At 40.3% G+C, this 115,343-nt stretch carries 94 protein-coding genes, 1 tRNA gene and 1 other RNA gene (2 of these 96 only partly in view); 24 read left to right on the top strand and 72 right to left on the bottom strand.

The features are described from left to right. The 4 genes from ACDF53_RS04520 to ACDF53_RS04505 all read left to right on the top strand — a co-directional run. Positions 1-133, top strand: partial view of a bifunctional chorismate mutase/prephenate dehydratase gene (locus ACDF53_RS04520; RefSeq protein WP_005385244.1) — the 3' portion only. The gene continues 1,007 nt to the left of window position 1, outside the view; 133 of the gene's 1,140 nt are visible here — the last part of the coding sequence; its start codon lies beyond the left edge, outside the window; it ends in the stop codon at positions 131-133. Positions 134-256: 123 nt separating this feature from the next. Further along, the gene (locus tag ACDF53_RS04515) at positions 257-1,492 is read left to right on the top strand and encodes a shikimate kinase (protein ID WP_370815626.1); all 1,236 of its coding nucleotides are present in this window, start codon (positions 257-259) and stop codon (positions 1,490-1,492) included. A gap of 283 nt (positions 1,493-1,775) precedes the next feature. After that, complete coding sequence (locus ACDF53_RS04510) at positions 1,776-2,393, top strand: type II toxin-antitoxin system RelB/DinJ family antitoxin (protein WP_105089807.1); 618 nt, start codon at positions 1,776-1,778, stop codon at positions 2,391-2,393. After that, positions 2,390-2,680 carry a type II toxin-antitoxin system RelE/ParE family toxin gene (locus tag ACDF53_RS04505; RefSeq protein WP_105089808.1) on the top strand — a complete coding sequence of 97 codons (291 nt, stop codon included), beginning with the start codon at positions 2,390-2,392 and terminating at the stop codon, positions 2,678-2,680. The genes ACDF53_RS04510 and ACDF53_RS04505 overlap by 4 nt, the downstream gene beginning before the upstream one ends. Before the next feature lie 24 nt (positions 2,681-2,704). Here ACDF53_RS04505 and aroD read toward each other — a convergent pair whose 3' ends face one another. From aroD to ACDF53_RS04490, 3 genes are all read right to left on the bottom strand, one after another. After that, the gene (gene aroD, locus ACDF53_RS04500) at positions 2,705-3,499 is read right to left on the bottom strand and encodes a type I 3-dehydroquinate dehydratase (protein ID WP_295793932.1); all 795 of its coding nucleotides are present in this window, start codon (positions 3,497-3,499) and stop codon (positions 2,705-2,707) included. A 314-nt stretch (positions 3,500-3,813) separates the two neighbouring features. Beyond that, complete coding sequence (locus tag ACDF53_RS04495) at positions 3,814-5,046, bottom strand: MFS transporter (RefSeq protein ID WP_370815625.1); 1,233 nt, start codon at positions 5,044-5,046, stop codon at positions 3,814-3,816. 93 nt (positions 5,047-5,139) lie between these two features. After that, a complete protein-coding gene (locus tag ACDF53_RS04490) occupies positions 5,140-5,559 on the bottom strand; it encodes an Rrf2 family transcriptional regulator (RefSeq protein ID WP_005385239.1) in 420 nt (139 codons plus the stop codon). A gap of 147 nt (positions 5,560-5,706) precedes the next feature. Between ACDF53_RS04490 and ACDF53_RS04485 the strand changes: the two genes are divergently transcribed. Continuing rightward, a complete protein-coding gene (locus tag ACDF53_RS04485) occupies positions 5,707-7,074 on the top strand; it encodes an NCS2 family permease (protein WP_295221938.1) in 1,368 nt (455 codons plus the stop codon). A gap of 80 nt (positions 7,075-7,154) precedes the next feature. On the opposite strand, the gene ACDF53_RS04480 is transcribed toward ACDF53_RS04485, so the two are convergent. From ACDF53_RS04480 to ACDF53_RS04465, 4 genes are all read right to left on the bottom strand, one after another. Next, entirely contained in the window at positions 7,155-8,486 is a 1,332-nt protein-coding gene (locus ACDF53_RS04480; RefSeq protein ID WP_370815624.1) for a hypothetical protein, read from the bottom strand. Positions 8,487-8,614: 128 nt separating this feature from the next. Beyond that, positions 8,615-9,217, bottom strand: a complete 603-nt coding sequence (locus ACDF53_RS04475; RefSeq protein ID WP_370815623.1) for a hypothetical protein — start codon at positions 9,215-9,217, stop codon at positions 8,615-8,617. A 90-nt stretch (positions 9,218-9,307) separates the two neighbouring features. Then, entirely contained in the window at positions 9,308-10,069 is a 762-nt protein-coding gene (locus tag ACDF53_RS04470) for a hypothetical protein (protein WP_370815622.1), read from the bottom strand. Positions 10,070-10,303: 234 nt separating this feature from the next. Continuing rightward, positions 10,304-10,816: a pyridoxamine 5'-phosphate oxidase family protein gene (locus ACDF53_RS04465; protein WP_370815621.1), complete on the bottom strand. Its 513-nt coding sequence runs from the start codon at positions 10,814-10,816 to the stop codon at positions 10,304-10,306. 287 nt (positions 10,817-11,103) lie between these two features. On the opposite strand from ACDF53_RS04465, the gene ACDF53_RS04460 reads away from it, so the two are divergent. After that, positions 11,104-12,546: an amino acid permease gene (locus tag ACDF53_RS04460; protein ID WP_370815620.1), complete on the top strand. Its 1,443-nt coding sequence runs from the start codon at positions 11,104-11,106 to the stop codon at positions 12,544-12,546. 33 nt (positions 12,547-12,579) lie between these two features. Here the strand turns inward: ACDF53_RS04460 and ACDF53_RS04455 are convergent, their stop codons facing one another. The 16 genes from ACDF53_RS04455 to ACDF53_RS04380 form a co-directional block, all read right to left on the bottom strand. Further along, a complete protein-coding gene (locus ACDF53_RS04455; RefSeq protein ID WP_370815619.1) occupies positions 12,580-13,152 on the bottom strand; it encodes an immunity protein YezG family protein in 573 nt (190 codons plus the stop codon). A gap of 245 nt (positions 13,153-13,397) precedes the next feature. Continuing rightward, the gene (locus ACDF53_RS04450) at positions 13,398-14,522 is read right to left on the bottom strand and encodes a cation diffusion facilitator family transporter (protein WP_005385228.1); all 1,125 of its coding nucleotides are present in this window, start codon (positions 14,520-14,522) and stop codon (positions 13,398-13,400) included. 238 nt (positions 14,523-14,760) lie between these two features. Further along, on the bottom strand, positions 14,761-15,765 hold the full coding sequence (locus ACDF53_RS04445) for an RluA family pseudouridine synthase (RefSeq protein ID WP_370815618.1): 1,005 nt from the start codon (positions 15,763-15,765) through the stop codon (positions 14,761-14,763). Next, entirely contained in the window at positions 15,765-18,353 is a 2,589-nt protein-coding gene (locus ACDF53_RS04440) for a 3'-5' exonuclease (protein WP_370815617.1), read from the bottom strand. The genes ACDF53_RS04445 and ACDF53_RS04440 overlap by 1 nt, the downstream gene beginning before the upstream one ends. A 9-nt stretch (positions 18,354-18,362) precedes the next feature. Beyond that, on the bottom strand, positions 18,363-18,617 hold the full coding sequence (locus tag ACDF53_RS04435; protein WP_005385224.1) for a hypothetical protein: 255 nt from the start codon (positions 18,615-18,617) through the stop codon (positions 18,363-18,365). A 1-nt stretch (position 18,618) separates the two neighbouring features. Then, a complete protein-coding gene (gene recR / locus ACDF53_RS04430) occupies positions 18,619-19,215 on the bottom strand; it encodes a recombination mediator RecR (protein ID WP_004694915.1) in 597 nt (198 codons plus the stop codon). After that, positions 19,216-19,545, bottom strand: coding sequence for a YbaB/EbfC family nucleoid-associated protein (locus ACDF53_RS04425; RefSeq protein WP_008602262.1), 330 nt, complete (start codon positions 19,543-19,545; stop codon positions 19,216-19,218). 123 nt (positions 19,546-19,668) lie between these two features. Then, on the bottom strand, positions 19,669-22,464 hold the full coding sequence (gene dnaX, locus ACDF53_RS04420; protein WP_370815616.1) for a DNA polymerase III subunit gamma/tau: 2,796 nt from the start codon (positions 22,462-22,464) through the stop codon (positions 19,669-19,671). A gap of 138 nt (positions 22,465-22,602) precedes the next feature. Beyond that, positions 22,603-22,830, bottom strand: an RNA gene (ffs, locus tag ACDF53_RS04415) — signal recognition particle sRNA large type. A gap of 133 nt (positions 22,831-22,963) precedes the next feature. Beyond that, positions 22,964-23,536: a hypothetical protein gene (locus tag ACDF53_RS04410; RefSeq protein WP_370815615.1), complete on the bottom strand. Its 573-nt coding sequence runs from the start codon at positions 23,534-23,536 to the stop codon at positions 22,964-22,966. Positions 23,537-23,538: 2 nt separating this feature from the next. Then, positions 23,539-24,828, bottom strand: a complete 1,290-nt coding sequence (locus tag ACDF53_RS04405) for an AAA family ATPase (protein ID WP_370815614.1) — start codon at positions 24,826-24,828, stop codon at positions 23,539-23,541. A gap of 156 nt (positions 24,829-24,984) precedes the next feature. Continuing rightward, complete coding sequence (gltB, locus tag ACDF53_RS04400) at positions 24,985-29,571, bottom strand: glutamate synthase large subunit (protein ID WP_370815613.1); 4,587 nt, start codon at positions 29,569-29,571, stop codon at positions 24,985-24,987. 454 nt (positions 29,572-30,025) lie between these two features. Further along, positions 30,026-30,898 carry an RluA family pseudouridine synthase gene (locus tag ACDF53_RS04395; RefSeq protein ID WP_370815612.1) on the bottom strand — a complete coding sequence of 291 codons (873 nt, stop codon included), beginning with the start codon at positions 30,896-30,898 and terminating at the stop codon, positions 30,026-30,028. A 1-nt stretch (position 30,899) separates the two neighbouring features. Beyond that, a complete protein-coding gene (eis, locus tag ACDF53_RS04390; RefSeq protein WP_370815611.1) occupies positions 30,900-32,093 on the bottom strand; it encodes an enhanced intracellular survival protein Eis in 1,194 nt (397 codons plus the stop codon). A 199-nt stretch (positions 32,094-32,292) separates the two neighbouring features. Beyond that, the gene (locus ACDF53_RS04385; protein WP_199176271.1) at positions 32,293-33,228 is read right to left on the bottom strand and encodes a DUF2156 domain-containing protein; all 936 of its coding nucleotides are present in this window, start codon (positions 33,226-33,228) and stop codon (positions 32,293-32,295) included. Positions 33,229-33,276: 48 nt separating this feature from the next. Further along, entirely contained in the window at positions 33,277-34,413 is a 1,137-nt protein-coding gene (locus tag ACDF53_RS04380) for an efflux RND transporter periplasmic adaptor subunit (protein ID WP_370815610.1), read from the bottom strand. Positions 34,414-34,506: 93 nt separating this feature from the next. Here ACDF53_RS04380 and ACDF53_RS04375 point away from each other — a divergent pair, with 93 nt between their 5' ends. Continuing rightward, positions 34,507-35,358 (top strand): aldo/keto reductase, encoded by an 852-nt coding sequence (locus ACDF53_RS04375; RefSeq protein WP_227721445.1) that lies wholly within the window; start codon positions 34,507-34,509, stop codon positions 35,356-35,358. Between the two features lie 129 nt (positions 35,359-35,487). Here the strand turns inward: ACDF53_RS04375 and ACDF53_RS04370 are convergent, their stop codons facing one another. The 3 genes from ACDF53_RS04370 to ACDF53_RS04360 all read right to left on the bottom strand — a co-directional run bounded on the left by ACDF53_RS04370 (position 35,488) and on the right by ACDF53_RS04360 (position 37,751). Then, positions 35,488-35,826 (bottom strand): branched-chain amino acid transporter permease, encoded by a 339-nt coding sequence (locus ACDF53_RS04370; protein WP_303930072.1) that lies wholly within the window; start codon positions 35,824-35,826, stop codon positions 35,488-35,490. Beyond that, the gene (locus tag ACDF53_RS04365) at positions 35,819-36,484 is read right to left on the bottom strand and encodes an AzlC family ABC transporter permease (protein WP_370816194.1); all 666 of its coding nucleotides are present in this window, start codon (positions 36,482-36,484) and stop codon (positions 35,819-35,821) included. Before ACDF53_RS04365 ends, ACDF53_RS04370 begins: the two co-directional genes overlap by 8 nt. Before the next feature lie 100 nt (positions 36,485-36,584). Next, positions 36,585-37,751 (bottom strand): iron-containing alcohol dehydrogenase, encoded by a 1,167-nt coding sequence (locus ACDF53_RS04360; protein WP_370815609.1) that lies wholly within the window; start codon positions 37,749-37,751, stop codon positions 36,585-36,587. 232 nt (positions 37,752-37,983) lie between these two features. Between ACDF53_RS04360 and ACDF53_RS04355 the strand changes: the two genes are divergently transcribed. Then, a complete protein-coding gene (locus tag ACDF53_RS04355; RefSeq protein WP_105089831.1) occupies positions 37,984-38,802 on the top strand; it encodes a MetQ/NlpA family ABC transporter substrate-binding protein in 819 nt (272 codons plus the stop codon). Positions 38,803-38,921: 119 nt separating this feature from the next. Here ACDF53_RS04355 and ACDF53_RS04350 read toward each other — a convergent pair whose 3' ends face one another. From ACDF53_RS04350 to ACDF53_RS04325, 6 genes are all read right to left on the bottom strand, one after another. Beyond that, positions 38,922-39,737, bottom strand: coding sequence for a nitroreductase family protein (locus tag ACDF53_RS04350; protein WP_060924465.1), 816 nt, complete (start codon positions 39,735-39,737; stop codon positions 38,922-38,924). 709 nt (positions 39,738-40,446) lie between these two features. After that, positions 40,447-42,000 (bottom strand): nitrite/sulfite reductase, encoded by a 1,554-nt coding sequence (locus ACDF53_RS04345; RefSeq protein ID WP_370815607.1) that lies wholly within the window; start codon positions 41,998-42,000, stop codon positions 40,447-40,449. A gap of 280 nt (positions 42,001-42,280) precedes the next feature. Continuing rightward, entirely contained in the window at positions 42,281-43,672 is a 1,392-nt protein-coding gene (locus ACDF53_RS04340) for a cation:dicarboxylate symporter family transporter (protein ID WP_370815606.1), read from the bottom strand. A 275-nt stretch (positions 43,673-43,947) separates the two neighbouring features. Further along, positions 43,948-44,676, bottom strand: coding sequence for a lactate utilization protein C (locus ACDF53_RS04335; RefSeq protein ID WP_119207370.1), 729 nt, complete (start codon positions 44,674-44,676; stop codon positions 43,948-43,950). Next, positions 44,676-46,121, bottom strand: a complete 1,446-nt coding sequence (locus ACDF53_RS04330; RefSeq protein ID WP_105089836.1) for a LutB/LldF family L-lactate oxidation iron-sulfur protein — start codon at positions 46,119-46,121, stop codon at positions 44,676-44,678. The genes ACDF53_RS04335 and ACDF53_RS04330 overlap by 1 nt, the downstream gene beginning before the upstream one ends. Positions 46,122-46,133: 12 nt before the next feature. Beyond that, positions 46,134-46,871: a (Fe-S)-binding protein gene (locus tag ACDF53_RS04325; protein WP_105089837.1), complete on the bottom strand. Its 738-nt coding sequence runs from the start codon at positions 46,869-46,871 to the stop codon at positions 46,134-46,136. Between the two features lie 524 nt (positions 46,872-47,395). On the opposite strand from ACDF53_RS04325, the gene ACDF53_RS04320 reads away from it, so the two are divergent. Then, positions 47,396-49,210 (top strand): S-layer homology domain-containing protein, encoded by a 1,815-nt coding sequence (locus ACDF53_RS04320; RefSeq protein ID WP_370815605.1) that lies wholly within the window; start codon positions 47,396-47,398, stop codon positions 49,208-49,210. 176 nt (positions 49,211-49,386) lie between these two features. Beyond that, the gene (locus tag ACDF53_RS04315; protein ID WP_370815604.1) at positions 49,387-50,769 is read left to right on the top strand and encodes an S-layer homology domain-containing protein; all 1,383 of its coding nucleotides are present in this window, start codon (positions 49,387-49,389) and stop codon (positions 50,767-50,769) included. Positions 50,770-50,962: 193 nt separating this feature from the next. Here the strand turns inward: ACDF53_RS04315 and ACDF53_RS04310 are convergent, their stop codons facing one another. Together ACDF53_RS04310 and ACDF53_RS04305 are read right to left on the bottom strand one after the other, a co-directional pair. Continuing rightward, positions 50,963-51,796 (bottom strand): DUF4163 domain-containing protein, encoded by an 834-nt coding sequence (locus tag ACDF53_RS04310; RefSeq protein WP_227721437.1) that lies wholly within the window; start codon positions 51,794-51,796, stop codon positions 50,963-50,965. A gap of 10 nt (positions 51,797-51,806) precedes the next feature. Next, on the bottom strand, positions 51,807-53,888 hold the full coding sequence (locus ACDF53_RS04305) for an OPT family oligopeptide transporter (RefSeq protein WP_213467308.1): 2,082 nt from the start codon (positions 53,886-53,888) through the stop codon (positions 51,807-51,809). Between the two features lie 448 nt (positions 53,889-54,336). Between ACDF53_RS04305 and ACDF53_RS04300 the strand changes: the two genes are divergently transcribed. Beyond that, positions 54,337-55,692 carry a class II fumarate hydratase gene (locus ACDF53_RS04300; RefSeq protein ID WP_370815603.1) on the top strand — a complete coding sequence of 452 codons (1,356 nt, stop codon included), beginning with the start codon at positions 54,337-54,339 and terminating at the stop codon, positions 55,690-55,692. A 102-nt stretch (positions 55,693-55,794) separates the two neighbouring features. On the opposite strand, the gene ACDF53_RS04295 is transcribed toward ACDF53_RS04300, so the two are convergent. From ACDF53_RS04295 to ACDF53_RS04280, 4 genes are all read right to left on the bottom strand, one after another. Next, positions 55,795-56,196 (bottom strand): hypothetical protein, encoded by a 402-nt coding sequence (locus ACDF53_RS04295; RefSeq protein WP_314982914.1) that lies wholly within the window; start codon positions 56,194-56,196, stop codon positions 55,795-55,797. Between the two features lie 716 nt (positions 56,197-56,912). After that, positions 56,913-58,094, bottom strand: a complete 1,182-nt coding sequence (locus ACDF53_RS04290) for a metallophosphoesterase (protein WP_370815602.1) — start codon at positions 58,092-58,094, stop codon at positions 56,913-56,915. 16 nt (positions 58,095-58,110) lie between these two features. Then, complete coding sequence (mutY, locus tag ACDF53_RS04285; RefSeq protein ID WP_370815601.1) at positions 58,111-59,208, bottom strand: A/G-specific adenine glycosylase; 1,098 nt, start codon at positions 59,206-59,208, stop codon at positions 58,111-58,113. Between the two features lie 8 nt (positions 59,209-59,216). Beyond that, entirely contained in the window at positions 59,217-59,738 is a 522-nt protein-coding gene (locus tag ACDF53_RS04280) for an 8-oxo-dGTP diphosphatase (RefSeq protein WP_370815600.1), read from the bottom strand. A gap of 117 nt (positions 59,739-59,855) precedes the next feature. On the opposite strand from ACDF53_RS04280, the gene ACDF53_RS04275 reads away from it, so the two are divergent. From ACDF53_RS04275 to ACDF53_RS04265, 3 genes are all read left to right on the top strand, one after another. Next, positions 59,856-60,629 carry a DUF4931 domain-containing protein gene (locus tag ACDF53_RS04275; RefSeq protein WP_295792282.1) on the top strand — a complete coding sequence of 258 codons (774 nt, stop codon included), beginning with the start codon at positions 59,856-59,858 and terminating at the stop codon, positions 60,627-60,629. 85 nt (positions 60,630-60,714) lie between these two features. Continuing rightward, entirely contained in the window at positions 60,715-61,527 is an 813-nt protein-coding gene (locus tag ACDF53_RS04270) for a metallophosphoesterase (RefSeq protein ID WP_370815599.1), read from the top strand. A 9-nt stretch (positions 61,528-61,536) separates the two neighbouring features. Next, positions 61,537-61,767 (top strand): hypothetical protein, encoded by a 231-nt coding sequence (locus ACDF53_RS04265; RefSeq protein WP_005385164.1) that lies wholly within the window; start codon positions 61,537-61,539, stop codon positions 61,765-61,767. A gap of 88 nt (positions 61,768-61,855) precedes the next feature. On the opposite strand, the gene ACDF53_RS04260 is transcribed toward ACDF53_RS04265, so the two are convergent. Then, positions 61,856-62,836: a molybdopterin-binding protein gene (locus ACDF53_RS04260; protein WP_370815598.1), complete on the bottom strand. Its 981-nt coding sequence runs from the start codon at positions 62,834-62,836 to the stop codon at positions 61,856-61,858. 288 nt (positions 62,837-63,124) lie between these two features. Then, on the bottom strand, positions 63,125-63,505 hold the full coding sequence (crcB, locus tag ACDF53_RS04255) for a fluoride efflux transporter CrcB (RefSeq protein WP_370815597.1): 381 nt from the start codon (positions 63,503-63,505) through the stop codon (positions 63,125-63,127). A 152-nt stretch (positions 63,506-63,657) separates the two neighbouring features. Between crcB and ACDF53_RS04250 the strand changes: the two genes are divergently transcribed. Further along, the gene (locus ACDF53_RS04250; RefSeq protein WP_370815596.1) at positions 63,658-64,047 is read left to right on the top strand and encodes a helix-turn-helix domain-containing protein; all 390 of its coding nucleotides are present in this window, start codon (positions 63,658-63,660) and stop codon (positions 64,045-64,047) included. A gap of 98 nt (positions 64,048-64,145) precedes the next feature. Here the strand turns inward: ACDF53_RS04250 and ACDF53_RS04245 are convergent, their stop codons facing one another. Further along, the gene (locus ACDF53_RS04245; RefSeq protein ID WP_325192527.1) at positions 64,146-64,853 is read right to left on the bottom strand and encodes a GntR family transcriptional regulator; all 708 of its coding nucleotides are present in this window, start codon (positions 64,851-64,853) and stop codon (positions 64,146-64,148) included. A 216-nt stretch (positions 64,854-65,069) separates the two neighbouring features. On the opposite strand from ACDF53_RS04245, the gene ACDF53_RS04240 reads away from it, so the two are divergent. After that, a complete protein-coding gene (locus ACDF53_RS04240; RefSeq protein WP_295782256.1) occupies positions 65,070-66,011 on the top strand; it encodes a diacylglycerol kinase family protein in 942 nt (313 codons plus the stop codon). 116 nt (positions 66,012-66,127) lie between these two features. On the opposite strand, the gene addA is transcribed toward ACDF53_RS04240, so the two are convergent. Both addA and ACDF53_RS04230 read right to left on the bottom strand, forming a co-directional pair. Then, complete coding sequence (gene addA / locus ACDF53_RS04235) at positions 66,128-69,928, bottom strand: helicase-exonuclease AddAB subunit AddA (protein ID WP_370815595.1); 3,801 nt, start codon at positions 69,926-69,928, stop codon at positions 66,128-66,130. Then, entirely contained in the window at positions 69,918-73,445 is a 3,528-nt protein-coding gene (locus ACDF53_RS04230; protein ID WP_370815594.1) for a PD-(D/E)XK nuclease family protein, read from the bottom strand. The genes addA and ACDF53_RS04230 overlap by 11 nt, the downstream gene beginning before the upstream one ends. A 334-nt stretch (positions 73,446-73,779) precedes the next feature. On the opposite strand from ACDF53_RS04230, the gene ACDF53_RS04225 reads away from it, so the two are divergent. Further along, on the top strand, positions 73,780-74,757 hold the full coding sequence (locus ACDF53_RS04225) for a hypothetical protein (protein ID WP_005385149.1): 978 nt from the start codon (positions 73,780-73,782) through the stop codon (positions 74,755-74,757). A gap of 250 nt (positions 74,758-75,007) precedes the next feature. Here ACDF53_RS04225 and ACDF53_RS04220 read toward each other — a convergent pair whose 3' ends face one another. Then, a complete protein-coding gene (locus tag ACDF53_RS04220) occupies positions 75,008-75,556 on the bottom strand; it encodes an SGNH/GDSL hydrolase family protein (RefSeq protein WP_370815593.1) in 549 nt (182 codons plus the stop codon). Positions 75,557-75,699: 143 nt separating this feature from the next. On the opposite strand from ACDF53_RS04220, the gene ACDF53_RS04215 reads away from it, so the two are divergent. Next, positions 75,700-76,497, top strand: a complete 798-nt coding sequence (locus ACDF53_RS04215) for a hypothetical protein (RefSeq protein ID WP_370815592.1) — start codon at positions 75,700-75,702, stop codon at positions 76,495-76,497. Positions 76,498-76,624: 127 nt separating this feature from the next. Here ACDF53_RS04215 and ACDF53_RS04210 read toward each other — a convergent pair whose 3' ends face one another. After that, positions 76,625-77,848: an MFS transporter gene (locus ACDF53_RS04210; RefSeq protein ID WP_370815591.1), complete on the bottom strand. Its 1,224-nt coding sequence runs from the start codon at positions 77,846-77,848 to the stop codon at positions 76,625-76,627. A gap of 180 nt (positions 77,849-78,028) precedes the next feature. Here ACDF53_RS04210 and ACDF53_RS04205 point away from each other — a divergent pair, with 180 nt between their 5' ends. The 4 genes from ACDF53_RS04205 to ACDF53_RS04190 all read left to right on the top strand — a co-directional run bounded on the left by ACDF53_RS04205 (position 78,029) and on the right by ACDF53_RS04190 (position 80,748). Continuing rightward, positions 78,029-78,574 carry a hypothetical protein gene (locus tag ACDF53_RS04205; RefSeq protein ID WP_370815590.1) on the top strand — a complete coding sequence of 182 codons (546 nt, stop codon included), beginning with the start codon at positions 78,029-78,031 and terminating at the stop codon, positions 78,572-78,574. Between the two features lie 229 nt (positions 78,575-78,803). Beyond that, positions 78,804-79,178: a hypothetical protein gene (locus ACDF53_RS04200; protein WP_370815589.1), complete on the top strand. Its 375-nt coding sequence runs from the start codon at positions 78,804-78,806 to the stop codon at positions 79,176-79,178. A 182-nt stretch (positions 79,179-79,360) separates the two neighbouring features. After that, positions 79,361-79,930, top strand: a complete 570-nt coding sequence (locus tag ACDF53_RS04195) for a transposase (protein ID WP_370815588.1) — start codon at positions 79,361-79,363, stop codon at positions 79,928-79,930. Then, positions 79,894-80,748 carry an IS3 family transposase gene (locus ACDF53_RS04190; protein ID WP_370816193.1) on the top strand — a complete coding sequence of 285 codons (855 nt, stop codon included), beginning with the start codon at positions 79,894-79,896 and terminating at the stop codon, positions 80,746-80,748. The genes ACDF53_RS04195 and ACDF53_RS04190 overlap by 37 nt, the downstream gene beginning before the upstream one ends. 228 nt (positions 80,749-80,976) lie before the next feature. Here the strand turns inward: ACDF53_RS04190 and ACDF53_RS04185 are convergent. From ACDF53_RS04185 to ACDF53_RS04070, 24 genes are all read right to left on the bottom strand, one after another. Then, positions 80,977-81,065, bottom strand: a tRNA-Ser gene (locus ACDF53_RS04185). Positions 81,066-81,225: 160 nt separating this feature from the next. After that, a complete protein-coding gene (locus ACDF53_RS04180) occupies positions 81,226-82,179 on the bottom strand; it encodes a magnesium transporter CorA family protein (RefSeq protein WP_295782273.1) in 954 nt (317 codons plus the stop codon). A 297-nt stretch (positions 82,180-82,476) separates the two neighbouring features. Beyond that, a complete protein-coding gene (locus ACDF53_RS04175) occupies positions 82,477-84,609 on the bottom strand; it encodes a heavy metal translocating P-type ATPase (protein WP_370815587.1) in 2,133 nt (710 codons plus the stop codon). A 289-nt stretch (positions 84,610-84,898) separates the two neighbouring features. After that, a complete protein-coding gene (locus ACDF53_RS04170; protein ID WP_370815586.1) occupies positions 84,899-86,431 on the bottom strand; it encodes a glycine betaine ABC transporter substrate-binding protein in 1,533 nt (510 codons plus the stop codon). 171 nt (positions 86,432-86,602) lie between these two features. Then, complete coding sequence (locus ACDF53_RS04165; RefSeq protein WP_295782284.1) at positions 86,603-86,935, bottom strand: YolD-like family protein; 333 nt, start codon at positions 86,933-86,935, stop codon at positions 86,603-86,605. Positions 86,936-87,044: 109 nt separating this feature from the next. Continuing rightward, positions 87,045-88,328, bottom strand: a complete 1,284-nt coding sequence (locus ACDF53_RS04160; protein ID WP_370815585.1) for a DNA repair protein — start codon at positions 88,326-88,328, stop codon at positions 87,045-87,047. Positions 88,329-88,548: 220 nt separating this feature from the next. Then, on the bottom strand, positions 88,549-88,974 hold the full coding sequence (locus tag ACDF53_RS04155; protein ID WP_370815584.1) for a hypothetical protein: 426 nt from the start codon (positions 88,972-88,974) through the stop codon (positions 88,549-88,551). Positions 88,975-89,187: 213 nt separating this feature from the next. Next, the gene (dnaB, locus tag ACDF53_RS04150) at positions 89,188-90,546 is read right to left on the bottom strand and encodes a replicative DNA helicase (protein ID WP_370815583.1); all 1,359 of its coding nucleotides are present in this window, start codon (positions 90,544-90,546) and stop codon (positions 89,188-89,190) included. Between the two features lie 69 nt (positions 90,547-90,615). Then, positions 90,616-91,062 carry a 50S ribosomal protein L9 gene (gene rplI / locus ACDF53_RS04145; RefSeq protein ID WP_105089868.1) on the bottom strand — a complete coding sequence of 149 codons (447 nt, stop codon included), beginning with the start codon at positions 91,060-91,062 and terminating at the stop codon, positions 90,616-90,618. After that, positions 91,059-93,086, bottom strand: a complete 2,028-nt coding sequence (locus tag ACDF53_RS04140) for a DHH family phosphoesterase (RefSeq protein ID WP_370815582.1) — start codon at positions 93,084-93,086, stop codon at positions 91,059-91,061. The genes rplI and ACDF53_RS04140 overlap by 4 nt, the downstream gene beginning before the upstream one ends. A 19-nt stretch (positions 93,087-93,105) precedes the next feature. Then, complete coding sequence (locus ACDF53_RS04135; RefSeq protein ID WP_370815581.1) at positions 93,106-94,062, bottom strand: DUF2232 domain-containing protein; 957 nt, start codon at positions 94,060-94,062, stop codon at positions 93,106-93,108. A gap of 196 nt (positions 94,063-94,258) precedes the next feature. Further along, on the bottom strand, positions 94,259-96,394 hold the full coding sequence (locus ACDF53_RS04130; RefSeq protein WP_370815580.1) for a ribonuclease J: 2,136 nt from the start codon (positions 96,392-96,394) through the stop codon (positions 94,259-94,261). A gap of 558 nt (positions 96,395-96,952) precedes the next feature. Next, complete coding sequence (locus ACDF53_RS04125) at positions 96,953-97,744, bottom strand: uracil-DNA glycosylase (protein ID WP_195186230.1); 792 nt, start codon at positions 97,742-97,744, stop codon at positions 96,953-96,955. A gap of 508 nt (positions 97,745-98,252) precedes the next feature. After that, positions 98,253-99,026 (bottom strand): ABC transporter ATP-binding protein, encoded by a 774-nt coding sequence (locus ACDF53_RS04120; RefSeq protein WP_009352435.1) that lies wholly within the window; start codon positions 99,024-99,026, stop codon positions 98,253-98,255. Positions 99,027-99,037: 11 nt separating this feature from the next. After that, positions 99,038-99,790, bottom strand: a complete 753-nt coding sequence (locus ACDF53_RS04115; RefSeq protein WP_370815579.1) for an ABC transporter permease — start codon at positions 99,788-99,790, stop codon at positions 99,038-99,040. Positions 99,791-99,800: 10 nt separating this feature from the next. Continuing rightward, positions 99,801-100,754: an ABC transporter substrate-binding protein gene (locus ACDF53_RS04110; protein WP_370815578.1), complete on the bottom strand. Its 954-nt coding sequence runs from the start codon at positions 100,752-100,754 to the stop codon at positions 99,801-99,803. Between the two features lie 411 nt (positions 100,755-101,165). Beyond that, the gene (locus ACDF53_RS04105) at positions 101,166-102,797 is read right to left on the bottom strand and encodes an ArnT family glycosyltransferase (protein ID WP_370815577.1); all 1,632 of its coding nucleotides are present in this window, start codon (positions 102,795-102,797) and stop codon (positions 101,166-101,168) included. A gap of 10 nt (positions 102,798-102,807) precedes the next feature. Then, the gene (locus ACDF53_RS04100; RefSeq protein WP_119208921.1) at positions 102,808-103,395 is read right to left on the bottom strand and encodes a DedA family protein; all 588 of its coding nucleotides are present in this window, start codon (positions 103,393-103,395) and stop codon (positions 102,808-102,810) included. A 160-nt stretch (positions 103,396-103,555) separates the two neighbouring features. Further along, the gene (locus ACDF53_RS04095) at positions 103,556-103,777 is read right to left on the bottom strand and encodes a DUF2922 domain-containing protein (protein ID WP_060923771.1); all 222 of its coding nucleotides are present in this window, start codon (positions 103,775-103,777) and stop codon (positions 103,556-103,558) included. Between the two features lie 252 nt (positions 103,778-104,029). After that, complete coding sequence (locus ACDF53_RS04090; protein ID WP_009352393.1) at positions 104,030-104,236, bottom strand: DUF1659 domain-containing protein; 207 nt, start codon at positions 104,234-104,236, stop codon at positions 104,030-104,032. A gap of 342 nt (positions 104,237-104,578) precedes the next feature. Beyond that, a complete protein-coding gene (locus ACDF53_RS04085; protein WP_370815576.1) occupies positions 104,579-105,325 on the bottom strand; it encodes a hypothetical protein in 747 nt (248 codons plus the stop codon). A gap of 368 nt (positions 105,326-105,693) precedes the next feature. Continuing rightward, positions 105,694-106,569 carry a CoB--CoM heterodisulfide reductase iron-sulfur subunit B family protein gene (locus ACDF53_RS04080; RefSeq protein ID WP_005385098.1) on the bottom strand — a complete coding sequence of 292 codons (876 nt, stop codon included), beginning with the start codon at positions 106,567-106,569 and terminating at the stop codon, positions 105,694-105,696. Then, entirely contained in the window at positions 106,569-107,531 is a 963-nt protein-coding gene (locus ACDF53_RS04075; protein WP_370815575.1) for a succinate dehydrogenase/fumarate reductase iron-sulfur subunit, read from the bottom strand. Before ACDF53_RS04075 ends, ACDF53_RS04080 begins: the two co-directional genes overlap by 1 nt. Position 107,532: 1 nt before the next feature. Next, positions 107,533-109,251, bottom strand: coding sequence for an FAD-binding protein (locus ACDF53_RS04070; RefSeq protein ID WP_370815574.1), 1,719 nt, complete (start codon positions 109,249-109,251; stop codon positions 107,533-107,535). An 885-nt stretch (positions 109,252-110,136) separates the two neighbouring features. Here ACDF53_RS04070 and ACDF53_RS04065 point away from each other — a divergent pair. Together ACDF53_RS04065 and ACDF53_RS04060 are read left to right on the top strand one after the other, a co-directional pair. Continuing rightward, positions 110,137-110,811 carry a response regulator transcription factor gene (locus ACDF53_RS04065; protein WP_005385087.1) on the top strand — a complete coding sequence of 225 codons (675 nt, stop codon included), beginning with the start codon at positions 110,137-110,139 and terminating at the stop codon, positions 110,809-110,811. After that, positions 110,789-112,204: an ATP-binding protein gene (locus ACDF53_RS04060; protein ID WP_370815573.1), complete on the top strand. Its 1,416-nt coding sequence runs from the start codon at positions 110,789-110,791 to the stop codon at positions 112,202-112,204. The genes ACDF53_RS04065 and ACDF53_RS04060 overlap by 23 nt, the downstream gene beginning before the upstream one ends. A 141-nt stretch (positions 112,205-112,345) precedes the next feature. Here ACDF53_RS04060 and ACDF53_RS04055 read toward each other — a convergent pair whose 3' ends face one another. From ACDF53_RS04055 to ACDF53_RS04045, 3 genes are all read right to left on the bottom strand, one after another. Continuing rightward, the gene (locus ACDF53_RS04055) at positions 112,346-113,659 is read right to left on the bottom strand and encodes a DUF445 domain-containing protein (RefSeq protein ID WP_370815572.1); all 1,314 of its coding nucleotides are present in this window, start codon (positions 113,657-113,659) and stop codon (positions 112,346-112,348) included. Beyond that, on the bottom strand, positions 113,656-114,891 hold the full coding sequence (locus ACDF53_RS04050) for a DUF445 family protein (protein WP_039968864.1): 1,236 nt from the start codon (positions 114,889-114,891) through the stop codon (positions 113,656-113,658). The genes ACDF53_RS04055 and ACDF53_RS04050 overlap by 4 nt, the downstream gene beginning before the upstream one ends. Positions 114,892-115,046: 155 nt before the next feature. Beyond that, a protein-coding gene (locus ACDF53_RS04045; protein WP_370815571.1) for an MBL fold metallo-hydrolase crosses the window boundary here: on the bottom strand, positions 115,047-115,343 show its end. The gene runs 405 nt beyond the window's last position; only the last 297 of its 702 coding nucleotides appear in the window; its start codon lies off the right edge, out of view; the stop codon is at positions 115,047-115,049.

The raw sequence follows: 115,343 nt of genomic DNA, 5'->3' as shown, positions 1-115,343 counted from the left end.
CCATAACTTTGAGTTCTTGTTCTACCTCGATTTAGAAGCCTCCTTAGCAGATCCAAAGGTATTGTCCGTTTTAGCAGAGCTTCACACATCCCAAGATAAATTCCGCTTGCTCGGTAATTATCCAGAAAACTAATATATTCATCCGTACTAGTGCCAATAAGGGCATATATAGTACAATGAATATAGTTATAAAATTTCAATGGCTAATAGGTACCAGCCTATTAGCCATTCTATGTATATTGACCTAGGAGGTCCTATGAAATTTGGTTTACTTGGCCGTACGTTGGGCCATAGCTTCTCCCCTCGCATTCATAGTGCGTTAGGGAATACAAATTATGAATTATTTGAACGCGAACCAAGCCAATTGCAAGAGTTCTTCGCTGATCCAGAATTACAAGGCATCAACATTACAATTCCTTACAAGGTAAATGCCCTTGAAGCTTGTGATGTGGTGGATCCTCGTGCTGAACGTATCGGTTGTGTAAATACAATGGTTCGCAAGGATGGCAAATGGCACGGCTATAATACAGACTATGATGGTTTTGTGTTTACCCTACAACATGCAGGCATCGATGTAGCTGGCAAGGAATGTATCATTCTTGGTGATGGTGCGTCCTCTGCTACCGTTCACGTAGCCCTCGAAGATTTAGGCGCTAAAAATATCGTCCATTTATCTCGCAAAACGGCTCCATTCTATGGTGATGCGCCAAACTATTATGAAACAGCGCAGATTATTATTAACTGCACCCCTATCGGCATGTACCCTCATAATCCAGCCAATCTCATCGATATTACGCAGTTTTCTAAATTGGAAGGTGTTGTAGACCTCATCTACAATCCACGCCGCACGATTTTACTATTACAAGCAGAAATGATGGAAATTCCTCATTGTGATGGCTTGCCATTCCTTGTAGCTCAAGGCGTTGAGGCGGCTAACCATTTCCAAGGCCAAAGCTTTGGCACGAAAGAAATCGAGCAAATCTTGCGCGATATGCGACGTGAAAAGGAGAATATCATCCTCATTGGCATGCCTGGTGTAGGTAAAACAACAGTTGGTAAAGCCCTTGGCGAAGAAATGGGGCGCACTTGTGTTGATGTAGATCAAGAACTAGAAAAAGAAATCGGTGACATTTCCACCTATATTACAGAACAAGGGGAACCTGCGTTCCGTGAAAAAGAAGCAGAAATGATTGCCAAACTCGGCACTCAAACTGGCCTTGTGATCTCCACTGGTGGTGGCTGTGTAACAGTGCCTAAAAACTTCGCGCACCTACGACAAAATGGTCGTATCTACCAATTAACGCAACCAGTAGAAAACCTATCTACCACCGGCCGCGTACTCTCTAGTGGAGGTCTAGACCGTTTACGCGAGCTCGAAGAAATTCGTACACCAATGTATGAAAGCTTTGCTCAATGCATCGTAGAACATAACCGCAATGCACCAGAAACAGTAGCGGCTATCCTAGAAGACTTCGAAGCAAACTTATTGTAAGAGCTTGTATAGCGTATTTTTAGAATGCTTTACATCGGTCTTTCTAGATAAAACTAAAACTCATATCATGACATCAATGATATAAACTGAAAAGCAGTAGTTATCCCTAAGATAACTACTGCTTTTTTCTATGTTCTATGTATTATATGTATTTGTAGAAAATTACATTTGCAATTACAATGTAATTACAAAATAGGGTTGATTACTTAAATACCTTTGAATATACAATTAACAATATAAGCAAAACATTTCAGTCACAATCAAAAAATACTAGGAGAATACCATGAAAACCGTAAACCTACAAGTCCGCATCAACGAAGATCTAAAGCAAGAAGTATCTAGCATATTAAAGGCACAGGGCCTATCCTATACATCTATGCTAGATGCACTATTTCGTCAAATCATCAAAGAACGCCGTATCCCATTTGCCATTGCTTTACCAACAACAACTCCAGAAGATACGCCTACACCAAGCACACTCAATAAAAATGGCACATATGAACAACCAAAAACTACATTAAAGGCCTCAGATACTATAAATACATACGCAGAATCAACAGCAAATGAAATAGAAATATCCTTTGACAAAATTGATAAAACAGGCATTCTCAATATCCGGATAAACCCTAAAGTTAAGACACTAACAACAGCTATCTTAAAAGAAATGGGATTAACTATATCACAAACTATTACACTTGTATCTAAACAAATACAATTTTCAAAAGCAATTCCTAAGTCAGTAAACAAGCCTTTTGCTTGTGACTCTATGAATGCAGACTTTCTTACTGACGAAGAAATCGACCAACTACTGGACTTGTCATATATAGATATAGAACAAGGTAATCTAACGCCTTTAGAAGATGTTATTTCTGAATTAAAGAAAGAGGGTCTTCTCTTATGATACATAAGATTGTACTATCTAAAATCGCTAAGAAAGACCTACGAAATATACTATTATCTTTAAAGGAAAAAACAGAAGATTTAAACCTTATTCTTCAACATCAGTCAGAAATCATTGATAATGCATTCTCCCTTGATATTTTTCCTGAAAGGTATCCTTTATATCACGGAAAATATAATAAGAAAAATTTACGAAAAATGGTCACAAAACATTATATTATCTTATACTCTATAAAAAATAAAACTGTAATAATTAATAAAATACTAGCACAAGGTATGAACATATAAAAAAGTCGGCTCTCGCCGACTTTTTCAATGTACTTTTACGCGTTTATGTTGTTGTTCGTCGAATACGCCATCTACGTCGATGGTATCAAGAATTCGTTTGAGTTCATATACATCGATTTGACCTGGTGCAGATGCTTTGCCAGCAGAGGCAAAGGTCATAGCATTGCCGAATAGAGCGCCTGCAGCGCGTGTAACAGCACCTAGTGGCCCCATGGCCATCGTAATGATTGGATCGGATGGATATAAGGCTTTTACTTCAGCTGTCGCCTCAAGTAGTGTAAGAACATCGCCCGTTGTATGCGGCATAACCGCTATCTTTGGCACGTCTGCCAAGAACTCTTTCATTTGAATAAGTCGATTTACAATGACCTCATGACTTGGTGTACCATTAAAATCATGGTTACTCATGATAATCGTAATACCATGTACCTTGGCAAACTCAATGGTTTTGAGCATTCTATCTTGATCAAAGAAGAGTTCAATATCGATAGCATCTACTAAACCTGTAGGAATAATGCGCTCTAACATTGTGAAGTAGTCTTGTGTGGAAATAGATTTCTCCCCGCCTTCACCCTTTGTGCGCCATGTAAATAACAAGGCACGACCTTTTAATTGAGGCTTGATGAGCATTAACAGTTCAATAATAGCGTCAATGGAGTGGGCCCGCTCGTAATAGTCAATGCGTAGCTCCACTACATGACACGGTGTATTACATGCAACCGCAGTGGCATCTAAAATTTCTTTCATTGTTGTGCCCACGATAGGCACACATATCTTTGTACCCTTTTCACCGAGTACAGTATGACCGATACGGACCATAATAACTCCTTTCCGTCCCACAGGGTGAGACAAATGACTTACCTTAAACTAACTATATACCAATATTTTGGTAAAAGCAATCAATCCGGCTATATTGGATTGCTATTCACAAAAACCGTATGAAAGCCAGTTATTATGCACTAAAACCGTATTCTTAGATTAACGATTAACATAATTTTTTGTTATATCCTATTTTCACGGTCTTATTAAAATTGGTCATATTATTCAATCCTAATGAGTATATCTAATCTATCTAAATAATCTGTCTAAATAAAAACTCCACACATACTCGTGTGGAGCTTTCTTTTATAGTATTATTCGTGCTTGGCAGATAGTTTTCTAGATTGGAATGCCATATATAACAATAACAAGCCTGTAATACTAAATACATAGGATATACCTATATAGGTGGATACAATACTGGCAAATACTGGTCCTACCATAGACCCAAATTGTTGGGCTGTTGTTGTCATACCAAACATGCGACCTCTAAAGCTTGGATCCGTATTGAGTGTTACAGCAGCACTCAAGGATGGGTTGATGCCTACGATACAAGAACCTATTAAGACTTGTAAAATACCAAACCACCAAATGCCCACTGGCAAGCTTTGAAGTAAGAGGACGATGCCACTCCCCATCATACAGTAGGATATGGTCTTAAAGTAGCCACGGCGTTCACCAAGGCGAACCCATAGGTTAGTCGTCAAGGATCCTGCTAAGCCGCCGATACTAAGGATTGTACCAGAGATCATAGCCGCCCCTTCCATGGTACCTTGCATATCCCCGACATAGAGGGCCAAGATAGGTTGCAACATCATGATAGCACATTGCATAAAGAAGAAAATCCAAAGCAATCGTACTAATACTGGCTGTTGTTGAACAGCTTTAAAGTCTTCACGTAGCGATGTAGATTTAGTAGGTTGAGCCGGCTGTTCCTTTCCATCAGCACCTTTAGCATGTAATTTTGGTTCTTTCACAAAGAACAATACCGCCAATGTGGCAATAAATACAGCGATACCAGATACATAAAACACAGGGCGCATGCCTACTACACTTTCAACGGCGCCACCTAAAAATGGACCGATGACATTACCCAAGATAAGCCCCGTTTGGAAGATGCCTAAAGTCCTACCGACCTGTTTCTCATCAACACTGAGGGACACCATAGTCATTGCCGCTGGATAGAACCCATTGGCAAAACCAACGAGCGCACGGCCCATGAGTAGTTGATATTGGTCTGTAACTAAACCAATTAATACATAACAAATGGCAATGGCAAAGCCGGCGCGCAAAGCCATCCGTTTTTTACCTTTATTATCCGCAATCTTCCCCCATATAGGAGCCATAATGCCGGCGATGAGGAAGGTAATACCGAAAACGAGGCCTGACCAAAGTGCTACATCAGCCTTTGGCACTCCTAACTCTAAAAGGTAGATAGGCAAAAACGGAATGATCATGGTGTAACATATAGCCAGTACCGTCATGGCAGCTGTAATAATCCATACATTGCGCATACCACCACGAGCATCATATGCAGTTGTGCTCATCCTTTGCCTCCTTTCATATATAAAAGTATATATAGCAATATACTTTTATATTCTATATAAATAAGAGCCGCATATAAAACGCGACTCTCTCATTTATTCCGTTGGAAATTTGTGATCCATTACATCTTGTAAGGATACGCGTTCCATAACGTGACGGAATTCATCTTGCAAGTACTGCCACAAAGGAGCAGTCAAGCAATCATTAAACATAGGACATGGCTCAACATCATCTTCTAAACAAGATACGAGAGCAATGGAGTCCTCTGCAGCATATAAAATTTCATATACATTGTATTCAGCAGGCGATTTCACCAAGCGATATCCACCGTATTTACCACGGCCACTTTTAACGAGGCCAGCGGAGGATAAGCGAGATACAATCCCCTCTAAGTATTTATCGGAAAATCCTTGGCGTTCAGCAATTTCACGAATTGGTACATTTTTTTCTACCCCGTGCTCTGCAATATCAGCCAATATCCGTAGAGCATAACGCCCTTTAGTAGATATTTTCATAAGTTAACCTCTAAATCATTCATAATATATTTATAGTATATCATAAATTCATACAAAAAATGGTGGGAAATATGGTACACTATACATATATCGAAATATTTTCATTCAGATATAATTTTTAATTTCATATCGGGAGGGTGTTATCTAATGTTAGATAAACTATTTCAACTCAGTGAGCGCGGTACCACTGTTAAAACCGAAATTTTAGCAGGTATTACTACGTTTATCACGATGGCGTACATCCTATTCTTAGCGCCTAACATTCTTAGTCTCGGAGGGATGGATAAAGACGCAGTCCTCATCGCTACAGCCTTAGGTGGTGGCCTTGTAACGATTGCTATGGGTTTATTCGTAAACTATCCTATCGCCCTCGCTCCAGGGGTTGGCCTCTTAGCCTTTTACTCCTTTACCGTAGTTCTCGGTATGGGCGTGTCCTGGCAAACAGCATTGGGTGCTGTATTTATCTCCGGTCTCGTATTCCTCGTATTAACACTTACGTCGATACGCCAAATGATCGTTGAAGGCATCCCAGCCTCTATGAAGGTTGCCATTACTGTTGGTATCGGCCTCTTCATCGCTATCATCGGCTTAAAATTATCCGGCTTGATGGCAATTTCTATTAGTTTGTCTCCAAACTCCTTAGGCCAAGTTGTGCAAACACATGGTAATTTAGTACCTCCAGCATCCGAGGCACTCTTGACGCTCGGTAATTTGCACAATGGTGAAACATTGTTGGCTCTATTCTCCCTCATCTTTACAGCTCTATTGATGGCTCGTAAAATTCAAGGTTCCCTCTTGATTGGTGTGGTAGTAACAACAATTGTATCCTATGCTACTGGCCTTTCCACAATGCCTGAGAACTTCACTGTATTAGCAGTGCCTGATTTCTCTAAAGCAGCATTCCTTCAATTAGATATTCCTGGTGCGCTCCACATGGGCTTAATCACGATTATCTTCTCCTTCACCTTCGTAGAATTGTTCGACTCTATGGGTACGTTGATCGGTACTGCTACAGAGGCGAAAATTGCAGATCCTAAATCTGGTAAATTCCCAGGTCTTGGTAAAGCCATGACTGTCGATGCTATCGGCGTTAGTGCTGGTGCATTGCTCGGTACTTCTACGATTACTGCCTTTGTTGAAAGTGCGGCAGGTGTAGGTGCTGGTGGCCGTACAGGCTTAACGGCTGTTACAACAGGCGTATTATTCTTAATCTGCTTGTTCTTGGCTCCAATCGTATCCTTGGTACCAAATGCAGCCACATCTCCTGTTCTTATCATTGTCGGTGCCCTCATGTTAGGTGCTATCAGAAATATTGACTTCGATGATTGGACAGAAGGCTTCCCTGCATTCCTCGTTATCGTTTTGATGCCGTTCACATACAGCATCGCTAATGGTATCTCTGCAGGTCTTATTGCATACCCTCTACTCAAAATTATTGCAGGTCGTGCAAAAGAGGTTAACTGGATTATGTACGTATTAGCGGTACTCGTTATCATCCGTTACGTATTCTTCTAATTAATAACTAAAAGAACCTATCTCTAAAGATATTAGTAAAATATCTAGGAGATAGGTTCTTTTTTTATTACTATTTAGTATTAACGAATCGTTTTTACACCAATTAAGTCTGTACGACTTGGATCGATATCTTTTAATGGCACTACATGATTTCTATAAAAGTCTGCTTCAGATGCTTTCACAGGCACTTGGAAGAACAAGAAATACGCCATATTATCCTTGTACCACGTAACACTGCGTACTAAGCCCTTATCTACATCCCCTGTATATTGAACCTCCCCTATTGGCGTAGAGTCGCTCCACTGTACGTCATGGTACTCCCATGGGATATATTCTTCAGGCCATACAGTATCCATAGAGTAGCTCATGCGGAAGACCATAGTATGATTTACCCAACGGCCACTGCGCTCTTGATACTCTTCACCTTGCTTCCAATATACAGTTTCTAATACATCATTGTCATAAAAATGTGTAGCATAGTATGTATAGCCAAACGGTAAATAACTTGGTACAGATACGTCATAGGACATCTTATGAGATGCATTAATTACACCGCTAGGTAAACCGATGGTTTTGCTCGTAAGTATAGGCCACACAGAATTCGTATGTGTACGCAATGGTAACCCAATCGTTTCATAAGGAGGCCAATCCGGGTCATCATTTTGTTTAACCTTTTTCGCATCGTTTTCTTCAACATTTTGCTTATCATTGCGGTCACCACGTAGTCGAGTATCATCAGCAGCTACGTTACTCACAGGACCTACAGAGTCTACAATTTTGCTTACAAAGCTTTGGTTTCTTGAAGAAGCAAAGTAGAGCATATACACTTTGTGATCTTTTTCCCAATAAGCGATTTGAATAGCGTCTTTACTATAACCTAACGTATGTACAGAAATCCCATTAGGGGTAGTAAAGCTGACTGCATCCTTAGCATTGTATTTTGTCTTTTCCAATATAGGATTTACTACTGTATCGATAGCCCAACCCATGCGATATACAATATCTGTATTAGAGAAGGTTAGCTTCGGACCAAATCCTCCATCACGGTCCGTTTCTGTATAAACGATTTCTAATACGTCATGGTCCTTGGCCTTTACATCACGTACTGCATAATCTTTAGGCATATAAGATGGAACTTGTATAGGATAGCCAAATTCCTGCGCGGTACTCTCAATATTAGTTTCAACTAAATCATAATCATCAACTTGATCATACCAACGATAACGATCAGAGAGTTTTTTATTATCATCGATGAGCTTTTTATTATCTATATCTACATCTCGTTCAACAGGAACCGTATTGCCATTTTTATCTATTAACGGGTATGTAGCACTAACTGGCTGCACCCCAAAGGTACTTACTGCCGTAGCCATCGCGGCACATAAAACAGCAGATGTTATTATTTTCTTCATATTCTCTCCTCTTCGAACGGTTACACACATTTCGCTTTATTCCAAATAAATTGCTACGTGAACTATCTATTTTTTACAGGCCCCACATGTTCCTTATAGAATTCAGCATCAACTGATTTTACAGATTCTCAGAACAATAAGGAGTACGCCATGCCATCCTTTGTCCAAGTAATGCTACGGATTAGTTGTGCTGCTGGATCACCGGTGTAAAAGACTTCGCCAGATTCACCTTGTTCAGACCATTCAAAGTCCTTATACTCAGCAGGAACATACGGTACATCTTTTACATCTTCCACTGAATAGCCCATTCTATAAACGAAAATACTACCAGAGTTTCTCTTCCCAACTCGATATGTTTGAGAATTTTTTATAAAATATACAACCTCTAATACATCATTTTTGTCTTGCCGCACTGTATAGATTTCATAGCCATAAGGGATATAACTAGGTGCCTCAGCCTCATATGGAAGCTTCTTTGCTGCCTCTAATAGCTTTCCGTTAAAAGTATGCGCCTTTTTTGTATTCTCTATAGGCCAATCATGAAAGTGCCACTGTAAACTATCAGTTCTAGGCTCAACATTTTTAAAGTTATGTCCGAGCTTAAGTGTTTTAGTGGATCCAGTCTGATCTGTAGTATCAGGAGTATCTAGCGTTTCTGCTGTGGCCATTCCTACAGATAATAACCCAGCAGCAATAACAGCTAAAACGGACTTATACATTGTTTTTCTCATATTTTTTCCTCTTTATAAGGGATTACAAATTCTACCGCTATTACACAATATATTCTTCAAAATACAATTTGTATAACATCAGTTTATCTGCTAAGGAATCATTCGTTCTTTATTATATTCATCAATTGTTTTGTTTGAAATCTTCGTAACCGGATAGTTTCCTAATAATTCATAACGTGAGCTATCTATATTTTTTACAGGCACTACATGTTCCTTATAGAATTCAGCATCAACTGCTTTCACAGGTTCTAAGAAGAATAAGGAGTACGCCATGCCACCTTCCGTCCACGTAATGCTACGGATCAATTGTACTCCTGGCTTACCTGTATAATACACCTTGCCCGATTCACCTTCTTCAGACCATTCATAGTCCTTATACTCTGCAGGAATATACGCTGTATCTCTTACGGTATCCAAGGAGTATCCCATTCGATAGGCCATAACATTAGTAATAAATTTTTTCCCAGCCTGATAGATAGGTGCATTTCTTTTGTAATATACAACCTCTAGCACATCATTTCGATCAAGACGTGCTGTATAAAGCTGATATCCAAAAGGTATATAACTAGGTGCCTCAGCCTCATACGGCAATTTGTGAGTAACCTCTGCTATCCCCTTAAAGTTACGAGCACTGTCTTGAGTCATTATAGGCCAGCCTACTAATTGCATTCTTGGTATTTGTTTAATTGGAGAAGCATTATTCATGTTTGGCGTAACATTTTTAGACTTAGATGCGGCCTCAGAATGATTAATCGATACAGACTGAGCAACAGTATCTGCGGATACATAGCTTATAGATACTAAAACCACAGCTATAGCAGCTAAAATGGATTTACCTATAGTTTTCTTCATATTCTCTCCTATTACAAAAATTTATAATATACTCCACACATATAATGATATATTTTCTTATTTATATCAAAATCAAGCTACCGTTTCTGTAGCTCTAGCTACTTCATAAAACTTTTATCTTTCCTTTTGTGAAAGCATCGTCACAACCAAATAATGTATCTAATGCTTAGGTTCGATATAAAAAATCCTACTGAACGCTATATCATAATAGAGTTCAATAGGATTGTTGTGTCATTATTTAGTTAATGGAGGCATAATAGTATCTTGTTCAAGTTGTCTTCGCCTTTTGGCCGTATAGTCGACAATTTTAATTTGAACTACGCCCACAGAGTTTACCATGGCTTCCGTAAAAGTAAATTCACGTCCTGTCTGATGTTTCATCAATACTTGTAAGCCATGAGATTTTTCATCAATAGACTCTAAATAGGTAGCCTCTCCACGACCCATCACACTAGAGTATACCGAACTATATTTACATGGTATATCTCCACCTGAAACGAGGGCTTCATCGCTACCATCAATTTCAATAAATACATGTGGATTCGCTTGAATCAAACTAAACTTTTTTCCCTCATAATGGCCATGTACATAGATATAAAGTACCTCATCTATAAATTCATATCCAAAATGTAAGGGCACCACGTAAGGGTAATCACTATCCATCATGCCTAGGTGAATGATACGAGTACTATTTAAAATGCCCTTAATTTCATCTATATCTGTAACCTTGCGGTCTTGTCGTCTCATAATAGCCTCCACGGTTTTACGTAAAAGATAATCTATGTATTATTATAGCAAATTTTTTAAACCTTTTAAGGCATAGTATCCTTTTAAAAATTATGAATAATTTCTCTTTTATTCGTATATTAATAATACTTTTCTTTCTATATGTCTACTGTATAAATACATTTGACTTTTTACAATAGATACTGTATTATAAGAAAATAGTTTTATATATTCTATAGATTATAAAGGCTATGGGTATCCATGGCTTTTTATATTTGTAGATAGTTTGTAGAAAAGAGGTCTTTACTATGTCTGATACGCATCAGTTAAAACGGGGACTTAAGAACCGGCACGTACAGTTGCTCGCCATTGGCGGTGCCATTGGTACAGGCTTATTCTTAGGCTCCGGCCGTGCCATTCACTTGGCAGGTCCATCCATTATTTTCGCCTACCTTATTACAGGTATTATCTGCTTCTTCATCATGAGAGCATTAGGCGAATTATTATTATCCAACTTGAATCACCACTCTTTTATCGATTTCGTAGAAGATTATTTAGGTGATCGAGCAGCATTTATCACAGGATGGACATACTGGTTCTGTTGGCTTTCACTAGCCATGGCCGATTTAACAGCCGTAGGCCTCTATATGCAGTTCTGGATACCATGGCTGCCTCAATGGATACCGGCCCTTGTCGTCTTGGTGGCCTTGCTATTAATGAACTTAACAGCTGTAAAATATTTCGGTGAAATGGAGTTCTGGTTTGCCTTGATTAAGGTAATCGCCATTATCTCCCTCATCATCATCGGTATCATCATGATTGTCACAGGCTTTACTACAGATGCGGGTGTTGCCGCCTTTAGTAATATGTGGAATTATGGGGGCTGGTTCCCGAACGGAACGATGGGCTTTATCTTATCATTCCAAATGGTTGTTTTCGCTTTCACAGGTATCGAGCTCGTAGGTTTGACAGCTGGTGAAACAGAGGATCCTGAAAAGGTTATCCCTATGGCGATTAACAACATTCCATTACGCATTATTTTGTTCTATGTGGGCTCTTTGGCTATCATCATGAGTATTTATCCTTGGACAGCCGTCAACCCATCTGCTAGCCCATTTGTAGCCGTATTTACAGCAGTTGGTATTGCAGCCGCTGCAGGCATCGTAAACTTTGTAGTTCTTACATCTGCTGCATCTGCAACAAACTCGGGTATCTTTAGTACAGGCCGTATGATTTACGCCCTTGCTAAACGCGGTCATGCGCCAAGCTCTATGCGCCGCTTAACACACAGCAGTGTACCATACCAAGCTACCATTTTCTCTGCTGCAGTACTATTAATTACAGTTGTACTCAACTATGTAATGCCAGAAGCAGTATTCGTCATGATTACATCTATCTCTACATTCTGCTTCATCTTTATTTGGGCAATGATGGTTATTTGTCACCTTAAATATCGCAAAAAAAATCCTGAATTAGCGGCACAATCTAAATTCAAAATGCCTCTATTCCCAGTGATGAATTACATCATCCTTGCGTTCTTTGTTTTCATTCTAGGTATTCTCGCCTTAAACGAAGACACTCGAATTGCCCTCTTGTTTACACCAATTTGGTTCGTAATTCTCTGGGCCTTCTACTCCATGCTTAACACAGATGATGAAGACGCTCTCAGTGAGGAACTTATCGAGATGGCTGGTGTAAAAGAACTTTACAAAAAGCCTAAAAAAGAAGATTCTGACGATTACATAATCTAACAAAAAGGCCCGTGCTATGCACGGGCCTTTCTCTTACTTCATAGTAGGGAAGTTTTGTTGTTCAAACTGTTGTTGATAAGCAGGTAAATTACTTGTATCTTCGCCATAATTAAAGATTGTCTTAGTACGATATCCACCTTGGGTAATGATAAGATCAATGGAGGATGGTACCTCTTGACCATTTTGTTGTAAATGATTTACTAATTCTTGTAGCGCTTCAACTTGTCGCAACGAACCAGTCATATATTTGCCTTTAGATAGGCCTGTATTTCTAATGACTTGGCCATTATATACTTGACCATTTTTATCTGTGTAATAGAAACGTACAGCCGCTTTATCTCCTGTAGGTACAGCTTTAATATAGATGGTCTTCCAATTCTTCTTAATCATCACTCTTGTAGCATCTGCTAACTTATTAGATAAACGTTGTGTTTCTTTATTTGCAGATTTAGATACACCATTGACTTGCTGAATTTCATCATTCATAGGCATATCAATAAGTGCCATACTAGGATCTTGTTGTACCTTTTTCGCATCTGCAGGCTGAACCGCCAACACACCAACGGCCGCCATTACAGCTAATGTTGTAAGAGCAAATTTCTTCATTATATCTCTCCTCAGATAGGATTCCCTAAACAAATTATATTTTATACAATACATTATACGCATTAGGCTATTTATTATCAAGCCTATCTTATTTTTCAGGACCATTATTCTTAATTATTTGATTCCATCGCAACATAGTACCACCTCGTTCTTAGCTATATCTCAAACCTAATAAAAGAAAAGGCTTTAACCATTTCTTGGCGAAATTTATTTCGTCGATTATCGGTTAAAGCCTTTTTATTCTATTAGTTACTAAAGTCTGTATCTACAATAGCAAATTGTACATAGTCAGGGCAGCGTTTTTGCATTTCTGCTTTAATTTTTTCTAATGTACCATGTGGATCTTCTTCGTCAAAGTCAAAGATAATATCGTAGTAGATAACTTTCTTCTCTTCGTGTACGTAAAAGGCATGTACTTGTACAACATGTGTATATAAGCTTACAACTTGGTCAAGAGCTTGTCTAATTTCAAGCACTTCCACACTTGGTTGGTTTTCAGCATAGACGCCAACGGTCATATTAATACCAAATTTTTTATAAAGATGAACAGCAATACCTTTTGTCAAAGGATGAATATCAGCCATAGTCATCGTATCTGGTACGGTAATATGTACAGAGCCAATTGTTTCACCAGGTCCGTAGCTATTCAAAACCAAGTCATATACACCACCTACATTTGGATGTTGAGCGATGGTTTCTTTAATATCACGGATTAAGTTATCATCTGCACGAACACCAAGCAAGTGATTATACATTTCTTTTAAAATGTCATAAGCAGCTTTCAAAATCAAAACAGAGATCACTGCACCAACATAACCTTGAATATCAAAGTTAAAGAAGAATACTAAGCCTGCAGATACTAATGTGGCAAAGGTAATTACTGCATCAAAGAGCGCATCTATACCAGACGCTACAAGCGCATCAGATTTGTATTTCTCGCCTTGTGCCTTGATATAGCGGCCCATCACAACTTTCACCACAATAGCAACGGCGATGATAACGAGGCTTGGAATATCAAAGGTAGATACCTCAGGGTGAAGAATTTTATCAATAGATTCTTTAAGAGATCCGATACCTGCACCAAGGATGATGAAGGCAATTGCCATGGTAGTCATATATTCTATGCGACCATGTCCAAAAGGATGCTCCTTATCGGCCCCTTTAGCGGCTAATTTTGTACCAACGATGGTCAATACAGAGGACAATACATCCGTTAAGTTGTTCACCGCATCAAGGATGATAGCGATGGAGTTAGACGCAAGGCCTACAATCATTTTAAAGATAACGAGAACGACGTTACCTATAATACCTTTTATACTGGCAAGCGTAATTCCCCGATTACGTGCTGCACTATTTTCTTGCAAAATCATACTACACCTCTTACATTCATTTCACTAAGCTACAAATCGAAGCCTATCGATTTATCTATGTTCTTATTATAGCTTATCGATTATCATTTGTCATTATATTTTTTGAAAAATTTTTATAAAATTATTGTAATTACTGAATTATCAATAATTCTCAATTCTCAATTAGAATATTTAATGTATTATGACTTCACAATATATAGGACAGATTTATTGTTAACAATAATGTAATCAGATCAAATTACGCGGTAACCGTAATGCGTTTCCCTGTGCGCATATGTGTAAATACTACCTTCTGAGCCCGCAATTGGAAAGGCTGTCCTGTCGGTTGTGCACCGTATAATGTATCCCCTACAAGAGGGTGACCTATATGGCTGAAAGCTACACGAATTTGATGTGTTTTCCCTGTGTACAAACGAACTAAAACCTCAGTATATCCACATTTTGATGAGTTATGCACAGATTTGTCCACATTTACACCATGTTTATCCACATTTTGTAATTCTATATCCACATTTTCTTGAGCTATATCCACAGATTTTACCAACTTATGCACAGAGTTATCCACAGGCTGTGAAGAATGTCTACATAGGACGGAAAAATCGGTACGCGTTTCCTTCCCCTTTGGATTGACTTCATAATGAATACCATCAGTACTACGATCCATAGGTAATACTAAAGAGTCTTCATCAGCTTCTACAATACCTTCAACAGTGGCCATATACCACTTTTCAAAGGTATTATCGTCCATTTGCTGTTGATAAAGACTTTGGGCTAAACCGCTTTTAGCAATCACGATACAGCCCGTCGTATCTCTATCTAAGCGATTCAAGAAACGAACCTTCCGCTTAATACCATTCTCTTTAAAATAGTATGCTACACCATTAGCAAGAGATACTTGGTCTTTAGAGTTTACTGTCACACCAGCAGGCTTATCTACAATGAGGAGATCATCATCTTCATATAGGATATGTAGATCCATTTCAATTGGTTCGTAATCGATTTTTTCCTTCGCCATAGCAATCCAAATCTCGTCACATTCGGAGATAACATCCTTTGGCGTCGCCTTATGGCCGTTGATATGGATTAGTTTTTCCTCAAATAGCTTGACTAAGGACTTACGAGGATATCGAGTATCTAGTACTGCACCAAGTGTAATATCTTGTTTCTCACTATGTGCAGCCTCTACATCTGCGGCATTGACAGTCCACAAAATATCATCTGGACGATGTGTTTTTCGCGCCATTAGTATCTCCTTTCTACGAGCTCAGGGTCTCGTGGCATATAGTTAAGTAGCGAGCTCGGTTGAACAGCTCGTCCACGTATATTCGTTTGTTCAAAGGTAATGATTAGCTCTTGTTTAGGCCGTGTTATGGCCACATAGAACAAGCGCTTTTCTTCGTCTTCACGACCTTCTGCAATAGCAAAAGGACTTGGGAAGGTTCCTTCATTGAGGCCTGCCAAGAACACGTGGTCAAACTCGCTACCTTTTGCTTGGTGTATGGTAATGATTGGAATGCGATCTTCGTTACGTACCTGTTGGGCAGGCTCCCCTGCCGTAAGGGCTGCCATCTGCAAGATTTGATTTAATCGAGCCAAACCAGCTGGACCTTCATAGGCAGCATCAAGTTTTTCCATGATGCGATATAGATCCCGTATATGCTCTACCTTCGCCGATTCCCCATGGGATTTGTAGTATTCTAGAACCCCCATTTGGTTCATAATGTACGCCAATAACTTCGTTGGTAGCTCTGTATAGGCCTTTCTACGCAAGGTCGCCATTTGGGACGCAATATTGGTGAAAGCCGCTTTATATTTGTTAATCGCTACCATACGACCTGTTGTGGTAGGCACGATATTTTCTTTTACCGCATAGTTCAAAAGCTGTGCTGTGGCCAAGATATCGTCCATCGCATTATGCGTAGGCTCATGATGGATAGGAAACTCAGAAGCTAGGAAGCCCAATTTATGATTTGGCAAATTAGGATAGAAGCGACGGTAAATATCGAGTGTATCGTAGATAGCCTTAAATTCAGGATTTCCTAAATTATGCCGTGCCAATTCGTTGGTAAAGATAGTCACATCATAGTTTACATTGTGACCAACGATGATGGCATCCTTGGAGAACTCCTTAAAGGCTTGCAGCACCGTAGCTGGGTCTTCGCCGTGTTCTTGTAAGTACGCATCGGAGAAGCCATGCACCTCTTCGGATTGACCCACAGGTACACCTGGATTGATAAAGCATTCAAAGGTCTCTAACACTTGTCCATTTTCGTCGATGCGAATAGCTGCAATTTGAATAATGCGGTCTTGAGATGTATCAGTGCCCGTACTTTCCACATCGTATACTACAACCTCATGATTCTCTAAGCCACTAACGAGCTTGGCATAAGGCTCTGCTTCAAAAATAGGCATATCCATAAAGTCCGTCAAATTTAAGCCTACTTGACGCGTCTCAGGGCTTTCAATAGCGGCGATACGAGCGTCACCAATACCCGCAACATAGCGTTTAATAATGCGCTTAGCACTGACAGAGTCGTTCGGGTTCATGAGCAATTTGAAATAGGCCATAACGTCTTTGATTTCTTGGCGTCTAAAGAATTTAAACTCGTCAATGATCATAAAATGACGGCGTTCGTCTTCAGGTTTTTCATTGTTGAGGCGTTCAAAGGAGTCGCTCAGCCGTTGTGCCTTTTTATTATCCCGCACTAAAACGCCAATATTGGCATCCTTTGGCAAGGCGCAGATAGCTTCATAGATATACCGTCCCTCAAGATAGCTATTTTTACAGCCTTTTATGAGAACAGGCTTACCCTTTCTTTCACTATTGGCGCGAGGCAATTCAGTATAAATAGATCCTACCAGATCAGGGAACATATTCTGCAATGTTTTGAAAGCCATCGTAAAGAGTGTCCAGTTAGAGCGGTAATTTTCATAGAAAATGATTTTTAAAGGCTTAAAGTCCGCATCAAATTGCTTGAGTAAACGGAATGGATCGGACCCACGCCATTCGTATATTGTTTGGAAATAGTCCCCACATAATAGGACGTGATTACCTTCCCAAAGCATTTCAAGTACCTTGTACTCTAGAATGCCCGTATCTTGCATTTCATCTACAGAGATATAACTATAACGGCTACGCCAACGCTCCCGAACTACAGGATCTTGGAACAGGCGATGAACACCGCAAATGAGATCTGTGAAATCTAGACCATGTACAGAGGCTAAGCTTTCATCATAGGCAGCAATCCATTCGTGACCATGGTTCAAGAAATCATGAAGTTCACTATAAAGAACATTACCAAAACTAGAAAACTGTTGCTCAATAGCAGGACGCTGTTCCTTTTGCAAACGATCAATAGTTCGTTTATAATCGCCTACGAGATTATCAGAATAGAACCCATATAGAGAGCGATATTCTTTTACCATGCCGATGATGTTGGCAAAGGACATTTCTCGCAACTTACCTGGACGATACGGTTCAGACAATTCCTTACAATCCTCTTCATCAAAGATAGTTACATCCGTATATAAGGTTTCATTGCGCTTCCCCTCTTGTTGGAGCACGAAAAAGCAAAAGCTGTGGAATGTACTAACCTCCACAGCCTTTGCAGGACTGCCTACGAGCGATTGAATGCGGTCTTTCATCTCATTTGCCGCCTTATTCGTAAAGGTCATGCACAAGATATTCTCCGCTTTCGCATAGCCGCCCTCGATGAGGTGAGCCACTCGATAAGCAAGTGTATTCGTTTTTCCCGTCCCAGCGGACGCTAACAAGAGGATATTCTGTTCAACTTCATCAATAACGCGTTGTTGTTCACGATTGATAAGCATGAGGTCCTCCTATTTTAAAAAGCCGTACCATCCGGCTGCAATGAGCATTGGAATAGGGCCTAGAATTGCTGTTAAAGCCCATACGCCCAAACCAATATCCATAGGAATATTGAGGATATGAACGCATACTAAATACGTCAAAATACCAGTTACTGCATTCATAGCCACTCGTTTAATGGTGAAAAATGCTACTTTGAAAGCAATGTAGGCTACAGCAACGGATACAACCGCCGAAATAATCGGTGATGCTAATAAAGCTCCCATATTATCCTTTCATTTCTTGGCGGTTCACTACAGCACCGCCTAATGTTAATTCATCGGCATATTCGATATCGCCACCTACAGGAACACCGCGGGCAATGCGCGTTACCTTAATGCCACTTGGACTTAATAAACGCGCCAAATAGAGAGCTGTCGCCTCCCCTTCTACATCTGGGTCAGTAGCGAGAATAACCTCTTGTACGACACCATCACGAAGGCGGGCAATCAATTCTTTTACGCGAATATCGTCAGCACCGATGCCCTCCATAGGGGACAAAGCGCCTTCCAACACGTGATATAAGCCCTTATAATCACCACTGCGCTCGATAGCAATAACATCGCGAGATGTTTCAACGACCATAATCGTCGTTTGATCCCGGTTTGGATTGCTACAGAATTCACAAGGGTCTTGAGCTGATAAGTTAAAGCAAATAGAACAGTGACGCGTAGCCCCCTTCGCTTCTACGATGGTTTCCACGAGACGGTCTACCTCTTCCTTCGGCATTTCTACCAAATGATAGGCCAAGCGTCTAGCCGACTTGGAGCCGATACCTGGCAAGCGGCGCAACTGCTCTACGAGCCGTTCTAAAGCATTTGTCATTTAGAATAAACCTGTTGGCAAGTTAAGACCACCAGTTACTTTGCCCATTTCTTGAGCCAAGAGGTCGTCTACTTTTTTGCTAGCTTCGTTTACAGCAGCCATCACTAAATCTTCTAACATTTCTACGTCTTCAGGATCAACTGCAGTTGGGTTCAATTTCAAAGACTCGATGATTTTTTCACCGTTCATCACAACTGTTACAGCACCGCCACCAACGGAAGCCTCTACTGTACGAGTTTTCAATTCTTCTTGCATTTTCTTCATATCTGCTTGCATTTTTTGAACTTTTTTCATCATGCCAGCCATATTGCCCATACCTTTACCAAACATTGTAATTCCTCCTTTTAGGACCTTGTCCTTACTAACTGTCTATGCCCATAACTCTAACATGCGACATAGATTTTAACATATGTGTCACCTACGGCCTTAGGACCAACAGGTATACTCAAAAATTTATTCTTCAATGACCTCGACGATAATGTCGTGGTCTTCAGATAATTTCTCTAATGTTTCTGCCAAGAGAGGATTGTTTCGCTCCTCTTCTGTCATATGCTCTGGATCCCATGCGTATTCACGAGCTACCGTCACGCTATCGATGGGCGCTACTTCAATAGGTGCTTGTGAAAGCATAGCATGATCATCACTTTGATAAGGGGTTCCCTGTTGTTCGCCCCCATTAAACTTTGGGACAGCTTCTACCTCAATATGCGCCCCGCTATCCATAGGGCGTTCTAAGACCTCCCCATCATCACTAATAACAGTGACACTATCTAATGGATGTGGTGGCATATCATCCAAGGATGATACGTAAGATTCCTCCATATCGTCTACAGGTACATCGTCAAAGGAATGAACTGGAATATCATCGCCTTCAATAGAACCTGCTAGAGACTCGATAGGGATTTCTCCATCTGGAACGGGTACAGACGGACTGCCATCAAAGGATGTAATCGGTACATCTCCACCAGATGTTTGCCCTTCTGTTGTAGCTATATTCGCACTATCACTAACGGCAGCACTTGCAACAGCACCGCCAGTCTTTTTCGCTAAGAAGGCCAAAGCCGCCGCTTTTGCCGCGTCTACCGCTCCGGAATCAGGCTTACTAGATTGTTCACCAGTGGTTGAACCGCCAACCTGTGCGGTAGGTTGTTGAGCTTGTGACACGCTACTATCTTGAGCGCTATTAGCTCCTACTGAACTATTTCCCATTGGTACATTATTAGTGCCTTGTGGTGCCGATGGATTTGTTAAATCCATTTGTGTCGGTTGACCTCCAGAGGTCTTCTGTACATCTACCATCGGTTCTGGTGGACGTTGCGGCGCTTTTACTTGGTGCTGCGTCGTACTACCAGAGGCCTTTTTATAGTCTTTGTAAACTTGTGTGAGGGCATCAACAATTTCTACATGTACTGGATAGCCTAGCGTATAGGTGAAAGCATCTGCTGCTTCTGCTAAGTTTACTTCATTGGTCATTACATTGAGATGCAATGTATTTTTGAAGGCCATAACCGCCTTGCTTTGGTCTACGTATACAAGTTGACCTTGTCCAATTACGGTGGAGGTCATATTGCGATTGCTGTCCTTCAAGTATTTAATGACATTGGACTGTACATTGCGATACTCTTGAGCCGACAAGATTTGATCACTAATGATAGCCTGTGTACTAATACCTTTTTTCCCACGTCCTGTAGCTTGTTTTCTCGTAGGTCGTTGTGGTCCGCCTCCCGTATTTGGTGGTGGCGCCATACCAACACCGCCCATCGGCGGAGGAGCCATGCCCACTCCATTCATAGGAGGAGGTGTGCTACCAGGAGCTCCCAGCGGTGGAGGTGTCAAGCCTACATTCGTAGGCAGCGGTGTCATACCTACATTAGTAGGCGGTGGCATCATTCCTACGCCACTTGGAGGTGGTACTGTACCAACAGTAGCATTTTGCTCACTACTCATGGGAGCACTCTGTACAGTAGCCGTATGATCTACAGGAACAAAGCTATTGGCATAACCACCAGGCGGGCCAAAGGAATTAGCACCATAAGCAGGTGCAGTTGCGACAGCTGGACCTCGTTGCTCCAATTGAGCCATGCGGTTCAATAAATCGTTCCGTTCGGACCGCTCTGCCGTTTCCAATGCATATACACGGTCTTCTAAGCTTTCATCAACAGAGCCTAATTTAGCACATAAAACGAGTAAGCCCATTTCGATGATGGTTCGTGGATTATCCACCTGTTTTGCATCATTCATGATGGATTGAGCACTGCGCACATACTGATTAAGCTCATTAAAATCGATGCTTTCAGCTTGAGCTAGGAATTCATCCTTAAAGGCATCGTATACCTTGAGCTCGTCCGCATCAGGTGCTACCTTGCCTACAAGCAAGGCCCGCACGTGCTGAATGAGGGCTTCCATAATCTGTGTCGCATCACGACCTTCTGCTAAGGCATCATGAATATAGGACAACAATTTAGGACCGTCACCGTTGCGTAACGCATCGAGGAAGTGAATAATCCATTCCTTACTGACAAGACCGATCAGTTCTTCTACTACTTGCGGCGTAATAGAGCCTGTCGCCATACCGGCACATTGGTCTAAGATACTCAAGGCATCACGCAAACCGCCGTCTGCATGAACCGCAATGAGTTGAGCCGCTGCAGAATCAAGGCCAAAGCCTTCCTTTTCTGCTACATAGGATAAACGCTGTGCGATATCGTCAGACGTAATGCGTCTAAAGGTGTAGCGCTGACAACGAGATACGATAGTAACAGGCAATTTTTCAATTTCTGTAGTAGCGAAAATAAACATAACGTGAGCTGGTGGATCTTCTATGGTTTTTAAGAGAGCATTCCACGCCTCCGTCGTAAGCATGTGGGCTTCGTCGATGATGAATACCTTCTTACGGCCTTCAACAGGCATGAATTTGACGCTTTCACGAAGGGCACGCACCTCATCGATACCACGATTGGATGCGGCGTCGATTTCAAGAACATCCATGGACTGGCCACTCAAAATCGATTTACAAGCACTACACTCATTACAAGGATGATCCGTTGGCCCATGCTCGCAGTTGATAGCGCGCGCGAAAATCTTAGCCATACTCGTCTTACCAGTCCCCCGCGGGCCGGCAAACAAATATGCATGAGCTACCTTATCTTCACGGATAGCGCGCATCAACGTATCAGACACCTGATGCTGACCAACCACATCGGTAAACGTCTGCGGACGGTACTTACGATATAACGCAATATATGCCATTGGAACACCCCCTTTTTCCGAAAATTACAATACTTTATTATACCATATTCACGGAAATCTTACTCATTTTATAGAGTTCTATCATTAATTTATACAACCCATTTCCCTCTATCGATTAGACATAAAAAAAGCGGCCCCATGGGCCGCCTTGCAATATTCGATCACGACAGCCCCCGGGTTCCCCGTGGCACATGAAGGTTACCGCTTAGTGCTGCTACCTCTCAGTCCTGACACGATTCACAGGCCCCCATTGCACGGGCCCGAGAACTGCCATGATCCAATATTGCAATACAAATATTATACATGATGTATATATAGAAGTCTAGCTAAGAAAGGGCATATTAAATATAACCTTTCTTAGCCCACTCTATTATGTTCCCCCAAAAAATCTATAAATGCTATCAGCCTTATTTATATAACAGTATTATAGCCTTATATACACTTAATCCTAATATTTACATAACAATCAACAAAAACTAAATCCCTATTTGATCATTATCTATTCAGTCTGAATATATTTATTAATATCTTCTAAAAATTCATTCGAATATAAAATTTTAAATTCATTACACAACTGTAGCAAACCACAATACTGCCTTAGCGTATTCAATTTATATTTATCTGCAGGTAATCGCTTAGCATATTTATTTAGTCCGTTTTTTATATCATTATACCCGTCAGGATTATCAGGATTAAAAACTAATATAATGCGAGTTTGTATATCTGTTTGATCCAGAAAACATTTATTTAGCACTATTCGCTCAAAATAACGAATGGTGTCATTAAATTTACGTTTAAGTCCAAATTGGGTCTTTCTTCCTGAACAAGAACTGTTTTTAAATTCAATTAAATTTAACCATCCATCATAAAAAGATATAGCATCAACACTAGCAATTACCTCTACATCTAATTTATCACAGAATTCCTTAATAATATCATCAAAACTATAAGTTAAAATATCACTCTCACAACAACTCACATTATTGTTTGAATCATCTACTGAAATATCTGAAACTGTTTTTAGATGATGCTGATAAGACTCTAAATAACTATCTAATACTGATATACACATAATCACATATCCTCACAATTATTGCATTCCTCAATATCATCATTAATTTTATCTAATATAGAAAATGCATCTGCCATCTTAGCATATATATCAGATGTATCATTTATCTTTTCAAATATACTATATTCATTCTTAGTCTTAGCCATATAATATGTACATTTCTCTTCAGTTTCATACTTTTTAGAAAAAACTTCTATTGCTCTCAAGAAAAATGGACTATGAGTTGTTAAAAGAATAGTTAAGTCAAAGTACTTTTGGATCAGAACTAGTAACTCAGCATATAGAATTTGCCATTCTGGATGCAAATGTATTTCTGGCTCGTCAAAAATTAGCACGTCCTTTTCACTTATAATATTATCTGTAATCAATTTCTTTATAACTAAAAACGACTTTACACCCGTGGAAATATTATTTACACTAAGCCCCTTGGGAAAGTCCTCATTTTGTAAGGTAAATATTCCTCTTTTATTTTCGATAAGATTCCCCTTTATAACCCTATCAATTATACATTCTATCTCCTTATACTTATCAGTTGCTATAATTTTATCCACCAAATCATCAGAGTTATTAGTATGTAGTAATCCAGCCAAAATATTATTAATATAATCGCGACCCACACTTTGATTATAAAGCCTGTATCTGAAATCTAAATCAATAGCATATGGGTCATCTATATATATAGCTTTGTTAGTTAGTGTAACATTATCTTCTACCAATACGCATTGACTATCTTCAAAGACAACACGTAATGGCTTATTTTTAATTTCCAACTCCAACTCAGCTTTAGCCACTTTCGCTTGTACATTATTAATTTGAGATGCAAATATGTTGTTAAAAAATAGTGTTACTAGTTCCTCTTTCAAGCGATTATCACTAATAGATCTAACTTCAGATAAACCAGATAAAAGCTCTTCATAAAACTCTTCTTTATCAGGGCCATCATACATAATTATGGAATTAACAGTACTACGAATATCTTTTATATCCGATTCGTTTTCGAGAAACTGCCTAATATCTTTCAAGTTATATTTATTAACTAACTCATCACGAGGCTGCCACCAATTATCTCCGTCGCCATATTTTAAATCTAAATTTTTAACTCTTTTTATAAATGCATTATAACGATGGTTTTTTACGGCATTATTAATATTTAAAAATTGATGAAATAATGAAAATAAGCTTTTCCCTACAGTACTCTTACCTGTATTATTATTGCCAGCAATAACAGTAATACCATTAAATTCAAATGTTGCAGAGCCAATCTTCCCTACATTGGTAATGTTTAGTTTCATAATTTTCTCCACAAAATCAATATAAATAAATCGTTAAATCACGATACTTTATCTACTAAATTACACTTATTATATCAATTTTATTCAATGAAAATCTAGTGTTGTCAATTGCAAAGAAAAACACTAGTCTTTGACTAGTGTTTTTCATGAAGTTAATTATTTTGTATATTTTTCTTTGAATGCAGCTAATTGAGCTTCTTCCAAGGACAAGCCTTCTGCTTTAAAACGTTCAATAGCAGCATGCATTTCTTCGTATGCTACAGGTACAACTTTTGTAAATCTATTTACAAAGTTATTCCAGTTTTCTAGGATGTGACGACCTTTAGCAGAGTTAGTATGCAATACGTGTTGTTCTACTAATTCTTTAATGCGTTTAAGGTCAGCTTCTGTGTTAGCAGGACGTAGTTCTACGAGACCTGTGTTTACATAGCGCTCATCACAGTCAAGGATGTACGCATAGCCACCGGACATACCTGCTGCGAAGTTACGTCCGATTTTACCGAGAACAAGCACTTCGCCACCAGTCATGTATTCACAACCATGGTCGCCTACACCTTCAACAACAGCAGTGATACCACTGTTACGAACGGCGAAACGTTCACCAGCTACACCGTTGATGTAGGATGTACCAGAAGTAGCACCATAGAAAGCAACGTTACCAATAAGGATATTTTCGTCAGCTTCAAAGATAGAGTCTTTAGGAGGATATACAGTGATAGTACCACCAGATAAGCCTTTACCGAGGTAATCATTCGCATCCCCTTCAAGTTCTAATGTCATACCTTTAGGGATGAAAGCACCGAAGGATTGACCAGCAGAGCCTTCAAAGTTCAACTTGATTGTATTGTCTGGCAAGCCGCTTTCACCGTAACGACGAGTTACCTCAGAACCAACCAAGGTACCTACAACACGGTTAATATTTGTGATAGCCAATTTAGCGCGAATAGGTTTTTGGTCCTCAATAGCAGGACGGCACATACGCAAGAGCTTCGACATATCCAAAGTGCGTTCCAATTCGTGATCTTGGTCAACAGTGTGCATATGACCTACAGAGGAATCGATGTATGGACGGAACAAAATGCGTTTAAGGTCAACACGAGACAATTTGAAGTTATCGTCTTGAGATTTTTGACGAACCAGGTCAATACGACCAACGAGTTCAGCTACAGAGCGAATACCTAAGCGAGCCATGATTTCGCGCAACTCACGAGCGATGAAGATCATCAAGTTTTCTACATACTCAGGTTTACCAGTGAAACGAGCACGTAATTTTTCATCTTGCGTAGCTACGCCATAAGGACATGTGTTGAGGTTACATACACGAGCCATTTTACAGCCTACTGCAACGAGTGGCAGTGTACCGAAGCCGAATAGCTCAGCACCTAGCATAGCCGCTACGGCTACGTCGAAACCTGTCATCAACTTGGAATCTACTTCTAATTGAACGCGGTCGCGCAATCTATTGAGCATCAATGTTTGATGAGTTTCGGACAAACCTAATTCCCAAGGCACACCAGCGTGTTTTACAGACGTACGGCCTGCCGCACCTGTACCACCGTCGTAACCAGAGATTAAAATGTTGTCTGCTTTTGCTTTCGCCACACCGGCAGCGATAGTACCAACGCCTGCTTCAGATGTTAATTTAACGGAAATGCGTGCATCTTTGTTGATGCATTTCAAATCGTAAATCAACTCAGCCAAATCTTCGATGGAGTAAATATCGTGATGAGGTGGTGGAGATACGAGCTCAACGCCTGGTGTGGAGTGACGAGCTTTTGCAATTTCAGGGTATACCTTTTTACCTGGCAATTGACCACCTTCACCTGGTTTAGCACCTTGAGCACATTTAATTTGCAACTCTTTTGCATGAACGAGGTAATTCGCAGTTACACCGAAACGACCAGATGCAATTTGTTTTACTTCGGAATTCATGCTGTCGCCATTTGGCAATGGTTTGAAACGAGCTACGTCTTCGCCGCCTTCACCAGAGTTAGATGTAGAACCAAGACGGTTCATAGCGATAGCAATCGCTTCATGAGCCTCTTTACTGATGGCACCATAACTCATAGCACCCGCTTTAAAGCGTTTTACGATGGATTCTTCAGGCTCAACCTCTTCGATAGGAATGCCGCCACCTACAGGGTAATTTAATTCCATCAAGGAACGCAATGTTACGTGGTAATCGTTGCGGATAGCTTTAGAGTATTCTTTATATTTAGCATAGTCGCCATTGATGAGGGATTCTTGTAAAAGCTCAATTGTTTTAGGGTTGAATAAATGTTCTTCCCCATCTTTTACAGGACCATACCAACCACCCGGTTCAAGTACAGATTCATCAGATTTGAAAGCACGGTCAAAACGAGCCAATGCTTCATTAGCAACACCTACAAGACCAATACCGCCAATACGTGTTGGTGTATTTACAAAGAACTTGTTAATGAAGTTAGTATTCAATCCCAAGGCTTCAAAGATTTGTGCACCCTGATAAGAACGTACTGTGGAGATACCCATTTTGGACATAACTTTCATGATACCGCCCACAGCCGCTTTGATGTAGTTCTTTTCTGCTTGTTCAGGAGTAATATCACCAAGGCGTTTATGGGCTTGTAAATCACGTACAGTTTCAAGAGCTACATATGGATTGATTGCGGTTACACCATAACCGATCAGTGTACAGAAATGATGTACTTCGCGAGGCTCACCAGATTCGAGGATAAGACCAATTTCTGTGCGCAATACTTTTCTAATCAAGTGATTATGAACAGCTGCTACAGCTAACAATGCAGGAATTGGTGCATGATTTTCATCAACGCCACGGTCAGATAAAATCAATACATTTTGGTCTGTACGTGCTGCTTCTTCTGCTTTTTCGCACAATTCATTCAATGCATCGCGCAAACCATCAGCACCCTTAGTTGGGTCGAAAAGGATTGGCAATGTAACAGACTTCATACGGCGGCAGTCAAGAGCCTTAATGGACGCCAATTCTTGATTAGTAAGGATTGGTGTACGCATGGACAACGCATAAGTACCAGCTTTATTAGGGTCTGTTAAGTTACCAGAGTTACCAAGCATAACGCGTGTAGATGTAACCATTTCCTCACGAATGGAGTCGATTGGAGGATTTGTTACTTGCGCGAACATTTGCTTGAAGTAGCTGTATAACAATTGTGGTTTATCGGACAAGATAGCAAGTGGAGCATCGGCACCCATTGCACCTACAGGATCTTTACCATCCTTTGCCATAGGTACAATCATACGTACAAGGTCTTCTTGGGTATAACCAAAGGCTTGTTGCTTTTTGAACAAATCTTCAACTTTTGGAATATCACTTTCATCAGCTTGTGTAATTTCAGACAAGTGGATAACGTGCTCTTTTACCAATTCATCATATGGCAATTCAGTGGCAACGCGTTGTTTGATTTCTTCATCGGAAATGATACGTTGTTCTTCCGTATCAATGAGAAGCATTTTACCTGGTTCCAAACGACCTTTAGCACGAATATTTTCAGCGTTTTCGTTTACTACACCCACTTCGGAGGCCATGATAACGCGATCATCAGTTGTTACATAGTAACGAGCAGGACGCAAACCATTGCGGTCAAGTACGCCACCGATAACAGTACCATCAGTGAAGCCCATAGCAGCAGGACCATCCCATGGTTCCATCATGAAGCTATTGAACTCATAGAAGTCATGTTTTTCTTGGCTCATGAGATTGTTGCGTTCCCAAGGTTCAGGAATCATCATCATAATAGCATGAGGCAAAGAACGACCTGTCATGTGTAAGAATTCCAATGTGTTATCGAACATAGCGGAGTCAGAACCGCTGTCATCAACTACAGGGAATACTTTTTTGATGTCCGGGAACAATGGAGATTCCGCTTTGCCTTCACGAGCATTGATCCAGTTTACATTACCGCGAATAGTGTTGATTTCACCATTGTGAACTAAAAAACGGTTAGGATGTGCCCGGGCCCAGCTTGGGAATGTATTCGTACTGAAGCGAGAGTGAACCATCGCCAATGCAGATGTAAAGTCAAGGTCACTCAAATCAAGGTAGAAGTCACGCAATTGACCAGGTGTCAACATCCCTTTATATACGATTGTTTTAGAGGACAAGGATGCAATATAGAAATCACTAGATAATTCTTTGCTCAATGGAATGATGCGTTTTTCCGCTAATTTACGAATGATGTATAATTTGCGTTCGAACTCTTTATTATTTGTAATATCTGGGCCTTTACCGATGAGGATTTGAATCATCCATGGACGAATGGCAGCAGCTTCATGACCAACTTTAGTACCATCAACTGGTACTTCACGCCAGCCGAGAACTACTTGACCTTCTTCGCGTACCACCTCTTCAAAAATACGTTTTTGCTCGTTGCGGAGGCTTTCATATTTGTGAGCGAATACCATGCCTACGCCGTAATCACCAGCGGAGGGCAAGTTAATGCCAAGCACTTCGCACTCGCGTTTGAAGAACTCATGAGGAATTTGCACCAAAATACCGGCACCATCCCCTGTGTCCTTATCTGCACCAGCACCACCACGATGCTCAAGACGCTCTAAAATGCGCAAGCCATCATCGATAATATCGTGAGATTTTTTACCCTTAATATTAACGACAAAGCCCATGCCGCACGCATCCTTTTCAAATTGGCTGCTGTACATACCATTAGCTTCTAGTCTAGCTTGATCTAGACGTTGTTGCTCGATTGTGCTCTGATTCATATCCATAACGTGCACTCCTTCATATCACTTGATCAATCCAAGCTCTGCGGCATCGTTCCGTTCGGTCTTGGTGAAAGTATAAACTATAAACTACCTCTAAAGAATCCATTCTGTAGTGATATTATCGGCTGTGACTGTCCATAACCTCATCTAAGTTTTAAATTCTATAGAATTTTTGTCTATACATAGTATACTCCTGTCCACTGTGAATTGAAAATATAAAAAAAACATAGTCTATGACTTTAAGTCATAGACTATGCATTTTTATCACTATTGTTTTTTGTATACATGTATACACAAGCATCAAGGGATATGTTTTTTTATCATCGATTGAGCTTTTTTTTTTTTACGTGGCACGCTCTATGTCCACATCTAGCAATTGAGCTTTCTTTATTTTACGTGGCACGCTCTGTGACCACATCATCATATAAATTATAATTGATAGAGTTTATAAATGCAATCAGGACTTTTCACAGCCAAAATTATCCCCTACTTCACAGGTCACTGTGATAGGCTCATCCTTACCATAGGGTGCAAAGGTGATTTCTGAGGCATGTAAGCATTGGCGCGTGTATGGTTTATTACGCGTACCATACATAGCATCACCAACAATAGGATGACCTATATATTCCATATGTACTCGAATTTGATGTGTTCTGCCAGTTAACAGCTTGAATCTTAACAGCGTTTTACCATCTTTATGACCTAGAACTGTATATTCCGTTTGAGCTGGTTGTCCAAATTCATCAACTACACGGCGGTTATCAAAGACAGGATCCACACCAATCGGTTCATCAACTACGCCATCTTCGCTAATACAGCCTTCTACTAAGCCTGTGTAGATACGGTCGATACGACCAGCTTGCAATTCATCAGTGTAATATTGCTGAGCTTCCTTTGTTTTACCAAAGAGAATACAACCAGATGTGTCTCGGTCAAGACGATGTACAGGGCGCACCTTGTGAACTACACCTTTTTTCGCATAATACCCAGCTACATAGTTACTCAATGTACCAGATTTAGTTTGTCCCGCTGGATGAACAAGCATGAACGGAGCTTTATCAACCACCAAGGTATGAGCATCTTCGTAAAGAACTGTAATAGGACCTTTTTCTACATCGACGCCATAGTCTTTATCCTGTGGCAGTTCCAAGGTTAATACATCACCTTTTTTGAGGGAACGCTGAGAATGGGCTACACGGCTATTTACTTTTACCCGTTTCTTGCGGAACATCATTTGAATATCCCGAGAGGATAGAGAAAATCGTTCCTTTACATATTTAGAGACTGTTAATTCTGTCGGTTCTTTTACCGTATACGTTTTCCAGCTCATATTACCACCATTCGTTAATATATGTTTTTTGTTCAGGATAGAGGATATCGAAATAATCTAACCATTCTTGACCTACTGAAAGTTTACCTTCAAAGGCAAGGTCACGTGCTGTTAATGTGCCCATCAAAAGTTGGCTTAAAGCGCCCACTTCAACAGTAAGGTCTACTTCACCTTCAAGCGTATCAGATACTTTCTTAACAGTTGGCATTAATGCACCGCCGTATTTTACTTCGTAGCGACCTTCATTCCATGCACAAAGGCTATCTTTAACACCAAAGGTCAAAGTAATAGGCATCATCAATGCCTCTGGATTGACTGGAATCGCTTCCAGAGCCGCTTTCACATCAACAATACGACTCATCATATACGGCATAGTGGCATGACCGCTTTTACCATCTGGATAGAAACGATAGTATGTATCGTGAAGACCTTCATTCCAACGGATAGAACTGCCTTGGGAACGATGATTGTAGAAATAATTGAGCAATGCTCGTTGTGCACGGCGTGTAGTATAAACCAATTCAGAAACAGGGATTTCAGGTTGCCCTAAACGATATACGGCATACCCTTCAATGATATTTTCATCATTGCGCACAACAGCGATGTTTACGCCTTCTGCAAAGAAGCTACCGAGCAAGCGTTTCCATTCCTTTTCACCGCGCTCTGCATAACCGGATAAACACGCAGTATACGCTTTATATACTGGGTCTAGTAAAGTCCATTGGTCTACGCTATTAAGTAAGCCAAAGCTCAAAGATTTATCCGTCATAGGGCGCAAATCTTCAAGAGACATGGTGTTCACCCATTGATGAGCATAGAGTTCCCAACCATATTGTTGGTAGAATGCAGCCTTGGAAGGCATCAAAATCGTCAATGCTTGACCTCGGTTGCGAAGTTCTTCAAGCGAAGCCTTTAACAACGCACCACCTACGCCACCACGACGAGCTGCTGGATGTGTGGCCACGCCAACCATATAGCTTGTAGGCAATACAGCACCACGAACATTGATATTATATTGACGCAAATGAACGGTACTCAACAATTGACCTTGTTCAAGACCAACCATGGTATTTTCTGGTTCATAGCAATTTGTAAAGTAATATTGGAAGAATGAGTCTTCCTTTGGTTCAAAGCAGTACGCCCATAGATTTTCCACATGTGGCGTATCTTGAGCCGTTGCAATTCTAAATTCCATAAGTATATCCTCGTTATAGTAATAAACCGCTTTCTATCTGTTATATCGCATCGCATCGCATCGCATCGCATCGCATCGCATCGCATCGCATCGCATCGCATCGCCATGATAATACAAAATATACGCTCAAATAGATAGGCTAACACTTCTATTATAACAAAAGGAGCTATGAAGCACATCGGCTTCATAGCTCAAATTTTTATTTACCGCCTGTCGCATTGTCTGCTTCGTTAGCATATACTGCGTCATATTTTTCAGCAAAGTGATCTGGATTGTAAGATTCTTTTGCTTGACGAAGACCAGGCAAGCCCATATCTTCTTCACGGTTGATAAACTCTACATCGCTAAATTCATGACGAATGAATTCATTATTGATAGCTTGGTACAAACCACGGATATCTGGATTTGCTTTTTCAATATGAATCAACGCCATTTTATCATTCAACAATTCACCGATACTGAAGGCTTCAACACGGCCAAACAATTTGATGGCGCCGCCTTTAAGACCTAACGCATCCCAGTTATCGAATAACAAGTTGATAGCTACCAATTCATCTTCGATACCTTCTTCATGATGAGTTTCTACCCAGGACGCTGCCGTTTCGCGGCACAATGGAATGATATCTTCAGTGATTGGCATATATTCATAGTTAGAATATTGCATACGGAATTGATTCAAATGGTTTTTCTTTTGACGGAATTTCTTGCCAGACAAGTTGATAAGATCTTCAGACTTATAAATGTATTCGTAGTTGTCGCGGTCAGGTGTAAATTCATAACGACCAGGACATAACTCTTCCATGCGTTCTTTTACAACTTTGCTAACACCTTTAAAGCGGAATGGCAAGTTATTTTCTACGAACCATTCTTTAGCTCGCAATAAACCATCGAGGAACTTTGCATCTTTACCGGCAAATGGAGGCAATAGGAATGGTTCACGTTTACCGCCACCTTGGATGTACAATACACCATTTTCCTCAGCCCAACGGATGCCATACGCATCTTGCCACATAAACAATGTAGTAAAACAGTTATCAGATGCTTCATAATGATGTTGTTCAAAATATTTATCGATTAATGGTTTATCTCTTAGTTCAAAACGTTTAAATTCTAAAATAATAATCCCTCCTATCAGATTCCTCAATTGAGGTATTCACCATTGGTGAAAGTTTAATGTTATTCATTATAATTTAACGGATTCCCCTAATTCAAAGGTTCCATCACTTGTGATTACCTTGTCACCTTCATTTAGGCCTGAAATAATGGCTACATCATCATCTTCTGTCATACCTACTTCAACGACACGTACGTCAACTGTATTATTTTCAGTCAATACATACACGTATTTGCCATCTTGGTTTTCACGAACTGCTTTACTTGGTACAGTGAGCATTTTCGCTTTTACATTAGACTCGATAATCAATGTATAGAATTCACCAGCCTTAATGAGGCCTTTGTCATTGTTGAAAGTAGCTTTCACAAGAACACTTGGCACATTTTCTGGCTGTGTTACATCTACATAGGTCAATTCGCCAGGTAATTCTTGGTCGCCTACCTTAAGGAGTACCTTGATACCTTTTTTAGCGTCAGGTGTGCCTAACTTCATCGCCGCATCACGAGGAATGCTAAGGGATGCTACCATCGGTGTAGATTGTTGAATCATCATGAATGGACGATCTGCAATGGCCATTTGACGGTCCTCATTGTAAATAGCTGTTACCGTACCAGCTATGGGCGCTACAATTGTAGAAGCAGCCATTTGAGCAGATACTTGAGCGATTTGAGCCTCGATAGCCGCTGTATTAGCGCCACCGCCGCCACCGCCAGTTGTTACTGTCGTAGTTTGTGGCTGAGACCGCTCTACAATGCGATCATATTCTTTTTGAGTAATCATGCCCGCTTCGCGCATCTTCTGAGCTTGCGCCAATTGAGCACTATCTACAGACGCTGCTGTCGTAGTTGTCACAGACGTCGCATAGGACTGAGCTGAGGCTTGCGCTAACTGACCTTGTAATGATGCTAGCTGTTGCTGTAAAGCCGATGTATCTACAGTGGCCAAGACTTGACCTTGTTGTACTTGGTCGCCTACTTTCACAGCATATGCGACCTGCCCCGTCAACGTCGGCGTTACCGTCGCCTTATTAAGAGCTGTTACATTGGCATCATTATGAATCTGCAGCGGCATATCCTTGTATGTTACATCAGCAACGGATACCGTTTTCGTACCGCAACCAGCGATGGACAAGGCCATCATCACAACACCAAGCATAGCAACTACAGAATAAATTCGTTTTAATTTCATTCTGTCACTTCCTGTCATATTGATTTTTATCAATACCTTAGTATATCATAAAATCAATTAGAATTGTATGAAAGCTAATTCCTTTAATTAATGGATATAACGGAGGTTCTCATGGAAGAACGGATGGACTTTAGAATTTTAAATAACGGCAGCTTCATTCCCTCTATCGGTTATGGCACCTACAAAACAGGTAGCGAAGGGGAAACAGAACAAGCCGTAACCAACGCACTAAACGTAGGCTATCGTTTACTCGATACGGCTGCCTACTACGGCAACGAAGAGGCCGTTGGCAGAGGCATCAAAGCATCTGGCGTTAAACGTACTGACATCGTTATTACCACAAAAATTTGGCATACCGACGCGGGCTACGATAATACAATGCGTGCTGTTGAAAGCTCCTTGAAAAAATTAGACACTAATTACATCGACATTATGCTCGTACATCAACCCCTTGGCGACTATTATGGTTCTTGGCGCGCCATGGAAGAGTTATACGATCAAAACGTATTGCGTGGGTTAGGCCTGTCTAACTTTTACGAAGACCGATTAATCGACTTGCTATATCACTGCAATGTGAAACCTGTGGTAAACCAAATTGAATGTCATCCATTCAACCAACGCCAATCTCTTATTCAATTGATGAGAAAGCATCAAGTAGTGGGCATGGCTTGGTCTCCATTCACCCGTGACCGCCAACCTATTTTTGACCATCCTATCATCAAAAGCTTGGCTGAAAAATACGGCGTGTCTAAACATCAAATTATCTTGCGTTGGCACATCCAACGTGGCATCATTCCATTGCCAAAAGCAAATAATGTAAGTCACATGGAAGCCAACTTCGATGTATTCGATTTCAAACTAACAAACATCGACATGGATGTTATGGAACTATTAGACCAACAAGACTTCTTGGAAGATCACCATACAGCACCAGGTCTTGAAAGACTATTACAACTTAAATAGTACATACTAACTCCTATTTGTGGTTAGCATCAATTATAATACACACTACAACTATGCTGACAAAGTAAATAAAACAATATATGTAAAAAACCACTTATATCTAAGTTAGATAGATATAAGTGGTTTATTTTATTTTGGTACATTAAATACGGTTTGTACGAGTATCATATAAATCACTGTACCGGCAGCAATCGATATGAGCATGTTACGTTTCCATAGATGTAATCCTACCGTAACGACTAATGCTATGAGCTCAGGGATACCATAAGGATATGCTAGAACGACAGTCTCTTTAAAGGTATATACAACGAGCATGCCCATAACGGCAGCCGGCAAAGCCTTACCTAAAAAAAGTACAAAATCTGGCGCCTTTTTTCCTGGTGGAAATACGAGGAAGGCACCAAAACGAGTAAGTAATGTACCGGCCACAACAATAGCAACGGTGATGACCATTTCTGTACTAGTCAAGATGTACACCTCCCCACTTATACGCAATATAGCAGGCTACTAGCATACAGCTCATGGATAAAAGCATAAAGAGCGATTTGCCTACCAATAAGAGCATAACTATCGCCATAGCGGCACCAGCTACGCCAAAGGCTCTTATCTTGTTATTTTTTGCGTTGAGCAGCATTTCAAGGAATACCACAATGAATAGACCTGGTAATACAAAATCGATGCCCCGTAAATCTACGGTGGCCAAGAGATTGCCAAACAGACCGCCTACAAAGGTACTAAATACCCAGAACACATAGTTGAGCCAAGACACGTGGAAGTAAAACCACTTTTCATCCACATCATCTGGTAACTTAGTCGCCATATTGATGGCAAAACTTTCATCACACATCCAGGCAACCGTAGGAAACCATTTCCAGCCCATATGTACATATCGTTGTAGTGCAGATAGTCCATAAAAGAAATGGCGTCCATTAACGAACATGGTCAGTATAAACGCATTAATCGGATCAAATCCGGCCATCAACATGCCAATCGTCACAAACTCCATGGAGCCTGCAAAAATAGTAGCTGCTAAAACTGGCGCCGTCCACCAAGGGAACCCTTGGCTCGTTGCATATAAACCAAATCCTAAACCTATGAAAAAGAAGCTAACGCCCATAGGAACCATAATAGGAAATGCAAAGGAAAATGCACTTCGATGTTTTATTTCATTCATAGGGCTCGCCTCCTTTCCACATCACATACATTTAAAGTGTTAATGTTATTTATTATAAAGCACGCGTTAAAATTTCGCGAGCTACTTCTGGCGTTACATCACCTTTTTCACCAAGTCGTGTCATACCATGGTCTTCTAATTGTTTCACAATTTTATCAACTGCTTCAGCGCCAAGACCATAATCTTTCAAATGAGTAGATACGCCAAGGGACTCGAAGAATTCACGAGTTTTGGCGATAGCCTTATCCGCTTTTTCCTCTTTTGTACCTTCCGTAATATGCCATACACGTGTAGCATATTGTGCCAATTTATCAAGCTTGTCGGCTTTTTTCACCTCTAACAACGCAGGCAATACGATAGCCAATGTAATGCCGTGGTCAAGATGGTAAGCCGCCGTTAACTCATGACCGATAAGATGTGTCGCCCAGTCTTGTGGTACGCCGGCACCGATTAAGCCGTTTAATGCCAAGGTAGAAGCCCACACGTGATTAGCACGAACATCGTAGTTTTCTGGGTTCTCTATTGTTTCTTTGCCGATTTCAATCATAGTTTTCAAAATGCCTTCACTGAAACGATCTTGAATACGGCCGTCTACAGGATATGTTAAATATTGCTCTGTGGTATGCACGAATGTATCGATAACGCCATTCTTAACTTGTTTTTCTGGCAATGTGAAAGTCAATGTTGGATCGAGCATAGAGAACTTAGGAAATACTAAGCTACTGAACACAGGGAACTTACCATCACCATAGGTAATAACAGCGCCATTGTTCATTTCAGAACCTGTGGCAGGTAGTGTCATAACGGTACCAAATGGTAATGGATTTGGTACCATTTCTACCGGAACCTCTGGAACACCAGCTTTCATAACCTCAATAACAGGGCCATCATAAGTAGCACCCATAACGATGAGCTTTGTAGCGTCCACTACGGAACCACCACCTACGGCAAGGACGAAATCTACGCCATGTTCTTTAATGAAAGCAACGGCACGTTCACAAGTTTCAAGAGATGGATTTGGCTCAATACCGCCAAACTGTTCTACCTTGCGACTGCCAAGAGCTGCAACAATGCGGTCAATAAGACCACTGCGCACTGCAGAGCCACCACCATACGTAATGAGCACCTTTGCATCCTTTGGCACTAATGCATTTAATTCGCTCAAGCGATTTTTACCGAATACAATATGTGTAGGGTTATAAAAATCAAAGTTAAACATAGTGACCTCCTATGTATATCATATAAAACCTATAAGTCTAATTGTACGAAATTTATATCTATTATATCATTTTTTCGATATTCTTAGATATGCTACACCCCTTATCATTAGCGAGCTCATAAAAGCCATAGCTTTAATCTATAGCTAACCGATATCTTTTGCTCTATATACAAAATCCCATTCACATGATAGGATATATACATTATATGTATAAGTAGAAAGGGATGTTCACATGAAATTAAAAAAATTTATTGCCCCTCTTCTCGTTGGCGTTCTAGCATTCGCCATCGCAGGTTGCGGCACAGATACAAATCAATCTAGCCAAGCACCAAAAGAAATTAAAATCGGTGCTACTGCAGGTCCTCACGCTCAAGTAGCTGAAGCAGTTGCAAAAGAGGCTAAAAAACAAGGTATCGACCTTAAAGTTGTAGAGTTCTCCGATTATGTAACACCAGATAAAGCTCTTGCTGATGGTGACATTCAACTAAATGCGTACCAACACGTGCCATTCATGGAAAACTTTAACAAACAAAATGGTTCCAACTTAGTAGCAATCGGTAAAACCCTTTTAGTGCGTATGGGATTATATAGTAATAGTGTACATAGCGTACAAGATGTACCTGAAGGCGCTACGGTTTCTATTCCAAATGACCCTACTAATGGTGGTCGTGCATTAGTATTATTAGCTAAAGCTGGATTAATTACGTTAAAAGATGGTGTCGGCTTCAAAGCAACTGTTGCAGATATCACATCTAATCCGAAAAATATAAAGATTCAAGAATTAGAAGCAGCTCAATTACCTCGTAGTCTAGATGATGTAACAATTGCAGTTATTCCAATGAATTATGTACAAAGTGCTGGCCTTAGTGTAGAAAAACAAGGCTTCTTCTTCGAATCAAAAGATGAACCACTAACAGTTATCGTACTTGCGGTACGTAGTGAAGACAAAGACAATGAAACTTACAAAAAAATTGCAGACATTTACAAATCTGATGCAATTAAACAATTCATCAACGATACTTTCAAAGGTAGCATTACCTCTGCAAACTAAATAAACAAGAACCGACCTCTATCAAATTAGAGGCCGGTTCTTTTATTTATAATGCCAAAAAGCGATACCCTAACTTTTTAGAGTATCGCTTTTATTTTATTCTTTAGTATCAATCACGTTTATTCTTCAGTGTCGAATGTAACGTCCAATGGTTGGCGTTCCACAATATTGCGGTAACGAACCTTTGGATAGCCCATCAAGATACCACCAGCAATGATTTTATCCTCAGGTACACCTAATAGATCCAATAATGGTTTATATTCTGCTTCCCCAGCATGTTCAAAGAAGCCTGCCCAACAAGTGCCTAATCCTAATGTTGGCGCATACAACTCTGCATAAGACAAGCAAGAATGACCACTATCGTGAGTACGATGAATATCCTTTTTAGAACCGATAGCCACTACTAACGCAGGCGCATCGCGCAAGATGTATTCCTTACCTTTATCAACTTCAGCTTGTGCTGCACGAGCATAAAGACGCATAATGGGCACAGTTTTTGCAGCTAAATGCATCCACTCAAGAACGAGATCTGCAATGCGGCGCAACTTTTGTTTATCCCGAACAACAATATAGGAAATACCTTGTGTATTTGTCGCTGTTGGAGCCATTCTCGCAACGTTTAATACCTTGCGAATAAGCTCAGCAGGAACTGGTTTATTTTGATAATTACGAATAGAGCGACGGCTACGCAAGAATAACTCAGCTTGCTCTGGCGTTAATTTTTGTTCTTTTGTGATATCAATTTGCTCTTTACGTGGTGTCATATCACTATCAAGAGCAAGTGTAGGGCATACAGAAATACAATGCCCACAGGAGATACAACCTCCTTTGCCAGTTACAGGCCCATTTTCGGACATCACTAGCAAGCCTGTTGGACAGTCAGCTACGCAAAGGCCGCATCGTGTACAGACTTCTGTATTGACGGTAAATAACATCTGATAAATCCTCCAAACACTACTATAAAGCCTATTATAACACACAAAATCAAGTGATATCTAGTTTTAACCAATCGATTTAATTGTAATGGTGCTAGCTTATCGCTATATATTGCCCTTTCGGATGGGGCCCCGTTTCGTTAGTACAACTTGGTAAAAAAAGTAAGGATACCCTTGCTTGCTCCGTTCTTCGCAAAGTCGCTGCACAAGCGCATCCTTACTTTTTTATCACTCTATTTGTAAAGATGTCCCATCCAAAAGGCAACTATAATCAAGTTATAAGCACGCCCAAGCACCATTACAATTAATCTATAAAATAAATCTAGAAAACACTAAAATTGTACACCCTATAATAGGCTTTAGAGTAGTGGCGCCACGCCCTCCATCTGGAAGAAGCTAGCCTGCGGCTAGGCTTTATAGTAGTGGTGCCTTCCCTCATCACATAAAAGCATATTGAGTAAAGATCAAATGTAGCTTGTGACGGGGAGCCAGCAACATATAGAGAGAATAGTCGCTTGCTATGGGACTAATTCATAGCAGGTGTTATAAAAATAAAACTAGGTATTTCTGCAGCGACTTTACGAAGGACGGAGCAAGGAGATACCTAGTTTTATTTTTAATTAAGTTGTCGTAGTGAAACGGGGCCCCATAGCAAACGACATAATATCTGCTCAATTGCTGGGCCCCCATCACAAGCGGAAAAGGAAATTTACTCAAATGCTTTTATAAGTTCCATGTATTCCGCTTTGTGTGTCATTCTCCATGTACCAAAGTCTGGTTCTGGGGATTGGTTCAGGATGTTTGCCAAGGCTTCTAGGAATTCTGGGATTTTTGTGGCTACGATATTACCTGCCATTTTACCGAAGTTTTCGGAGCCCATGTGTTCGGAACCACCGTCTACGAGGATGAAGGCTACTGTAGGTTTCTTGTCTACTAGTTTAACCGCACCATGGAAGCCAATTTCACCAATTTGGTGTGTACCACAGGAGTGTGGACAGCCAGAGATGTGTAGACGAGGTAGTTTACTTGTATCTACACCTTTTTCTTCAAGGTGTGCAAAGATATCTTTCAATAGGCCATTAGAGTCTTGCATACCGATTTGACATACTGTAGAGCCTACGCAGGATACGGAACGACGGAAATCATTTTCCGCACTATCGTCTGTTAATTCTGCGATTTTACGAGCCTCATCAGCAGTAAGGTTGATAAAGAACAATGCTTGGTCTGGCGCAATGCGTGCTTCTACTTGATCAAGTGTTACAGCATAATCAAGCGCAGCCAATAGATGTTCTACATTAGCATCGCCACCTACCGGATGGTATTCTACGTAGTATAAACCTTCTTGTTTTTGACGGTGAATACGATCGTTTTCCACAGACTTATCACGCTTACCAGTTTTTGTAATTTCATAAGCATAGTCAGCTGGATTAATGGTTAATTGTTCCACTTCTTTCACCATCGCCAATGTTTCTTCATAGGTCTTGATGAAAGCTTCAGCTCCACCCATTTCCGCAGGCATATAGCGAGTACGAGCCTTGCCACGGTTTTTGAAATTTCCATGGTTAGCAAAGACCATAAGCATAGCTTTCACATGGTATAAAACATCCTCAGGCGCCACATCGTGCGCTACAGGAATACCAATACGAGGATTTGGGCCAATACCACCACAAGCGTATACATCAAAGGTATTGTGTTTCGTTAAATTGAAACCAAGGTCCTTGAACGTAGCATGCGGCGTACTATCAAAGCCATTATCGATACCCATTTTAAATTTGCGAGGGATTTTGATGTAGAACATTTGCTCTAGAAGAAACTCGCTAATAGCCGTTGCATATGGCGTAATATCTAAGGTTTCACGAGGATCAATACCGCGCAAAATACTAGCTACCACATTTGGATTGTCACCACCAGCACCGCGGTTATAGATACCGTGATCATAACATTCTTTATATAGATTTAGAATTGTATCACCATCGAGGCCATGCATTTGCAAACATTGGCCAGTAGTGAAATGTACGTGCTGCAAATTATATTTGCGAATAGAGTCCGCTAAAAACTGCATGTGCTCGCGTGTCATGCGCCCACCGTTGAAGCGCCAACGGCTCATACCAGAGTTAGCACCACGCTCAGCATAACTACCATAGGCACCGGATTGCCCTTTATAGTCTGCAATAGACATTTCTTTCTTATAGAACTTATGCGTCATATCTTCAAACTTTGGATAATCTGCAATTAATCGATCTTTCAACTCTTGTGTAATCATATTAGTACCCTCTTGGCTTATATTTATTAAGCATAATACAGAACTTTTCATAGGCTAGTATACCATACACGCATACGTATGTTAGTAGCCAAGCTCACAATTTTAATATCAATTACAAATAATATGCTTTACAATCTGTAATAATAATTACTTTTAATAAGAGCCAAATCAACATAGAGTAGATTTTAAAATAAAAAAAGAACAGCCCGAAGACTGTTCTTTTTGTTTAGTTTTAATGTGAAACTAACCATCCTTTCAAGTCAGTTTCTAAGGCCTAAGATTAGACACGACCTTCATTAGGGTTATTATATGCGTCTTTATCGATAGTGCCCATAATCTTATCTACTACGAGAGCATTTGTTAAGGAACCAGATACGTTCAAGCATGTACGACCCATGTCGATCAATGGATCGATAGCAAGAATTGGGCTGATGGATGTGAAGTACGCACCAAGACCTGTACCACTAAGGGATACAGATGCAGCCATTGTAGCTGTACCAGGAACGCCTGCGATACCAACGGAACCGATAGCGATAACGATAACACTCATAATATACATAGTCAAATCAAATGGGATACCCGCCACGTTAGAGATGTACACAACAACAAGTGCTGGGAATACGCCGGCACAACCTTGCATGCCTGCAGTAGTACCGAAGGATGCTACTGTATTTGCTGTTGTAGCATTTACGCCAAGACGTTTTGTCAATGTTTCAACAGTTAAAGGCAATACGCCCATAGAGGAACGGGATGTGAAAGCTAACAAGAGTGGAGCTTTTGCTTTTTTGAAGTATGTAATCGGGTTGTAACCGAAGCTAGAAATCAAGATAGCTTGAACAACGAACATAATCAAAAGACCAACGTAAAGCAATACTACAAATAGGCCCATATCTAAGATAGCTTGCAAACCACGTGTTGCCAATGTAGATGCCAATAATGCAACTACGCCGTATGGCATAAGACCGATAATGAAGTCTGCAACCCAAGAAATTAATTGGTGAAGCTCATCAAATAGCTTAGTAAAGATTTCCATGCTATTTATGCCTGTTTTCTTCAACAAACGAGCAACACTACCCAAGATGATAGCAAATACTACGATGCCGATAACATTTGTTTCGGCTGCAGCTTGAATTGGGTTACTTGGAATCAACGCACGGAATGTATCAACCATCGGTTTGATTTCACGAATCTTTTTACCAGATTCAACGATATCAAATCCTTGACCTAAACCGAAAGCATTACCCAAGATAAGACCAACGATAGCAGCAACGGCTACCATGCCAAGATTTGTAGAAACCATGGCAACCACTAGTTTTTTAAGATTTGCACCTGCTTCCATGTGCAAGATAACATGTACAATGGAAATAAATACGATAGGAATAACAAGCATGCGGATCAAATCAATAAAGCCGCCACCCACAAGGGAGAACCATTTTGTACTTTCCTTGATATAAACCACTTTAGAAGGATCATCTGGGAAACCTGCAATAATTTGAATAGCAATACCGAGTACTGCACCAACAATAGTGCCAATAATAACGAGATTACCAAAGGATGTACCCTTGCGTTGCAAAGCATAAATACCGATTAACGCGAGCACAAACACTGCGATAATACCAATACTTAATGGATTGCTTAGCATGAGGTAATCTGTAAAGAATGGAATATTCATAATACACCTCTTTTAATTCATATCACAATAATAGGTTATGAACTCAGTATATCATATATCGAAAAATTTACAAGTAAAATAATTCAAATTATATAAGTTTTTCTATGCGGATTCTGCAAGTTTTCTAAATATCTTAATCTCCATGGATGTACCGATACCTTTGCCTTTTCAAGATGCTCTATATCACAATAGAAAGGTACGCATATAAAAAGGTGACCTTCCATAGGAAGATCACCTTTAAATGTATTTAGTTATAACACTACCTAGTTATAGGATTATCTGTTAACTAGAACGTAAGTTACTTGGATAGGACCATGAGCACCATCTACAGTAACCAACTCAATATCAGCTGTACGGGATGGACCAGAAATCAAGCAGATATTTGTAGGGAAGTTGGACGGATCGTTGTGATAACGTTCAGCCAAATGTTCCATAGTTTGAGTCATACGTGGATTGATTGTATCAGTGTACAATACAGCGATATGTGTAGTAGGCAACAAGCTAATAGCACGGCCAGATTCTTCACCAGACGCTTGTACTACAGTAGCAGTTTCAGCAATACCGCAATATGGGAATGTAATACCGATATCTGCATTAGCAGTGTTGGAGATACATTCTTCACGGCCTTTGGCTGGATCCCATTGGAAGTATGTACGAATGCCGCCATTATTAGCTGCATCTTGTTCGAATAATTCTTTTAATTTATATTCGTCTACTTCTGGAGTGCTTGGGAATACAACTTTACCGTTACCCCAGTCTTCAATAGCTGCCAAAATTGTTTCACCTAATTTATCAGGTGTAGTTTCAACGAATTTTGTACCAACACGTTGACATTGTTCCTTAAACATTGTCAAAATTTGATCTTTATTCAAATCTTTGAACATAGTTTCTTGAGGACCATGGCTGTAATCAAAACCCTCTACGAATGCAGGGCACATTTCTTGATCACGGCCTAATGCACGAGATAAACGTGCAATAAATTGTTTACGTTTAGCTTCATCCATTATTTTTTCTCCTTCTTCTTGTTCTTTTCATGTTCAGCATATAAGTCACGGAATTTTTTGAACTTCAATGTACCCATTTCTTTGGATTTAGTCCAGCCGTTCATAACTGGAACAGCTTGAGTCCATGTAGGCATATTGCCTTCTTTATTACTAATCAAGTTCATACCGATAGCGCCAGCTTTTGTGCCAAGGTCGAATAATGTGGAGTTACCGAACATCTTAGCTGCTGCAGTAAAGATTGCTTCTTCTGCTTTTGGACGAGTTTTTTCGATGTCAGCCATAATATGACGGTGTTCCATCAATAATTCATGCAATGGAATAGCTACTGGACAGTTTTCTGTACATGCACCGCACAATGTAGACGCATATGGAAGATCGCCTGCTACTTCGTAACCTTTGAACAATGGTGTCAATACAGCACCCATTGGACCTGGATATACGGAGCCATAACCGTGACCAGAGATGTGACGGTATACAGGACAAATATTCATACATGCACCACAACGGATACAACGTAACATTTCTTGGAATGTACCACCTAAGATACCGGAACGACCGTTATCAATAATGATGATATGAGTTTCTTCAGGACCGTCTGCTTCACCAGCACGACCAGGGCCAGTCATCATGGAGAAGTAGTTGGAAATTTTAGCACCTACTGCAGAGCGGTTCAACATTTCCATCATAACGTCAAGAGCTTTGAAGTCAGGAACGATACGTTCTGTACCTAAGAAGATCAATTGAGTCTTAGGAATGGAGCTAGACATACGACCGTTACCTTCGTTGGAAACGATAGTACAAGTACCGGATGCCGCTACCGCAAAGTTACAACCATTAACACCTACGTCAGCTTTCAAGAAGCGCTCACGTACATAACCACGTACGAAGTGAGTCATTTCTGTAGGGTTTTCAGTACCAGTGTAACCTAATTTTTCAGCGAAAATTTCGCGGATTTTGTTACGTTCGAAGTGAAGGCCTGGTACAACGATATGAGATGGTGGGCTCACTGCTGTTTGCAAAATGAATTCAGCCAAGTCAGTTTCGTTTACTTCGATACCAGCTTCTTCAAGAACTTCGTTCAAACCAATTTCTTCAGTTAAGATAGTTTTGGATTTAACGATCATTTTAGCTTCGCGTTCACGAAGGATATCTAAAGCGATTTGAGTCGCTTCTTTATCGTCGAATGCAAAGTGAACTTTAGAACCAGCTTTTTCTGCGTTTTCAGCGAATTGGTTTACATAGTAATCCAAATTGTTAAGAACGTGATCACGAAGTTTAGCTGCTTCTGCGCGGAAATCTAACCATTCAGGAACGTCCGCAACTACTGTATTACGTTTATCATAAAACACGTCTTGTGCTTTTTTGATAGCTGCAACTTTGAAATCGTCAGCCAAACATTCTTTTATACGTGTTTTATAGGGGCGATTGTCATATATAAGTGCCATGTCGTCTCCTCCTTAACGGCAGTTTAAGATTTCAGCAATATGCATTACTTTGATACGGCGATCGATTTCGCCTTCTTTATGAAGACGGTCAAGCATACCAGCGATGTTCATCAAGCACGCTTGGTCAGAACCAGAAATAACGTTAGCACCTGTGCCAGCGATTTCCAAGGCTTTTTCGCGTGTCATAACTTCACTAATTTCAGGGTTCTTAACGGAGAATGTACCGCCGAAACCACAGCAACGGTCTGCACGTGGTAATTCAATCAAGTTGATATCTTTAACATTTCTAAGGAGTTTGAATGGAGGTTCTTTAATGCCCATCAAACGAGTTACGTGGCAAGATGTATGATATGTAACGGATTCGTTGAAACGAGCGCCCACATCTTCAACACCTAATACGTCAGTAATGAATTGAGTGAACTCATAAATTTTGCCGCTCAATTTTTCTGCACGTGCCAACCACTCAGGTTGATCTTTCAAAAAATGATGATATTCATCGCGGATTGCAAATGCGCAAGAGCCGGACATGCTGACTACATATTCAGCGTTCTCGAAGCATTCGATTGTATTCTTAATGGCATCCATAGCTGCATCATTGTAACCAGAGTTAGTGAACATTTGGCCACAACATACTTGTTTCTTAGGCACTACGAGCTCGCAACCTAATCTTTCAAGTACTTCTACACCAGCCATGCCTACATGTGGGTAGAACATGTCAATCAAACACTGTTGGAAAAGATGAATTTTCATATTATCGTCCTCGTCTTTTCTAGTACTTAACCTAATAAAAAATTTTGATATGTATGTGTTATGGCAAGAATTCTAGTGAAAGTTTTCAATAATTTTCCGCCCGAAACATTACTTATGCTCTCAAATAAATATTCAAAAGCTTTATCGATATAATTATAAATTAATCATATAGAAAATGTCCAAAGGATTGCTATATTCGTATGTACCCTTTTATTTCCTGTATCGTTATGACTTTTTGTAATAACAAATATTGCATTTTATCACAAATGCCATTCTATTTATAATTTTTTCTTGTGAAAGCCACATAAAATCTAGATTTTGGGAATGTTTATCATTTCATGTATTTTAGAGTAATGTATGTCGTAATTTACCTATAATTCATTGAATATTTATATAAATGACAGAGAAACACCAAATTCATGTAATTTTTATCCTCATATATTACATTTTCTTATAGTAGTGTATAAATTTAAAAAGTGTTATAATTTATTTTATATAAGTATAGTTTGAAAGGAGCCTTTTCAATGAAACTAAATAAATTATCCTTATCCTTAGCTATTACATTAGCCCTCGGTTCCACATTCGGCATGGCTCACGCTGAAACAACTGCGGCTCATGTAAAATCTGAAGTATCTGCTACAGCTAATAAAGCTGAAGTAGCAGCTAAAGCTGATGAACACCGTGTAGACACATCTGTAAAAAACGACGCTAAACGCGTTGATACATCTGTAAAAAATGATGCTAAACGTGTTGATACTTCTGTAAAAAATGATGCTAAACGTGTTGATACTTCTGTAAAAAACGACGCTAAGCGCGTTGATACATCTGTAAAAAATGATGCTAAACATGGCACTACAGTTGTAAAACATGATGCAAAACATGCTAATACATCCGCTAAAGCCGATGCTAAGCGTGTAGATACATCTGTGAAAAACGATGCAAAACGTGTTGACACTTCTGTAAAAAATGACGCTAAACGCGTTGATACATCTGTTAAAAATGATGTAAAAGAAGATGCTGCTAAGGTAGAAGGTAAAAAAGCTGTAAAAGCTAAAGAAAACTTACCTGCTGGCGTTTACCCTGACACAAAAGATAACTGGGCTCGCGATGCTATCCAAGCAATGACACAAGTTGGTTACCTTTCTGGTTATGCTGATAATACATTCAAACCTAGTGCACAAATCACTCGTGAACAAGCTGCTGCTATTTACGGTAAAGTATTACAACACAACTTAAATGAACAAGAATTAGCTGATATTGTAACTAAAGAAGCTTCTACTTCTTACTCTGACGTAGAAGCAGATCGTTGGTCTAGCTCTGCTATCAAATTAGTAAGTGCTGCAGGCGTAATGGAAGGCACATCTAAAACAGCTTTCACACCTAGCAAAACTATGGACCGCGAACAATTCGTTGCTTCCGCAGCTAACCTAGCTAAAAAATTGAATCTTTCTACACCTGTAAAAACAGAAAAAGTAACATTCAAAGACGAAGCTAGCATCTCCTCTGCTTACTTGGCAGATATCCAATACATGGCACAACGTGGCATCGTAGCATCTGGGGCAACTGAAAACTTTAACCCTAAACAACCTGTAACAAGAGCACAAGCGGCAACAATCTTGAACCGTATGCTTAATGGTGCTGGTCTTGCAACACCAAAACACACTACAACTGAAGCTAAAGCTGAAACAGCTGTAAAAGAAGATGTAAAAAAGGCTGATACAGCAGTAGAAAAAGATGCATCTAAAGTAAGCAAAGATGCTAAAAAAGATGTAGCTAAAGCTGACAAAGCCATAAAAGCTGATGCAAAAAAAGTTGAAAAAGACGTAAAGGGCAATAAAAATGCTGCAGTAGCTCAAAAAACTGAACCTACTCGCACAGTTCGTCCTGTTCGTCGCAGCACGTTAAAAGCACTTGATCAAAAACAACAAGCTGCTTTGGAAGATAAAGTATTCGCTGAATTGAATAAAACATACAAAACAGAAGATGCGTTCCAAGATTACGGTGTAATGTACTGGCGTGACAATCAATTGCACGTAGCTTTGAAAACAGATAGCGATATTTCCACAGTTAAAGCAAACCTTGCAGCACGTGGTGATTCCACTGTAAATAACTACGTTGTAGTTGAACCATCCCAATACAGCCAAACTGAATACGATGCAATCGATGCGAACTTCCGCAACTATTACAACAAAAACGAAAAAGCTGGTACAATTCTAGCTACATTCCCAGATGTAGAAAACAACCAACTTTACGCTGTTGTAACAACTGCATCTAAAGCAACTCAACAAGGAATCTCAAAATTATTCGGTTCCAAAGTAAAAATGACAGTAAAACGCTAATCGGCGTTCACTCAACTAGCCAAGGCAGCGTATACGCTTAGTATTACGCTGCTTTGTTTATATCACTATGCATGCCTTATTATTCGCTATATAATGAATATAGATTTTATTGTTGATGAAAGTTTATATTCTAGGCTATCGAGCCTTAGCCTTTACCATAATTAGGAAGGATTTTTATGTACAAGAATACCCCTTACCCATTACGTGCCCTTGTTCTTGGCACATTATTAGCCGCAACAAGTTTCGGTTTTGCTTCTGCAAATACTACAACTCATGCTCCTGCCACTGCAGTAGCATCTACAAAGGTTGAAGCGCCTACAGTGGCCTCTACGCAAGCAGTTACTATAAACACAGCTGCTACTAATGTAGCAACAACTAAAGCAGAGGCTCATAAATTTGATGCCGCTAAAGCTGCTACACCTGTAGTTGTGAATACATCTATTGGTACGCCTCAAGACATTCAAAAAATCCGTGCCCACATCTTCTCCGATGTGCCTAGCGATTTTTGGGCTGCCAATTCTATCAGTACGGTAACAAAAGCAAATCTAATGAAAGGTTATTCTGACGGTACATTCCGACCTAATCAACCTATGACTCGTGAAGAAGTAGCTGCTCTCTTCAACAACATCACTGATGATGGTACAGCAGCATTCTTATCTAGCAAATTTAAAGATATTACATCCGATCGTTGGTCTGCCCTCGCTATCGAATCTGTAGCGCGTAAAAATATCATCAGCGGCTATGGCGATAACACATACAAACCAGAAAAATATATGTCTCGCCAAGAGTTTGCTGTAGTAGCAGACAACTACATTCACTACTTAGGATACACAACAGAAGATCCAACAGCCCTTGATAATATTGCTTATGGAGACCAAAAATTCGTCGCTCCATGGGCTCAAGATGCAGTTCGTGAACTTGCATACCTGGGCTTCACAAACTACGCTCCTGGCACATTATTTAACCCTGAAAAATATGTAACACGTGCTGAAGCTGCTGAGATTGCGTATCGCATGACGCAAACAGAACAAGCTCTTGCATTCCACAACACATTGTTCAAACAACAAGTAGAAAATAAAACAGCTACTATTATCGACAAAACATTAGGCTATGGCAACGACTTCACAAAATTCCGTCAAGACGGTGCCCTCTTCTGGGATGGTGGCAAGTTACATGCGACTTTAACAGATAAGAAAAAAGCAGAGGCTGTTGCTCATGCAATCTCTGAAGCGCAAGATCCTCAACTTGAAAGCGCCCTTGTTGTATCTCAAGGCAAGTTAAATCAAGCACAACTTGAAGATTACCAATCTGACGCTATTGATTTATACAAAGCAAAAGAGCCAAAAGGTAACATCATCTCCATCCGTCCTAACGATGACACAAGCGCTCTTATCATTACAGCTGACTCCGTTCAAAAGGACACTGTGAAAGCTTTCAAAAAGAAATTCAAAAACAATGTAGTCGTAGAATTACCACAACCTGAGACAGTAAAACCGGATGCAGCAATTCAATTCCCATTACCTCCACGCGTAAACTACTACGACACAACAAATAAATAATTAAATAATCTCAACGATAAAAAGCCGTGTAACTACACGGCTTTTTGTTTTACCCTCATTCAAAGCTAAATAGTAATCTCCCTTTATATTTTAATTGCTATAATACAAAAGAAGAACCGCCCCCGAAGGAGCGGTTCTTCTCACAATTAAACAGCTGTTACTATACACACATAATCGAATTCACACAGTTCGATTATTTTTTTGTTACATCATTTTGGCGGTCACGTAAGTTACCAACTGGTACATATACGGTACCTGCACTGTGGATTGTATCCACGTCTTGTTGTAAAACCATTACAACGGAATAATCATCAGTTGTGTAGAATTCAGTAGGCATTTTATCGATATTTACTTCGCCGCCTAATTGATTTTTCACATCTTGATTATTGTCGATAGCATTCACTAATTCTTTTTTATTAAGACCACCAAGGTCATACAAGGATAATTGACGACCTGTTGTAGTGTTGAATGTGAAGCCTTTTACATAGTTGACGCCATTCGCATCACGGTCACGCATTGTATACGTATGAATCAATACACTGAAAATACCGTTTTTATCTGTTTTAACATCGTAGTACATTACTACATTTGTTTTATCAGCTTCTTTGGCATTCAATTTTTCTACGTCGTTTTGTACTTTAGCAACGTATTTTTTGATAGTGTTATTGATTGCTTTTTCTACAGTTGGGCTAACAGATTTAACTGTTGGGAACACTAGATCAAGGTGATCTGTAGTGGATTCCACTGGAGATACAGCCACCTCTTTACGATCCATATAGCGGTCCGCATTTGGTGCTACTACTTCTACTGCATTGCGATCAACCTTAGTTGCTACAGAGCGTAACGCACGGTTTTGCTCTGGTGTAGCAGTGCTAGAGATACGGTATGTTAAATCATTGCGATTTACTTTATTCGTATCAGCTTGCACTGTTGCAGTGTCTTTAGTTACAGGAATTTCGCTTGCTGCGAAGGATACCACTGGCAACGCAGCAGCCATCATGATGAGTACAGACTGTTTTAATTTCATTGTTTACCTCTTATTGTTGTTCTTGCTCAGCTTTCATTGCTAAAGCTTCTTCTTTATTGAATTTGTGAGTTACAACACGACGAACAAGGTATAAACCAGAGAAGATGAATGCAAGCAATCCTAACCATTGTGCTGTGCTTTCAAAATCAGGGCCTACTAATTCAAGTGGAGATTCACCACCACCAGTTGTAACGGACAATACAATAATAACAGCTATGATTACACCAATCAAGCTTTCACCAACAATCAAACCAGAAGCGAAGAGAACGCCACGGCGGTTAGATTGTTCAACATCGTACTCAGCGAGTTCGCCAGCACGCATTTTAGCACGAGCTACTAGGTAACGGCCTACGAAATAGCTAATGAAAGAACCTAAGATGAGTGGCACTTCCAATGTTGGAGGTAAGTAGATACCCATGCCAACTGCCAATGGAGGCAATGTTAAAGAAGCTGTTGTGCTCTTAAGAATCAAGTTAACGATGATTGCTACTACGCCAACACAAACGCCAATCAAGATGTAATCCCAATCCATGCTGGAACTGAAGATACCTTGAGCAATTGTAGTCATCAAAGTTGCTTGTGGAGCGGATAATGCAGCATTAGGGTCCATTTCAGCACGTGGTAACGCACCTGTGAAGCCATATGCTTGGTAAAGCAAGTTAAGAACAGGAGCAATTGCAACTGCACCAGCTACAGAGCCAAGTAACAACGCAATTTGTTGACGCCAAGGTGTAGCACCAACGAGTTGACCTGTTTTCAAGTCTTGCAAGTTATCGTTAGAAATAGATGCAATGGCGATAACTACGGATGTCATGAAGATAGCCATAGCTGTAGCGAATTGTACGCCTGCTTCTGTAGCGAACAAGTTATTTTCAGAAGCGATGAAGTACACCACTAAGGAAGAAATAATAGTCGCCAAGATACCAATACCGGAGATTGGAGATGCAGATGTACCGATAAGGCCTGCCATGTAACCACATGCAGCAGCTACGAAGAAGCCGATTAGCAATGCTACGAGAACACCTACGATAACAAGTGTCCACATTAAGCCTGCGCTAATAGGTACTGCAGATACGAAGTCCCAGAATGTAAGAACTAAACCTAAAAGGATGATACCGAACACGATGATAACAGATTTTGTGCTCATATCTGTATCCATACGATGCAACGCACGTTCACTAGAACTGCTGTTCATGGATTTAACAGAAATTTTCATACCTTCGATAATAGGTTTGATCAATGTAATCAAAGTCCAAATCGCTGCGATACCAATAGCACCAGCACCAATAAAACGAACTTTAGATTTCCAAACAGCCATTGCAAATTTAGCTGTAGCACCGCCGTCTGGAGCAAGCATATTAGTTAAGTAAGGTACAAAGCCAGCCCAAGCTATGAGTACACCAACGAGGATAGCGATACCAGAAGCGATACCGATAAGGTAACCAGCACCTAACAACGCTGTAGAGAAGCCCAACGGAATTTGAGTAATACCCTTGCTACCTACAGGAAGCCAGAAGCTCATGCTATCACCAAGCACTTTGAAGCCGTTCGCACAAAGACTGATAAGACCAGCTACCAAACCACCGGATACGATGTCACCCATACCGGAGCTAGATTGAGATCCCTCGCCAGCATTGTGAGAGCCAACTTTCAAAATTTCTGCTGCTGCACGTCCTTCTGGATATGGTAGATCACTATTTACTACCATGGCACGACGCAATGGGATAGTGAATAACACACCAAGGGAACCACCGCATGCGCAGAGCAAGAATGTTTGCCAGAATGGGAAGCCATTCCAATAACCAAGCATTAATAGACCTGGCAAGATAAAGATAATTGCGGACAAAGTACCGGCTGCAGAAGCCTGTGTTTGTACCATGTTGTTTTCAAGAACGTTAGAATCCTTGAAGAAACGTAAAATTGCCATTGAAATAATGGCTGCCGGAATGGATGACGAGAATGTCAAACCAACCTTCAAACCGAGATATACGTTAGATGCTGTAAAAATTACAGTAATCAATGCACCAAGTAGCATCCCACGTAGTGTCAGTTCCGGCAGATGAAGGTCATGGCTCATAAAGTCATGTTTCATAAGTACTTACCTCCTCTGTGAAACTAGAGCTTACAACATATAATAAGCTACTTCCATTTTATCGTGTTAAAGCGCTGATTTCAATATATATGCGATATTTATAATGTATACATGTTTCATTAGACCATTAACTATGTAGAAAAAGGCAACAGTCCAAAAGCCTCCAAAGCCACCTACCCCGCTACGCGGGGCCGCTAAGTCGTTTTTGGACTGTCGCCTTTTCCCTCTCAAATTAGCCCTCTATGAAACATGTATACAAATTAAATATAAATCATCGCATATATATTGGGAGAGGAGAAAAGGTGTATATGCACAAATCGCATATACACCTTTCCTCTATATGAAAATAGAAATCATTATCTTTTATTCTGTACAAATATACAGGATTTTATATAATTAAATTACCGACGATAAAGTCGGCATGTCTTTTAAGGAGGTTGTAAACATTATGGAAACAAGAATTGAATATGATTCAATGGGACCAGTCGAAGTCGACGCTAGACGAATTTACGGACCTCAAACGCAACGCTCGTTCAATAACTTTAAGATCGGTAACCACCGCATCCCTATTGAACAAATCAAAGCGCTTGCGCTTGTAAAAAAAGCATGTGCTTTAACCAATGCAAAATGTGGCGCAGTAACTGAGGAAAAAGCGAAACTCATCGCTCAAGTAGTAGATGAGATCGTAGATGGCAAATGGGATGATGAATTCCCATTAACAGTATTCCAAACAGGTTCTGGCACACAAACTAACATGAATGTGAACGAGGTAATCGCTCACCGGGCTAAACAGTTAGATGAAAGCAACCCGCTCCATCCTAACGACGATGTAAACCGCGGCCAAAGTACAAACGATACATTCCCTACGGCAATGCATATCTGTGCGTACTTTGAAATTACAAAACGCGTAATACCTGCATTGGACGGCCTTATCCAATCCTTCGAGAAATTGCAAGAAAAAGGCAAAGGCTTGCAAAAAGTTGGTCGTACACACCTACAAGATGCTACTTTCATCATGGTGGACCAAGAAATCAGTGCCTTTGTGGACGGCTTAAAAACTGCAAAAACTATGCTCCTTCAAAACGCTGACTACCTACTCGACGTAGCCCTTGGCGGCACTGCGGTCGGCACAGGTGTAAACACGCCTAAAGGCTATCTAGACGTTATGGAAACTGTATTGCCAGAGGTAACAGGTGCTCCATTCCGCGTGAAAAACAACAAATTCCAAGGACTCGCTCTTAAAGATGCGTTCATGATGGCTCACGGTGCACTTAACACATTGGCTACAACACTGTTCAAAATCGCTAACGACGTTCGCTTCTTAGGCTCTGGCCCTCGTTGCGGTTACGGCGAATGGCATCTACCTGAAAACGAACCGGGCTCCTCCATCATGCCAGGCAAGGTAAATCCTACACAATGTGAAGCCTTAACCATGGTATGCGCCCAAGTATTTGGTCATAATACAACTATGACACTCTGTGCAGGCAGCGGTGCGTTCCAATTGAACGTGTACATGCCTATCATGATCTATGATTTTGTTGAAAGCTGTCGCCTCCTCGCAGACGCTATGAACTCTTTCACAACACACTGCATCGACGGCGTAGAATTTGTGCCTGAAAAACTCAACTTCTTCGTAGAACAATCCCTCATGATTGCTACATCCTTAACACCATACATCGGCTACGACAAGAGTGCTAAGGTTGTAAAAGAAGCGTACAAACGCGGTTGCTCTATCAAAGAAATCATCTTGGAAGAAAAACTTATGACTGAAGACGAATTTGCTGAAGCAGTTCGCATGAAATAAAATCTCTCTCATCTCTATGACATATATGTAACATCCTCTCATACCTCAAATGAACGGAAAAAGCCCCGATACATAACGTATCGGGGCTTTCTATCTTAAATCTTAGATCAGCTTATTAACTTTCAACAAAATTAACGCAGACATTATGTAAGCAAAAATAAAAAGAACTACATACATCTGTTTTTTTCTAGCCCATTCATAATAGCGACTACGAGGTGGCTGTTTTAATAATACAGCTAACACAAAAACAGGCTGCAAGAACCACACTAATACAATTGGTACAGCGATATAATCTAAGAAATAAAACATGCTAAATAGCATAAACGGATATGTAATAATTGCCGACCAGGAAAGAACCTTCATGAAACCATAATCAGAATTAGCAATTAAAGATACTAATAATGGTGAAAGCTTTTTCCTTAATAAGATTTTATAAATAAGCCAATATAAAGCAATCCACGAAAAAATGATAGCTTCTAAAACTAATGGTAAATGAATATGCACAAATGCTAACCTCTTTTACGTCTTAAATAGTTATAAATATAGTTCCATACCACATAGGTCAAAAAGATTACAATATATACAGTAACAAAAAAATAAAAATCAACTTCATCCGCAATCATTTCAGGATTCATAACAATAGTAAAAGGGATAATTATAAGAAAGAAAAGTACAACTCCCCTCACCAAATAATTATAAATTTTTAAAAACATAAACTTACTCCTACAATAAAAATGATAGTCTCACAACACAACTAAAAATTTTAACTCTAATATATCATAACTTTTATATAAGTTCATATAATAAAAAGAGGTATTGTATTTTCATATACAATACCTCTTTTAGTTTGTCCCCTATGGTTTCTAATATTTCACAAGGTTTATAGTCATTAATATAATCAAAGTTATGATAAAAATCATCTGTTTCGTACTTAACAGTTCATAGGTCTCGTTAAATGTATTATTATCAAATGCTTGTATTATCAGTTCTTCTTGTTTACTGAATTCTAGGTATATATCTAAATGGCATCCAACGGCCACTAGTATTGCTATTTTAAGATATCCCTTATATATATCCGCTGTCATATCGTAGATTAGAGAGATATCAAATAGCATAAGCAGAATGGTACATATAAGGATTTTATGGATAAAGGATTTACTATACATAATTGTATCCCTTTAATGAGCTTACCTTTTATTCTAAGGAGCTCACCTTTACTTCTAAGCTACTCCGTCAAAGAATGTAATGACTGTAATTTCTCGTGGGCAGTTGATACGGATTGGGAACCAATGTCCTGAGCCATTATTAACATAGCACACGCTTTGTTCTTCTACGTAGCGACCTTTTGTATATGGTGTACCTGTTGGTACCAACGGCATGCCCATAAAGACGATTTGACCACCGTGAGTGTGACCAGAGAGGGTCAACGGAATTTTACGTTCAATGGCTTCTTCAAAGAATTCAGGGTGATGTGCCAATAAGATAACAAAGGCATAGTCCGGAATACCAGATAAAGCCTTATCGATCATAGCTTCACGTTTTTCTTTTTCTCGATCATTATCATAGGCAACACCAGCAATGTATACAGGTTGCTTTCCGCCCATAATTTGAATATTGCTATTCACAAGAATATTCATCGGTGTATTGTGTTTCAATTCGTCTAGTACCTTATTTACGTCGTGATGGTACTCATGATTGCCCAAGATAAAATCGACGCCGTCTGGAATTTGTTTTGCAAAGGTTGTTAATCTTTCACAGACTTGTGGTAACCAAGCGATTTTATCGATTAAGTCACCAGTGATGACAACGCGATTAGGCTTCTCTACAAGGGCGAGCTTTAAAATTTCATCAAGACCATCTAAATCGATGCTTGGACCGACGTGGATATCACTGAGTTGAACGATTTTATAGTCCTTTAAGCCAGGTGGTAAGTTCGTATACCCAAAGCTTTCATGAGTGACCTCAATCTCATGTTGACCTACATAGGCAGCATAGCTAGAACCACCGATTGTTGCTAACGGCACCACTGTGGCTGCCGTTCTAAAGAAAGCGCGACGGCCTGTTCTATTCTCCTCTGGCGTTTTGCTCCAAATCTTATTAACCGCCCAGTATAACAAGCTGAGAACGATGAATACAGGAATAGCCAAGAATAAACCAAAGAGAAAACCATAGCTTTCAGTACGGAACATATTCATCAACGGATAATACATCGTTCCATATAGATCTACTTGATTTAGTATATAGTATCGAATGGCAGCGAACCACGCACCGATAATGATGATATAGCCTACCCAGGCAGGCCATTTCTTTTTAGGCTTCCACAAGTTGAGGAATAGAGCCCAAAATCCTACCAATCCTATTACGAGGATAGCAGAAAAAATGATATTAAATAGAATTCTCATTCATTGCTCCTACAAATTATTTTGCAATCTCCGTCAATTTACCATGAGGACCTGCCCAAGCATACTCGGCGAACTCATCGCGCTTGATGAGCATCCAATCCTTTGGCAACTGCTTTTGGATAGCTCCGATCGTTATATTCTTAGCATCTCCTACGTACATTAAATCGCCACAAAATGCTTTCATGAACCATTTTCGATGAGAGAAAATATGTGTTATCTCTTTTACTAATACTGGTTGCAAGGATAATTCAAAACCTAGATCCCTAACTAACGCCTCAAGGCTTTGTTCTCCGACCTCAAAGGCAGATACCATTTCCACAGATGGGAATTCCCACATGGACCGTAACAATCCACGGTTAGGACGTTTGTGCAATAGATAATAGTCTTCATATTGCAAGATACCTACAAATAGAGGCACCTCTACGACCTTTGTTTTCTTGATGCGTACAGGTAATTTGTCCGTATCCTTATGTTGGTATGCTTCGCACATATTTACAATAGGACATTCTCCGCAGCGTGGAGTTTTTGGAATGCACACAGCAGAACCAAAGTCCATCAAGGCTTGGTTAAAGTCGCCAGGTCGGTCATGAGGCAATGTTTCCTCTACGATAGCGGTTATGGCCTTCTTGCCTTTCGTGCTCAAAATATCGTCAAAGATGCGATACAAACGAGCATAAATGCGCAGTACATTGCCGTCTACAGCCACTTCTGGTTCGTTGTACGCCATAGATAGTACAGCCCCAGCCGTATAAGAACCTACACCCTTCAAGGACTCCATAGTCTTGCGGTCATGAGGTACAACACCACCGTAGTTTTCTACGACATCCTTTACACCAAGACGCAAGTTACGAGCTCGGCTATAATAGCCAAGCCCTTGCCAAGCGTGAACGACCTCATCTTCACTGGACTTTGCCAAATCTTCTAAGGTTGGAAATAGACGCATCCAGTTATCATAATAGGGCTTCATCGCCTCAATGCGGGTCTGTTGGCTCATCACCTCAGAAACCCAAACCTTATAAGGATCCCCACAATCACGCCACGGTAAATCCCGCTTATTCACATCATACCACGCTAATAGCTGTGGCACCCACTTGGGACTCTTTTTATCAGTCATATTACCTCTTAACCATTAACATATAGATCAATGCGCGCCAAGTGTTCGCTTTCAAGAACGGTATCGACGGTGGTTAAATCCATTTTATCTACCGTGCTATTGTCTCGACCAAATACGATAGGCCCTTTTAATTTCTTACCTTCTAGTAGCATCGGCAACCATTGGCGGTCACCATCCCACATGTGCTCGTAGGGAATTTCATCTACTGTCAGCCAATGGGGCTCCATTTCGTCGGTTTCCTCTACATTGCCTGTGAAAGTACGCAAAAAATACACATAACCGACATGCGTTAAGCTTTCATCAAAGGGAAATTGAAAGTCAAAAGCTGCTACACATTCTAGATCTTCTGGGCGACCATGAAGGCCAGATTCCTCAAACAACTCACGGATGGCACAGTCTCGGAAGCTTTCACCAGCCTCGAGTTTACCACCAAATCCATTATATTTATCAGCCCCGAAACCACGTTTTTTACGACCTAGCAATATACGATTTTGTTCATCAATAGGAAATACAAGCGTCGTCGGTTTCATAGAGCCTCCTTAATCATTTATATAATACTCTATTATTATACCATTATTTCATGTACGAATGGGCTAATTATGGTATGATTAAGAGTATAGATTTTCTTACGAGGAAGGAGGCACATGATGAATAAACCACTACGATTTAACATCGCACTAGGGCGCACTAAGCCTGTTAATATTCGCAACGAAGAAGTGCGCTGCCCCTTCTGTGATCGTGCAAAATTAACGGATATCCTAGATACATCGGGTCATATCATATGGCTCATGAACAAATATCCTGTACTAGATAAAACATGGCCCACGGTTATTATCGAAACCGAAACGGACGAAGGCGAATTTTCCACCTTGCCGGCTGACGAAGCAGCTCGTATTCTCCAATTTGGCCTTGATAAATGGCGCGAAACACGACAACGAAAAGAATTCAAATCCGTATTATTCTTTAAAAACCATGGTTATATGTCCGGTGGTTCCATTCGTCATCCTCACAGCCAAATCATAGGCCTTGAAGATTACGATTATCACGAAGATATTACAGCTCAAAATATGGAAGGCTGGCTCTTACACGAGGATCAAGATGTGCGCATCACCTTGTCTACACAGCCCATCATTGGCTTCTTTGAGTACAACATACGCTTTAAACCAGATGCACCGGTGCGCTCCGTAGCATTGCGTTTACAACAGGTATTACGCTATGTATTGCGCAGCATCGCCAACTATAGCCATTCCTATAACTATTTTGTATATAATCTTGAGGACGGCTACGACTATATCAAGGTTGTGGCCCGTTATGTAACAACACCACTCTATGTGGGCTACAAAATTCCTCAAACTTGCGACGAAGAGCGGGCTGCAAAAATCATCCAAGACATTGCACCGTACTTCCACGCCTCTAAATAGTTTAATGATACACATTTAATCTAAAGAGTTTTGATAATACATTTTTGTTCTAAATAGCTTTGAGTATATATTTGAAAGGATGTTTATGAAAGTATTTGCCATCGGCGACCTCCATCTATCTGGCAGCCCTCCGACGAAGCCGATGGATATTTTTGGTCCCCATTGGGATAATCACTGGAGCCGCATCAAAGAAGATTGGAACGCCCGTGTAACAGACGAAGATATAGTCTTTCTCGTAGGTGACATGAGTTGGGCCCTTCGCCTCGATGAGGCAGCTTGTGACTTACAAGAAATTGCATCCATGCCGGGAAAGAAATATATGATCCGCGGTAACCACGATTACTGGTGGGCCTCGGCCAACAAGATGCGAAACCTCATGGGCGATGCTATCACCTTCTTACAAGGTCATGGTACAGCACAGCTTATTCAAACAGAAGAAGGTCCACACATTATTGCCTTTGGTGGCACACGCGCTTACCTCTGCCCTGGAGACTCCCATTTCACTCCTGAAACAGACCAATCCATTTACGATAGAGAACTGATTCGCACCGAAGCAGCACTACAAGAAATGGATAAAGCTGTAGAAACACTAATAGAATCATTCAAATCAGAAATAAACGTAGATACTACAGACTCTGATAAAAGCAATCCACTAACTATAGATATAGACAAGATACCAGTAACAAAAATCTTATTGTTACACTATCCTCCATTCAATGAGTCCAACACCACTTCAGGCTTTACGGATCTCATGGAGACATACAATGTAGATACATGTATCTTTGGACATTTACACGATCAAATATCCTTTAAACGTATTCCAAAGGAGTTTGGTTCCACAAAATTAGAGCTAGTATCTGCAGACTATCTAGACTTTAAACTAAAAGAAATTATGTAAGGAGAGACCATGAGTCGCATTCATAAAGAACATTTACAAGCGGGCTATATTTTTGGTGATACTATTAACCAAGAATATATTTACTTGCCCTCTGGTGAGGTAGGCACCGACCATCCATTGGCAGTTCTGGAAACACCGACAAAGCGTGAGGATATCACATTAGATGAAGCAGTCCACATGATTGACACACTTACGTTAAAACGTTGTAGTCATCCTACACTAGGGAAAAAATCATTTTAATAATATAATGGCACTAACAAATTAAGCGGGTAGATATCTACCCGCTTTTTGTATGGATTTATATGGTTTTTCAATCTTCTAAAAAAGATTATCCTAAAAAGCCACCATGGCCCATACGGATGCAATCTTCTTTTGTGATTTCATCATCTGCAACGAGACGTGGCAAGATTTCATCAAAGGCAGTCGGTTTGCTGAATAACACACCGCCTGGAACGCCGAGGATTGGCGTACCATCTGCGCAGTATGCAATACAAACCATGGAGCCTGGCAATACAGGCAAACCATAAGTCACTACGCGATCTGCATAGCGTTTAATGGCCCCTGGTGTTAAATCGTCAGGATCAACGCTCATGCCGCCAGTACAGAAAATAATATCAGCGCCAGCTTGTTTTACCTTGTCGATAGCCGCCACGATATCGTCTGTATTATCCGTTACAATTTCATGAGCTACTTTTTTTACACCAAATTCAGCACAACGTTCTTCAATGATTGGTGTGAAAGCATCTTTAATACGGTCTTCAAATACTTCGGAGCCTGTAGTAACGATGCCCATTGTTTTGCGTACGAATGGTTTTACATTGAGTAAAGGCTTGCCATTAGCGATTTTTTTCGCATCCTCTACTTGTTGTTCCTCTAATAACAATGGAATACAACGCATGCCTGCCAATTTATCGTCTGCTTTTACAGGTGTATTATTAAATCTCGTTACTATGGTAAGCTCGCCAATGCTATTAATAGCATGTAAGCGATCTACATCAACTTTAAAGAGGCCATCTAAGTCTGCAATGGCTTCGATTTTGCCTTGCGCCATAGGGCCATCATGCATGTTCTCGCCACCTGCCATATTGTACAAAGCACGTGCCACATCCTCTTCGTGCAAGAACCCTTCATCTTCAGGTTCCATTACAAAGATATGCTCTTTACCAAGGTCTAATAATTTTGGAATATCCTCTTCCGTAATCACATGCCCACGGCGGAACGGCGTATCTTTCACCTCGCCGATAACAATACGTACTAAATCATGTATTAATGCATGCCCTACAGCATCTTGTGTTCTAATGGATTTCATTTCTTTCCCCTTTAATTCAAAATTCTATGTCATATATTGAATTCTAAATTCTACTCACATATTAATTTCTAAAGTCTGCTCAAGTATTAAATTCTAAAATCTGCTCAAATGTTAAATTCTGAATTCTATACAATGTATGTTATAACAACAAAATGTATCTAATCCTATTCTGAATATCTTACAAATTGGTTTATAAATATCTTCCGAATAAGACCTAAATAGTCTTATGTAGTAATCATATAAAAATGGCTTTATTTACGCTGTAACTCAAGTCACCTTATTTGTTAATTAGATCGTACAGAGTATACGCGCAAGTAGTACACCCACCCAGCAAAGGATTAAGCCCCCTACAACTTGTACAAAGCCATAGAATAAAGCTTGTACATAGGACTCAGACATCATTAGTTGTAGCATTTCAAAAGCAAAGGTAGAGAAGGTTGTAAATGCACCTAGACCACCTACAACTAGGAAAAATCTAGCCCACTGCGGCAAATCTGGCTTTTGCATATATAGACCCAGTACAAGACCAATAATAAGACAACCGATGAGGTTTACTACAACCGTTCCATACGGAAAGGAGCTCACCTTTGTCATAACCCATTCACCAAGAGCCATACGACATAATGCTCCAATGGCCCCACCGAGGGCAACTGCAATGTATTTTTCCATATTGCCTCCTCTACTTACAGTACTATCCTACGACTTTCACAATACGTGTAATTATCTGAAATATCCGATAATTATCTAGTTTTCTATATTAGTCAATCACCAACAGTCTCAGTATACTATATTTAGAGAGCAGGGAAAAGGAAGGAATCCCTATGAAATCTGCATCGACACCGTTAACTGAGCTACGAATCAATACCTATGAAGATCCTCTTTTACAACATCAATATGTGTGTTTAGGTCATAAAATTGCCAATATCCGCATATCATTAAATATGTCCCAATATAAGCTAGCACGCCAAGTTGGTATTAGCCGCAGTTATTTGAGCAAACTAGAATGCGGTACAGGCATATCCGGCATGTCTTTAGAGATCCTATTTAAAATCGCTGAAGCATTCCAAATTGACGTAGGCCAACTCGTAAGGCTGCGCATCGTAGATTATAAAAGCTGTAATGCACATCTTACATCACACTATAAACGATTAGAATTCCTAAGCCATACACGTAACAATACGCCAGCAAAAGCTGATTCAAAGCTAAGCTAAGTTAAATTAAATTAATTAAAGAAATACAGTAACCATCTACTACATAAAAAGCTCCGCCAATGGCGGAGCCTTTCATATAGTATGCCCAATTAAAGGCATTATACTTCATTAAGTTTTTTGTGTTGCACTTCAGCATTTGCTTTTTTGAAGATAAATGCATTATTAATGTGCTGACGCATAGCATTTTCTGCTGCCACTTCATCATGACGCTCAATAGCATCTACGATATGATCATGTTCATCGTCGCAATCATGTGTACGCACTGCATTGAAGGAGCTGATATACATATCGCGATTAACGCGTTCACGGAAGCTCGCAAGGTATTCTACAACGCGTTCATTGCCAGAGTAATGAGCGATCATTGTATGGAATCGACTGTTTACTTCAACACGTTCTGTAGCATCTTCGATTTCATGCATTTCTTTACAGATGTCACGCAATTCTTTAATTTGTTCGTCTGTAGCATGACGTGCACAAAGTCTTGCACCAAGGCCTTCCATTACTTCACGCACTTGATACAATGCAATGATTTCCTCTGGTGTATCAGACTTTACAGTAACGCCCTTCCAAGGAACGATCACTACGAGGTTATCTTTAGCCAATTTACGGAATGCTTCACGCACAGGTGTTGCACTCACTTGCAATTGCTCTGCAATTTTTACTTCGTTAAGCTTTTCTTGTGGCATCAATTCGCCTGTTAAAATAGCTGTTTTTAATGTTAAATACACTTGTTCACTGAGAGGTAATCTTTCAATAGAGTCCACAGCGGACAATTTATATTTATCTTTCGAATCTTGTTTTCCCATTACTATCCCCTAATCTTGTGTCCCGTTATATCTTTCATACTTTCAAAGAACGGCTAAAATGAGTATAATATATTGTACGATATATTTTATATTTTGAATAAATATGTCATATATGATTTAGTGCATATAATATAATTATAGAGCCCATATCTAAGACTGTCAATTTAACGATAGATAATAGCTATATCTCATTTTTGAAAGTAAGGAAGTTATATCATGAGCCGTTGTTTGGTAATCATAAACCCTGTATCGGGTGGCGGTGCGGCGCGCCGATATGCCCTCGATTTACAATGGAAATTGAGCACCTTATTCGAAACGATTGAGGTCAAATTCACTACCGGTGAAGGAGATGCTACACGTTTTGCAAAGGATGCTTGCGAACGCGGATTCGATGCTGTATTTTGCATGGGCGGTGATGGCACCGTAAATGAAACCGTAAATGGTATTGCCCAAGGTGGCTTCAAATCTACCTTTGGTTTTATACCAGTAGGTACTGTTAACGATATGTCTCGTGCCCTTGGCATTCACCAAAATCCAACACAAGCGATCAAACGCATTGATATCAATCAAACTCGTACCATTGATATCGGTCGTTGCAATGATAAATATTTCTGCAACAATATCGCAGCCGGTGTTATTCCAAAGGTAATCGAAGAGGTTACACCAAAGGAAAAAAGTATTTTAGGACCACTCGCCTACTTCTTGCGCGCAGGCCAAGCCTTGTTCACAACGAAAGACTACACATACCGCATCAAAACAGAGAACGACGATTTTATTTGTAAATCCCCGCTCGTTCTTGCATTGCTTACCAATGTAGTGTCTAGCTTTGAACGCTTTATGCCGGAAGCCTCTGTAGACGACGGTTATATGCGTATCATCATCTTCAAGGAATACTTCATCCTCGATATCCTCAGCGTATTACCACTTATCCTCAGTGGTGCCATCTATAACTCTCGTTATACAACATCATTAACTGTGAAAAAAGCTCAAATTGAACTATTATCTGATATCGGTGATTTACCTACTAATATGGATGGCGATCAAGGTCCATCCATGCCAGTAGATATCGAAGTATTGCCGCGTGTACTAAAAGTATTTGCACCAGCAAAACACAAAAAGAAAAAGGCTTTAAATTTGCCTAAATTACCACATATATAACACAAAAGCTCTCTATCAAAAGATAGAGAGCTTTTTTTATGTGTATTACATATCTAATTGTTACGACATATTACACACGAATAGAGAAATCTGCTAATCATATGTAGATAGCTAAATTAATCTACAACAATTGCATCATGCAAGCGGAAGCTATAGATATAGCATGCTTTTACCGGCATTCCCGTCAATCGTTGCAAGGCCTCTTTATAGAGGTCCATTTGGATTTTATAGCGCTTGATAAGGTCTTCCCCAGATTTGATGCGGTCCGTCTTGTAATCTACGAGAACCCATTCACTGTCCTCTTCAAAGGCGGTATCGATAATACCTTGAAGGAATAGATTTTCGCTGTCCTCTAAGGTATCGTATACGCGTTTACCCTCAAAGAGCATGCTAAACGGCAATTCTCGTTCGATACGTTTAGCGTTGATGAGACGCTGCCCAAGATCAGAACTGAAGAATTTATAAAGACTTGTATCACTTAATAGATTTCGTTCTTCCTCGGTGAAAGTCCCTTTTCTTACCAATTCATCAAGCTCTTTTGTCAAAGAATCTTGTGTATAATTAACGAGTGGTAACCACTGCATAGCCTCATGCATTAAGGTGCCCCATTGAGCCCCTGTTAACACATCCTCTTCGGACTGTAATGCTTGCGGCTTGCGACCGAATACGGAGTTAGCTAAATCATCGGCTGAAACTGTAATAACATCCAAAACATTTCGTTTAGAGGCAGTTTCTACGGGCTCGACGACTTCAATCGGTTCATTAAGGCTATCGATAGTCCCTGCTTCTAGTTCTCGTTCTTGGAATCGTCGTTTTAATTCACTAACGGAGATTTTAGCAGTACGACGTGTGGCATCGCTGTACGGGTAGGTATAGTTAAAACGATCTACTATTTTCTGAGGTAATTTTACAGAATTAACAGCCTTTAACTCACGCACCTTGTTGATAGTGGTTTCGTCGATATCTGCTTTGTAGTCTAGATCACCATAGAGAGAGCCATCGTGAATTTCAACCTTTATGCGGCACTTCTTATCTGGTAAATCAAAATAGGTGGGTCCTTCGTACTCAATAGCTACACGCAATGGATTGCCGCCGTCTAAATGACGAGCAAAGCCCATAATGAGCCACTCTAAATACGTATTGGCTTGAGTAATAATATCTGTAGGTAGTTGTTGCCCCTCTACAGAGGCAGCATTTTTAATGAGCTCACCTAAGGTACTCAACCCGCCCTTAGAATTTTTAAAGCCTTTTACAAAGCCTGTCATAAACAGCTTATCTCGCGCCCGTGTTAACGCTACATAGAGAATACGCTGTTCCTCTGCTTTGAGAGCCGCCTCTTTGACGTCTTTCACATAGAACCATGGCATTGTTGGGAAGGATACCCGAATATCTGGGAAGTACCCCTTAAGACCAAGCCCTGCATTCTTATCGATGAGGAGCTCAGAACGAAGGTCCATCATATTGAATTTCTTTTGCATCCCAGATAGGAATACAACAGGGAACTCAAGGCCTTTACTCTTGTGGATGGTCATGAGACACACTACATTATCCGCTTCACTGACTACATTGGCAAGAGGCATATCTTGATTGCTATCGCGCAAGCTTTCAACAAAACGCAAGAATCTAAAGAGTCCACGGAACCCTGAGGCCTCATAGCCCTTAGCTCGGTCGTATAGGGCGAGCACATTCGCACGGCGCACGAGACCATTCGGCATGGCACCTACATAGTTTACATAGTCTTGGGATTCGTAAATATCCCACAATAAATCGGTTACACCGTGACGTCGTGACAAGGTACGCCAACGCTCCATATGTCCAATAAAGGATAATAAGCGCTCATCTTGTGATTCTTCTGCATAGGCGGGCATGAGAGACCACAAAGAGCCCTCACCAGATAGACGCAAAGCACCTAGCTCGTTTGCATCAAGCCCAACGAGACCGGAGTGCAACACCGCAGCCATCGGCAAGTCTTGTTCAGGATTATCTATGATGGATAACAACGCTAGTAAAAGCTGAATTTCTTGGGCTTCAAAGTAACCATCCCGTTCATTTACCACCGCAGGGATGCCTGCTTGGCGCATGGCCTCTACAGCACGGGTGCCCCAACCAGCCAAGGATCTACGCAAAATAGCAAAGTCTCGCCACTCGATTTGACGGAATGTGCCATCCGGATTTTGCACCTTCTTCTTTGCAGCGTGGATTTCCTTAATCTTTTGAATGATAAAATCTAGCTCCCGCTCGTTATTCTCAGGGTCATCCCCTTCGTCTTCGTCGCTTTCACTAGCACCGAGGGTATCCTTGCTCACATCTAAAAGCTGCAATTCCACGTCGCCTCCAACCCAATCCTCAGGCGCATCCTCTACAATGCGGCCAGGAATGAGGGATTCAGCCTCCGTATAATTGAGCTCCGCCGCCTCTTCCGTCATGATTTGATAGAACAAGAAATTTGTAGCGGCCAAGATATTTTCATGAGATCGGAAGTTCTTCGCCAAATCGATACGGCGCTCTACCGCATCATTACCGCCGTAGGTGTTATATTTCTCCATAAACAGAGAGCTATCGGCCATACGGAAACTGTAAATAGCTTGCTTCACGTCCCCTACGTAGAACCGATTATCGACGCGAGAAATCAAGTTGATAATCGTCTCTTGCACGCCGTTCGTATCTTGGTATTCGTCGACCATGATTTCTTTGAAAGTATCTTGCAATTCCTTTGCCACGTCAGACGGCTGAGGATCATCCTCTGTGCCAGGCTCAACGAGAAGGGCTAAGCATAAATGCTCCAAGTCACTAAAGTCCATAATGCCTTGCTCTTGCTTCATATCCCGATAGGCTTGGTGGAATGCAATGGTAAGCTCTACAAGACCTTCAATGATGGGATATTGGGCCTTGAACTGCTCTTGCAAGGTCGCTTCTGGCACGGTGAACACAGCGGCTTGCATGGCTTTAAGGTCATCCTTATTTTGAGCACCTAAGGATTTAAACTCAGCTACCAATACAGGGTCAAAGGCTTGTGCCTCTTTTGAACCCATGCGGAACTGGTCTTTAATAAAGGTATCCATATGCTTACAAGCTTCGCCCATATCGTCCCAGGTTTGAGCATTTGAAAGCATGCCTAGTGCAGCTAATTGGTTATCGTATATGTTTTGCCATTTATGAGGCCCTACTGGATCGAGCAAGATTTGTTCCATCCGCTCTAAGCGCTCACGAATGCGGTCTATAACAGCTACATGTTGATCCCACATATATTGGCCCCATAGCGTATCACTCGGGTTTATTTCCATAGCCTCTTTATAAGGCACTAATGCTTTACGTAACCAACCATCAGGATTAGCAAGGGACATGGCGTAGTTATATAAAGACATAATCTTCTCTGTCAGCCCCGCATCAGATTTATCATCGCTGAAGAAGTCCGCCAATTCATAGATATTATAAAGGCCTTCTTCATAGGATTTAGTCAATAAATCGGCTAATACTTCTTGTTGTAAGAGTGCCATTTCTGCTTCATTACCAATGCGAGCTGTTGGGTTAATATCGAGCTTGTAGAAATAGGAACGAATCACCCATTGGCAGAAGGAGTGCAATGTAGAAATATGCGCAGATGGTAAGAGATTAAGCTGTCGCTCAAGACGCTGTTGCATAGCCTCATCATCAGTAGACTCCATGGCTTTTGCCAAGGCAAGCCCAATACGAGCACTCATCTCTTGTGCCGCCGCCTTTGTAAAGGTTACAACCATGAGCTCTTGTACGGATAAAGGATTATCCATATCTTTAAGACGCGTAATGATACGTTCTACGAGAACTGCTGTCTTACCCGAGCCAGCCGCTGCTGCTACGAGCAAGGTTTGATTATCTAAGGACGAATCCTTAGGAGCTATGATGGCAGACTCCTGCTCTGGCGTCCATTTAACACCCATGGTTTTCACCTCCTTCGCTACTGTTGTTTCCATTATTACGATTCCCGTTGTTATCGCTATTTTCGTCGTTTAAGACCTCTTTCATCCGTTCTAATGCATCATCTTCGGACAATCTAGATAAGTAATTATATCGATTGCGACTAGAGTCAAAGCGGCATACGATATTGTAATCGCAATATGTACAAGGTCTGTTCTTATTTAACTGGTAAGGCTGAATTGGGAATTGTCCTTCTCCAATATGACGACCAATGTCAGCCATTACATGATTGGTATAACGGCACATTACATCAAATTCACCGGTGTTCTTAACCTTATGCAAGTCTCTACTAGAAATTGTTTGATCCTTTTTCGTCGCAATCGGCACATATGGACCTCGTTTAGAACCGTAGGATAAGAACTTATTATCTATATGCGTTAACAACTCAACATCATCTGAGAAGTAGCCGCTATTTTGCCACGCATCACTTTCTTTAACCAAGGCTACTGCATCTTCATAGGATAGAGGCGCGCCAGCAGGGATTTTAGGGTTCTTCACATAGGAATACACCACCGCCGCAGGAGCCATAGATTGTCCTTGCCTGTTACCATAAGCGGATTCTAAGGCCAATAAATATGTCATAAGTTGTAATTTAAGTCCATAGTACACATCTTGTGCCGTTACATGGGCGCCACCGGATTTGTAATCGATAACCATGCCGTAGGTTTGACCGTCTCGAGTATATTCATCGATGCGGTCAATTTGACCGATGAGGCGCAAATAACGGTCTTCCCCAAGAGGTACGCGAATCGGATCCCAACCACCTTGACGTCCAAAATCTTGCTCCAAATATTTTGTATCAAAATCACTGCGCTTGGACCACTCAACAAGGCGGTCTACCGTCACATGTAATGTTCGTTGTACACGCTGCTCGATTGCCTTTTGGTAAGCATCGCTTGTTTCCTCGCCACCGTGATTTTCTTGTAAGATTTCATCGGCTACAGAGCGACATAAATTTTGTTGCTCTTCTTCATTGAGATCACGCCATTGTTTATTATTTTCTAATAGGTAATTGCCTAACCGCTCTAAATTAGCATGTAAGAATGTACCAATTTCAGGAGCCCCAAAGGAACGCATCCGACGTGGCTCTAGTTTCAAACCATATTGAGCGTAGAATTTGAACGGACATTGTTGGTATCTCTCTAGGCGCGTTACAGAACCAGACATATAGCCTTTAGAAAGGAATAATCCATTTACTAAATCCTTCGTAATGACCGGCACATCGTTATTGTCTCGAATACCACGAGACACCTCACCTAAACGAGGACGATAAGTGTCGCTTTCACGAGCCCAGTTATAAAGGCCCCACCATAATGGATTGACCTCATGACCACTAAAGAGAGCACCCCAACGTTCAGATAATAAGGACAAACTTTGAAGCGGACGCCATACATAATCAGACTCTGTATCAGGCTCAATGGATAGAGGAATATCTACAGCCTTGCCAACGTAACCTAAAGATTCTAATCGTTTCACCACGAGGGATGGCTCAAGGCCTGTACCATCTTCACCAGAGCTTGCATAGGATAAGGTCAACGAATCAGATGACCGCGTCATAGCTAGGTATAGTAGGAAATTCTCGTTGAAAGCCTTCGGCAAAGCACCTTCAGCCAAGGTAATGCCGGCCTCAGCCAATTCTTGTCGTTCCTTATCCTTAATAAGACCTTCATCGCCCATACTTTGTGGGAAAATGCCTTGGTTGAGGCCCATGACGAACACCTTAGGCCACCATTGGCTATAACCACGTTCAATGGTGGTAATCACCACATGGTCTAGAGATGGTGGAATCATGGAATAATTTACGTCGCTCAAGCCTTCTTCGAGAAGCAACATCATCTCATCTAAGGTCAACACTTCGTCCTTCATGACCATAGAGATTTCGTCTATGAAAGAAATAACTGCATTGTACATCTGTTCATGGCTGGCTTTGGACTCTTGATCGCCCATGGCTTCTGCGTCCTTCGCCCACTCATAGAGGCGCTCAGGCACTTGTAAGGTTTCTAATAAACCATAGAGCTGTTCGCCCCATTCTGCCCCTGTATGGCCCTCACTATGAGCGGCAAAGTCAAACCATGGAGATAATATATCCATGATGGTTTGTCTTGCTTGATTCACACGGGCTCTACGCGGTGCATCAGGGTGACTAGCTTCGTCTTGACCTTCATGGAAGCCTCGTAAATACGGCCAGCTTTCACGTTCCCATTTATAATGGTCAATACCAAACTCGAGTACGTAGTTCTCTAATTCATCTACGGCCTCACGAGTTAGGGGCATCAAGTCTGTTTTCAGCAAGAGGAACATGCTGTCTCGGCTGTAACTATGGCGCACAATATCAAAGAGAGCCGTCAACAATTCGCCTAAGGGATGATTTTTCATAGGACGTTGGCGGTCGATAAAGTGTGGAATACCATAGCGAATGAAAACCTTCTCTAAGGTGTCTCCGTATGTTTCGGACTCGCGAAGCATGATGCATACATCGCGGTAACGAGCCTCTGGAGAAGATTCCACATAAGCTAAGATGCGACGGGCTATGGCGTCGGCTTCCCGTTCTCTGTTGTAGCCACGAATGAGCGGAATCGTAGTATCCGTAGAATTTGGCTTACTAGGACTAGTAAAGTAATTAGACTCTAGTTCTTGTACGATTTGAGGGCCCCGTTTCCCGTCAAAACCTACCCAATTAATACTAGTGCCATAACGAGCCACTAGAGTGTCATAAATTTCTAAAGGTCGACTAAAGAGATGTTCCCCTCGACGAGCGAGATTTAACGCCTTCGGAGCCATCGGTAAATCAATAGTAATAACGGCTTCCTTAGCCAAATCAAATAAGGTGTAAATCAACTCGTAGTGTGTGGGTGTAAACCAATGGAATCCATCGATAAAGACATGGCTGTTTTCCATCAGAGGAGATTGAGGCAAAGCCTCTACAATTTCCATGATAGGATCGATATCGCGCTCCCCATGACGGCTGATTTCCTCTTCATAGGCGGCCATACAGATGGCAAGTTCCCGCAATTTCTTTTGTAATACTTTATTTTTAACGGACTCCGCCCCACGCTCAAGGTCATTAGGCCCTACGCGGAATGCGCGAAACTCAGAAAAGAGCTGTTGCAATACAGAAGAAAACTCAGGACGCTTAGTAGCCTGTTCTAAAAGACCTAACTCCTTCTGTTTTCGTTTCATAACAAGGCGCAACAACATAGACCGGCCAAAGCTAGATAAGCTTGATTGACCGGCCCCCTTAGAGCCTATGGATTGATATACTTGGTACCCCAAACGACCAAAGCCCACAACGCGAACTGTGGTAAAGCCTTTTTCAGGCATAAACTCGGCAAGCTCTCGCTCTACTCGATACGTAGCTGGTTCAGGAACAAGTAAGATTATAGGTTCCCCTGGACAATCGGTCATAACTTGACGTATCCGTTCATATACGGCACGTGTCTTACCAGATCCTGCTCGTCCATAATAGACGCTAATACTCATGAGACCTCCCTAGTGAAACTTTCACCATCTCAATTTATAGAAATCATAAACTTCATCTTATTTTTAAATTTCTTTTCCTCAGGTATAGATTTAAACTAAATTTTTCGATATAATATATTACTATACTACGTATTATTATATAGTAATATGATATTCTGTGCCTAATTATGGGGTAATTAAAGGCAAATTGTACAATATTTGACTCATTAGATTAAATTTGTTTATAATTAAGAAAATATTTTATATTTTATTTACAATTAACAGAATTTCATATATAATACAGATTAGTATTTGTGTTATTTGTAAAAAATCATGTATTTAGGAGTGAATTATTATGAACAAAAAACATTTAGCAGCTGCTTTCGCAGTATTCGCAGCTACAACTATGTCTTTCTCTGCTTTCGCAGCATCCGTTGATGCTAACGCACGCGCTTACGAACGCGCTGCAGCTGAGCAATATACTTACGCTGCACCTCAAGCAGCTACACCAGCGTACCAATCTGGTTATGTAACAAGCGCACCACGCCCTGGTTACAAACCATTACCAGCTGTACCTTACACAGCAGGTGACATGGCTCAACAAATGCCTGTATCCAAAGAATTGGGCGACCCAATCTTTGTAGCACCTCAAACGACAGCTGTAGGTCTTCAAATCATGGATCCTATCGCTACTAACAACCAACCTGTATACCAAGAAACTGTAACTTCCGTAACAGCTAATGGCAACGGCAGTGCATATGTTTCCCGTTACAAAACTAACCAATTGAACGCATTCGACTTATTGTTGAACGGCAAATCCTATACATACGACTTGCCAGCATACACTAACGGCTACCAAGTAAAAACTGCTAGCTCCTACAACCGTGCTGGTGACGGCGTTGCAAACGTATTCTCTACAAACGTAATCACTGAAGCAGTTGTAAATAACAACTCCTTGCGTATCACTGTTAACATGACTCAACCAACAGCTGTAGCAGCTGCTAAATTGCGTTCCATGCAACAAACTGGTCAAGTAGCAGGCGGTGAAGTAGCTGCATTGTTCGCTTACAATGAAAGCTATGATGGTGTAAAACAAGCTGCTCATTACGACGTATTCAACAACGGCAACCGTTATATCGTTGTTAAATCTGGTGCTGTAACTGTTCCAAACGGTGCACAACACCCTTACGCAACTGCATTGTTCGCAGTAACTGATGACACTGTAGCTGCTGTAACAGTATCTGGCAACACTGCTGATGCTTACGATTTAGTAAAAGGTACTGCATACGCAATCGCTCAATCCGCTCGCGTATCTAACGCACGTACTCGCTAATTCAAACTACAATTCGTTACGAATTAAATATAATAGTGAAAGCTACGAGCCTTCACACATAAAGACTAAATAAATCACTAAATCCCCGAATGAGATATCTCATTCGGGGATTTTTTTAGCTAGTTATAAAGCTCAGGATCTAAGGTCTAACCTTCATACCTAAGTAAACTAAGGTGATGCATCTTACCAACTAGGTCCTAAACTTGATGAATTGATGAATTGATGAATTATTAGTTTTATGATGCTTTAATTATAGTCTTGTAAAGATCTCTAATGCCTTATAAGCCATCAAACGATAGCCACGCGCATTGGGATGCACTTCACCAGCAAAGACAATTTGGCCTATTTGATCTGCTTCATATAAAGTTGTATAGAAGTCTATAACTTTTAAGTCATGCTCTGCTGCATAGGCTTTTAATTGTTCATTTACATCTCGCACAACAAGGTCTAGTCCATCCATATCACTATCGATTTGTGTTTCCAAACCAATTATTACCTTCCCCTTTGTGCTCGCTAATTCAATAGCTTTCACCAAGGTCTTGAACACATACGCACTATCTCTACCTTGTAATATATCATTGGTGCCACACATTAAGAAAATGTGACGTGTTGGATCAGCTACAACTGTAGGTAGCCATTTTTCAATATTATAAATCATGCCCTGAACGGAGCAACCGTCTTCACCATAATTTGTAAAATTCACACCCTCTATAGATGCATCACAAATCTCAACCCACCCTTGGCCATAAGGCACATCATAACCACGGGTAATACTATCTCCAAAACAGATAATTTCCATATCAAGACCTCCTGTACTATGCATTAATCATATAACAAAATGACAATTATATACAATATACATACTATGGATTTTTATATTCATTTTTTATAGAATTACATGTTTGACTATGGTATACTAATTCCACATAAGAGAGGTCAAAGATGAGAAAACTATATCCCTTTTTAATACTAGCGCTAGCAACATTACAATCAGCTAGTGCGATTTCACAATATGAATTAGAGAACAAGCCTACGCAATACCAAGTAGCTTATAATAGCCCTTCAGAGACTGTGTATATCGACTTAAGTACAATCAGTCTAGCACAGGCAGGTCCTACGTATAGCACGCTTCATGCTCGTACAATTAGTCTGTATAAAAATCAGAATATCATAGCTGATTATTCAACTAATTATACATATCATCGAGGTAATACATCTAAAGATATTTATCTTATGGATTGGCATGTGGCACCAGCCAAATTCTACCAAGTAAATGGTGCCCCTATAGGAGCTGCTAACAATCAGCGTTCTGTCCTATCTACAGGTGCTCATGTCGCTACAAAGGGCTCTGCGGTGGCTGAAATAGGTCAATTTATTTTACATAATGCATTAGAAATGGAACGTATTACATATACTTCTACGAACCCCTATGTACCACCACGTCCATATAAGCCTATAAATGCACCAGCTCCAACAGCAAGCAAGCCATTATTTGGTGTTCAACCACCACCAGGCGTATACAAACCGCTAAACCAATTGGAATCACCTTATACTTCTAATCAACCACGGTTAACACCATCTAAACTAGGTGTATATGGTCCTGTCCCTCCACCTTCTCCACAAGGTCCAAGACCGAGTGACTGGATCCTTGATATCCAAAATCAAGATATGCCAGATCCTAATACACCTATGAGTGAATGGAGACCGCAACCAGACTATCACGCACCACAAAAACCATAGGCAATATAACTAATATAAAAATGAAAGAGACTGAACAGCTCCTTACCTTAGGAGAACTGTTCAGTCTCTTTTATTTCACATTTTGTTTCTATACTATCAGATAAACCTATTGTATGATGCTTTCACATTATTTAAGACGGACAAAGAACAATGCGATAGCACCGATAACAGGAGCGATGGCAAGAGTCATCAATGCAGATTGATAGCTACCTGTCGCAGTTAACATGCTACCTAAAATCATAGGCGCCAACATAACACCGATTTGGTTGAACAAGTTTACAAACCCTGCTGTAGTACCACGTAAATGAGGTGCTGCGGATTGAATTACGAGCGCATTTGTCAATGCACTATGCATGAAAGCACCGATACCAAGGATTGGACCTGTTATGAAGAGCATATCTGGATTTGTAGTGCTTGCAAAGAGGATCAATGCTGGTGCGAATAAGAACATAACAAGAGCTACTAAATGGTTCTTCTTAATTGGTAAAATATCGGATAAGATACCGATTGTCGGTTTTGCAATGAGCGCTGCTAAACCAAAGGCGGACATTACATGGCCTGCATAGATGGCATTAACACCGAGCTGTTTAACCATATACAAATTTGACCATTGTGCCACAGCCCAAGTAGCGCCTGTAGCAAAGAAGCCTGCAAAGGCAAGGCAACAAATGTTGCGATTTTTTAAAACATGTAGCAAATTTTCCTTTAAGGAAGTCTTTTCGCCTACATGAGCAGACGCAGCACTCGCCTCTGCTTCCCGTTGCGCCAAGATTTCAGCACTTGGTTTACGAACAGTAAAATAGCTGAGAATAAAAACAAGGATTGGTAATACTGCGGTTAAGAGGAACGCATTTTGCCAACCATAATTAGTAGCTACATATGGTGCGTAAAGGTTTACAGTGGTCAACCCAAGAGATGTACAGGACATAAAGATACCAACTGCAGCGCCACGTTGATTAGGACCAAAGTAGTCCCCAATAGCACTTAAACAAGATGCTTGTACTGGACCGGATACGATACCTAACAAGAAACGTAATACCCAGCCATAAGTGTAATTATCGATGGTACTCATCAATGCCGTAATAAGCGCCATAGAAAGCAAGCTCACCAAAATGGTATAACGGTAGCCAATGCGATCCGCTAAGATACCACCTGGTAAAACCATGATGGCATAGCCCATGTAAAAGGCGGATAGATAGGCTGTACCCATTTGAGGCGTGAAACTCAACGCTTCATTAACAATAGGCATCAAGGATGCCCAAGATAGGCGCATAACAAAGCTAATCAAAAATGTGAGCCATACGCTGACAAGAATTAAAATCTGAGTTCGTGAGAAACTAAGTCGATTCATACGAGCTCCTTTCTACATAAAACCTAATAAACATAAGGTTAGCATATCATAGAGGAGATAGATTGAAAAGTCCTCTAGGCATAAATCTAGAGGGCTTAATTATATTAATATAAATAATAATTTCTTCTATTTCATCATTTTTTCAGGATTGATATAATTATCCTAACAGGAGGTGCATCTATGTATTCAAACTTTTTAATATTTTTTATAATTATTGCCCTATATAAGTTAATCGCTAATAGTTATAAATATTGGCGTTGCTCGCAATTAATGGAGCACTACTTACAATGGCTCAATGGAAATTATTCAGATGAATTAATCTTTCAATCTAAATACGAAGTAACTAAATTACTCTCTATTACACCAGATAAGGGACTGCCACTTACATTACCTACAGGTCTAGGTCAAGCTTATTCTGCTAATCATAGTACAATTTACTCATACCCCAGCAAAATTCATCCATTTACTACTGCCACTTTTGAAATGTTTGCAGAATCTAAAGGAGCCTATAAGTCTAAAATCTTAGAAACTTTTAATCCACTTTATTGGATCGAACTAATAATTTGGCTCCCCAAACAGTTTACTTTATTCTTAGGGCTGAACAATGAGCTAAAGGCTGTTAAAACTATTAATATCTTATTACAAACTATCTACTGGTTTTTTGCAGGTTTAAAATTTTTAGGATATGAAATCATTCCGCTCTTGCAACATATATTTCTTAAATAAATATCCCTATTTTAGAGCAATAACTTAATATGGATCTATTTTCTAACAATACATTATCATACATATATTCAGATACTTCTTCCATAATTTCTTATATGTTTGTAAGTATCAATCTATATAACTTAACACTTACAATAACTTGAATTTTCTTTGTAATTATTTTTTCGAATTGTATACCCTTTGTATTTACTTTCCTACTACTATAATTACCTTGAAAGGAGGTTATTCCATGAAACAGCTAGATGCAAAAGTTTTAACATATCTAAATCAAACGCAAAAGACCCATATTGATGATATTTCTCATAACACTAATATCAACTCAGAAGTATTACAGGAAATCCTCAATAATCTAGTGCGTCTTTCATATGTTGAACAAGAGCACGAATTAGATAATACCCCTCCGCCCCCAGGTGTTATTTCTATTTTTTTTATTCCTACAGGATTTTATTCAATTACACCAAGAGGAATGTACGCATTAACAGAATATAATATTACCCAAAAAGAAACACTAAAAAAAGTAATTATCAATACCGTTAAATGGTTAACTCCCATTATTGTAACCATCATCATTGCCGTTGTTGGTTGGCTCTTCTTTCCTAAATGACCTATACAACTTCCACTTTGTTAGTTATTAATAAATAAAATACACGATTGCAATTACTAAAAATTCCCAATCTACATGTTTAACTTTTCAATAATCAAAATCCCCCAAAAAATTATCATTAAAAAAGCTCCCTTTCTGATATGTACCCCCTTTACTGGACAACCAGTAAAGGGGGTATTTTCATGAGATATAGTTATGAATTTAAAAGAAAAGCAATTGAATTATTCTATCAAGGTGAATGGCCCGAGACACCTAACGGTGTAAGGACAGATACATTTCATAAACAAATAAGGGACTGGGTTAAATTAGAACAGCGTCATGGTTCGGACATTAATAAATGTCAAGGGACTAATAAGTATTGGTCTCCGGAAGAAAAATATGAGTTAGTATGCCAAGTTCTTTCTGGTCAAGGTTTAAGAGCAGTAGCTATTGTAGCGGGTATTAACTCTGGACAACTGTATCAATGGGTTCATAAATACAAAACTTTGGGATACAATGGTCTTATTAATAAACCTAAAGGACGACCACCAAAGGATTGCAAAATGAAAGTACCTAAGACTATCTCAACTCGAGAGCTAAAAGAAAGTGAATATGAGGAACTCATTCGCTTACGAGCTGAAATTGCTTATATTAAAGCTGAAAATGAAGTCATAAAAAAAGAGATTGCCTTGAGAGAAGAAAAGGAAGCTGCGCGTCTCAAGGCGAAAAAGCAGCGATTATCAAAACGCTCCGCCAACAAGGCTATCAACTAAAGCATCTTTTAAAAGCTATGCCAATGTCCAAATCTACCTATTATTTTGAACTTACTAAAGTAGATCTTGTAGATAAAAGAAATACAGAGCTCAAAGATGAAATTCAAAAGATTTTTACAGAACATAAAGGTCGGTATGGTGTACGGCGTGTATACCAAGAGCTTCTTAATCGAGGTTTTGTAGTCAATCATAAACGAGTACAAAGACTTATGCATAGTATGGGCCTCGCAGGAAAGCGACCGAAGGAAAAGTATCACTCTTACAAAGGGAAAGTCGGCAAAATAGCAGAAAATATCGTCAATAGAGATTTTAGTACAACTGCACCATTACAAAAATGGACTACCGATGTGTCTCAATTCAATTTCTCGTGGGGAAAATGCTATTTATCGCCTATTTTAGATATGAATACGAATGAGATTGTTGCTTATGACTTAGCATTAAGGCCTAACTTAGAACAGATTTCTCGTATGTTGGAGAAAGCCTTTAAAAAGTTTACTAATCTTTCGGGATTAATCTTCCACTCTGATCAAGGATGGCAATACCAACATAACTATTTTAGGCAAGCACTTAAAGAACATGGCATTATTCAGTCTATGTCTAGAAAAGGAAATTGTTATGATAACTCTGTGATGGAAACCTTTTTTGGTAGATTGAAAACAGAAATATATTATGGTTTTGAAAAAGAATATGCATCATTTAATGCTTTTGCAGTAGCGATAGAAGAATACATTAACTATTACAACAATAGAAGGATCCAGAAAAAAACAAAATGGATGCCCCCCGTAAAATACAGGGAAGCATCCATGTGTTTAGGCTAGTAAATAATATGTGTCCAGGAAAATGGGTACATATCATTCTTGGGCGCTTTTTTAATGATAATTTTTAGTTTAGAAAAAGGGGAAGTTTTGGGGAACAAAAGGGGAAAAATTAGCCGTACAAATATGAATTATAACGAACATATACGAACATATAAAAAATACCAGGAGACTATGTGTTACCTACATTTCTGTAGATTTTATAGTACTTCTGGCATGTTATCGGTTAAGTGGCGGAGAGGGTGGGATTCGAACCCACGGCCCCTTGCGGAGTCACTGGTTTTCAAGACCAGCTCCTTAAACCACTCGGACACCTCTCCATAACGGTATTATTATATCAGATTGGCCTAACAATAAGCAACAACGTAATATAGAGCAAGAAAAAAGCTGGCTCATAGCCAGCTTTTTCATGTGTATTTGTTGTTAACGTAATGTTTCAACTATTTATTATTGGATTGAATATTCAACTAATAATCAACATTAGAACAAGTCTTTTTTCCACATCCCAATAATGGCAATAATAGAGCAAAGTAGTGCAATGCCTACAACCTCATAGAATCCATTTGGATCCTCTTGGAATGGCAATGGCACGTTTGTCCCCCACAAGCTAAATACGATGGTTGGAACCGCCATAGCAATAGTTAAAGTAGCCAACATTTTCATAACCAAGTTAAGGTTATTAGAAATGATAGATGTAAAGGCGTTCATCATGTTCATCAAGATATTGGAGTACATTTCAACCATCTCGATGGCCTGTTTATTTTCGATAATAACGTCCTCTAGTAAGTCCTCATCCTCTTCGTACATTTTGAGGAGGTGTCTATAGGAGCTATGACCACGCAAGCGCAATAGACGTTCCATAACAGTACCATTTGTGCGCAATGCAGATGTAAAGTATGTCATGGATTTCTGTAATTCCAATAATTGGAAAAAGTCTTTATTCTTTGTAGTATGACGCAATTGGATTTCAATATCGTCGGTACGACGGTTGATTTGTTGCAAGTAACGCAAGAACATAGTCGCTGTGCGATACAAGATTTGGAACAAGAAACGCGTCTTTTTGTATGTATAGAACGTAGAAATCTGATTAGAAATGAATGGATACAATACTTCGGACTCTTCTAAGCAGATGGTAATGAAGAAGTCTGGCGTCAAGAAGATACCAAGCGGTACTGTATCATACATATCGTTACCGCGGATAACCGGAATGTTAATAACGATAAAGATGTAATTATCCTCTAACTCCACGTGAGAACGTTCTTCCATATCGAGAGCGGTTTTGAGAACGTCCGTTGGGATTTCCGTCAAAATATTGATAAGGGATAACTCATCGGGGTCTGGGTTCACCAAATTTACCCAAGAACCTTTTGTGGCATCTGATACAGTGCTGTCTGAAACTAACTCTTCTTCTATGTGTTTGTACACCGTGATCATGCTATCCCTCCTTCCAACGAACTTATAGTAATCATCTAATAAATTATATACTATTTTATAGCTATTATTCAATTCAATTGTGAAAGTTTTGTGTATCTAGTACATACATATACAGCTTTATGTCTATTTATAATGTACATATGTATATAATAAAAGTATGGTAAATAGTAATCTAAAAAAAATAACCTCTACATTAGCCCATTGCTAATCTAGAGGTTATTTATAGTAGTTCTAATCATTCAGATTAGAAGAATGTAATTTCTTTTATTCTCTCTAACGCTATAAACTCTACTTTCACTAATTGCGACGCAAGATACGAATAGAGTTTAAGATACAAAGGATGGATACGCCAGTATCACCAAATACTGCCCACCACATAGATGCGTAGCCCATAAGGCCAAGAAGCATGATGAGGATTTTTACGGCAATAGCAAATACAACGTTTTGCCATGCTACGCGCAATGTCGCTTTGGACAAGTCAAGGATATGTGCGATAGCAGTTAAGGAAGGACGCATGAACACAACGTCTGCCGCTTCAATAGCCGCATCAGCACCGCTACCCATAGCACCACCAACATCAGCACCTGCAAGTACTGGCGCATCGTTGATTCCGTCCCCTACGAACATAGTAGGACCATATTCGGAGCGAATATCTTGTACAACGGACAATTTATCTTGAGGTAACAATTGAGCACGTACTGCACTTACACCAGTTTCTTTAGCGATGTAATTAGCACTTGCTTCAGCGTCACCGGTAAGCATAACAGTTTTGATATCTTGACCATTAAGATCAGCAATCGCTTCAGCGGAATCAGGACGAGCTTCATCGGCGATGATGATGCGACCAAGGTATGTATTACCTTCTGCTACGAGAACTTCTGTACCATATTCAGCAGCTTCTGTTGGATAGCCTTGAACATTATAGCGTTCCATAAGACGACGGTTACCAACGAGTACTTGTTGACCATCAGTCATACCGACCATACCTTCACCGGCTAACTCTTGAACGAAATCAGAAGGTTCTACTGCAAGGCCTTGATCTTCTGCTTCACTAACAATGCTTGTTGCAATTGGATGTGTAGATACAGCTTCAATTGCTGCAGCCATAGATAATAATTGACCAGAACTTACATGGGAGCCTACAGTTTCTACGTTGTGAACTTTGAACTCACCAGATGTAATAGTACCAGTTTTATCAAGAGCTACTGCTTTCACATTAGCCAACGCCTCGATAACACGACCACCTTTAAGCAAAATGCCGTGTTTAGATGCATTACCGATACCGGAGAAGAATGCGAGTGGCACACTGAGCACCAATGCACATGGACAAGAAATAACGAGGAATGTTAAGGCTGTGTAGATCCATTTATGCCATTCACCTGTAATAAGGGATGGGATGATGGCAACAGCCAATGCAAGGGCTACAACGATTGGTGTGTATACGCGAGCGAAACGGGTAATGAAACGGTCGATTTTAGGTTTAGAAGATGCTGCATTTTCAACGGCATCAAGAATTTTTGTAACCATAGATTCTTCAAGAACCTTATCTACACGCATCGTAATACGACCAGATTCGTTGATACAACCAGACATAAGTTGAGTACCAGGTACAGCACGAACAGGTACAGGTTCACCTGTTACAGGAGCTGTATTAACGCGTGTTTCGCCTTCAAGAACAGTACCGTCTAGAGGAATTAAATCGCCAGGACGAACTTCGATAGTCCAGCCTACTTCAACCTTTTCAGGAGCCATAACTACGATTTCACCGCCGCAGCATGTATCTACAACGCGCACCTCTTGAGGACGCATATCGACAGCATTCATGATTTCTGTACGGCTGCGATCTGTAGCTTTATGTTCAAAGAACTCACCGATACGGTAGAACAAGATAACGCCTACAGCCTCAGGCAATGCGTCGATTGCAATAGCACCCAATGTAGCGATAGACATTAAGAAGTTCTCGTCGAACACTTGACCTTTTAAGATATTGCGACCTGCAATACGCAATACTGGGAATGCAAGCAAAATATAAGCAATATAGTAAATTGGAGTTTCGATAGACTCTGGCAAACCGATGGACGGAACAACTGTCGTCAATGCTTCGTAGGCCATGAATAACAAGCCTGCTACGATAACGGCGATTGTTACAGCCTCACTACCATGATCGTGGTCATGACCATGGTCATCCATAGCCGCTTTAGATTTACGCTCGTAATCAGCTACTGTCACGCCCTCTTCGATGGAGTCGCAAATATCTTGAATGTCGCGTTTAAGAGCTTCGCGGTCTTCCCATGCACCAGTCAATTTCAATTGATGTGTGGCAATAGTAAAATTAGCAGATTCAATGCCATCCATTTTGCGGATACGATCTTCAATTTTTGCTGCGCAGTTTGCACAGTTCAAATCCTTCAGCAATAATGTTTCTTCCATGATATCTCCTTTGATAATAGTGAACGTTTCTACCCTGTATTGTAAGTTAATATTTCATAGATTTCTAATACTTATTAGACATAACTTCTTCCATATCTTTTAAGATATGTTCTTACACATTTCTTATCAGATACTTTATATGAATATCTGTTCATATGTTTATTTTACAAAGAGAGAGAATAAATGTCAATATAAAATTATGTACATTTATATTAACATTTTGGAGATTTAAATCTAACTGAATTATTTTTATAGTTAACTAAATATATTATATATAACTAGATTCACCTTATATCAAATTATGTTCTATCAGGAATGTATGTGCTACATCAGATGGCAATTGATGTTCTGTTTCTACAGCATAATTCATCTTTGCCATCTCTTGATCTGTAATCGTATTAGTTAAGCTTTCTAATATAGGTCGTAGTTCAGGATGAGCAATTAGCACCTCGCTACGTACAACATTACCAGCCATATAGGATGGATATAAATGTTTATCATCTTGCAACACCGTAATCGGAGCCACACTGAGCTGTCCATCGGTTGTAAATATAGGCATAGCATCTACATCACCGCGACTAATAGCTGCATACTTAAGACCTATATCCATATCCTTTGTCGCTTTAAAATGCATATTATACACGCGTTGTAACCCTGCGTAGCCATCTTCACGGCCAAAGAAGTCATATTCGCCACCTAACGTAAGGGATGGAGCAATACGTGCTAAATCTGAATAGCTTTTTAGTCCATAGGTACGGGCAAGTTCATTACGCACGGCTAAACCATATGTATTATTAAATCCGTACATTCCGACCCACTCGAAATTATATGCCTCTTTGTAGGCCTGTGAAAGCTCATTAAATCTACTTTCATCATACGCATCCGTACGTTTCAACACAGCAGACCAAGCCGTTCCGGTATATTCAGGATATATATCAAACTGGCCGGTTCGCATGGCTGGCTGAATATTAGATGTACCACCGCCGACACCTTCTGTAACCTCTACGGTAAGGCCCGTCTTATGCTCTATCAATTTTTTTAATACATTGCCTAAAATAAGCTGCTCTGTCATCGGCTTTGTAGCAATATGGATAACATCAACTTTCACATAGCGACAATATAGAGACCAGCCACCTACAGCCATTGCAATTAGTGTCATTACAGAAAGGAATATAATGGTATACCGTTTCATATGAGGACTAATACGCGTCACCCTTTCACCAATAGAAAAGAGCGCATCCACAACGATGGCTAAAAGGGCGATTAATAAACTACCGGCAATGGTCAATGCACTTTGATTAGTAGTGATACCGCGATAAATCGCCACACCTAGCCCACCAGCGCCGATAAAGGATGCAATCCCCGTCAATGCAATGGTCATAACAAGCATGGTCCGTATACCTGCCATGATTGTCGGCATAGCTAAAGGAATTTCTATATTCCATAATCGTTGAAGCCTCGTAAGACCAAGTGCAATACCAGCTTCGCGCATATCATTCTTAATCTGATTAAGCCCTGTAAAGGTATTGCGTACCATCGGCAATAAAGCATAAATGACCAGTGCGATAATCGCGGTCGTATTACCAACGCCAGATACATATAATAGTAAACCTAGCATCGATATGGATGGGATTGTATATAAAAAATTAACGACTACCATAACAGGTCCTGATAGTCGTTTATAGTCATATATAAGAATTCCCAGTAATCCACCAATAATTATGGCAATAATTGATGCGGACAAGGAAATCTCTATATGCTCCCATAATAATTGGAGAAAAAAATCATAACGATTCGTTAATAATGATATAACATCATACATTACATACACCGCCTTTCTATTGTATATAATAAAAGCGATTGTATAAGCATGTTACAACTTATGCACGCCATCTTATTCAAATACGATTAAACCGTATTCCATGATACCATTGTATACTTAATATCACGTTAACTCTAGTCTATAAATTTTCTCCATTATAGTAGTTTCCAATTATGTAGTCATATCGTACAAGTTTAGCTCCTTAATATCTCTAAATGAGATTTCAACACCTTGAACAGATACGATTTGTAGCCGTCTATTAAGCACCTCTACAGGCCCGATAAGTTCTGTATACTTGTGCTTGTCATAATACACTACGCGCACCCAATCTCCACAGCGAATACTCTGTAAAACTGTATTTAATTCCTCTAGTTGATCCTCTGATAGCTCTACACGAGGCTCCTTTGGTCGTGCCACAGCTGCTAGTAATGCTTCAAAGCCCTTCAATGCCGCAAAGGGCATAAATTGTTTTGCCCGTTGTAAACGAGACATACGATGCTTCATTACTGTATACCTCCCCTTATGCGACTAATCTATTCCCAATATATCCATTACACTATTTATTCCCAATATTCCATTACACTATTTATTTCTAATGTATCCATTCTACTGTTTATTCCCCGTTGTGCCCGCCTACCAAGGTATTTCTAAAGCGCATAGTTCCTTCCTCTTGCAAGCTAGAGGCACGCAAAATAGAGTTTTTACCAAACTGTTCCTTAATAGACAACATCGCCTCATGAACTTGCCGCTCCTTTTCTTCTTCATCTGTCGCAAGGGAGCTAAATAAATCTACCTCTTGAGGAATAGCAGAGCGATTGACTAAATCTTCAAAGCTCACGCCCAGACGCCGTATAGGCTCATTTTTATGACAATGTTGTTCATACAATTTAATTACTGCTGTCGTTAATGTTTGCAATGAATCCGTGTACTGTTTAAGCTTTTTAGAGCCCCCTGTGGAGCGCACCATATCGTCTGCATAGCCGATATGAACGTGAATATGGTTTGTAACCCCTTTAATTTGTAACAGCTCTAATACCAAGGACTCGACCATCTCACGCATAGGCACATAGGCCTCTTCATAGGAATAATTACGCAATAGAATCTGACTATGAGAAATAGAATGCTTGATGGGACGATACGCATGGATATCTGCAATCGTACAAGGCTCACGGCCCCACGCATGATCAATGATAAGCTCTGCATTAACGCCAAACTCCTTATACAACTTAGCCTCTGGCACCATGGTAATTCCATGCAAATCATAAGCACCATACTTGTGCAAACGATTGGCTATACCCTTACCAATCTGCCAAATATCGGTCAACGGCTGATGATACCAAATTTTCTCTTTAAAGAGGCTTTCATCAAGATACCCTATAAAATCAGGCGCATGTTTTGCGAGGATATCAAGAGCAATCTTGGCGAGGAATAAATTCGTTCCAATTCCAACAGTAGCGTAAATATTAGTCGCCTCTAGTACCGCATCAAGTAACATCTGTGCTAGCTCACGGGGCGTTTTCTTATATAGCGGTAAGTAAGGCGTAATATCGATGAAATACTCATCAATGGAATATACATGAACATCCTCAGGTGCTACATACTTGAGCAAGGTTCCATAAATCTGAGCAGATACCTGCATATACCGCTTCATATGGGGCTTTACCGTTAAGTATTCAATATGTGGAGGAATCTCAAAAAGACGACTGCGATTCTTAACGCCCAACTTTTTTAAGGCTGGAGAAATAGCCAATGTAATAGCCCCTTTGCCACGAGACCCATCGGCCACCACCAAAGGCGTCGTAAACGGATCCAGCCCCAAATCAGCGCACTCCACAGACGCGTAAAAACTCTTCAAATCAATGCACATATACATCCGATCCGTATCAGCTGACCCCATACAAACACCTCCTTAAACCGCTAAACCACTAGACTCTACCAGAAATATGAAAAGAAGAATTTCTATGATTAGTATAACAAAAATACAGAGTATTTTCAAACATATGTTTGTTATTATAAAGGTAAATTTATAGAAAAATAAAAAGCACCTAACACTAGATATATAATCTAATGTTAGATGCCTATGTATTTAACACATTATTAAATATAGCTATTTATTTCTATCTAACAAAATCCAACATCCCCAAAAATATCCATAATCCTAATGCAATTGAAGCAAGGCCATACACAATAGTTACCCTTACATTATCTATACTTACTTCTCCATTTTTTGCAAGCACACCTGTCGGACTAAATAGAACTACAGGTCCACCGATTGGTCCAAAAGGAATATAAAACTCTACACTTTCAGCAGTATGAGTCTCACCATTCAAGATATACTTAATATCATAACCATAAATATATTTATCCATACCACGAGCAAATGGTATTTCCTTTATAACTCGTGGAAGTATAGACACAATCGTTACTGGAGTTCCATTGCGACGTAATACAAATCGTTTGATAATTAAATACAACCCACTAAGTATTAACCAAAGAGCCACACAACAGAAGTAAAATACAAAAAACTCAAAGTCGCTACTCATCACGCGCTCCTTTCCTAGCAATACACTGAAAACTATCTAGTTCTATTATATATTGATGGGACTTATTTCGCTAAGGTAATACAAAAAGAGCACCACCTATCGAGGGGCGACTTACGGTCGTTTGGAGCCACGAGATAGGTGGTGCTTTTTTGTAACTAAGTTGTCGAAATAAAGTCGGGCCCCATCAATATAGACACGGCCCGATAGTTTTCATTATTGTTCCGGCCCCATGTCTCGGAATTCCACGTCTTTAAATTGTGTTAATTCTCCAATGAATCGGAGTTCCACGGTACCGACGGAACCGTTACGGTGTTTACGAATGAGGACTTCTGCATTGTCCCCTTTTTCGGAGTTTTCATCGTAATATTTATCGCGGTACAAGAAGATAACGATATCTGCATCTTGTTCAAGGGAACCAGATTCGCGAAGGTCAGACAGTACAGGCCGTTTATCTGGTCTGCTTTCAACACTACGAGACAGCTGAGATAAGGCGATGAGAGGCACATTGAACTCACGAGCGATCAATTTAAGGTTACGAGAGATTTCAGATACCTCTTGTTGACGATTCTCGCTGCCCTTGCCACCGTTGCGACCTTGCATCAACTGAATATAGTCGACGATAACGAGATCGAGGCCATGTTCCACCTTAAGACGGCGCAATTTAGAGCGCATATCTTGTACGGTAAGGCCCGGTGTATCATCGATAAAGAGCTTAGCTTTACTCATGCGGTCCGCCGCAGCGATAACCTTTTCCCAGTCTTCATTCTTCATGTTTGCACGGCGCAATTTTTCAGAGCTCACACCTGCCACGGAGGACAGAATACGAGCAACGAGCTGCTCCTTGCCCATTTCTAAGGAGAAGAACGCTACCGTCTTGTCGTACAACATCGTTACGTTTTGAGCGATGTTCAATGTGAAAGCAGTTTTCCCCATTGCAGGACGAGCTGCTACGAGGATAAGGTCAGATTTTTGTAGACCATTAAAGACATGGTCAACGTCCTTAAAGCCTGTTGGAACACCTGTAATAGCACCATCATGCTGTTGCAACGCATTTAGCTTATCTAAGTTAGATAATACTACTTCCCCAATAGGCGCGAAGGATGATTCAGACTGCGTTTGACCACTTACATCTAACACCATTTGCTCTGCCTTGTTGAGGATAGCCGTTGGCTCATCTTCACCAGCATACGTCATGCCTACGATTTTATTCCCTGCATCGATAAGGCGGCGCAATTGAGCCTTCTCGCTGATGATCTTCGCATGTTCCTCTACATTGTAGGACACCGATTCATTGGCGAGAGATGTAATATAAGCAAGACCACCTACCGCATCGAGTCGCTTGCGGCGGTCTAACTCTTCACCTACAGTGATGAAGTCTGCCGTCTTATTAGCATGCACGATTTCTAAGATGGCATCATAAATAATACGATGCGCATCACGGTAAAAGTCTTCAGATTTTAGAATACTCGTCACTGTATCAACAACAGCACCCGAGTTGGATCCATTGGTTAATAAGGCCCCCAAAACGGCCTTTTCCGCATCTAAATTATGCGGTGGAATGCGTACATCCATGATAATCCCCTTTACAAAACCACTATGGATAAAAGAATTCACCATACTCAAAGAGCATGGTGAACACTATTATTCAGCTACTACGTTAACCTTGATAGTACTTGTAATCTCAGGATGAACACGAACGAGTACGTCATGTACGCCTAATGTTTTCAATGGTTCTTTGATTTCGATTTTCTTTTTATCGATATCTACTTTGTATTGAGCTTTAGCTGCATCGGAAATGTCTTTTGCAGTAACGGAACCAAACACACGACCTTCTTCACCCATGCGAACTTTTACAGTTACTTCAACCTTAGCCAATTGAGCTGCCAAGATTTTAGCTTCATCATTCGCTACAACTTTGTGGTGAGCAATGGATTCTTGTTTTTGTTTCGCATTATTTACGTTAGTTGCTGTACCTTCAAGGCCAAGACCTTTTTTGATCAATACATTGCGGCCATATGCATCGCTAACTTCAACGATTTCGCCTTTTTTACCAACCTTTTTAACGTCTTCTAACAATACTACTTTCATTGTTCTTCCTCCTCTTTCTCAGCGGAATGAAGGGCTTCAAGAGCATGCTCTAAGATAGCCTTCTTCGCTTCCTCTATCGTCATACCTTGTAATTGGGCACCAGCCACAGTTCTGTGACCACCGCCACCCAAGGCTTCCATTACAACCTGTACGTTTACCTTGCCTTTGGATCGAGCACTAACGCCGATACCGCCGTCATTCAAGGAGTAAAGTACAAAGGCTGCTTCAATATCTTCATTACTGATGAGCATATCCGCACTTTGTGCAGCTAATGCCATCATATCCTTCAAACCTTCAGGTGCTACGGAGATAGCAATCCCTTCAGTTCGATTGGCTTCAAATACCATTTTAGCACGCAATTGAACAGAATCGAAGGTTTCAATAAATAATTGTTTAACGCGTTCAATATCTGCCCCTGCACGGCGTAAGAATGCGGCCGCTTCAAAGGTACGTGCCCCAGTTTGTTGCACAAAGTTCTTCGTATCAAGCACGATGCCCGCATAAATGCCTGTAGCTTCTGCTTTTGAAAGTTTTACGCCACCACCTGCGTATTGTACAAGCTCTGTAACAAGCTCAGATGTAGATGATGCAGTTGGTTCCAAGTATGTAAGCAATGGGTTTTCTACGAAGTCCGCTGCACGACGATGATGATCGATAACGATGCGTCGTTCAGAAATTTCAAGAGCCTCTTGAGCTGCGACCATTTCTTGGCGATGTGTATCACATACAATGGTGAGCGTATTAGCATCTACCCAAGCTTTTGCCGCTTCAGGGGTGATGATATGTTCTGTCCAGAACTCATTTTCTTTCAGAACAGTTACCATTTTATCAATGGCGCTTGTTTCCTTTGAAAGTACAATGCGTAATTCTTTACCCAAGGTACGTGCAATAGCTACAACACCGATAATACCACCTAACGCATCATAGTCTTCACGCTTATGACCCATCACAAGGATTTTATCGGAATCAAGCATAAGCTCATGTAAAGCTTGTGATACAACACGAGCACGAACACGGGTATTCTTCTCAACACCAGCTGTATTACCGCCGAAGAATCGGGTACTTTCACCATCCATAATACACACTTGGTCACCACCGCGACCTAATGCGATATCTAAAGCAGCGCGAGCACGACTAGAAACCTCTTTTACAGAGCCTACGTTCTCGCTAATCCCGATAGAAATCGTTGCAGGCACTTGACGGGGAGAAGGCAATTTACGGATTCTCTCAAGGATTTTAAACCCATCTTCCTCCATCGCATGAAGTGCACCACGAGAAATAGCAAAGGTGTACATATCATCTTGGAAGTTACGAATAAAACCTTCTTGTCTATCAATTTCATCCGTAATAATGTTATTAATATCGGTCCAAACGCTAGTATACTCGCGATCACTAAGACCTTTTGTCAATTCTTCGAGATTATCGATTTGAATCATGCCCCACACAGGTTGATCTTCTTCAGCTTTAATACGGGCCTTTTCGAGAGCCGTAATGTCCTTAAAGTACAGAGCCATGACTGCATGTTCGGCCAATTCATCTTCGCTATTGATATCTGGTCGTGCATCACGAGGATCAATGAATTTGTAAATAATTTGGAAATACTTATCTCCATACTGTTCCGTCATAAATCCAGATTTGCCCCAGATTTTATCAATACGGAAGCCAGGCATAAGAGCAGACATTTTTTGAAGTTTATTCCAGTCTACCTTAACCCAGTCTGCAAAGACACTATTATTCCATACGAGGGTACCTTGTTTATTAACAAGAGCAATCCCCATTGGCAAGTTTTGTAAGGCAAAGTTCGAAGCTTGTGTGACGTTTTTCATCATCGCCCCAAACTGTTCCCTTGCTAAACGACGCCGGTTATGAATGGTGTTATAGTTAACCAAATACGCCGCTACTACGATAATTAAAGCTAGAATTGCAATGGCCCAATTTAGATAGGCCAACAATAATAACAATAATACGATAACGGTAATAATGGTAATTTCTAAACCTTCCCATTTCCGTTGAAAGGATTTCATAACGGCCTCCTTTCTATTACTATTGACGCGCTTTGTAACGTGTCCGTAAATCTAAAAACATATCTATGACACCAAATATGGCTAGTGCTTGACCAAAGAAAAAGGCATACACACCTAGCAGTATCCACTTCAATTTATTACTCATGCGGTAACTACTCATCAAATCTGCTAAAGCTGCAAAACCATGAATAGAACACATAGAGCTACCGAGGAGTAATACATTAGTACTAATGGCTATGACCCAGGAAGAGTCCATATTGATATGCGGCGTACCATATATACCAATAATACCTAAAGCGTATAGCCCTGCACTCCAGACAGGCATCCTCCATTCTTCAATTGGTAAAAATCGAGGTATGGAGATACGTAATCGCTTACCTAGCCATATAGATATCTGAATAGTTATATAACTGTATGATACTGCAGCTATAGCTACAGCCACAAAAAACGCATCCTTCAAACCAGTAGCAAGCTTATCTACATTTTTTACAAATAAATCAGCTTGTTCCTGTGTGATATTAGGATTCGTCTGTAAGGCTTGATCAGCAATCATACGAACTTGCTCGGTCATCTGTGTATCTATCATTGATAGAGTAATACCAGATACATATACTTGTGCCATTAAAGTTACTAATACAGCAACAAACATAGCAATACTAGGGAGTAGTAGTCGCTTAATCGTCCCTAAAGAAAGACGGTTACCTTCTCCTACCCCTACACCTACCGCAGCAAATAAGCCAACAGGTATACCATTCCATGGTCCAAACAAAACTACCGCTAAGAAAGTAGTAACAACAGCTGCCGATATACTATACTTGCGACCCCATTTTGTTCCAATTATGCCAATGGCTGCAGGTGTAACAAAAAATGATAAAAAAGCGAAAGCTGGTAAATACACACTAATAGCACTAAGGATGACACCTATAGCACTAACAAATCCTGTTTCTACTATCGCTCTTGTATTTGTTTGTTTCATAAATCTCCATTCTAAATAAAAGAAGATAGATTAATTGGTATCTTTTAATTATAACAGTTTAAAAAGGTAACTTCAAATACCCTATATAGTAGACAAATGCGATGACACCGCTATTTATAGTAGATTCCATAGGTCCTTTTTAAAATGTTAAAAGTACCACACCATAGGGTGCGGTACTTTTGTTTATTATATGTGATTATACGTCTTGAATAATCGGCAAGATCATAGGACGGCGACGAGTTTTATCGTAGAAGAATTTACCCAACGCGTCGCGTACGTTTTGCTTAATAGTAGTCCAATCTTTGATGCGTTGCATTTCGCATTCTTCAAGAACTTGGTCTACGCGGTGTTCTGCAGCAATCATAAGTTCTTCTGCATCGCGTACGTATACGAAGCCACGAGATACGAGGTCTGGACCAGCTACGATTGTACCAGAAGCTTTGTCCATCGCCATTACAACGATAACCATACCTTCTTGAGCCAATTGTTGACGGTCACGGATAACGATGTTACCTACATCGCCAACGCCAAGGCCATCAACGAAGATAGCACCAGCTTGTACACGACCACCTTTACGGCCACCATCTTTATCAAACTCAAAGATTTGACCATTGTCGCCGATAAGGACTTTCTTAGGATCTACGCCCATAGCAACACCAAGTTCACCATGGCGACGCAACATGCGATACTCACCATGAACTGGAATGAAGTATTCTGGACGAACAAGGTTAAGCATTGTTTTAAGCTCTTCTTGACTCGCATGACCAGATACGTGGATACCACGATCTTTACCATATACAACGTGACAACCTAATCGGAGCAAGTTATCGATAGTTCTACCTACAGCACCTTCGTTACCTGGAATTGGTGTAGCAGAGATGATAACTGTATCATTGGGCGCCAACTCTACAGTGCGGTGGTTGCTTGTAGCCATACGGGACAAGCCTGCCATCGGTTCACCTTGAGAACCAGTTGTTAAGATCATAATTTGGTCATCTGTGTAGTTGTGCATTACATCTACGTCGATAATTGTATTTGGTGGAATGTTCAAGTAACCGCGTTCTTGAGCGATTTCTGTAACATTTACCATACTGCGGCCCATAACGACAACCTTACGGTTGAACATAACTGCCGCATCAATAGCTTGTTGGATACGAGATACGTTAGATGCAAATGTAGCTAACACAACGCGGCCTTTTGCTTCTCCAACAGCTTGTTTAATAGCAGGACCTACGGAACTTTCAGAACCTGTAGTACCTGGTTTTTCAACGTTTGTAGAGTCGGACATCAAGGCCAATACACCTTTATTGCCAAGCTCAGCAAATTTGTGCATATCCATCAAACGGCCATCAACTGGTGTTTGGTCGATTTTAAAGTCACCTGTATGAAGTACAGTCCCGATTGGTGTATCAAAGTACACAGCGCAGGAGTCAGGAATGGAGTGGTTTGTTTGGATAAAACCAACCTTCACTTGACCAATTTGAACTTCATCGCCTGCAGCAATAGTACGAAGACATTTTGGAGATACCTTATGTTCTTTAAACTTGCCTTCAATCAAACCACAAACGAGATTTGTTGCATATACTGGGCAGTTAATTTCTTTCATAAGGTATGCCAAGGAACCAATATGGTCCTCGTGACCATGGGTAATTACGACAGCTTTCACGCGATCCTTATTCTCGATGATATAGCTCATATCAGGAATAACGATATCTACGCCAAGCATATCTTCGCTAGGGAACGCAAGACCAGAGTCGAGAACGATGATTTCGTCCTCATATTGGAAGATGGTCATGTTTTTACCGATTTCACCAAGACCGCCAAGAGGGATAATTTGGAATTTCCCCTTATTAGCGCCATTTGGTGTACGACCTACTAATTCCACAGGAGCCTCTTGATTGTTGCGGTTTGTGGAGCGATTATTTGGACGGTTGTTGTTACGGTTTTGACTATTGCGACCATTGTTAGAGCGCGTATTACGCGTATTTTCACTACGTTCACCACGTGGTGCACGAGTTTGACGAGGTTTACGTTCTGTACGTTCTTGACCTTCACCTTGCTCAGCATTGCGACGTGTATTTGTACGGCGTGTCGTATTAGTACGACCACCATTTGCATTTGTACGAGTATTTGTACGGCGTTGGCGTGTTGTGCCTTCACCTTCACCAGTTGCATGTTGACGAGTACGACCCTCGCCAGCAGGGCGGCGTGTATTAGTGCGGCGGCGAGTCTGTTTATGTTCGCCTTCAGCCGCAGCTGTACGAGTAGCAGGTTTTGCTACTGTTGGTTCTGCTTTCACTTGTGCAGTAACCTGATTATCTGTTGTATTCACAGTTCCTCCTAAAATTTTGTTCATTATTTTATTTAACATAGTTTCTTTTCTCACCTATCACTTGAATTGATCTATGCTATGGAGGCCACACAAAGAAAAAGGCGCTAAAATACTAGCGTCTCGTCAAATGGGCGCAAAAATGCGCTATCAATTTTTGCCGTTCCTAGTGTTGTTGTGACCATTTGCCATAGCAAATGAGTATATTGCCATCATTAGACATGTCAGCCGCGACGGGTACGTTCTCTTCGTCCCTATCCAATGGGTCTTGCAATATAATCCGATCGATTTTGATGAAAGCCTCGCTTTCATACGTTATGTCTATTGTAACATAAAAATAGCGTTAACAAAAGAGGGTAGCCCCCATGTTAACGCTATTTAGATATATCATATTCTATTTGTCATCATCTGGCATAGTTTTGTAAAAGCCCTCGATATGCCACGCACCATTCTCTTCAATGACAGAAATATACCGTTTCATAAACTTCTCTCCGAAACTCTCAATCTTTTATTATTTTAATTATCTCAATTACTTATTATTTTAATAATCTCAATCACCTATTATTTTAAATAGGTAGCTACCGCCTCAGCAAATCCTTGTCGATAGAGATTAGCTCCGCCGTTTGCGGGATGTCGCAAACCAATGGCAGACAAGCCAAATTTGCCCATTGTATCAGCAGACTTTTGCCCTACGGCGAGCACAAGAGGTTCTACACCGCCTAGTTCAAGATGTAAATCTAACAAGCGTTTTGTATACTCCCAACCTAGTTGTTGCTCTTTATCCGTAGGTGTGCGATTAGTCAATGGGTTGCCATCCTTATGTGGATGAAAGGGGAATATATTCCACAACAATGTATCATAGGTATTGATACCCTTTTCAACAATGGCACTCCATACTACAGTGTCAGTAGGTTCATTAAAACCATCCTTTTGCTGTGTTCCTTTTAACAAAGAGCTAGTAGGTGAACTAGTACGTTCCAACTGAATAGTCGTTACATCCTTCGCACGAATGGTTTTGTGCTTATCTAATAGCATTCTTTCACAAGTAATGGCAATCCCTGTAAAGCGGCCTCCTTGGTATCCTACAGCCTCTGCCACTACAAAGACCTTAGCTCGACCTAAGCGCGGCAATAAATAAGCGACCAAATTATCTCGGCGCACCTGTGCCGCATCAAAGCCCTTTGTGACAATCTCTAAATCAGGATTTACCTCACCCCAAGGATTATGGACAAAACTACCTTGATACTGAGCAAGCCAATCTACAAAACCGCGTACCTTCTCTACTCTCTCTGCATCAAAGGACGCTATATATTCATCAAAAGACAAGCTCTTCTCTAACTCAAATAAAGACATACAGCCTCCAATTTTAATTTCATACGTTATTACCGATATATATCTACTATACATGATAATTACACGAATTGCATAAGAAATATATAGTTATATGTACTACAATCAAGATGTCACCACTCCGTTCTGGGGAATCAGGTACAGAAAGGAGGTGCAACAGTGAAAGATATTCTTATAATCCTTCTAATTCCTATCGTGGTAAATGTGACCAGCTATCTCATTTGCAAGTGGTTAGATAGGAAGTTTCATGGTGATTAACCCCGTTAGCTTAGACGATTATAAGCAATAAAAAACTCCCTCAAGTATTTCGCCGTTCTTGAGGGAGTTTTTTTGTGCTTACAGTGAATTCTTACAATCCTTCAGCTACTTATAGTATACATTATTTTAGAATTTTGTCCATTATAATTAAAGAAACCACCTAGGTATGTCGCAGTTCCTAGGTGATTTCTTTTGTGCACTCAGTGGAGCAGCACTTACAATCTTTAGCTTCTTATAGTATACACCATAACAATTAAATATAGAACTCGATTTTGTCTTCTTTTGCCAATTGGAATTGTTCGAAGATGTGGTTCCGTATATTAACAAAGTTAGCCGATGTACGGTCTGTCCTATCGATGATGTTTACAGGGATAATGGTTTGTACTCGACCTGGGTTTGCCGCTAGTACTACAACGCGGTCCGCTAGTACTACAGCTTCTTCAATGTCGTGGGTAACGAATACAACCGTCTTACCTTCTTCACGGCAGATGCGAGAGATTTCATCTTGCAAGTTGATACGTGTTAGTGCATCGAGTGCGCCTAGTGGCTCGTCCATGAAGATAATATCTGGATCAACAGCTAGTGCACGGGCGATGGATACACGTTGTTGCATGCCCCCAGATAGTTCTGCAGGATAGCGATTACGGGCATGGTCAAGGCCTACCATCTTAACGTATTTATCGATAATAGCAGGACGCTCCTCTTTAGGTACCTTTTTACTTTCAAGGCCAAGCTCAATATTGCTTTCCACTGTACGCCATGGCAACAAGCCATAGTTTTGGAATACTGTTACATATCTGAGCTGAGGGGCTTTCACCTCTTCGCCGTCGATTGTAATAGAACCAGATGTAACAAGTTCAAAGCCCGCCATAGCATTTAATAGCGTACTTTTACCAGAACCAGAAGGACCTAAAAGACAAATAAACTCGCCCTTTTCAATATCTAAATTAATATCTTCAAGAATGGTGAGTGGTTCCCCATCTTTCATAAATTCCTTATGTGCATTGCGCACTGAAATGTAACCCATGAGGCCACCTCCTATTTCTCAATACCCCAACGTTTGTAAATCCATCTTTCGATGAGAGATACCCCCCAATCAAGTAAAAGCCCAACAAAACCGATGGTTAAGATGGCTACCATCAATAGGTCGTTACGCAAGTTATTTCTCATATCGATGATGAGGAAGCCAAGCCCTGTTTGAGAACCTACCATTTCACCAGTTACAAGGAAGATCCACGCCGTACCAAGGGCGATGTGAAGACCAGACGCAATGCCAGGAAATACAGCAGGCAACACAATTTTAAATAACAGTTCAGGCTGTCTAATGCCAAAGTTACGCGCTACCTTGATATATACAGGGTCGATATTTTGGATAGCAGACACTGTGGACAATAGCACAGGGAAGAATGCTGCAATAAAGATGATTACGATAGCCGGTGCTTGACCGATACCGAAGAATAGAACGATAAATGGCAACCAAGCCACTGGAGAAATTGGTCGAATAACTTGGACGATAGGATTGATGTAGTTCCAAATCCCCTTGTACCAGCCCAAGATTAGGCCGAGGAAGACACCAGCTACAACAGAAATAATATAGCCGATAAAGAAGCGTACTAAACTATCTGCAATGTCCTTAAAGAGAACGCCATCTCCAATGAGTTCTCCAAAGCCCAGTAATACCTTATATGGCGTCGGTAATAACGCTTCGTTAAATCCGCCGAGGCGAACGATTAATTCCCAAATCAGCCACGCTGCAATAAATGCGCCCGGCACATATGTATATTTCTTCATGGTCCCCCTCCTATGGCAACAATGTTTGATCTACAAACTCTGAATAGCTCGGCACGTTTTTGATTAAATCAATATGTGTCATGTGATGCACGAGCGCATTATAACGGTCCTCTGTAAGGGCTAAATCTTTAAAACCGATAACTTGCAAGGAACGTTCAATAACAGGGTCCTTAAACTTCATGTACTTTAAGGAAATCTCCTTTTGTGCCTCTGGATGCTCGTCTAAATATGTACCTGCATCGAGATAGGCTTTGGTGAAAGCTTTCGCCAAATCATGGTGTTCATCGACGAATTTACCATTAAACACAAGGGCACAGCAAATATTGTCATGCCAGAGGTGGTCAGGATCTTCAAAGACCTTACCATTGCCCATTTCCAACGCTAGAGAACCAAATGGTTCAGCCACACTATAGCCTGCGATTTGACCGACCGCTAAAGCAGATGGCATTTCTGGAGGGCTCATTTCTACAACTTGTACATCTTTTTCCGTAAGGCCAGCACGTTCAAGCATGAGGTCTACGAGGATTTTTTGAGTAGATTGTTTATGAGGGATAGCAAAGGATTTACCTTTTAAATCTTGGACAGAGTTAATATCCTTATTTACGACGATAATATTACCCTCTGTATGACCCAATGCAGCAGCACGAACATCAATGCCTTGTTCGCGGGCCTTTACGCCTAGCTCAACGAGTACCGATGCAGCATCTACCTTACCTGTATTTAACGCATCCATAAGCTCTGGCCAAGATCCATACTTAACAAGCTCTACATGGACAGGACCATCTGCTGTTTCTAACTCTTTTGTTGCGAATACTGGCAACGCATGAGTAATCGGCAAATAGGCTATGCGTACAGTTTTTAATTCTTGAGCTGTCTTTGGTTTATGGTGCTCATGATAACCATATGCTATGCCACCGATAACCAAGAGGACCACTCCGATGATTAGATACCAAGTCTTCTTCATAACTTCCCCTCTTTCTGCCTCATAACAAGGGGCGTTTTTGACACATGTCATTTTTCGCACTTTTCTAAAACCTAGATGAAATATGGTTTTAGACTACCTCGTCTTCAAACTTATTTATACCCTACTATATCAATATGTATTAATTATGTCAATAAAACATAGTAATATTGTAGGTATTATTATTTAGGTGCGAAAAGTATCAATATAGGCAAATTATTACACATATAACAATACGTATAGGAACTACTAGCTAATGGCAAAACAAACAAAAGATATGCACTAAATAGAAAACAGGTAGTATCTAGTAGATACTACCTGTTTCTATATACGTGCTATTCACACATTGTATTAAGTTATATTACATATATTTCGTTATACTATTATGTTTTTACTGATATCGCATATATATATTTACTTGAACAAAGTCTTTTTATTTAATACATATACCTCAGATGTACCTGCTTCACTAGATTCGGATACATTAGGATAAATAGATGATTGACGGAAGTGCTTAATTTCCCCTTTTGGAACGATTAACATTACAGGTTTACCAGATGCGATAATCTTGTTAAACTCCTCTTCGTTAACTTGTTCCATAAGATATTTCTTGGACCATTCAGCACTGCGTTTTTTCAATTTATCCCGATCATCCCAACGGCTTTCATCACCATTGATTTTAATAATCTTATGACCTGTATAGTATACAGCAGCTGTACTATATCCATTGTAGTAATAGATATCACCATCATAAGAATCTACTACCGGTACTACATCGATATTACTACGTTGTCTTACAAATGGTTCTAACCCTTCCACCACAACGATAGAGGAAATAATCATCGTGCCAAGGACAATGATACTAACAAGGCGATACCCTTTTTTCGTATACCATGCGTGGAATAAAAGGAGTACGGCTACAGCCACCACAACATAGAGCAAGAAATAGAAGCCCCACGGTGCGAAGAATGAGCCCACCACGTAAGCAATCCACAAGAGTAAGGTAGGCCCCATAATAACCCATTTTATAGCTCTCGATTTACCTTTGCGTATGATCTTCATAACGCCCATAGCGCCAATAGCACTAAATGGAACTAAGCTCACGAATGTATATAAAGGATATTTTGTAGCCATTAAGGTATAGAATAAAAGTATGCCTACGCCCCAAGTCATATTATAGATGAACCCTGTATGTCGTTGTTTAAAGCCATCAATAATACCGTAAATAACGGCACCGGTCCATGGCATAGAAGCACCTAAGAAGATGGCGATGTAATACCACCACACATTATCTTCAGGATGTTCAGACTGTGTGGCCCGTGTTACATTATGAAGCCCTAAGAAGCCATTGATAAAGTCTTGACCGTGAACGCTGTACATATACACATACCACGGCAAGCAGACTACACAAAAAGCAAGGATACCACGCCAATCAAAGATGGCTTTCACCATCGACCAAGAACGATTGATACCGGCAAAAACGAGTAAAATCATACCTGGCAAAACGAGTGCTACAGGCCCCTTTGTGAGCACCCCGAGGGCTGCAAAGATATAGGCCACAATCATAGCATGTGGTTTCTGTTCTACCATCCCCTTATAGGAATAAATCATGACCATGATCGTCGTATAAAGTAGCACCATGTCCGTAATAACGCCATGAGCTACGGTCCAGAACATGAGGGATGTACCAAGAACACCGGCCGCAATTAAGCCGAGAGCCCACTTGCCGCTCATAGTACGCGTCGATTGATACATAGTCGCTACAGATAAAGCGCCAAAGATAGCACTTGGTAAACGAACCACCCAATCGGCAATACCAAAGATTTTAAATCCAAGGGCAATGAGCCAATAAATCATAATCGGTTTATCGTACCAATAGGTGCCGTAAATTTGAGGTGACAACCAATCTCCGGAGAGAACCATTTCCTTAGCAGTTAACGCATAGTTAGATTCCACAGGATCCGTAACAGGCAACATATTATTGCCAAACAGATAAAAAACGAGCCATACAATAAATACGACTGGCGTTAATCGTGAAAGTTTCATAAGGGCCTCCTTATCGGCGATTGCGATAGTATTTAAAGCCCAATACAGCCGCTATAATAACGAATACAACAATCATAACAATCAAGAACTCATGATTATATTGGATAAGATCCTTCCAGTTTTCACCGAGCACTTTACCCAAGTAAACAAGAAGGATTGTCCAAGGAACCGTGCCTAGTACAGTCCAAATAACAAAATGCCACATAGGATAACGAGCCATGCCTGCTGGGAAAGAAATAAATGTACGAACACCTGGCAACAAACGGCCAAAGAACACCGCGGCACCACCATACTTATTAAACAACTTTTCTGCGAGTTCAAATTTATGTTCATTAAAGAATATGTATTTACCGTATTTCAAAAGAAGTGGACGTCCGCCATACTCACCCATCCAGTAGGATAAGATAGATCCTACAATCCCTGCTAAAGTACCTACAACCATAGTCGTATGTAAATCAAATATCCCCTGAGCAATCAGATATCCTGCAAAACCTAAGACGATTTCACTAGGAATAGGAATGTTAGCATTTTCCAAAACCATTGCAATAAACATGGCTCCATAGCCATATGTTTCCATAAATGAAATGATATATTCCACTGTTTTACCCCTTTTTAATCACCATCCGGGTCCATTATGCACAAATTTTTGGGCATAGTATTTTCATCATTACCATACTTATTCAGTATATCTTATATTTTACCATAATAAAAAGGCCCTCACCACAGTGAAAGCCTTTTTACCATTTAACTGTATACGATTATTGCAATTCAGTAGTTTGAGTTGTTACTTCGCGAGCCGTAGTAAATGCAACAAGTTCTGCATCACCAGAACCAAGGATTACTTTGTTAGCTACTAGCGCGTTAGCCGCTGTTTTAGCATCTTGTAAAGTAATTCCAGCACGAGGAGCACTAATTGTGACTGATGTGCTTTTACCACCGACCGTAGAAAATGTAAGATATACAACGCGTTTTTCCGCCATGTGGGCGCCTCCTTTCACGTTTCATAAACAAGTTCTCGAATATAGATAGTATAGGATGATCTCTGTAATTCTGAAATTCTGTAATTACACTAATTACACTCAGATTAAATATATCTATCTACAATTCATATCAATAAGGATGGGAATGTGAGGGTTTGCAATCTCTATATCCTGTTACGACTATGAGAGGATATAAAAACTAGCAATTAGGATGTGTTTGGATCACCTACAAAAGTAATTTAATCATCTAGATTAATGTCCTAAGGATACTTCATTGACGCGGACCACGTCGGACAAGCTGTGGTCATACAAGGCTGCCAGCGCATTACCAACGGTTTTCACATTATCGTCGGACGCTTCTTCTGCAACACGAGTATAGGTTACGTCTTTGTACTTCGGCGCATCTTCGGTGCCGATGTTAAAACGCAACACCAATTTTGTGCGTTTAATGTTAGCCATCGTATCACCTCCTTTCACCCTCTTATATTCCTGAGAGTCCCTCTCGACAACCCCCTCTAGAGTAATTACGGTAATCATTGTGAAAGTCTGGGAACTACGGCTCTAACTCCGTACTTATGGCGATAACTACATACTTCTTATAGCGACTATATAGATTCAAAAGCAACTACATATATTTCATTAAGCTTATGACAGTATTAAAACAATAAGATTCAATAAATACAAAAAGACCTTTACCAATTCCTAGTTATATATAGGAACCGTAAAGGTCTATAAGATCTATAAATACTGTAAAGCGCCATTAAAAATAGTACTGGTATGTTAAACCGCTTAAGTTCAACACTATTCACTTTTCAATGCCAACATAAAGTCATAGGCTTTAACGGCTGCTTCTGTATCCACAAAGTGTAATGGATTTAATATACGACAGAATTTAAAGAGACATTCGTGTTTACGTAAAACATCTTTCACATGTAATACAGTATCTCGAGCTGTACGAGCAGAGCTATAACCATTCATCATGGCATATAGGTAAGAAATCGGCAAATTATCTTCACGCAAGTAGCTGTGAACAAAGATAAGTAAATCCCATCCTTGCGCTGTTAATTCAGGCCAACGACGGCCATTTTCCCAATCTAGCAAGGTAATCTTATCTGTATCAGGATCATAGGTAATATCTCTCATGGCAGGACGACCATGAGATAAACCGTAGTCATGAAGTTGTCCCAATGTTTTACCAAAACTATAGAAGATATGAGTCACCATATCTTGTAAGCTATCATCATCAGGATGTTGAGCCGGCAATTCGCTATAATAGGTTAATGTTTTACCAGACCCTTCTGTAACGAAATAATGCTCTCTAAATCCAGCAATTACAGGCGCTACAGGTAGCTGTGTATTTATAAAGGATATTTTATAGAACTCATAATCAAAGGCAGCTCTAGGAGATGGTTTAATCCAACTAGAGCGGCGATTACTGATATCTTGCTTTACATAATAGGTTTTATCGTTAAACTCTACAGGAAAAACACGATGGTCTTTCTCTTGATCAATCATGCGATCGATATATTCTAATAACATATCATTCATTATGGCCTCCCTTTGTATAACACTCTACAACACTAATACTCCCATTTATACAGAATCTAAATTATTGAATACAAAACTCTCCATCCAGGCTAAGTAAGTGCACTCATTACACATAGCCTCATATTTGTTCATATCCATTCTTATTCAAATAGATTATATATCTCTATAATTAATTAAAAGTAACAACACATTAGCCGTTACTCATATAAGTGTATACAATTAATGTTTTTATTATACTACAATTATGACCTGATATCAAAAGAAAAACCCCCTAGCCTAAGCTAGGGGGTTCTTCTGGTAATTATGATAATAGGTTTAGATTTAAGACAGTACGAGGACCAACTGAGGTCATGTCTAAATCAAACGAATTAACCAACGAATTTAGTCACTGCTGCAGTATCAGTTAAGTGACGTTTAGGCATGCCCATTTCTTCAGGGGAGATGCCAAGAGCAAGACCCACTAATTGGGACATGTGCAAGATTGGCATATCTTTGCCACCGCCAACAACTTCTTTTGCTTCTTTTTGGAACATATCAAGTTGCATTTGGCAAAGTGGGCAAGGAGTTACTACGCAATCTGCGCCTTCTGTAGCTGCATCTTTGTTGATGGAGCCAGTCATTTGCATTACGGAATCATGTGCAGGGTATACAGCATGGAAACCGCAGCAATCAAGTTTACGGGAGAAGTCGATTGGTGTAGCACCGATAGCAGAGATCAAATCTGCTAAGGATGTAGGCATTTGATAATCTTCGAAGCCCAATTCAGTTTGAGGGCGAAGAATATGGCAACCATAGTATTCAGCTACACGTAAACCAGTTAAAGGTTTAACAACTTTAGCTTTCAATTTGTCCAAACCGTAATCGCGGATCAATACCCATAAGAAATGAGTAATATCAGTTGTACCGCGGTATTGTTTACCGATTTGAGCTAGTTTTTTGTTAACTTCGTTCTTTTCTTTTTCGTTGTTATCAAGCTCGTTTTTAGCTTCACGAAGCATCAAAGTACAAGTGTTACATACAGTTAAAAGGTTCAAACCTTTTTCTTCTGCTAATGCAATGTTACGAGCATTTGTAGCAAGTGTAATTTCTGGAGCGATGTCTTGAACGTGGGACGCGCCGCAGCAAGTCCAGCCGTCAAGCTCTTCCAACTCGATGCCTAATTTTTTAGCTACAGCAACTGTTGCTAAGTAGTCTTCTTTGGCAGCGCTTTCAAGAACGCAACCTGGGAAAAATGCGTATTTCATTATTTGCTTACCTCCTCAGCTGCTTTCATAAGTCTGCGAACACCATCAATACCATTTACAGGTTTTTGAGGTACTACAAGTTCGAATGGATTGATTTTGCTGTGTTTCCACAAACGTAAAGCATAGAATGCTTGTTTAGCGGAATCTACAACACCATCAGATTTCAAGCTCATAGAAACTTCTTTCAAGCGACCAGTTTTGTAAAGGTCTTCTTTGAAAGCAACTGCATGGCGAACGCCTTTGTTGTTTGTAAGGCCAGCTTTTGTAGCTTCTTTACGCAAGTTGGAAATATCTTGAGCAGGTTTTAAGTGTTTAGGACAACGGGAGATACAGTTCATGCAGTGAACGCATTTCCAAAGACCATTGTCATAAGCAGGTTGAATGTGAGCCATAGGTGCATCATCACGGCTATCCAATACGAAACGGTTAGCTTTTGTAAATACATATGGTTCTAAGAAATCATCTTGACGTGCAGTCAATTTGTTACATTCAGATGCGCAGCAACCGCAAAGGATACATTCTGTACCAGCAACGAATTTTTTGAAATCAGCTGGAGTTTGACGAACAATTTTGTCGCCTTCGTTGAATTCTGCTTTAAGGAAAATCCAAGGAGCAACTGTTTTCAAACGATCAACTTTAGATTCCCAGTCAACAACTAAGTCACGGATTACGCGGAAGTTGCCGATAGGTGCAATTGTTAATTCATCTGTACCGTAACGTTCTGTTAATTCATCAATTTTAGATTCACAACCAAGCATTGCTTCGCCATTTACGCGAATGGAGCAAGCGCCACAAACTGCGGAACGGCAAGCTGCCAAGAATGTTAAAGTTGGATCTTGAGTATCTTTAATTTTTTGAAGGCCCCAAAGAATTGTACGGTCAGGTTCGTAATCGAATTTGAAAGTTTGTACAAACGCGCGACCTTGTTGGTAACGGTGGATATGATAGGTGATTTGTCTCATCTTAGTACTTCCTTTCTTGTGGTTCGTATTTAGTGAACACTACGTCGCGTTCAGTTAATTCGTATTGACCGTCTGCGCCTAATTTGATCAAAGAATGTTTTAAGTATCTTTCATCATTACGTTTTGGATGGTCTTCACGAATATGAGCGCCACGGGATTCACGACGGTGTAAAGCGCCCATTGCAATAGCTTTTGCTACTGTTAACATAGAACCGATTTCACAGTAGTTTACGAATGCCATGTTGTAAGTACGTTCAGGGTCACCTACATAACAAGTTTTGTAATCTTCGATTAATTGATCGATTTCTTTTAATGCTTCAGTAATACCTTCTTCATTACGGAAGATACCTACTTTGTTCCACATTGCATCAGCCAATGCATCGCGGATTTCAACTACTGGGCGACCACCTTCACGAGTTGTTACTTCAGTGAATTTTTCTTCCCAGCGTTTAGCAGCTGCAGCTAATTCTGCATCTACATTTGGTTGTTCATGTGTTTCAGCATAGTCAGCTGCACCAGCACCAGATACTTTACCGAATACTACGCCGTCAGCCAAGGAGTTACCACCTAAACGGTTAGCACCATGGATGGAAATACAAGAAGCTTCGCCAGAAGCGAACAAACCAGGCAATTCACATGCACAAGTTTTGTAGTCTACTACGTCGATACCGCCCATTGTATAGTGACATGTAGGACGAATTGGTACTGGTTGAGTCAATGGATCGCAGTGTTCGAAGCACATAGCCAAGTCACGGATACCATGAAGTTTTTCGATGATAACTTCAGGTCCTAAGTGACGAAGGTCTGCTACTACATATGCGTTAAGACCAGAACCGAAACCACGACCTGCAGCGATTTCATCTTCGATTGCTTTCGCTACAACGTCACGGGATGCTAATTCCATTTTGTTAGGCGCATATTTTTTCATGAAACGTTCGCCTTCAGAGTTAAGAAGGTAACCACCTTCACCACGAACCGCTTCAGACATCAAGATACCAGTACGACCAAGACCAGTTGGATGGAATTGAATCATTTCCATATCTTTCAATGCATTACCAGCGCGGAATGCTGCTGCCATACCATCGCCTGTAGAAAGGAATGGGTTTGTAGTACGAGTCCAGAAAATACGACCTGCACCACCAGTAGACAAGATAATTGCTTTTGCTTTAATTTGTTCTACGCGACCTTCTTTCATGTTCCACACAACTGCGCCACCAACGTGACCGTTTGCGTCTTTAACAAGATCTAAAAGGTACCATTCTTGTAAGAAGTGTACGCCTTCTTTCAAGCATTGTTCATAAGTTGTGTGCAAAATTACGTGACCAGTTTTATCCGCAGAGTAGCAAGTACGTGGATAAGATTGACCACCGAAGTTACGTTGAGCAATTTTGTTTTGCTCTGTACGAGAGAATGGAGCACCCATGTGGTCCATTTCAAGTACGCCTTCTGGACAACGAGAGCAGAAGAATTCGATCGCATCTTGGTCGCCAAGATAGTCAGAACCTTTTACTGTGTCGAAAGTATGTGTTTCGATTGTGTCTTCAGCTGCAACGTTATTCAAACATGCATTTACACCGCCTTGCGCCATTGCTGTTGCAGAGCGAGTTGGGAAAATTTTAGTAATAAGAGCTACTTTTAAGCCTTTGCGACGACCAACTTCAAGAGCCGCGCGTTGACCAGCGCCACCGCTACCTACTACTAGAACATCAAACTGTTCCATAATGACCTCCTCATAACTACCTATTAATAAGAAAACTTGTTAGACTATCTCATTTCAAAAACTTATAAAAATTTTTGATAACCTAATCATTTTTCTTTCAAGAAAAACCCCATACTTATGCGATTTTTCTTATTTCTTTACCTATAATTATAGAGAGCATTTAGTGTGATGTCTAAACCCTATTATGCATAATTAATTTCGATTAATCTAATTGATAATTTATTTCACTTAGTGTTTTTCTTGTTTATATATGAACATTTAAAATAGATTTATGAATATTTCATACAGGAAGTTAAGGATATTACGAAAGTAGTTCGGTTCCGAAATTTTTGTATATTTTTATTTCCGCTAGACCCTTAACAAGGCTTATTAATACTGACTTTATAAGATCACCAAACTGTTCATAATAATTAATATCCGTTAAATTCCTACTAAAACTACCTCGAATTTAATCATCGAAAATCATCAAATTTCTACGGCTATTATTGGTATTTAACTCTCTGATAATTATTATCATAAGTTTTTTTAGTGATTTCTTTCACGTTAGCCAAAATTGGCAAAATTGTGTCTATCTATGCGCATACAGCAATCTTCGATATAGTTCATCTTCATTCATTAGCAGAATTCATTAAGTTTCAAGTTTTCCTCGCTTTTAAGCACTCAAAACATGAAGAACATGCTTATAAACTCGCATATACATTCATCTTTTGCTCATTCCTGTTGTATAAGGTATGATAATAGATAAATAAGTTATATAATATTATATATATAGTCACCTCTATATGGTGTTGTGGCTTTCACCAACATGAAAGCATATATATATAATGACTATATTAATGTAGTTGGAGAGCTATATTTTTAACTCATACATAAGGAGAACAGAGAATGAAAATTTTACTTGTAGAAGACGAAGAAATGCTGAATGGCATTACCGCGAAATATTTGCGTGCAGAGAATATGACAGTTGATACATGCTTCAATGGTCAACAAGCTATTGATTATGTAAATACATCCAGCTATGACGTTATCGTTATGGATATTATGATGCCAGTTCTTGACGGTATTAGCGCTCTTGCACAAATGCGTAACGACGGCAATACAACACCGGTATTACTTTTAACTGCAAAAGATTCCTTACAAGATAAAGTTACAGGCCTCAACACAGGCGCTGACGATTACCTTGTAAAACCTTTCGATCTTGAAGAGTTAACAGCTCGTATTTATGCATTGGCTCGTCGTAATGCGCGTCATGCACAAAACGATATCCACGTAGGTCCGCTTACAATCAATGTGCCTCAACGTACAGTTAAACGCGATGGCGAAACAATTACATTGACTGCAAAAGAGTTCGACCTCTTATTCTATTTAGCAAGTAACGAAAACATCGTATTGTCACGTCAACAAATTCTTGACCATGTTTGGGAATACGACTATGAAAGCTACTCTAATCTTATCGATGTATACATCAAAGATTTACGTAAAAAGATCGATACTGATGAGAATGTAAAACTCATTCAAACAGTTCGTGGAGTAGGGTATGTCCTCAAAACAGAAAACTAATGATCCTCACCGAGATCTAGACACCATGTCTGGGGCAGCTACCGATTTATTTAATCGGCTGCCCCTCACTTTTAAAATTATGTCTTGGTATACCATCTTTTTGCTCATCATTTTGATGGTTGCCTCTGCATGGATTTATGCATATACGCACGAATCTGATAACAAAGAAGTACGTGAGCGCTTGCAGCAGCAAGCAATGATCATGGCTACGGATATTCGCAAATTTAAACCGTACCAAGATAATACATTCTTCTTTGTTTCCACCCAAGACGGCTATATTATTAAAGGCGCCTTACCAGACGGCTTCCCAAATCAAACAGTCCTTTCCTTAGGACAGGTTGGAGAAATTGCTGTTGGTGACGACACCTTCTATTACTACGATACGCCGGTTAACGAACCAAACTATCGTGGTATTTTGCGTGCTGTTACAAAGGTAAAAACAGCCTCTAAAAAAACAGAAAATCTACTATATAGTTTATTATTAGGTGATGTTATCTTCTTGTTGATTTCATCACTAGGTGGTTATCTATTCATCAAAAAAGGCCTCAAGCCGGTCCGAACCTTGACGAAAACAGCTAAAGTTATCGGTAAGAACAATGACTTAAGTCGCCGTATTGATATTCCATCCCGCACAGCGCGAGATGAAATCTACGAGCTTACCACCACATTCAACCGCATGATTTCAGGTCTGGAAGACTCCTCTAATCGGGAGAAACAGTTTAGTTCTGACGTATCTCACGAACTGCGTACACCGATCGCTGTCATTAAGGCTGAAAGTGAGTTTGCTTTAAAATACGGCCGTACAGAGGACGATTTGCGAGAAGGCTTAACACATATCTTAGAACAAGCCAAGTTTATGACTAATCTCGTAAGTCAATTGCTCGATGTAGCACGCCTAGAGAATGCGCATGAACTCAACTTAGCACCTGTAGATGTATCGTTGATGTTAACCAATATGGTTCATGATTATACACGACTTGTTGCGGAGAATACGGAAAAAAGTATTTCCATTACATCCAATATTCAACCACATATGCGTATCGTGGCTCATGAAGTGTCCTTACGTCGTGCCATTACGAACTTGGTAGACAATGCTATCAAGTTTACGAATTCCACCATCGATATTTCAGCCAAGCTTGCCGGTGGTGAACTCGTTATTACGGTAATAGATAATGGCATCGGTATCGAGCCAGAAAACCTTGAGCATATTTGGGATCGCATGTACCAAACAGAGCAATCTCGAAACAAGAAATCCAATCACGGCATTGGACTTGGCTTATACTTTGTAAATAAGGTCATTAACTTGCACCATGGCACAGTAACAGCCACTAGTGAACCACAAGTAAGAACTACATTTACAGTACGATTGCCGTACAACAGAACAGAAGAATAAACTAAAGGGACTGACCAAAAATCAGTCCCTTTTCTTATACGCACTCAATATGTACCATTAAATTCAATATAATCATAATATATAGTATTTAATTATGTAGCTCTTAATTATTAAGCATTTAATTATTTAGCATTTAATTATTTAGCCTATGAATTGTTGCCATAGTGGCATATACACATATTCGAGGAAGGTCCATACAACAAGACCTGCTATAGCGCCAACAATAGCACCATTGATACGGATCCAACTGAGATCGTCCTCCACCTTAGATTCGATGAAGTAAATAAACTTATCTGTGCTAAGACCGCCTAGAACTTGGCGTATGATGGTTTCAATGAGATCATAGCCTTGTTCAAGTACATATATACCAATATTGTGCAATGTATCTTCTATACGTTTTCTCAAATCTTCGGATTGACCATATACAGTCCACAATTCGAGAGCAATATTTACAAGAACTTGTGCTGGTGTTTCCCCATTTTCATCCCCTACGAGTAATAATTCCTCTACATAAGGGCATAAATGGTTTTCAATAACAGATTCCCAATCTTGTTCACGAATCCAACGTTCCCACGCTTCATCGAGAGCATCACAAACCTCACGATTCTCTTCTATGTGGCGAATTGGATCGACCCATTGGCGAAGCCATGCAGTCCGTTCAGGACTATTTGGTCGCTTCCAATTTTCAAGCATCGCATAGGCCTCTTGAACGATAGCCTGTGCCAGCTCATGGTAGTTCACCACATCGGTCGCTTCAGACATAGAGATGAGGAAATCAGACCAGAAGCCTTTCCGCTTTTTCTTATGAGCCTCTTCTGCTACAACTGCTGTTAGCCACGTAACCATAGCTGGATGGTTAATACGTTCTTGAATTACGTTCAGCACCTGTACAACCATGCCTTCATAGCGATTATGTTCACATAAATCGAGCAATACGTGTTTCAAAACCGGTACTAGGGAATGCTTTTGAAGCAATCCACGGATGCGTTTTGCCCCCCATTGTGCCCATTCCTCGTTCGTTTGAGATTTCCACAACAGATGTAGCCCTTGATGTATCACAAGGCGCGCTGCCCGCTGCCCTTCTGGAGATAGCAAAAATTTCTCAAACAATGGTACAAATTGAACATTGCTCAACAATACTTTGCAGCGTTCCTTCGTGAGCATCTTTGTCTCAACGAGCTTGATAACACCGTTGATAAGGCGATCTTTATTGCGAGGAATTAACGCTGTATGATATGGAAAACCTAGTGGCTTACGGAACAATGCAGTTACAGCAAACCAGTCCGCCACACTGCCGATAAGGGCTGACTGCACAGCCCAATAAAGAGGCTGATACCAGCTTTCATGGCCATAGAAAAATTGACCTATGAAAACAAAACAGTACAATACTGCGGTCAAACCAAGAATACCATTAGCACGTTGCCGCAATGTGAGGGATTTCAAATACTGAATCATTTGAGCACCCCCTCTACTAAAAGGTATAACCCGTAGAATATACCACCTAAAACAGCCCCTACGAGGGAACCATTGATACGAACCATTTGAAGGTCATAGTACATCTTGCCTCGTACAATTTGGGTGATTTCATCAGGGGAATAGCGAGATAATTCCTGCCCTACCACCTTATCGATGAGAGGGTTTAATTTTTGCAACCATGGAATGCTACGCAACAAGAAGAACCGTTCAAACGGTGCTTGCTTGTCTGGGTTCAGCAAAATCTCTGTACCGAGCACATTAAAGCGGCCGATAACGATGTCCATGAGTCGTTTCCAGTCCACAGTATCACCATCGATGAGCTTGCCTTCCCATTCTTCGAGAACCATCTTGATCCATTGATCTTTATGCTCTTCGATGAAAGCTTGCCACTCTGCATTGGTTTCCAAATTATTGAAGAAGCGAATGGCTTGGCCCCATACGTAACGACCTAAATCAGAGTCGATGGACTCATTATCCTTAAGGAATTGAACAGCCTTTTTCTGTACCGTTTCTACCAATCGTTCTGGTGAAAGTCCATCCCCGCCAAAGGCAATGGCCAATTCACGGAAGAAGGAATCCTTCGTATAGGTTTTCATAATGTCTAACATTACGCGGTACAAGTATGGGTATACCTGATTCGATGCGATGACACGCTGACAAGTACGGTTAAAATAAAGCCAGAAAATGCTCGCCGTATGGCGTTCTAACATACAACGACCAAACAAGATAACGAGCGGTGTCGCCTTCCAGTTTGTAACGCCTTTGTATATGGCTTTATTGATTTCCTGACGCATAGGTTCAATGTCCATATGAGACAAGACCTGATTACCTACACCATATAAAATATCGCGCATTTGGTCTTGTCCTACATCACTCATGCCATATTCAATAATGCGGACCATAACCCGTTCTTTTTTGATGGCATAGTACATTTGAGGCACCCGCAATAGTTCTTCACTGAGCATGGTGCGCCCCATTTGTATAAGACGTTCCTTACTACGTGGTAAGATAGCAGTCTTAAAAGGTATCCCCAACGGTTTTGTAAAGAGCGCCGTCACCGCATACCAATCCGCCAAGCCACCGATCATAGCGGCCCCAGATACGTGCATGATAAATGCCCAAAACATATCTTGCCGTTGTGGATATGAAATTAAAAATATAATCGCCATGACAACCAATAGGGTGGTTGCCACTGGTTTAGTTTTCATCATCACTTGATCCTAACTTACTAAATTACGTATATAGACTCTCCCCATATAACGTAGTGACCATAGAGGTCACGAACTTTCACATACTACAACAACTTGTGAAAGTATATTTAATATGTGTATCCATCATCTGCTAGAGCATCCGATTAACACTTCAGTTAAAATGTACATTCATCGCCTTCTTTTTGAGGTTCCCATACAGGAACATCACTAAAGAGAGCTTTAAAATACACAGATGGTGTCCATAATGGACCATTTAGATGCATAGGAATAAAGGCTTTTTTCACCTCTACACGGCGCAAAAACTCAATACTGCCCCACTCCATAGCGTCTTCCAAACGATTATCTACAGGGAACATCGCTACATCGACAGATAAACCGTCCAATTCTTTGAACTCGCGCCATGCCATGCGCTTTGCATCAGCATTATTCTCTGGCGTATCGCCAAGCCAATG

The organism is Veillonella sp. (genome assembly GCF_041333735.1).
Taxonomy (GTDB): Bacteria; Bacillota; Negativicutes; order Veillonellales; family Veillonellaceae; genus Veillonella.
Note: the sequence above shows the minus strand (reverse complement) of the source record. Positions and strands in the feature narration are given on the sequence as shown.

Bases quoted from the DNA above. Each gene is read 5' to 3' on its own strand.
- ACDF53_RS04245 (WP_325192527.1), bottom strand. From the start codon at position 64,853: ATGGGAAAACAAGATTCGAAAGATAAATATAAATTGTCCGCTGTGGAC.
- ACDF53_RS04380 (WP_370815610.1), bottom strand. From the start codon at position 34,413: ATGACAGGAAGTGACAGAATGAAATTAAAACGAATTTATTCTGTAGTT.
- ACDF53_RS04305 (WP_213467308.1), bottom strand. From the start codon at position 53,888: ATGAAACATGACTTTATGAGCCATGACCTTCATCTGCCGGAACTGACA.
- ACDF53_RS04350 (WP_060924465.1), bottom strand. From the start codon at position 39,737: ATGTTATTTACCGTCAATACAGAAGTCTGTACACGATGCGGCCTTTGC.
- ACDF53_RS04360 (WP_370815609.1), bottom strand. From the start codon at position 37,751: ATGTTTAACTTTGATTTTTATAACCCTACACATATTGTATTCGGTAAA.
- ACDF53_RS04120 (WP_009352435.1), bottom strand. From the start codon at position 99,026: ATGGGTTACATTTCAGTGCGCAATGCACATAAGGAATTTATGAAAGAT.
- ACDF53_RS04325 (WP_105089837.1), bottom strand. From the start codon at position 46,871: ATGAAAATTCATCTTTTCCAACAGTGTTTGATTGACATGTTCTACCCA.
- ACDF53_RS04405 (WP_370815614.1), bottom strand. From the start codon at position 24,828: ATGAAACTAAACATTACCAATGTAGGGAAGATTGGCTCTGCAACATTT.
- ACDF53_RS04425 (WP_008602262.1), bottom strand. From the start codon at position 19,545: ATGTTTGGTAAAGGTATGGGCAATATGGCTGGCATGATGAAAAAAGTT.
- mutY (WP_370815601.1), bottom strand. From the start codon at position 59,208: ATGACTGATAAAAAGAGTCCCAAGTGGGTGCCACAGCTATTAGCGTGG.
- rplI (WP_105089868.1), bottom strand. From the start codon at position 91,062: ATGAAAGTAGTATTGTTAGAAGACGTTAAAAAGGTTGGTAAAAAAGGC.
- ACDF53_RS04310 (WP_227721437.1), bottom strand. From the start codon at position 51,796: ATGAAATTAAAACAGTCTGTACTCATCATGATGGCTGCTGCGTTGCCA.
- ACDF53_RS04505 (WP_105089808.1), top strand. From the start codon at position 2,390: ATGATACATAAGATTGTACTATCTAAAATCGCTAAGAAAGACCTACGA.
- ACDF53_RS04445 (WP_370815618.1), bottom strand. From the start codon at position 15,765: ATGGCGCGAAAAACACATCGTCCAGATGATATTTTGTGGACTGTCAAT.
- dnaX (WP_370815616.1), bottom strand. From the start codon at position 22,464: ATGGCATATATTGCGTTATATCGTAAGTACCGTCCGCAGACGTTTACC.
- ACDF53_RS04200 (WP_370815589.1), top strand. From the start codon at position 78,804: ATGAAACAGCTAGATGCAAAAGTTTTAACATATCTAAATCAAACGCAA.
- ACDF53_RS04455 (WP_370815619.1), bottom strand. From the start codon at position 13,152: ATGAAGAAATTTGCTCTTACAACATTAGCTGTAATGGCGGCCGTTGGT.
- recR (WP_004694915.1), bottom strand. From the start codon at position 19,215: ATGACAAATGCTTTAGAACGGCTCGTAGAGCAGTTGCGCCGCTTGCCA.
- ACDF53_RS04080 (WP_005385098.1), bottom strand. From the start codon at position 106,569: ATGAAATACGCATTTTTCCCAGGTTGCGTTCTTGAAAGCGCTGCCAAA.
- ACDF53_RS04085 (WP_370815576.1), bottom strand. From the start codon at position 105,325: ATGAATGATATGTTATTAGAATATATCGATCGCATGATTGATCAAGAG.
- ACDF53_RS04270 (WP_370815599.1), top strand. From the start codon at position 60,715: ATGAAAGTATTTGCCATCGGCGACCTCCATCTATCTGGCAGCCCTCCG.
- ACDF53_RS04510 (WP_105089807.1), top strand. From the start codon at position 1,776: ATGAAAACCGTAAACCTACAAGTCCGCATCAACGAAGATCTAAAGCAA.
- ACDF53_RS04480 (WP_370815624.1), bottom strand. From the start codon at position 8,486: ATGAAGAAAATAATAACATCTGCTGTTTTATGTGCCGCGATGGCTACG.
- ACDF53_RS04165 (WP_295782284.1), bottom strand. From the start codon at position 86,935: ATGAAGCATCGTATGTCTCGTTTACAACGGGCAAAACAATTTATGCCC.
- ACDF53_RS04210 (WP_370815591.1), bottom strand. From the start codon at position 77,848: ATGAATCGACTTAGTTTCTCACGAACTCAGATTTTAATTCTTGTCAGC.
- ACDF53_RS04065 (WP_005385087.1), top strand. From the start codon at position 110,137: ATGAAAATTTTACTTGTAGAAGACGAAGAAATGCTGAATGGCATTACC.
- ACDF53_RS04320 (WP_370815605.1), top strand. From the start codon at position 47,396: ATGAAACTAAATAAATTATCCTTATCCTTAGCTATTACATTAGCCCTC.
- ACDF53_RS04300 (WP_370815603.1), top strand. From the start codon at position 54,337: ATGGAAACAAGAATTGAATATGATTCAATGGGACCAGTCGAAGTCGAC.
- ACDF53_RS04105 (WP_370815577.1), bottom strand. From the start codon at position 102,797: ATGAAACTTTCACGATTAACGCCAGTCGTATTTATTGTATGGCTCGTT.
- ACDF53_RS04340 (WP_370815606.1), bottom strand. From the start codon at position 43,672: ATGAATATTCCATTCTTTACAGATTACCTCATGCTAAGCAATCCATTA.
- ACDF53_RS04140 (WP_370815582.1), bottom strand. From the start codon at position 93,086: ATGAAATCCTTTCAACGGAAATGGGAAGGTTTAGAAATTACCATTATT.
- ACDF53_RS04205 (WP_370815590.1), top strand. From the start codon at position 78,029: ATGTATTCAAACTTTTTAATATTTTTTATAATTATTGCCCTATATAAG.
- ACDF53_RS04195 (WP_370815588.1), top strand. From the start codon at position 79,361: ATGAGATATAGTTATGAATTTAAAAGAAAAGCAATTGAATTATTCTAT.
- eis (WP_370815611.1), bottom strand. From the start codon at position 32,093: ATGGAATTTAGAATTGCAACGGCTCAAGATACGCCACATGTGGAAAAT.
- ACDF53_RS04175 (WP_370815587.1), bottom strand. From the start codon at position 84,609: ATGGAAGAAACATTATTGCTGAAGGATTTGAACTGTGCAAACTGCGCA.
- ACDF53_RS04470 (WP_370815622.1), bottom strand. From the start codon at position 10,069: ATGAAGAAAACTATAGGTAAATCCATTTTAGCTGCTATAGCTGTGGTT.
- ACDF53_RS04275 (WP_295792282.1), top strand. From the start codon at position 59,856: ATGAATAAACCACTACGATTTAACATCGCACTAGGGCGCACTAAGCCT.
- ACDF53_RS04465 (WP_370815621.1), bottom strand. From the start codon at position 10,816: ATGAGACGACAAGACCGCAAGGTTACAGATATAGATGAAATTAAGGGC.
- ACDF53_RS04215 (WP_370815592.1), top strand. From the start codon at position 75,700: ATGAGAAAACTATATCCCTTTTTAATACTAGCGCTAGCAACATTACAA.
- ACDF53_RS04055 (WP_370815572.1), bottom strand. From the start codon at position 113,659: ATGATTCAGTATTTGAAATCCCTCACATTGCGGCAACGTGCTAATGGT.
- crcB (WP_370815597.1), bottom strand. From the start codon at position 63,505: ATGGAAAAATACATTGCAGTTGCCCTCGGTGGGGCCATTGGAGCATTA.
- ACDF53_RS04115 (WP_370815579.1), bottom strand. From the start codon at position 99,790: ATGAAGAAATATACATATGTGCCGGGCGCATTTATTGCAGCGTGGCTG.
- ACDF53_RS04160 (WP_370815585.1), bottom strand. From the start codon at position 88,328: ATGGGGTCAGCTGATACGGATCGGATGTATATGTGCATTGATTTGAAG.
- ACDF53_RS04060 (WP_370815573.1), top strand. From the start codon at position 110,789: ATGTCCTCAAAACAGAAAACTAATGATCCTCACCGAGATCTAGACACC.
- dnaB (WP_370815583.1), bottom strand. From the start codon at position 90,546: ATGGATGTACGCATTCCACCGCATAATTTAGATGCGGAAAAGGCCGTT.
- ACDF53_RS04090 (WP_009352393.1), bottom strand. From the start codon at position 104,236: ATGGCTAACATTAAACGCACAAAATTGGTGTTGCGTTTTAACATCGGC.
- ACDF53_RS04125 (WP_195186230.1), bottom strand. From the start codon at position 97,744: ATGTCTTTATTTGAGTTAGAGAAGAGCTTGTCTTTTGATGAATATATA.
- ACDF53_RS04225 (WP_005385149.1), top strand. From the start codon at position 73,780: ATGAACAAAAAACATTTAGCAGCTGCTTTCGCAGTATTCGCAGCTACA.
- ACDF53_RS04345 (WP_370815607.1), bottom strand. From the start codon at position 42,000: ATGATTACACAAGAGTTGAAAGATCGATTAATTGCAGATTATCCAAAG.
- ACDF53_RS04220 (WP_370815593.1), bottom strand. From the start codon at position 75,556: ATGGAAATTATCTGTTTTGGAGATAGTATTACCCGTGGTTATGATGTG.
- ACDF53_RS04170 (WP_370815586.1), bottom strand. From the start codon at position 86,431: ATGTATGATGTTATATCATTATTAACGAATCGTTATGATTTTTTTCTC.
- ACDF53_RS04365 (WP_370816194.1), bottom strand. From the start codon at position 36,484: ATGGTTCCTATGGGCGTTAGCTTCTTTTTCATAGGTTTAGGATTTGGT.
- ACDF53_RS04475 (WP_370815623.1), bottom strand. From the start codon at position 9,217: ATGAGAAAAACAATGTATAAGTCCGTTTTAGCTGTTATTGCTGCTGGG.
- ACDF53_RS04460 (WP_370815620.1), top strand. From the start codon at position 11,104: ATGTCTGATACGCATCAGTTAAAACGGGGACTTAAGAACCGGCACGTA.
- ACDF53_RS04290 (WP_370815602.1), bottom strand. From the start codon at position 58,094: ATGAGAATTCTATTTAATATCATTTTTTCTGCTATCCTCGTAATAGGA.
- ACDF53_RS04515 (WP_370815626.1), top strand. From the start codon at position 257: ATGAAATTTGGTTTACTTGGCCGTACGTTGGGCCATAGCTTCTCCCCT.
- ACDF53_RS04435 (WP_005385224.1), bottom strand. From the start codon at position 18,617: ATGGGAGCTTTATTAGCATCACCGATTATTTCGGCGGTTGTATCCGTT.
- ACDF53_RS04355 (WP_105089831.1), top strand. From the start codon at position 37,984: ATGAAATTAAAAAAATTTATTGCCCCTCTTCTCGTTGGCGTTCTAGCA.
- addA (WP_370815595.1), bottom strand. From the start codon at position 69,928: ATGGGTGTTAAATGGACGCCAGAGCAGGAGTCTGCCATCATAGCTCCT.
- ACDF53_RS04315 (WP_370815604.1), top strand. From the start codon at position 49,387: ATGTACAAGAATACCCCTTACCCATTACGTGCCCTTGTTCTTGGCACA.
- ACDF53_RS04260 (WP_370815598.1), bottom strand. From the start codon at position 62,836: ATGAAATCCATTAGAACACAAGATGCTGTAGGGCATGCATTAATACAT.
- ACDF53_RS04485 (WP_295221938.1), top strand. From the start codon at position 5,707: ATGTTAGATAAACTATTTCAACTCAGTGAGCGCGGTACCACTGTTAAA.
- ACDF53_RS04155 (WP_370815584.1), bottom strand. From the start codon at position 88,974: ATGAGTAGCGACTTTGAGTTTTTTGTATTTTACTTCTGTTGTGTGGCT.
- ACDF53_RS04240 (WP_295782256.1), top strand. From the start codon at position 65,070: ATGAGCCGTTGTTTGGTAATCATAAACCCTGTATCGGGTGGCGGTGCG.
- ACDF53_RS04075 (WP_370815575.1), bottom strand. From the start codon at position 107,531: ATGAGACAAATCACCTATCATATCCACCGTTACCAACAAGGTCGCGCG.
- ACDF53_RS04280 (WP_370815600.1), bottom strand. From the start codon at position 59,738: ATGAAACCGACGACGCTTGTATTTCCTATTGATGAACAAAATCGTATA.
- aroD (WP_295793932.1), bottom strand. From the start codon at position 3,499: ATGGTCCGTATCGGTCATACTGTACTCGGTGAAAAGGGTACAAAGATA.
- gltB (WP_370815613.1), bottom strand. From the start codon at position 29,571: ATGGATATGAATCAGAGCACAATCGAGCAACAACGTCTAGATCAAGCT.
- ACDF53_RS04495 (WP_370815625.1), bottom strand. From the start codon at position 5,046: ATGAGCACAACTGCATATGATGCTCGTGGTGGTATGCGCAATGTATGG.
- ACDF53_RS04490 (WP_005385239.1), bottom strand. From the start codon at position 5,559: ATGAAAATATCTACTAAAGGGCGTTATGCTCTACGGATATTGGCTGAT.
- ACDF53_RS04265 (WP_005385164.1), top strand. From the start codon at position 61,537: ATGAGTCGCATTCATAAAGAACATTTACAAGCGGGCTATATTTTTGGT.
- ACDF53_RS04070 (WP_370815574.1), bottom strand. From the start codon at position 109,251: ATGGAACAGTTTGATGTTCTAGTAGTAGGTAGCGGTGGCGCTGGTCAA.
- ACDF53_RS04410 (WP_370815615.1), bottom strand. From the start codon at position 23,536: ATGTGTATATCAGTATTAGATAGTTATTTAGAGTCTTATCAGCATCAT.
- ACDF53_RS04135 (WP_370815581.1), bottom strand. From the start codon at position 94,062: ATGAAACAAACAAATACAAGAGCGATAGTAGAAACAGGATTTGTTAGT.
- ACDF53_RS04180 (WP_295782273.1), bottom strand. From the start codon at position 82,179: ATGATCACGGTGTACAAACACATAGAAGAAGAGTTAGTTTCAGACAGC.
- ACDF53_RS04450 (WP_005385228.1), bottom strand. From the start codon at position 14,522: ATGATTTTGCAAGAAAATAGTGCAGCACGTAATCGGGGAATTACGCTT.
- ACDF53_RS04335 (WP_119207370.1), bottom strand. From the start codon at position 44,676: ATGGATGAAGCTAAACGTAAACAATTTATTGCACGTTTATCTCGTGCA.
- ACDF53_RS04440 (WP_370815617.1), bottom strand. From the start codon at position 18,353: ATGCTTATCAATCGTGAACAACAACGCGTTATTGATGAAGTTGAACAG.
- ACDF53_RS04050 (WP_039968864.1), bottom strand. From the start codon at position 114,891: ATGATGAAAACTAAACCAGTGGCAACCACCCTATTGGTTGTCATGGCG.
- ACDF53_RS04395 (WP_370815612.1), bottom strand. From the start codon at position 30,898: ATGAGCTGGAAAACGTATACGGTAAAAGAACCGACAGAATTAACAGTC.
- ACDF53_RS04330 (WP_105089836.1), bottom strand. From the start codon at position 46,121: ATGGCACTTATATATGACAATCGCCCCTATAAAACACGTATAAAAGAA.
- ACDF53_RS04110 (WP_370815578.1), bottom strand. From the start codon at position 100,754: ATGAAGAAGACTTGGTATCTAATCATCGGAGTGGTCCTCTTGGTTATC.
- ACDF53_RS04230 (WP_370815594.1), bottom strand. From the start codon at position 73,445: ATGAGTATTAGCGTCTATTATGGACGAGCAGGATCTGGTAAGACACGT.
- ACDF53_RS04250 (WP_370815596.1), top strand. From the start codon at position 63,658: ATGAAATCTGCATCGACACCGTTAACTGAGCTACGAATCAATACCTAT.
- ACDF53_RS04095 (WP_060923771.1), bottom strand. From the start codon at position 103,777: ATGGCGGAAAAACGCGTTGTATATCTTACATTTTCTACGGTCGGTGGT.
- ACDF53_RS04375 (WP_227721445.1), top strand. From the start codon at position 34,507: ATGGAAGAACGGATGGACTTTAGAATTTTAAATAACGGCAGCTTCATT.